The 88,611-nt window shown below is 73.7% G+C and carries 87 protein-coding genes and 4 tRNA genes; 50 read left to right on the plus strand and 41 right to left on the minus strand.

Annotated features, from left to right (window positions below; all coding sequences use genetic code 11):
• The 9 genes from AB6N24_RS01550 to AB6N24_RS01590 all read right to left on the minus strand — a co-directional run.
• Nucleotides 1-1,973, minus strand: a 1,973-nt coding sequence (locus AB6N24_RS01550) for an HD domain-containing phosphohydrolase (protein ID WP_412867677.1), incomplete at its 3' end; no start/stop codon positions are given.
• A 79-nt stretch (nt 1,974-2,052) separates the two neighbouring features.
• Nucleotides 2,053-4,353 carry an exo-beta-d-1,3/1,6-glucosidase gene (locus tag AB6N24_RS01555; protein WP_412867678.1) on the minus strand — a complete coding sequence of 767 codons (2,301 nt, stop codon included), beginning with the start codon at nt 4,351-4,353 and terminating at the stop codon, nt 2,053-2,055.
• A gap of 132 nt (nt 4,354-4,485) precedes the next feature.
• Nucleotides 4,486-5,727 (minus strand): alpha-amylase family protein, encoded by a 1,242-nt coding sequence (locus AB6N24_RS01560; protein WP_412867679.1) that lies wholly within the window; start codon nt 5,725-5,727, stop codon nt 4,486-4,488.
• Nucleotides 5,728-5,866: 139 nt separating this feature from the next.
• Complete coding sequence (locus tag AB6N24_RS01565; RefSeq protein WP_412867680.1) at nt 5,867-6,478, minus strand: TetR/AcrR family transcriptional regulator; 612 nt, start codon at nt 6,476-6,478, stop codon at nt 5,867-5,869.
• Nucleotides 6,479-6,566: 88 nt separating this feature from the next.
• The gene (locus AB6N24_RS01570) at nt 6,567-7,484 is read right to left on the minus strand and encodes a cation diffusion facilitator family transporter (protein WP_412867681.1); all 918 of its coding nucleotides are present in this window, start codon (nt 7,482-7,484) and stop codon (nt 6,567-6,569) included.
• Between the two features lie 39 nt (nt 7,485-7,523).
• Entirely contained in the window at nt 7,524-8,180 is a 657-nt protein-coding gene (locus AB6N24_RS01575) for a cation efflux transmembrane domain-containing protein (RefSeq protein WP_412867682.1), read from the minus strand.
• Complete coding sequence (locus tag AB6N24_RS01580; RefSeq protein ID WP_412867683.1) at nt 8,177-8,578, minus strand: ArsR/SmtB family transcription factor; 402 nt, start codon at nt 8,576-8,578, stop codon at nt 8,177-8,179. The genes AB6N24_RS01575 and AB6N24_RS01580 overlap by 4 nt, the downstream gene beginning before the upstream one ends.
• 133 nt (nt 8,579-8,711) lie before the next feature.
• Nucleotides 8,712-9,194: a DUF1269 domain-containing protein gene (locus AB6N24_RS01585; protein ID WP_412867684.1), complete on the minus strand. Its 483-nt coding sequence runs from the start codon at nt 9,192-9,194 to the stop codon at nt 8,712-8,714.
• Between the two features lie 36 nt (nt 9,195-9,230).
• On the minus strand, nt 9,231-9,644 hold the full coding sequence (locus AB6N24_RS01590; protein ID WP_412867685.1) for a DUF7144 family membrane protein: 414 nt from the start codon (nt 9,642-9,644) through the stop codon (nt 9,231-9,233).
• 199 nt (nt 9,645-9,843) lie between these two features.
• On the opposite strand from AB6N24_RS01590, the gene AB6N24_RS01595 reads away from it, so the two are divergent.
• From AB6N24_RS01595 to AB6N24_RS01620, 6 genes are all read left to right on the plus strand, one after another.
• A complete protein-coding gene (locus tag AB6N24_RS01595; RefSeq protein ID WP_412867686.1) occupies nt 9,844-10,119 on the plus strand; it encodes a hypothetical protein in 276 nt (91 codons plus the stop codon).
• Nucleotides 10,120-10,463: 344 nt separating this feature from the next.
• Nucleotides 10,464-11,447, plus strand: coding sequence for a formylglycine-generating enzyme family protein (locus AB6N24_RS01600; RefSeq protein WP_489672048.1), 984 nt, complete (start codon nt 10,464-10,466; stop codon nt 11,445-11,447).
• Nucleotides 11,448-11,472: 25 nt separating this feature from the next.
• On the plus strand, nt 11,473-12,399 hold the full coding sequence (locus tag AB6N24_RS01605; RefSeq protein WP_412867687.1) for an HAD family hydrolase: 927 nt from the start codon (nt 11,473-11,475) through the stop codon (nt 12,397-12,399).
• A gap of 11 nt (nt 12,400-12,410) precedes the next feature.
• Nucleotides 12,411-13,097: a hypothetical protein gene (locus AB6N24_RS01610; RefSeq protein ID WP_412867688.1), complete on the plus strand. Its 687-nt coding sequence runs from the start codon at nt 12,411-12,413 to the stop codon at nt 13,095-13,097.
• Between the two features lie 40 nt (nt 13,098-13,137).
• Nucleotides 13,138-14,526 (plus strand): glutamate decarboxylase, encoded by a 1,389-nt coding sequence (gene gad, locus AB6N24_RS01615; protein WP_412867755.1) that lies wholly within the window; start codon nt 13,138-13,140, stop codon nt 14,524-14,526.
• 128 nt (nt 14,527-14,654) lie between these two features.
• Complete coding sequence (locus AB6N24_RS01620) at nt 14,655-16,157, plus strand: arylsulfatase (RefSeq protein ID WP_412867689.1); 1,503 nt, start codon at nt 14,655-14,657, stop codon at nt 16,155-16,157.
• 33 nt (nt 16,158-16,190) lie between these two features.
• Here AB6N24_RS01620 and AB6N24_RS01625 read toward each other — a convergent pair whose 3' ends face one another.
• The 7 genes from AB6N24_RS01625 to AB6N24_RS01655 form a co-directional block, all read right to left on the minus strand.
• Nucleotides 16,191-17,489, minus strand: a complete 1,299-nt coding sequence (locus AB6N24_RS01625; RefSeq protein ID WP_412867690.1) for a cation:proton antiporter domain-containing protein — start codon at nt 17,487-17,489, stop codon at nt 16,191-16,193.
• Nucleotides 17,490-17,830: 341 nt separating this feature from the next.
• Nucleotides 17,831-18,451 carry a GNAT family N-acetyltransferase gene (locus tag AB6N24_RS01630; protein WP_412867691.1) on the minus strand — a complete coding sequence of 207 codons (621 nt, stop codon included), beginning with the start codon at nt 18,449-18,451 and terminating at the stop codon, nt 17,831-17,833.
• A gap of 82 nt (nt 18,452-18,533) precedes the next feature.
• Nucleotides 18,534-18,944, minus strand: a complete 411-nt coding sequence (locus AB6N24_RS01635; RefSeq protein WP_412867692.1) for a VOC family protein — start codon at nt 18,942-18,944, stop codon at nt 18,534-18,536.
• Between the two features lie 280 nt (nt 18,945-19,224).
• Nucleotides 19,225-19,419, minus strand: a complete 195-nt coding sequence (locus AB6N24_RS01640; RefSeq protein WP_412867693.1) for a hypothetical protein — start codon at nt 19,417-19,419, stop codon at nt 19,225-19,227.
• 34 nt (nt 19,420-19,453) lie between these two features.
• The gene (locus tag AB6N24_RS01645; RefSeq protein WP_412867694.1) at nt 19,454-19,912 is read right to left on the minus strand and encodes a GNAT family N-acetyltransferase; all 459 of its coding nucleotides are present in this window, start codon (nt 19,910-19,912) and stop codon (nt 19,454-19,456) included.
• Nucleotides 19,913-20,009: 97 nt separating this feature from the next.
• A complete protein-coding gene (locus AB6N24_RS01650) occupies nt 20,010-20,516 on the minus strand; it encodes a SecDF P1 head subdomain-containing protein (RefSeq protein ID WP_412867695.1) in 507 nt (168 codons plus the stop codon).
• Nucleotides 20,517-20,637: 121 nt separating this feature from the next.
• Nucleotides 20,638-20,844, minus strand: a complete 207-nt coding sequence (locus AB6N24_RS01655) for a glycine zipper domain-containing protein (protein WP_412867696.1) — start codon at nt 20,842-20,844, stop codon at nt 20,638-20,640.
• A 152-nt stretch (nt 20,845-20,996) separates the two neighbouring features.
• On the opposite strand from AB6N24_RS01655, the gene AB6N24_RS01660 reads away from it, so the two are divergent.
• Nucleotides 20,997-21,758, plus strand: a complete 762-nt coding sequence (locus AB6N24_RS01660) for a GAF and ANTAR domain-containing protein (RefSeq protein WP_412867697.1) — start codon at nt 20,997-20,999, stop codon at nt 21,756-21,758.
• Nucleotides 21,759-21,807: 49 nt separating this feature from the next.
• Nucleotides 21,808-22,281 carry an ATP-binding protein gene (locus tag AB6N24_RS01665; RefSeq protein ID WP_412867698.1) on the plus strand — a complete coding sequence of 158 codons (474 nt, stop codon included), beginning with the start codon at nt 21,808-21,810 and terminating at the stop codon, nt 22,279-22,281.
• Between the two features lie 677 nt (nt 22,282-22,958).
• On the opposite strand, the gene AB6N24_RS01670 is transcribed toward AB6N24_RS01665, so the two are convergent.
• The 7 genes from AB6N24_RS01670 to AB6N24_RS01700 all read right to left on the minus strand — a co-directional run bounded on the left by AB6N24_RS01670 (nt 22,959) and on the right by AB6N24_RS01700 (nt 28,892).
• Nucleotides 22,959-23,729 carry an ABC transporter permease gene (locus AB6N24_RS01670; RefSeq protein ID WP_412867699.1) on the minus strand — a complete coding sequence of 257 codons (771 nt, stop codon included), beginning with the start codon at nt 23,727-23,729 and terminating at the stop codon, nt 22,959-22,961.
• Nucleotides 23,726-24,523 (minus strand): ABC transporter ATP-binding protein, encoded by a 798-nt coding sequence (locus AB6N24_RS01675; protein ID WP_412867700.1) that lies wholly within the window; start codon nt 24,521-24,523, stop codon nt 23,726-23,728. Before AB6N24_RS01675 ends, AB6N24_RS01670 begins: the two co-directional genes overlap by 4 nt.
• A complete protein-coding gene (locus AB6N24_RS01680) occupies nt 24,520-25,113 on the minus strand; it encodes a TetR/AcrR family transcriptional regulator (RefSeq protein ID WP_412867701.1) in 594 nt (197 codons plus the stop codon). Before AB6N24_RS01680 ends, AB6N24_RS01675 begins: the two co-directional genes overlap by 4 nt.
• A 65-nt stretch (nt 25,114-25,178) precedes the next feature.
• A complete protein-coding gene (locus AB6N24_RS01685; RefSeq protein WP_412867702.1) occupies nt 25,179-25,517 on the minus strand; it encodes a hypothetical protein in 339 nt (112 codons plus the stop codon).
• An 81-nt stretch (nt 25,518-25,598) separates the two neighbouring features.
• Entirely contained in the window at nt 25,599-27,248 is a 1,650-nt protein-coding gene (locus AB6N24_RS01690; protein WP_412867703.1) for an ABC transporter permease, read from the minus strand.
• On the minus strand, nt 27,245-28,153 hold the full coding sequence (locus AB6N24_RS01695) for an ABC transporter ATP-binding protein (protein WP_412867704.1): 909 nt from the start codon (nt 28,151-28,153) through the stop codon (nt 27,245-27,247). The genes AB6N24_RS01690 and AB6N24_RS01695 overlap by 4 nt, the downstream gene beginning before the upstream one ends.
• A gap of 67 nt (nt 28,154-28,220) precedes the next feature.
• Nucleotides 28,221-28,892, minus strand: coding sequence for a TetR/AcrR family transcriptional regulator (locus AB6N24_RS01700; RefSeq protein ID WP_412867705.1), 672 nt, complete (start codon nt 28,890-28,892; stop codon nt 28,221-28,223).
• A gap of 115 nt (nt 28,893-29,007) precedes the next feature.
• Between AB6N24_RS01700 and AB6N24_RS01705 the strand changes: the two genes are divergently transcribed.
• Nucleotides 29,008-29,334 (plus strand): hypothetical protein, encoded by a 327-nt coding sequence (locus AB6N24_RS01705; protein WP_412867706.1) that lies wholly within the window; start codon nt 29,008-29,010, stop codon nt 29,332-29,334.
• Between the two features lie 445 nt (nt 29,335-29,779).
• On the opposite strand, the gene AB6N24_RS01710 is transcribed toward AB6N24_RS01705, so the two are convergent.
• A complete protein-coding gene (locus tag AB6N24_RS01710) occupies nt 29,780-31,438 on the minus strand; it encodes an ABC transporter permease (protein ID WP_412867707.1) in 1,659 nt (552 codons plus the stop codon).
• Nucleotides 31,435-32,385, minus strand: a complete 951-nt coding sequence (locus tag AB6N24_RS01715; protein ID WP_412867708.1) for an ABC transporter ATP-binding protein — start codon at nt 32,383-32,385, stop codon at nt 31,435-31,437. The genes AB6N24_RS01710 and AB6N24_RS01715 overlap by 4 nt, the downstream gene beginning before the upstream one ends.
• Nucleotides 32,386-32,577: 192 nt before the next feature.
• On the opposite strand from AB6N24_RS01715, the gene AB6N24_RS01720 reads away from it, so the two are divergent.
• Nucleotides 32,578-33,633, plus strand: a complete 1,056-nt coding sequence (locus tag AB6N24_RS01720) for a zinc-dependent alcohol dehydrogenase family protein (protein WP_412867709.1) — start codon at nt 32,578-32,580, stop codon at nt 33,631-33,633.
• 42 nt (nt 33,634-33,675) lie between these two features.
• Here the strand turns inward: AB6N24_RS01720 and AB6N24_RS01725 are convergent, their stop codons facing one another.
• Complete coding sequence (locus AB6N24_RS01725; protein WP_412867710.1) at nt 33,676-34,083, minus strand: response regulator; 408 nt, start codon at nt 34,081-34,083, stop codon at nt 33,676-33,678.
• 79 nt (nt 34,084-34,162) lie between these two features.
• On the opposite strand from AB6N24_RS01725, the gene AB6N24_RS01730 reads away from it, so the two are divergent.
• Complete coding sequence (locus AB6N24_RS01730) at nt 34,163-35,800, plus strand: GAF domain-containing sensor histidine kinase (protein WP_412867711.1); 1,638 nt, start codon at nt 34,163-34,165, stop codon at nt 35,798-35,800.
• On the opposite strand, the gene AB6N24_RS01735 is transcribed toward AB6N24_RS01730, so the two are convergent.
• Nucleotides 35,779-36,666 carry a universal stress protein gene (locus AB6N24_RS01735; protein ID WP_412867712.1) on the minus strand — a complete coding sequence of 296 codons (888 nt, stop codon included), beginning with the start codon at nt 36,664-36,666 and terminating at the stop codon, nt 35,779-35,781. The genes AB6N24_RS01730 and AB6N24_RS01735 overlap by 22 nt on opposite strands.
• Before the next feature lie 133 nt (nt 36,667-36,799).
• On the opposite strand from AB6N24_RS01735, the gene AB6N24_RS01740 reads away from it, so the two are divergent.
• Nucleotides 36,800-37,453 (plus strand): response regulator transcription factor, encoded by a 654-nt coding sequence (locus tag AB6N24_RS01740; protein WP_412867713.1) that lies wholly within the window; start codon nt 36,800-36,802, stop codon nt 37,451-37,453.
• Between the two features lie 53 nt (nt 37,454-37,506).
• Here the strand turns inward: AB6N24_RS01740 and AB6N24_RS01745 are convergent, their stop codons facing one another.
• A complete protein-coding gene (locus AB6N24_RS01745) occupies nt 37,507-38,049 on the minus strand; it encodes a hypothetical protein (RefSeq protein WP_412867714.1) in 543 nt (180 codons plus the stop codon).
• A gap of 118 nt (nt 38,050-38,167) precedes the next feature.
• Between AB6N24_RS01745 and AB6N24_RS01750 the strand changes: the two genes are divergently transcribed.
• Nucleotides 38,168-38,308: a hypothetical protein gene (locus AB6N24_RS01750; RefSeq protein ID WP_412867715.1), complete on the plus strand. Its 141-nt coding sequence runs from the start codon at nt 38,168-38,170 to the stop codon at nt 38,306-38,308.
• Between the two features lie 907 nt (nt 38,309-39,215).
• Here the strand turns inward: AB6N24_RS01750 and AB6N24_RS01755 are convergent.
• Entirely contained in the window at nt 39,216-39,941 is a 726-nt protein-coding gene (locus AB6N24_RS01755) for a hypothetical protein (RefSeq protein WP_412867716.1), read from the minus strand.
• Between the two features lie 425 nt (nt 39,942-40,366).
• Between AB6N24_RS01755 and AB6N24_RS01760 the strand changes: the two genes are divergently transcribed.
• The 3 genes from AB6N24_RS01760 (at nt 40,367) to AB6N24_RS01770 (ending at nt 42,003) form a co-directional block, all read left to right on the plus strand.
• A complete protein-coding gene (locus AB6N24_RS01760) occupies nt 40,367-40,735 on the plus strand; it encodes a hypothetical protein (protein ID WP_412867717.1) in 369 nt (122 codons plus the stop codon).
• A gap of 485 nt (nt 40,736-41,220) precedes the next feature.
• Nucleotides 41,221-41,760, plus strand: a complete 540-nt coding sequence (locus AB6N24_RS01765; protein WP_412867718.1) for a hypothetical protein — start codon at nt 41,221-41,223, stop codon at nt 41,758-41,760.
• Nucleotides 41,761-41,847: 87 nt separating this feature from the next.
• Entirely contained in the window at nt 41,848-42,003 is a 156-nt protein-coding gene (locus tag AB6N24_RS01770) for a hypothetical protein (protein ID WP_412867719.1), read from the plus strand.
• Between the two features lie 363 nt (nt 42,004-42,366).
• Here the strand turns inward: AB6N24_RS01770 and AB6N24_RS01775 are convergent, their stop codons facing one another.
• The 4 genes from AB6N24_RS01775 to AB6N24_RS01785 form a co-directional block, all read right to left on the minus strand.
• The gene (locus AB6N24_RS01775) at nt 42,367-42,636 is read right to left on the minus strand and encodes a metal-sensitive transcriptional regulator (RefSeq protein ID WP_412867720.1); all 270 of its coding nucleotides are present in this window, start codon (nt 42,634-42,636) and stop codon (nt 42,367-42,369) included.
• 58 nt (nt 42,637-42,694) lie between these two features.
• Complete coding sequence (locus AB6N24_RS23135; protein ID WP_489672049.1) at nt 42,695-42,814, minus strand: hypothetical protein; 120 nt, start codon at nt 42,812-42,814, stop codon at nt 42,695-42,697.
• A gap of 54 nt (nt 42,815-42,868) precedes the next feature.
• A complete protein-coding gene (locus AB6N24_RS01780) occupies nt 42,869-43,231 on the minus strand; it encodes a rhodanese-like domain-containing protein (RefSeq protein ID WP_412867721.1) in 363 nt (120 codons plus the stop codon).
• 69 nt (nt 43,232-43,300) lie between these two features.
• Complete coding sequence (locus AB6N24_RS01785) at nt 43,301-45,028, minus strand: FAD-dependent oxidoreductase (protein WP_412867756.1); 1,728 nt, start codon at nt 45,026-45,028, stop codon at nt 43,301-43,303.
• Between the two features lie 193 nt (nt 45,029-45,221).
• On the opposite strand from AB6N24_RS01785, the gene AB6N24_RS01790 reads away from it, so the two are divergent.
• Nucleotides 45,222-45,740, plus strand: a complete 519-nt coding sequence (locus tag AB6N24_RS01790; protein WP_412867722.1) for a hypothetical protein — start codon at nt 45,222-45,224, stop codon at nt 45,738-45,740.
• A 276-nt stretch (nt 45,741-46,016) separates the two neighbouring features.
• Nucleotides 46,017-46,196: a tyrosine-type recombinase/integrase gene (locus AB6N24_RS01795; RefSeq protein WP_412867723.1), complete on the plus strand. Its 180-nt coding sequence runs from the start codon at nt 46,017-46,019 to the stop codon at nt 46,194-46,196.
• 180 nt (nt 46,197-46,376) lie between these two features.
• Here the strand turns inward: AB6N24_RS01795 and AB6N24_RS01800 are convergent.
• The 3 genes from AB6N24_RS01800 to AB6N24_RS01810 all read right to left on the minus strand — a co-directional run bounded on the left by AB6N24_RS01800 (nt 46,377) and on the right by AB6N24_RS01810 (nt 46,663).
• Nucleotides 46,377-46,451: transfer RNA gene (locus tag AB6N24_RS01800), tRNA-Val, on the minus strand.
• Nucleotides 46,452-46,465: 14 nt separating this feature from the next.
• Nucleotides 46,466-46,536 (minus strand) — tRNA-Cys (locus AB6N24_RS01805).
• Between the two features lie 55 nt (nt 46,537-46,591).
• Nucleotides 46,592-46,663, minus strand: a tRNA-Gly gene (locus tag AB6N24_RS01810).
• A gap of 124 nt (nt 46,664-46,787) precedes the next feature.
• On the opposite strand from AB6N24_RS01810, the gene AB6N24_RS01815 reads away from it, so the two are divergent.
• Both AB6N24_RS01815 and AB6N24_RS01820 read left to right on the plus strand, forming a co-directional pair.
• Nucleotides 46,788-48,002, plus strand: a complete 1,215-nt coding sequence (locus tag AB6N24_RS01815) for a chorismate-binding protein (protein ID WP_412867724.1) — start codon at nt 46,788-46,790, stop codon at nt 48,000-48,002.
• Nucleotides 47,999-48,862, plus strand: coding sequence for an aminotransferase class IV (locus AB6N24_RS01820; RefSeq protein WP_412867725.1), 864 nt, complete (start codon nt 47,999-48,001; stop codon nt 48,860-48,862). Before AB6N24_RS01815 ends, AB6N24_RS01820 begins: the two co-directional genes overlap by 4 nt.
• Before the next feature lie 159 nt (nt 48,863-49,021).
• Here the strand turns inward: AB6N24_RS01820 and AB6N24_RS01825 are convergent, their stop codons facing one another.
• Complete coding sequence (locus tag AB6N24_RS01825) at nt 49,022-49,450, minus strand: SsgA family sporulation/cell division regulator (RefSeq protein ID WP_141372596.1); 429 nt, start codon at nt 49,448-49,450, stop codon at nt 49,022-49,024.
• A 306-nt stretch (nt 49,451-49,756) separates the two neighbouring features.
• Here AB6N24_RS01825 and AB6N24_RS01830 point away from each other — a divergent pair.
• The 19 genes from AB6N24_RS01830 to AB6N24_RS01920 all read left to right on the plus strand — a co-directional run bounded on the left by AB6N24_RS01830 (nt 49,757) and on the right by AB6N24_RS01920 (nt 68,333).
• Nucleotides 49,757-49,831: transfer RNA gene (locus tag AB6N24_RS01830), tRNA-Val, on the plus strand.
• Between the two features lie 134 nt (nt 49,832-49,965).
• Nucleotides 49,966-51,969 (plus strand): threonine--tRNA ligase, encoded by a 2,004-nt coding sequence (gene thrS / locus AB6N24_RS01835; protein ID WP_412867757.1) that lies wholly within the window; start codon nt 49,966-49,968, stop codon nt 51,967-51,969.
• Between the two features lie 5 nt (nt 51,970-51,974).
• Nucleotides 51,975-52,565 (plus strand): HIT family protein, encoded by a 591-nt coding sequence (locus AB6N24_RS01840; RefSeq protein WP_412867726.1) that lies wholly within the window; start codon nt 51,975-51,977, stop codon nt 52,563-52,565.
• Nucleotides 52,566-52,572: 7 nt separating this feature from the next.
• On the plus strand, nt 52,573-53,184 hold the full coding sequence (gene pgsA, locus AB6N24_RS01845; RefSeq protein ID WP_412867727.1) for a phosphatidylinositol phosphate synthase: 612 nt from the start codon (nt 52,573-52,575) through the stop codon (nt 53,182-53,184).
• Complete coding sequence (locus tag AB6N24_RS01850; RefSeq protein WP_412867728.1) at nt 53,181-54,158, plus strand: phosphatidylinositol mannoside acyltransferase; 978 nt, start codon at nt 53,181-53,183, stop codon at nt 54,156-54,158. Before pgsA ends, AB6N24_RS01850 begins: the two co-directional genes overlap by 4 nt.
• A gap of 29 nt (nt 54,159-54,187) precedes the next feature.
• The gene (locus AB6N24_RS01855; RefSeq protein ID WP_412867758.1) at nt 54,188-55,384 is read left to right on the plus strand and encodes a glycosyltransferase family 4 protein; all 1,197 of its coding nucleotides are present in this window, start codon (nt 54,188-54,190) and stop codon (nt 55,382-55,384) included.
• Nucleotides 55,381-56,055 (plus strand): hypothetical protein, encoded by a 675-nt coding sequence (locus AB6N24_RS01860; protein WP_412867729.1) that lies wholly within the window; start codon nt 55,381-55,383, stop codon nt 56,053-56,055. Before AB6N24_RS01855 ends, AB6N24_RS01860 begins: the two co-directional genes overlap by 4 nt.
• Before the next feature lie 86 nt (nt 56,056-56,141).
• Nucleotides 56,142-57,071 carry a pyridoxal 5'-phosphate synthase lyase subunit PdxS gene (gene pdxS, locus AB6N24_RS01865; protein WP_034626559.1) on the plus strand — a complete coding sequence of 310 codons (930 nt, stop codon included), beginning with the start codon at nt 56,142-56,144 and terminating at the stop codon, nt 57,069-57,071.
• On the plus strand, nt 57,068-57,649 hold the full coding sequence (locus AB6N24_RS01870) for an NUDIX hydrolase (RefSeq protein WP_412867730.1): 582 nt from the start codon (nt 57,068-57,070) through the stop codon (nt 57,647-57,649). Before pdxS ends, AB6N24_RS01870 begins: the two co-directional genes overlap by 4 nt.
• A gap of 66 nt (nt 57,650-57,715) precedes the next feature.
• The gene (gene pdxT, locus AB6N24_RS01875; RefSeq protein ID WP_412867731.1) at nt 57,716-58,327 is read left to right on the plus strand and encodes a pyridoxal 5'-phosphate synthase glutaminase subunit PdxT; all 612 of its coding nucleotides are present in this window, start codon (nt 57,716-57,718) and stop codon (nt 58,325-58,327) included.
• A gap of 75 nt (nt 58,328-58,402) precedes the next feature.
• Entirely contained in the window at nt 58,403-59,164 is a 762-nt protein-coding gene (locus tag AB6N24_RS01880) for a YebC/PmpR family DNA-binding transcriptional regulator (RefSeq protein WP_412867732.1), read from the plus strand.
• Nucleotides 59,165-59,276: 112 nt separating this feature from the next.
• Nucleotides 59,277-59,846 carry a crossover junction endodeoxyribonuclease RuvC gene (ruvC, locus tag AB6N24_RS01885; protein ID WP_412867733.1) on the plus strand — a complete coding sequence of 190 codons (570 nt, stop codon included), beginning with the start codon at nt 59,277-59,279 and terminating at the stop codon, nt 59,844-59,846.
• A gap of 118 nt (nt 59,847-59,964) precedes the next feature.
• Nucleotides 59,965-60,579: a Holliday junction branch migration protein RuvA gene (gene ruvA, locus AB6N24_RS01890; protein WP_412867734.1), complete on the plus strand. Its 615-nt coding sequence runs from the start codon at nt 59,965-59,967 to the stop codon at nt 60,577-60,579.
• 43 nt (nt 60,580-60,622) lie between these two features.
• Nucleotides 60,623-61,660 carry a Holliday junction branch migration DNA helicase RuvB gene (gene ruvB, locus AB6N24_RS01895; protein ID WP_412867759.1) on the plus strand — a complete coding sequence of 346 codons (1,038 nt, stop codon included), beginning with the start codon at nt 60,623-60,625 and terminating at the stop codon, nt 61,658-61,660.
• 130 nt (nt 61,661-61,790) lie between these two features.
• Complete coding sequence (gene yajC, locus AB6N24_RS01900; protein WP_412867735.1) at nt 61,791-62,213, plus strand: preprotein translocase subunit YajC; 423 nt, start codon at nt 61,791-61,793, stop codon at nt 62,211-62,213.
• 90 nt (nt 62,214-62,303) lie between these two features.
• On the plus strand, nt 62,304-64,253 hold the full coding sequence (gene secD / locus AB6N24_RS01905) for a protein translocase subunit SecD (protein WP_412867736.1): 1,950 nt from the start codon (nt 62,304-62,306) through the stop codon (nt 64,251-64,253).
• Nucleotides 64,253-65,347 carry a protein translocase subunit SecF gene (secF, locus tag AB6N24_RS01910; RefSeq protein ID WP_412867737.1) on the plus strand — a complete coding sequence of 365 codons (1,095 nt, stop codon included), beginning with the start codon at nt 64,253-64,255 and terminating at the stop codon, nt 65,345-65,347. The genes secD and secF overlap by 1 nt, the downstream gene beginning before the upstream one ends.
• 7 nt (nt 65,348-65,354) lie before the next feature.
• Nucleotides 65,355-65,903 (plus strand): adenine phosphoribosyltransferase, encoded by a 549-nt coding sequence (locus AB6N24_RS01915; protein WP_412867738.1) that lies wholly within the window; start codon nt 65,355-65,357, stop codon nt 65,901-65,903.
• A gap of 114 nt (nt 65,904-66,017) precedes the next feature.
• Entirely contained in the window at nt 66,018-68,333 is a 2,316-nt protein-coding gene (locus AB6N24_RS01920; protein WP_412867739.1) for a RelA/SpoT family protein, read from the plus strand.
• 67 nt (nt 68,334-68,400) lie between these two features.
• Here the strand turns inward: AB6N24_RS01920 and AB6N24_RS01925 are convergent, their stop codons facing one another.
• The 3 genes from AB6N24_RS01925 to AB6N24_RS01935 form a co-directional block, all read right to left on the minus strand.
• The gene (locus AB6N24_RS01925) at nt 68,401-68,976 is read right to left on the minus strand and encodes a hypothetical protein (RefSeq protein ID WP_412867740.1); all 576 of its coding nucleotides are present in this window, start codon (nt 68,974-68,976) and stop codon (nt 68,401-68,403) included.
• Nucleotides 68,977-69,186: 210 nt separating this feature from the next.
• The gene (locus tag AB6N24_RS01930; RefSeq protein WP_412867741.1) at nt 69,187-71,286 is read right to left on the minus strand and encodes a DUF349 domain-containing protein; all 2,100 of its coding nucleotides are present in this window, start codon (nt 71,284-71,286) and stop codon (nt 69,187-69,189) included.
• Nucleotides 71,283-72,065: a peptidylprolyl isomerase gene (locus AB6N24_RS01935; RefSeq protein ID WP_412867742.1), complete on the minus strand. Its 783-nt coding sequence runs from the start codon at nt 72,063-72,065 to the stop codon at nt 71,283-71,285. Before AB6N24_RS01935 ends, AB6N24_RS01930 begins: the two co-directional genes overlap by 4 nt.
• 167 nt (nt 72,066-72,232) lie before the next feature.
• On the opposite strand from AB6N24_RS01935, the gene AB6N24_RS01940 reads away from it, so the two are divergent.
• Together AB6N24_RS01940 and aspS are read left to right on the plus strand one after the other, a co-directional pair.
• Nucleotides 72,233-73,045 carry an MBL fold metallo-hydrolase gene (locus AB6N24_RS01940; RefSeq protein ID WP_412867743.1) on the plus strand — a complete coding sequence of 271 codons (813 nt, stop codon included), beginning with the start codon at nt 72,233-72,235 and terminating at the stop codon, nt 73,043-73,045.
• A gap of 313 nt (nt 73,046-73,358) precedes the next feature.
• A complete protein-coding gene (gene aspS, locus AB6N24_RS01945; RefSeq protein ID WP_412867744.1) occupies nt 73,359-75,131 on the plus strand; it encodes an aspartate--tRNA ligase in 1,773 nt (590 codons plus the stop codon).
• 194 nt (nt 75,132-75,325) lie between these two features.
• On the opposite strand, the gene AB6N24_RS01950 is transcribed toward aspS, so the two are convergent.
• Complete coding sequence (locus AB6N24_RS01950) at nt 75,326-77,560, minus strand: MMPL family transporter (protein ID WP_412867745.1); 2,235 nt, start codon at nt 77,558-77,560, stop codon at nt 75,326-75,328.
• Between the two features lie 125 nt (nt 77,561-77,685).
• Between AB6N24_RS01950 and AB6N24_RS01955 the strand changes: the two genes are divergently transcribed.
• The 9 genes from AB6N24_RS01955 to AB6N24_RS01995 all read left to right on the plus strand — a co-directional run bounded on the left by AB6N24_RS01955 (nt 77,686) and on the right by AB6N24_RS01995 (nt 88,257).
• Nucleotides 77,686-79,137, plus strand: a complete 1,452-nt coding sequence (locus tag AB6N24_RS01955) for a replication-associated recombination protein A (protein WP_412867746.1) — start codon at nt 77,686-77,688, stop codon at nt 79,135-79,137.
• Nucleotides 79,138-79,362: 225 nt separating this feature from the next.
• Nucleotides 79,363-79,989: a 30S ribosomal protein S4 gene (gene rpsD / locus AB6N24_RS01960; protein ID WP_183294785.1), complete on the plus strand. Its 627-nt coding sequence runs from the start codon at nt 79,363-79,365 to the stop codon at nt 79,987-79,989.
• A 131-nt stretch (nt 79,990-80,120) separates the two neighbouring features.
• Entirely contained in the window at nt 80,121-80,495 is a 375-nt protein-coding gene (locus AB6N24_RS01965; protein WP_412867747.1) for a DUF948 domain-containing protein, read from the plus strand.
• A complete protein-coding gene (locus tag AB6N24_RS01970; RefSeq protein WP_412867748.1) occupies nt 80,495-80,863 on the plus strand; it encodes a hypothetical protein in 369 nt (122 codons plus the stop codon). Before AB6N24_RS01965 ends, AB6N24_RS01970 begins: the two co-directional genes overlap by 1 nt.
• Nucleotides 80,864-80,982: 119 nt before the next feature.
• Nucleotides 80,983-83,691, plus strand: coding sequence for an alanine--tRNA ligase (alaS, locus tag AB6N24_RS01975; protein ID WP_412867749.1), 2,709 nt, complete (start codon nt 80,983-80,985; stop codon nt 83,689-83,691).
• Nucleotide 83,692: 1 nt separating this feature from the next.
• Entirely contained in the window at nt 83,693-84,319 is a 627-nt protein-coding gene (ruvX, locus tag AB6N24_RS01980; RefSeq protein ID WP_412867750.1) for a Holliday junction resolvase RuvX, read from the plus strand.
• Nucleotides 84,312-85,460, plus strand: coding sequence for an endolytic transglycosylase MltG (gene mltG, locus AB6N24_RS01985; protein ID WP_412867751.1), 1,149 nt, complete (start codon nt 84,312-84,314; stop codon nt 85,458-85,460). The genes ruvX and mltG overlap by 8 nt, the downstream gene beginning before the upstream one ends.
• Before the next feature lie 76 nt (nt 85,461-85,536).
• Nucleotides 85,537-86,463 carry a shikimate dehydrogenase gene (locus AB6N24_RS01990; protein ID WP_412867752.1) on the plus strand — a complete coding sequence of 309 codons (927 nt, stop codon included), beginning with the start codon at nt 85,537-85,539 and terminating at the stop codon, nt 86,461-86,463.
• 120 nt (nt 86,464-86,583) lie between these two features.
• The gene (locus AB6N24_RS01995) at nt 86,584-88,257 is read left to right on the plus strand and encodes a GspE/PulE family protein (protein ID WP_412867753.1); all 1,674 of its coding nucleotides are present in this window, start codon (nt 86,584-86,586) and stop codon (nt 88,255-88,257) included.
• Nucleotides 88,258-88,611: the final 354 nt, after the last annotated feature.

Here is an 88,611-nt window from a genome sequence, read left to right on the forward strand (position 1 = left end):
GCCGCCGGCTGGGCGCCGCTCGTGGCGGCCGGCGCCGCGGGGGCGGCGGGTGCGGGAGCCGCCGGTGCGGCCGGAGGGGCAGCCGGGGGTGCGGCCGGTGCGGGCGCGCCCGGTGCGGCGCCACCCGGTGCGGGCGCACCCGGTGCGGGTGCACCCCGGGCAGGGACGGCCGGCGCCGCCGGGACCGGCGCCCCGGGTCCCGCCGTGACCCCCGGGTCGAGCACGCAGTCGTGCAACGTCGCGCCACGCAGGGTCGTGGGCCCGAGCGTGGCCCCATGGAAGCTCGAGGCGGTGACGACGGCGCCGGTCAGGTCGACGCCGTTGAGGTCGGCGCGGTCGAACGTCGTCCCCGAGACGACCGCTCCCCGCAGGTTCACCCCGGTCAGGCGCGCACCGGTCAGGTCGAGGCCCGTCAGCGTCGCGCCGCTGAGGTCGGCTCCCGCGAGGTTCGCCCCGCGCAGGTCACCGGTGAGCTCGCAGCGCGAGAGCGCCGCGCCCGGGAGGTCCGTGGCGCCCGCTCGTGCTCGCCGGCATGCGCCGGACGCGGACCCCGGCGACCCGGCGCCCGGCTCCCCACCGGGGCCGGCGGACGCCCCCGGGGCTGCGCCGTCGGTCGCACCGGCGGCGGCGGCAGACGACGGTGACGCACCCGCGGGGTCGTCGGAGGAGCGGTCGCCCCCGTCGGGACGGCTCACGTCGGACCCGTCCCCGTCCGAGCCGTCGGCCCCTGACAGGTCCGCGCCGGTGCCTGTTCCCGCCGGCCCGGCCTGCGCGGCCTCCGCGTCGGCGCGGGCCGCCGCGGCGACCGAGGTGCTCTCCCCGACGAGCGGGGCCAGCAGCGGGGACCCGGGGGCGACGCCGCCGACCACGAGCGCGACGCCGGTGGCGACGGACGCCGCGCCCGCCACGGGTGCGACGGCGAGGCGTGAGGCCGCACCCGCGAGGTCGGGCCACGGCATCGACCGCAGACCGGGCACCGCCGCGACGAGCGACGCCGGTCCGGCCACGGCACGCAGCGGACCCAGCCCGACGGCGAGGAACGCGCGGACGACGTCGGGGTCGAACTGCGAGCCGGCGCAGCGGGCGAGCTCGGTCCGGGCGGCCGTCGCCGAGAGCGGCCGCTTGTAGGACCGCGCCGAGGTGATGACGTCGAACGCGTCCGCGACCGCGATGATCCGGGCCCCCAGGCTGATCTGCTCGCCCGCGAGCCCGTGCGGGTACCCGGCGCCGTCCCAGCGCTCGTGGTGCTGGCCCACCGCGTCGACCCACGGCCCGAGCCACGGCTGCAGCGGCGCCGCGAGCGCCTCGCCGTGCTCGGGGTGGCACGCGACGACCCGCCACTCGTCGTCCGTCGGGCGTCCCGGCTTCGTGAGGATCTCCCGCGGGACCGCGAGCTTGCCGATGTCGTGCAGCAGCGCCGCCCACCCGAGCTGCGCGGCCTCGACCCGGGACAGCCCGAGCTCGGTCCCGATCAGCGCCGCGAGCGCCTGGACGCGCTCGCTGTGGCTGAACGTCCCCCGGTCGTGCGCGCGCAGGCGCGTGACGAGGGCGAGGAGCTCGGCGCCGTGCGCGGCCCCGTCGTCCGTGCCGAGCAGCGGTCGGCCCGCCTCGAGGTCGGCGTGCAGCACCGCGGGGGAGTGCCGGCGGCGGGCGACCGCGAACCGCGACGCCGCGCGGTCGGGCAGGAAGAGGGTCAGGCGCAGCAGGACCTCGAGCGGCAGCAGCCGGCGCACGGCCCACGCGACCAGCAGGAGCACCGCGGTCGAGCACGCGACCTGCACGGCGAGCCACAGCCACGGGTGCAGCCCGACGCGGGCGGGCGGGAGCCAGCGGTGCGCGGCGAGCCCCGTGGCGAGCGCGAGGAGCAGGGGCGTCAGGCCGACGGCCGCACGGACGACCGTGGCGAGGACGGGGTGCGGTCGCCAGCTGCCGAGGGTCGCGTCGTCGTAGTTCTGCGTGGGTCCCGCGGCCATGGGTCGTTCATCGGCGCGGCGGGCGGCCCGGTGAAGGCGGGCCGCCCGACCCGTCCGAGTGAACCCGTCGCCCGACGGCTCAGTCGCCCGCACGCACGGTGAACGACGCCCGCAGGAGGTCCTCCACGCGCGACGAGGGACCGACGAGCAGCTCGAACGCGCCCGGCTCGACGACCCGGCGGCCGTGCGCGTCGACGATCGTGCAGTCACGCACCGGGAGCTCGAGCGCGACGGCCCGCGTCTCGCCCGGCGCGAGCTCGACCTGCGTGAACGTCTTGAGCTCGCGGTCCGCCCAGCTCGCGGACGTCACGGTGTCGCTCACGTAGACCTGGACGGTCTCGCGCACCGGCCGGGAGCCCGTGTTGCGCACCGTGACCTCGCCCCGCAGGACGTCCGACGCCGTGACCTGCTCGGCGTCGAGCCGCAGGCCCGCGTACTCGACGGTGCTGTACGACAGGCCCTCGCCGAAGACGAACGCCGGGCGCTGCGTGAGGTCGGCGTAGCGGGTCCCGTGCTGCCCCCGGATCTGGTTGTAGTAGGTCGGCTGCTGCCCGACGTGCCGCGCGAACGAGATCGGCAGCCGCCCGGACGGCTCGACGACGCCGAGCAGCAGCTCGGCGACCGCGCGCCCGCCCTGCATCCCGGGGTTCGCGACCCACACCAGCGCCGCGGCGCCCAGCGCGGACTCGGGCAGGACGAGCGGCTTCGAGGCGAGCAGGACGACGACGAGCGGCGTCCCCGTGGCGGCGAGCGCGTCGAGGAGCGCGACCTGGCTGCCGACGAGCTCGAGCGTCGCCGTCGAGCGACCCTCGCCGACGAGCTCGACGCGGTCGCCGACGACCGCGACGACGTAGTCCGCCTCGTGGGCCCGCGCGACGGCGTCGGCGAGGAGCCGCTCGTCCGGCGTCGCCGGTGCGACGAGCGGCGGGCGCGGCTGGCCGTCGGGGAAGAACGGTCCCTCGGGGTCCGGCGTGATGTCGAGGATCTCGGCGCCGGGGGCGTGGGTGACCGTCCAGCCGTCCGGCACGTGCGCACGCAGGCCGTCGAGGACCGTCGTGATCATCTCCCGCGGCTGCCCGTCGCGGAGCCAGTCCGCCTGGCCGGACGACCCGGCCCAGTCGCCGAGCTGGGTCTGCGCGTCGTCGGCGAGCGGCCCGACGACGGCCACCGTGCGCGGGGCCCCGGCCACCGCGGCACGCCCCGTCGGGCCGGTCGGAGCACCCGGCGCGTGGCCCCCGGCGAGGGGGAGCACGCCGTCGTTGCGCAGGAGCACGAGCGACCGGCGGGTCACCTCGAGGTTGAGGGCGGCGTGCTCGTCGGCGCCCACGACCTGCGCGATGCGGTCGCGGTCGGGCCGGCGGGGGTCCTCGAACAGCCCGAGCTCGAACTTGAGCGTGAGGATGCGCCCGACGGCGGCGTCGAGGTCGTGCTCGGCGATCAGGCCGAGCTCGATCGCCTCCTGCGCACCCTCGAAGAACTGGGGGGTCGTCATGATCATGTCGTTGCCGGCACGGACCGCTGCGGCCGCCGCGTGCGCGTGGTCGGGCTGGACCTTCTGCTCCCAGACCATCCGCCCGACGTTGTCCCAGTCGGTCACGAGCGTCCCCGTGTAGCCCCACTCCTCGCGCAGCACCTCGCTCAGCAGCCAGTCGTTGACCGTGATCGGGACGCCGTCCATCGTCTGGTAGCCGAGCATGAACGTCCGGCAGCCCTCGCGGGCGACGCGCTCGAACGGTGGGAGGAACCACGAGCGCAGCTTGCGCCGGGAGATGTCGGCCTCGGACGCGTCACGCCCGCCCTGCGTCTCGGAGTACCCCGCGAAGTGCTTGGCCGTGGCGAGGATCGCGGTGGGGTCGGCGAGCCCGTCGCCCTGGTACCCGCGGACCATCGCGGAGGCGAGCTCGCCGATGAGCAGCGGGTCCTCGCCGAACGTCTCGTCCACCCGGCCCCAGCGCAGGTCGCGCGCGATGCAGAGCACGGGGGAGAAGGTCCAGTGGATGCCGGTCGCGGCGCCCTCGACGGCGGTGACCCGCGCGACCTGCTCGACGAGCGCCGGGTCCCAGGACGCGGCCATCGCGAGCTGCGTCGGGAAGATCGTCGCGCCGCGCCAGAACGAGTGCCCGTGGATGCAGTCCTCGGCCACGAGCAGCGGGATGCGCAGGCGCGTGCCCTCGGTGAGCGCGTGCGCGCGCAGCACCTGCTCGGGCGAGGCGTGCAGGATCGAGCCCGCGTGCAGGTCCTCGACGAGCGGCCGGACGTCGCCCTGGGCGTCGAGCTGGAGCATCTGCCCGACCTTCTCGGGCACGGTCATGCGCTCGAGCAGGTCCTTGACCCGCTGCTCGACGGGCAGCTGCGGGTCCTGGTAGGGGGCGCCGGTCACGGCAGCTCCTTCGTTAGGTGCGGGTACGTCGCCGGCCGGGCGCGCGGGCCGACTTTATTACTTACTTGTTGGTAAGTGAAGCCTTTTCCGCGCGGTCCGCTCGATCCTCCCAGTGTGACGGTGCCCGGCGGGTCACGCGTCGTACGCGAAGAGCGTCGCGCCCGCGGCGTCGCGGACGACGGCGTGGTGGCCGTCCGTCACGTCGAGCTCGACGTGCAGCTCGCCGGGCCCGTCGAGCGCGCGCGCGGTGTAGGCGTAGCGCGTGTTCGTCAGCCCGGTCGTCGTGGTCGTCGCGTCGGCGAGCCACGGGTGGCGCCGCCGGAGCCCGAGCAGCTGCTGGTGGACCCGGAACATCCACGCGCCCGCGGGCGGCAGCCCCGCCGGGGACTCCGGCATCGCCGGGCGCACCGCGTCGTCACCGCCGAGGCGCTCCTCCTTGGTGCCCGTGAACGCCTGCTCGTCGCCGTAGTAGACGGCCGGGACGCCGGAGACGGTCAGGAGCACGACGAGTGCGAGCACCGCGCCCTCCGGGCCGACCGTCGTCGCGATGCGCGTCACGTCGTGGTTGCCGACGAACGTCGCCGGGAGCTGTCCCGCGGAGAGCTCCGCGTGCCGGGTCAGCGCCCAGTCGAGCTCGAAGAAGTTGCGGTCGACGAGGCTGCTCCAGATCGCCTTCCAGAGCTCGTACTGCGTGATCGAGTCGATGCCGGAGGCGGCGGCGAACGCCGCGTAGTCGCCGTGGATGACCTCACCGAGGAACCAGGCGTCCGGGTGCGCGGCGCGCACGCGCGGCAGGACCTGTGCCCAGAACCGCGGCGAGACCGCGTACGCGGCGTCGAGGCGCCAGCCGTCGGCGCCGCGGTCGAGCCAGGTCGTCATGACGTCGGTGACGTAGTCGGCGACCGCGGGGGAGTCGTGGTCCAGCGCCACGAGGGACGCGTGGCCCTCGAAGTCCGCGGTGCGGGGTGCGCGAGGGTCGGACCAGTCGATGCGGAAGAAGCCGGCGCGCTCGCCGTCCGGCCCCTCGGCGAGCGCGCGGCGCACCCAGGGGTGCCCGGACCCGACGTGGTTGAACACCCCGTCGAGCACGAGGCGCAGCCCGCGCTCGTGGCAGGCGGCGACGAGCGCGTCGAAGTCCTCGAGGTCGCCCAGCCGCGGGTCGATGCGGTACTGGTCGACGCTGTCGTACCCGTGGGTCTCCGCGCTGAAGACGGGGCCGAGCAGCAGGCCGGAGACCCCGAGCTCGACCGCGTAGTCGAGCCACCCGGCCAGGCGGGCGAGCCGGGGCTGCGCGTCGTGCGCCGTGCGGATCGGCGCTCCCGTGAAGCCCAGCGGGTAGACGTGCCACCACGTGCCGTGGTCGGACCGGTCCATGCGACCTCCGCTACTGAGTCGGGTTCACTAACGCCTCGACGGTACCGGCCCTCCGGAGCGACCCGCAAGGCGCCGACCTCGCGGCGCCCACGTCCTGATCCGCGCCACCGGCGTGCGGCGGTGCGTGCCCCGGGTCGGTTCAGGCTCCCCAGTCGCCGAGCGCCCCCTCGAGTGCGCCGACGGACGCGTCCAGCAGGGGCTGGCGACCGTCGTGCGGGCACCCGGCGCGGACCCACGCCGCGCACGCCGCCTCGAGGAAGCCGAAGAACCCCCACAACGCGTACTCGTGCCGCGCCGTCGAGCTCGGGGAGAGCAGGTCGCGCAGGCGCCGCACGTACTCCGCGCGCGCACGGGTGCGCACCTCGACGGTCGCCGTCGGCTCGCTCGCGGCACCGCCGAGCGGGAGCGCCCACGCCTGCGGGTGGTGCGCGACGTGGTCGAGGTGCACCGTCGTCGTGGCGACGACCCGGTCGCGGACCGGGGCGCCCTCCGGCAGTCCCGCGACGGCCGCGGCCTGCGCGTCCAGCAGGTCCTCGATCGCGAGCCCGACGACCGCCGTGTACAGCTGCTCCTTGCCGGCGAAGTAGCGGTAGAGCAGCGCCTCCGACGCGCCCGCGAGCCGGGCGACCGAGGCGAGGGTGACGTCGCCGTACGGCTCGCGTGCGAACGCCTCGGCGGCCGCCGCCAGGATCGCCTCGCGTCGGGCGTCGGGGTCGAGGCGTCGACGAGGGACCCGGTCCGTCCGTGCCATGCGGCACACCCTAGTCAGGGGTCCGTGGGCGTCCGCCCGTGCGGTCCCCCCGCGCGTCGCCGCCCGTCACCTGCGCCTCGGAGCGCGGTCAGTCGTGGTGGGCGCCCTCGTGCGGGCGGTGGCCGACCGGTTCGAGCTGGAACGTGCAGTGCTGCATCGAGAAGTGCTCGTCGAGGCACGCGTCGAGCGCGTCGAGGACGTCGCCCGGGCGGCGCCGGTCGATGCACTCCGCGTCCACGACCACGTGCGCGGACAGGGCGGGGACGCCGCTCGTGATCGTCCAGGCGTGCAGGTCGTGCACGTCGACGACGCCCGGCATCGCCCGGATGTGGTCGCGGACCTGGTCGAGGTCGAGCCCCCGAGGCGTCGCCTCGAGCAGCACGTCGACGACCTCCCGCAGCAGCGACCACGCGCGCGGGACGATGAACAGCCCGATCGCCAGGGACGCGATCACGTCCGCGCGGGTGTACCCCGTCAGGGCGATGACGACCCCGGCGACGATGACGGCGACCGACCCCGCGAGGTCACCGAGGACCTCGAGGTAGGCGCCGCGCACGTTCAGGCTGTCGTGCCTCCCGTCCCGCAGCACGAGCAGGCTCACGAGGTTGGCGCCCGCGCCGAGGAGCGCGACGCCGAGCATCAGCCCGGTCGCGACCTCCGGCGGGTCCGCCCAGCGGCCGGCGGCCTCGACGATCACCCAGACCGCGAGCCCGCCGAGCAGCAGCGCGTTGGCCAGCGCCGCCAGGATCTCCGCGCGGAGCAGGCCGAACGTGCGGGCGTTGGTGGCCGGGCGTGCCGCCAGGGTGCTCGCGACGAGCGCGACGGCGACCCCGGTCGCGTCCGTGAGCATGTGCCCCGCGTCCGCGAGCAGCGCCAGCGACCCCGAGAGCAGTCCGCCGACGACCTGGATCCCGACCACGCCCAGCGTGAGGACCAGCACGACGGCGAGGCGGGTGCGGTGCTGCCCCGTCGCGGTCCCGTGGTGGTGGCCGTGCCCGGGGCTCATGCGACCGCCTCCGTGAGGCAGGCCGGCGCGCGCCCGCTCTCAGCCCGCATCGTCGTCCCCCTCCGCGCAGACGAGCTCGCCCTCCCACGCCTCCTTGCCCTCGTGGACCGCGAACGCGGCGATCACGAACGCGGCGACCGGGTCGAGCCACGCGGCGCCCGTGAGCTGGTACAGCACCACGCCGGCGAGGGTCGAGGCGCTCAGGAGCACGCAGATCCGGGTCTCGGCGGCGTCGGCGAGGATCAGGTCGTCACCGAGCGCGAGGCCGACCCGGCGCTTCGCCGCCGCGAGGACCGGCATGACCACGATGGAGGCGACCAGCAGCAGCACCACCGGGGTCGACGTGCCGGGGACCTCGCCGCCGACGAGGCTCCGCACGCCCTCGACCGTGACGTAGCCGGCGAGCAGGAAGAACGTCGCCGCGACGAGCCGCAGCGTGAGCCGCTCCTTGCGCTCGTCCGTCTCGCCGCTGCGGAGCCGGCCCGCGAGCCGGAGCCCGACGAGCACGGCCGCGATCGACTCGATCCCCGAGTCGATCCCGAACCCGACGACCGACACGAGCCCCGCCGCGAGGCCGAGCGTGACCGCGACCGCGCCCTCGACGACGTTGTACGCCACCGTCAGCTGCGCGAGCCGCAGCCCGCGCCGCGTCAGTCGCTCGACCTCCGGCGCGTCGAGCTCCCGCGTCGCGGTCATGCGGAGGCCTCGTCGGCGCCGGTACGCGCGGTCGCCGCCACGCCCGACGTCGGGCACAGCGTGACGGCGTCGCCGGTCAGCGCGAGCAGCCGCTCCGCCGACGCGAGCAGGTCCAGCAGCGCCCCGGGGTGCGTCAGGCGGAACACCGACGCCCGCCCGTGCGGGCGCGACGTCACGAGGCCGCAGTCCCGCAGGCACGCGAGGTGCTTCGACACCGTCGACTGGGCAAGGCCCAGGTGCTCCGTGAGGTCGACGACCCGGTGCTCGCCGAGGGCGAGGTGGCGCAGGATCGTCAGGCGAGACGGGTCGCTGAAACCGTGGAACAGGCAGGCCGCCGCGGCGAGAGCGGGGGCCTCGTCGACTGCAACTGGATCGCTGGTGATCTGTGACATCGCCATAGGGCGATGCTAGCGGGTCGGCTATGCGCATGTCTCACATCGACGCGAGGCGCCGCGGTGAGGTCCCGGAGGCCGAGCGACGCCCAGCCCTGACCGAGGGCTGGGTGCAGCGCTGCCGGCCGGTCGGCCCCGCTCAGCCGAACGTCTCGTGCAGCGTCGAGCGCTCCGCCTCGGTCAGGTTCGTCGCGATCAGCGTCTGGTGCAGGCCGTGGAAGCGTTCGCCGAGCCGGTCGAGGTCGGCGGCGTCGGTGACCGCGAACAGCGCGGAGGTGCCCGGGACGACGCTCGCGCGGATCCGTTCGATCTGCTCCTCGCCGATGCCGACCTTCGCGAAGTGCCGGGCGATGCCCCCCGTCGCTGCTCCCGCTGCCGCTCCGAGCAGCGGGACGAAGAAGAGGGCACCGAGCAGCAGGCCCCAGAGGGCGCCCCACCCCGCACCACGCTTCTCGTCCTCGTGCTCGTGGTGCACCGTGGGCTTGTCGGCGCCGGTCGGCCAGCTGACGACCGCGTGGTCGACGATGCGCACCAGCCCGTCGCCCTCCGCGTTCCTGAGGATGTCGGCCGCCTGCTGCGCGGCACCGGGGGTGTCGAACTGCCACACCGTGAACGTGGTCATCGGGACTCCTTCGACAGTGCTGGTCGGGAACAGGGGTCAGGCCGCGTCGTGGAGCTCGTCGTCGTTCACGACGAGCGCCCACAGCACGACGGTGCAGAGCGCGAGGGAGGCGAGGAGCCAGCCCGGGGTGACCGGCAGCGCGGCGAACTGCAGCAGCAGCACCGGGGTGATCACGACACCTGCGACGGCTCGGGCCCAACCGGGGCCGTCCGTCATCCGCGAGACGCCGAGCACGAGCACCAGGGCGGAGGCCGCGAGGAGCGCCCAGCCCGCTGCGGACACGTCGACCGCCGGGAGGCTGGTGCCGGTCCACGCGAGGACCGTCCGCGGCGAGAACGCCGCGACGAGGCCCGCGGTCGTCCCCCAGAGGCCGCTCATCACCATCAGCGGGGCGGCGAACCAGGTCCAGCCCTCCGGCCCGCTGACCTCGCGTGCTCGTCGTCGCGCCATCGGCCCTCCTCGTGCGCCGTCGCTGCCTCCACGATCGTGACGGCGCTGCGGTCGGGCATCACCTGATGTGGGTGACCGGGGGAGCGGGCCGCGTGCCCCTCGGCGGACCGGAGCGACTCACCGCGTGCTTTCGCCCGCTCGACCGAGCGCGACAGCCGTCAGGCACCCCTAGACTCGAACAGGTGTTCGAGGAGGTGTCATGCGCGGAGGTCCAGACCGCGAGGTGAGCAACGCGGACCGGCCCGAGCGTGTGCCCGTCAAGCCGATGGGCAGCATCGAGGTCATCGTGCACGTGGTGTGGTCCGACGGCACGGAGGAGTGGCGACCGGCACGGGCGATCCGCTGGACGTCGACGCACGTGATGGTCGGGTGGCGACGGGACCGGAGGGGTCGCGTGGACGAGGAGTGGGTGTGGCTGCGGGCGCAGGACGTCATGCGCTCGGTCACCTGGCTCGTGCCGCCCAGGCGCGCCTGACGCACGGCTCGTGCCCGGGAGGGCGCATCGAGGACGACGTGCTCGATGCGCGACGGCGACGCGCCCGTCTCGATCGGCTCGCCCGAGTCGGCGGTCCACGTGCGTGGACGGTCGCGGCGCCCCGCGGGCCGTGCTCGGGCGCACGCCGGGTCGGGCTCACCCGAAGCGGACGAGGCGGTGCGTCCGCTCCGGTCGCGACGATCGTGGGCGGACGCCGTGACCACGGCGGTCGCGGGAGTGCGACGGCGCGTCTGCGCCTGCGGAGGGACGGGGCGCATGGACACCGACGAGCCGACCGCGACCGGTGCGGACCGGGTGCCGACCCTCCGGCCGAGGTCCTGAGGGTGGCGCAGCGCACGAGGAGCGCCACGCGCGTCGACCTCGGCCAGCCGCCGCCGGCGACCCGTGCGCGCCGTGCCGGGATGGTCGAGATCCCGGCCGGCACGTTCACGATGGGCTCGGACGACCACTACCCGGAGGAGGCGCCGGCGCACAGGGTCGCCGTCGACGGGTTCTGGATGGACGAGCACGCCGTGACGAACGCGGAGTTCTCCCGCTTCGTGGCGCGCACCGGCTACGTGACGTCCGCCGAGCGGGCGCCGGACCCGGCCGACTACCCGGGAGCGGCCGTGGAGCTGCTCGTGGCGGCGTCGGTCGTGTTCCGTCAGCCGACGCGCCGGGTCCCCCTCGACGACCCGCTGAACTGGTGGGCGTACGTCCCCGGCGCCTGCTGGCGCCGACCGCAGGGGCCGGGCAGCACCGCGAAGCGGCTGCCCGACCACCCCGTGGTGCACGTCGCGTGGGAGGACGTGGCGGCCTACGCCGCGTGGGTCGGCAAGGAGCTGCCGACGGAGGCCGAGTGGGAGCACGCCGCGCGAGGCGGCCTCGACGGCGCGCCGTACGCGTGGGGCGACGAGCTCACCCCCGGCGGACGCTGGATGGCGAACACCTGGCAGGGCGAGTTCCCGCTGCACAACACCGGCGAGGACGGCCACACGGGCACCGCGCCGGTCGGCTCCTACCCGCCGAACGGCTACGGCCTCCTGGACATGATCGGCAACGTCTGGGAGTGGACGTCGGACTGGTACGGCGCCCACGAGGCGGCCGCGCACGCGTGCTGCAGCATCCCGAACCCGCGCGGTGGCGACCGTGACGCGAGCCGGGACCCGGCGCTGCCCGGCGTCCGGATCCCGCGCCGGGTCATGAAGGGCGGGTCCCACCTGTGCGCACCGAACTACTGCCGGCGGTACCGGCCCGCGGCCCGCATGCCGCAACCCGTCGACACGTCGACGTCGCACCTCGGCTTCCGCTGCATCAGCCGCGCATGAGCTCGACCACCGAAGGGGTTGCCGCATGACGGATCCGCTCTCGACCTGGAACGACGGTCCCGCGAAGGAGGCCATCCGCGACTACGTCGCCCGGACCGGCGAGGTCGGTGCCCCCGGCAGCGTGCCGGTCGAGGAGCGCGTCGCGGTGTTCGACAACGACGGCACGCTCTGGTGCGAGAAGCCGATGCCGATCCAGCTCGACTTCATCCTGCGTCGCCTGGCCGCGATGGCCGAGGCGGACCCTGCGCTCAGGGACCGGCAACCGTGGCGAGCCGCCCACGAACGTGACTACCCCTGGCTGGCGCACGCGCTGGCCGCGCACTACGCCGGTGACAGCACCGACGTGCGGACGCTGGCCACCGGCATCGTCGCGGCCTTCGGGAACATCACGGTCGACGAGTTCGAGGCCGACGCCGACGCGTTCCTGCGCGGGACCGCGCACCCCTCGCTGGACCGCGGCTACCTCGCGTGCGGGTACGCGCCGATGGTCCAGCTGCTCGCCCACCTGCGCGACCAGGGGTTCACGAACTACATCGCGTCGGGCGGCGGCCGGGACTTCATGCGGCCCGTCAGCGCGGAGATGTACGGCATCCCGCGCGAGGGCGTCATCGGCAGCGCGGTCGCCCTCGCGTACGTGCCCGGCGACGGGGGCGGGGCGATCACCCGCTCCCTCGCCGCGGACTACCTGGACGACGGCCCGGAGAAGCCGGTGCGCATCTGGACGCGCACGGGGCGCCGCCCGGTGCTCGCCGCGGGCAACTCGAACGGCGACATCGAGATGCTCGACTTCTCCCAGCACGCCGACCGGCCGTTCCTGCGGCTCCTCGTGCTGCACGACGACCCCGACCGCGAGTTCGCGTACGTCGCCGGCGCCGAGCGTGCGCTCGACCGCGCGGCGCAGAGCGGCTGGACCGTCGTCAGCATGAAGGACGACTGGGCGACGGTGTTCTGAGTGGGCGCCCCATGACGTCGCAGGAGACCTCGGGCCGCACGTCGCGCGAGCGCCTCATGGCCGGGGCGTTCGCGCTCGGCTCCGCCTGCTTCCTGCTCGGCCCGCTCCCCGGGTACGTCCAGCTCGTGGGCGCGACCGCCGACGCCGTGACGTTCTTCGTCGGCTCCCTGCTGTTCACGCTCGGCGGCGCCCTGCAGGTGTGGCTCGCTGCGGCCGGGCGCCGCACCGGGCCGCACGGTCGGGCCGACTGGTGGGCCGCCGTCGTCCAGTCGGCGGGGACGGTGCTCTTCAACATCTCGACGTTCCGCGCGATGCAGGTCACGCTCGCGGACCCGGACTACGACCGGCTCGTGTGGCGGCCCGACGCGTTCGGCTCGATCTGCTTCCTGGTCTCCGGGCTCGTCGCCTACCGGGCGTCGGCGCGCCGCGGCTGGCTGCCCGTGACGGGGGGCCCGGGCTGGTGGCAGCCGGCGACGAACCTCCTGGGTTGCGTCTTCTTCGGGGTCTCCGCGGTGGCGGGGTACCTGCTGCCCGCGAGCGCCTCCCTGGTCGACGAGGCCGCCGCCGGCTGGACCACGTGCGCCGGCGCAGCGTGCTTCCTGGCCTGCGCGCTCGGCACGCTGCGCGACGACCGGCGCGGCGCGCGAGCCCGGCACGCGCTCGCGGGCGGAACCCACCGGCCGGCGCGCCCGCACTGAACCGACACGCCATCAGTGACACACCATCAGAGGGAGCCCGATCATGCTCAAGCACCCCGCCACGTCCTCGCCGCCGACCGGTGCGCTCGCGGTCGCGCCGATCTTCGGCCTCGACGGCCTCGTCATCCCCAAGCACGAGCTGCCCCCGGACGAGCTCGCCCCGGACGTGGCCTACCAGATCATCCACGACGAGCTGATGCTCGACGGGAACGCGCGGCTGAACGCCGCGACGTTCGTCACGACGTGGATGGAGCCGCAGGCCGACCGGTTGATGGCCGAGTGCTTCGACAAGAACATGATCGACAAGGACGAGTACCCCCAGACGGCGGAGATCGAGACCCGCTGCGTGACGATGCTCAGCCGCCTCTGGAACGTCCCGGACGCGCACCAGGCGACCGGGTGCTCGACGACCGGCTCGAGCGAGGCGGCGATGCTCGGCGGGCTGGCGCTCAAGCGTCGCTGGCAGCGGCGTCGGGAGGCCGAGGGGAAGCCGGCAGACCGGCCGAACCTCGTGATGGGCATCAACGTCCAGGTCTGCTGGGAGAAGTTCGCGAACTACTGGGACGTCGAGATGCGCCTGGTCCCGATGGAGGGCGACCGGTTCCACCTCTCCGCGGACGAGGCCGTCGCGATGTGCGACGAGAACACGATCGGCGTCGTGGCCGTCCTGGGGTCGACGTTCGACGGCTCCTACGAGCCCGTCGAGCAGATCTGCGCGGCGCTCGACGCGTTCCAGGCGGAGACGGGCCTCGACGTCCCCGTCCACGTCGACGGCGCGTCCGGCGCCTTCGTCGCCCCGTTCCTCGACCCCGAGCTCGTGTGGGACTTCCGCCTGGACCGGGTCGCCTCGATCAACGCGTCGGGGCACAAGTACGGGCTCGTCTACCCGGGGGTCGGCTGGATCGTGTGGCGTGACGCCGCGGCGCTGCCGGAGGAGCTCATCTTCCGCGTGAACTACCTCGGGGACGACATGCCGACGTTCGCGCTGAACTTCTCGCGTCCGGGTGCTCAGGTCGTCGCGCAGTACTACAACTTCCTGCGGCTCGGCTTCAGCGGCTACCGGCGCGTCCACGGCTACGCCCGCGACGTCGCGACCCGCCTGTCCGGGCAGATCGCCGAGCTGGGCCCGTTCGAGCTGCTCACGAAGGGCGACGAGCTCCCGGTCTTCGCCTTCCGGCTGCACGAGTCGAACACGAGCTTCACCGCCTTCGACGTGTCGAACGCCCTCCGCGAGCGCGGCTGGCAGGTGCCCGCGTACACGTTCCCGGCGAACCGGGAGGACGTCGCCGCGCTGCGCGTCGTCGTCCGGCGCGGGTTCACCCACGACCTCGCCGACATGCTCCTCGCCGACCTCAGGCGTCAGCTCCCGCGGCTGCAGCGGCAGCCGGCGCCGGTCCACGGGGCCGACGCGGCGGGGTTCCGGCACTAGCACCCGGCGGCACCGCCGGTCCCGGGCACCACGTGCTCGTCCGTCCGGGATGAGCCGGGCGACAACTCGCAGACGTTTCACTCGATTCCGAGGCGCGACGGGTGGTCGCGCCCCTAGGGGAGGTCGTCATGGCATCGGAGCAACCGAACATCCTCGTCATCTGGGGTGACGACATCGGCATCTCGAACCTCAGCTGCTACAGCGACGGCCTGATGGGGTACCGCACACCGAACATCGACCGGATCGCCGACGAGGGGGGTCGGTTCACCGACTGCTACGGCGAGCAGAGCTGCACCGCCGGCAGGGCGGCGTTCATCTGCGGCCAGAACCCGCTCCGGACCGGCCTGACGAAGGTCGGCATGCCGGGGGCGACGGTCGGGCTGCAGGCTGAGGACCCCACGATCGCCACCGCGCTCAAGGCGCACGGGTACGCCACGGGGCAGTTCGGCAAGAACCACCTCGGCGACCGGGACGAGCACCTGCCGACCCTGCACGGCTTCGACGAGTTCTTCGGGAACCTCTACCACCTGAACGCGGAGGAGGAGCCGGAGCTCGCCGACTACCCGACGCCGGAGGACATGCCGAACTTCCGCGAGCGCTTCGGGCCACGCGGGGTCATCCACTCGTGGGCGAACCCCGACGGGACGCAGCGCATCGAGGACACCGGGCCGCTCACGAAGAAGCGGATGGAGACCGTGGACGACGAGTTCATCGCCGCGGCGTCGGGCTTCATGACCGACCGGGTCCGGGAGGACAAGCCCTTCTTCGTCTGGTTCAACTCGACCCACATGCACTTCCGCACGCACGTCAAGCCCGAGAGCCGCGGGCAGTCGGGGCGGTGGCAGTCCGAGTACCACGACACGATGATCGACCACGACGCGCAGGTCGGTGAGCTGCTGGGACTCCTCGACGAGCTCGGCGTCGCGGAGAACACGATCGTCGTCTACTCCACGGACAACGGCCCGCACATGAACTCCTGGCCGGACTCCGGGATGACGCCCTTCCGCGGGGAGAAGAACTCGAACTGGGAGGGCGCCTACCGGGTGCCCGCCGTCGTCCGGTGGCCCGGCCGGATCGCGGCCGGCACCGTCTTCAACGGGATCATGAGCCACAGCGACTGGTTCCCGACGCTCCTGGCGGCAGCCGGCGTCCCGGACGTCGCCGAGCAGCTGCTGCGCGGCGTGGAGCTCGGCGGGGTGACGTACAAGGTCCACCTGGACGGTCACGACCAGCTGCCGTACCTCACCGGGGAGACCGACGAGAGCCCGCGTGTCCACTTCTTCTACGTCTCGGACGACGGCGACCTGACCGCGATCCGCTACGACAACTGGAAGCTGGTGTTCCTCGAGCAGCGGGCGCCGGGCACGCTGCGGGTGTGGGCCGAGCCCTTCACCCACCTGCGCGTCCCGAAGATCTTCAACCTGCGCACCGACCCGTACGAGCGCGCCGACATCACCTCGAACACGTACTACGACTGGCTCCTGGACCACGCGTGGATCGTCGTGCCGATGCAGGCGTTCGTGCTCGGCATGATCCAGACGATGATCGAGTTCCCACCCCGCCAGAAGCCCGCCAGCTTCAGCCTCGACCAGGTCCTCGAGAAGCTCCGGACGGGCATCCCGAGCTCGTGACCCGCGACCCCGCGGGACGGGCGGACGGGACGCTCATCCCGCGGGGTCGTGGCTCGGGTGGACGGGAGCCGCGCCTCCGTGGCGGTGCGGCAGGCCGCGGACGGGCACCTCCGTGCCGGCCCCCTCGCCCGACGGTGGCGCGGGGGAGTCGGGCACCGAGGCGGCGTACCGGTCGGCGAGCGGCTTCGCGCTCAGCCCGTGCGCGAGCACGCTGAGCAGGACGGTCGTGCCGATGACCGCGACCGGACGTCGGACGTCGACGTCCAGCTCCTCCATCGCGATCAGGGCGAAGATGATCGACGCGAGGCCGCGCGGGCCGAACCACCCGACGAAGGCCGTCGTCGCCGGTGCCAGCCGGGCGCCGACGAAGGACAGCCACACGGGCACCATCCGCACGACCGTCAGGCTCAGCACCGCGTAGGCCAGCATGCGCCAGTCGGCCTCCTGCAGGACCGTCGGGACGGCCACCGCCCCGAACACCAGCCAGGTCAGCAGGGACACGAAGCCGGCGGTCTGCTCGACGTAGAACACCTCCCGCTCGCCGCCGCGCCCGGCGGAGCTCCCGAAGGCCAGGCCCGCGACGAACGCGGCCACGAAGCCGTTGCCACCGAGCGCGAGCGTCGCGGCGTACGCGGCCAGCGCCAGCGCGAGGATCCCGGGTCCGGCGAAGTCCTCCGAGGCCCAGCCGCGCCGGCGAGCGAGCCGCATCGCCCGCCCGCTCAGCCCGCCGACGACGGCACCGACCGCCACGCCGACGGCCAGGTCGACGAGCGCACCGGCGGCACCTGACCCCGGGAGGCCCTCGACCGTCGCCGCCCCGGCGATCGCGACCATGACGACCGGGGTCGCGATGCCGTCGTTGAGGCCGCTCTCGACGTTGAGGACGCGCCGGACCCGGGCCGGTACGGCCGGGTTGCTCATGACCGCGGCGCCCAGTGCCGCATCGGTGGGCGCGAGCGCGGCCCCGACCAGAAGCGCCAGCCACACCCCCGTGCCGTCGAAGAGCCACGCCGCCAGCAGGGTCCCCGCCGCGATGGTCAGCGGGAGGCCGACCCCCAGCAGGCGCGCGTACAGCCCGAGGTCGGCGCGGAGCTCCCGCAGCCTGACCCGTGAGGCGTCGGCGAACAGGACCCAGACGAGCGTCACCTCGGCGAGCAGCCGGGCGGCCTCCTGCGCCGCGTGCGCGTCGACCACCTGGACGCCCTCCGACAGCAGGAGCCCGACCGCGACGAAGAGGACGGGCGCGCTCAGGTCGGCGCGACCGAGCCGAGCCGAGAGCAGACCCCAGGCGAAGACGACGAACATCACCAGGGCCAGGGTGCCGGCGTCCACGGCTGCACCTCCCGTCGGAGCCCGCACGGCCGCCGCGCGCTCCCGGCGTCGCGGTCACCGGCCTGCAGGCCGAGCCGACCTCACGTCACGGGCGGCGTGGCGCCGGGGCGTCCGGGACGGCGGAACGCTCGTGGTCCCGCCGGCTGGTGCCCGAACCTACCGACCGTCGTCGCGATCCCGCCTCACCCGTGACGGGGGACGCCGTCGCCGCCGTCACTCGAGCGTCCGCCCTCGGGGAGGTCACGGCGTGACGCGTCGCCACCACGTCTCGTGGTGCGGGAGGGTCTCGTACCGGTCGAGCTCGCTCCGGACGTAGGTGGTGACGACGTCGCGCAGGCGCACTATCCGGTGCCGGTGCCGGTGCCGGTGCCGGCGCCGGAGGCGAGGCGGTGCTGGAGGTGGGTGCGCACGGTGGGCCACTCGGCGGCGATGATCGAGAAGACGACGGTGTCCCGCAGCGTGCCGTCGGGCATGACCTTGTGGCTGCGCAGCACGCCGTCCTGCTTGGCCCCGAGGCGGGCGATGGCTGCACGGGACTGCAGGTTCATCCAGTGCGTGCTGAACTGCACCGCGATGCAGTCCCAGGCCTCGAACGCGTGGGTGAGCATCAGGAGCTTCGCCTCGGTGTTCACCTGCGTGCCCTGGGCGGAGCGGGCCAGCCAGGTCGCCCCGATCTCCACCCGCCGGCTGGCCGCGTCCGCGTCGCAGAAGGTGGTCATGCCCAGCACCTCACCGGTCGCGGCGCGGCGAGTGACGAAGGGCAGCATCGAGCCTGCCCGCTCCTCCTGGAGGCGGCGCTCGATCTCGGCCCGCATGTCCTCGGGGGTAGGGATGCGGGTGTACCAGAGCGTCCACAGCTCCCCGTCACGCACAGCGTCGACCAGGCCGTCGTGGTGCTCGTGGCCGAGCGGCTCGAGCACCACGTGATCGCCCTGGAGGACCGTGCGGTCGAGGAAGGTCATGGCGGCACCCTAGAGCCCGCCACGACCACGACGGCGCCGCGTACGGGCCGCCGCGCGCAGGCGACCCGGTACGTCCGGGCGTTCAGCGACCCTCGTCGCCCTCGAACCCGATCAGCCAGTGGAGGCCGAAGCGGTCGACGACCTGCCCGTCGGTCGCGCCCCACGGCCGCGTCTGGAGGTCGTCCACGATCTCGCCGCCCTCGGAGAGCGCGGAGAACCAGGTGCGCAGGACGGCGGGTGCGGACGCCCCGAGCAGGGAGAGCATCAGTCCCTGGATCTGGAGCGAAGGCTGGTCTCCGGCCACGTCGGCGGCGAAGAGCGCGACCGGCCCGTCCTCGAGGTACCCGTGGGCGACGGCATCCGCCGGGCCGTCGGTCCTGCCGAACTCCTCGAAGGTGTGGAGCCGTGCGCTGCAGCCGAAGACCTCGGCGTAGAAGGTCAGAGCGGCCCGAGCCGTGCCCGGGAGGTGGAGGTAGGGCGTCGGTGCGGTCATGTGGGTCTCCGTGGGTGAGCCGACCGGGCGCCGGCGGACGCTGGTGCCGCTCGCCGGCCCGGATCGCCGGACCGTCCGGCGTACTGGGACGACGATCGGCGACCCCTCGCGAGGACATCCCGGTTCGGCGAGGTACCCGTCCGGACGGTCGTCGACCCGAGGTGTCCTCGGGAGCGCCTGCCGTACGTCGTCTGGGCCGGCTGCGAGAGGGGAGCCGCGTGGCGCCGGTGCGGCGCGCATCCGCCTCCTCCCGAGCCGAGCGGGGCTCCTCCGCGCGCGGTCATGGCGTCGCGGTGAGCCGGTGTCGGGCGCGGCCTCGGACTCGTCGGGTGCGGCCGTGCGCCTCGAGCAGCGTGAGGACGTCACGGCTGTCGGTGTCGTCGACGAGTCGTCGTTGCAGCCAGTCGGACCAGGTGTCGACCGCGCCGTTCGCCGCGACGGCGTCCGGCAGCTGTGCCAGCTCGGCGAGGCTCACGCGGTCGGCGTCCCGGCGCAGGCGTTTCCCACCGTCACGGAACGGCCGGCGTGAGGCGCATCGGGACGTGCGGTATGCCGTCTTCCTCGAACCCGGCGCCGTCCACGACGAAGCCGAACCGGGCGTACCAGTCGGCCAGGTGCGTCTGCGCGTCGAGCACGACGGGTGCCCGGGGGTCGAGCTCGGTGCACCGCTCGAGGGCCCGACGCATGAGCTCCGAGGCGACACCGTGCGAGCGGACACGAGCGGCGGTCGCCACGCGTCCGACCCGCAGCGCGCCGTCGGGGTCGCGCAGCACACGCAGGGTCGCGACGACGTCCGGCCCGTCGGTCGCCCAGAGCTGCTCGGCGCCGTCCTCGACGTCGCGGCCGTCGAGGTCGGGGTAGGCGGCGGCCTGCTCGACGACGAACACGTCGACGCGCAGCCGGAGGATCCCGTAGAGCGTGAGCGGATCGATCCGCGCCACGGCATCGCGGTGATAGGTCACGGGCACCCGCCGACGGTAACCCGCCGACGCGTGCTCCCGGCGAAGCGTCCGCCGTCCCTCTGACCCAGTACTCGGACGCACTTCTCCTGTACCTGCACGCTCGTCAGGGGGTGGGTGACGCCCCCAGCCTCGACGCGATCCGATCTGCCTCGGGGTCGGTCCCGAGCGCCAGCTGGATCTGGCCGGTGGTCACGGGGCTCATCACGAGGGCCGCACTGATCACCCGACCGTCGAGGAGCATGGCCAGCTGCTGCCGCTCCGCGTCCCGCGTGACGTCGCTCAGCGTGCCGGTGTCCGCGTCGTCGAACTCGAGCGCGACCACCACCTGTTCCGTCCCGTGATCGGTGGAGCGCACGGCCGAGGTGGGCGTGACCACGCCCAGCGACTCGCCCAGCTCGTAGGTGGTGGTGCCCGCCCAGTCGCACGCGCTGGCCGCCCCGTCCGAGGTCAGTTCCGGAGCGCCGCACGGCTCTTCCGCCGAGGAGGCGACGAGACGCAGCTGCAGCGGCTGCAGCGGCGAGCCGTCGTCACCGCCGTCCGTCCCGCACCCGGAGAGCACGGTCGCGACGACGGCCAGGACGGCGAGACGAGTGACGGATCGGGTACGCACGCGGTCAGTGTAGGAACGCCCGCTCCCTGCGGGGCAGGTCTGCGAGTGCGTACGCGCGGGGTTGCCGCGTGACGGCGAGACAGGGGTGGCGACGTCCCACGGGTCTGCCCCGCGCGGCCGGCTACGCCTCGGCGCGGTGCGCGCGCCGGTCCGCCCGCTTCGCGTGCGCGTCGGCGGACGCTCCGAAGGCGATCCCGAGACCGAGGCAGATCGCGAGCCACATCGCGATCTCACCGGTCGCTGCGCCGATGGCGGCCCCGACGCCGGCCCCCAGGGCCAGACCGATCCCGACCCCGCGGCCCTTGTCCTCGTTCTTCGCCTCTGTCATGCGCGGAGCGTAGCCACGAGTCGGCGACTCCGGCAGTGCTCGACTCTTCTCCGCCTGAGCGCGGCCACGCGCGAGACGGACGAGCGCGACCCTGGCGCTTCACGACGTCGTCGTGGAGCATGGGAACCGGCAGTCCGGGGTGAGGAGCGAGCATGCGTCTGTCGCCTGATCGAGCACGCGCCCTCACGACGCTGCACACGCTGCTCGCGGTCGCCCCGGACCTCGACCACGTCCTCGAGGCCGTCACGCACGCGGCCGTCGAGCAGGTCCCCGGCACCGCGCACGCCACCCTCGTCCTGACCCGCACCGGGAACGAGGACCGGGTCGCGGGCAGCGACCCGGTGACCGCACAGCGCGAACGAGCGGACCAGGCCACCGAAGGAGGGCTCGCCTCCGAAGCGCTCCACCGCTGCCACCGCGTCCTGGTCCGCGTGGCCGAACCCGCCGGGCGGCCCGATCCCGCCGGGCTCCGGTCCGTCGCGGCCTTCCCCCGCCAGATCAGCAACGGTGTGCACGTGGCGCTGACCCTGTACGCCGAGAGCGGCTACGTCTGGGACACCGACGCGATCATCCTCGCCGAAGAGTTCACCGACGAGGCCGCCGACGCCGTCCGCCTACGGCTGCGAGACCAGGAGCACGCCGCCGAGGCCGCCGAGCTCACGGCCGACCTCGCCTCACGCGGCGTCGTCGAGCGGGCCGTCGGGGCCATCGTCGCGACCAGCCGGTGCACCCCGGACGAGGCTCGCGACATCCTGCGCCGGTCCAGCGAGGAGCTCGACGTCGACCTCGTCGACGCCGCCGCCGCCGTCATCCAGGAAGTCAGCGGCGGCGCTCCGACCGCACCCGCACCGTTCGTCGGCCGCGAGCCGCACAGCCGACCCGTCGAGCGCCGGTCCTCGGGCCGCCACACCTAGAACCGGCCACCGCCGGGCGCTCACCTCCACGTGGGCCTACCGTCGAAGCGTGATCACACCGTCGCCGCCGAGCTCGGACGCGGACAGGGATCACGATGCCGAGCTGCGGTCCGCACCTCCACCGCTCCGGTTCGCCCCCGTGCACCAGTGGGTGCTGCACCACGTCACCGAGCTCCATGCCCTGCGCGACGGACTTCGCCAGACCATCGACGACCGTGCCCGGCTGCGCGAGGACCGGCTCCTGGACGGCGTCGCGCACGCCGCGGTCCTCATCGCCTCCGAGCTCGCCACCAACGCGCTGCGCCACGGACGCCCACCCGCCGTCGTCGAGCTCCTCCAGCGCGACGCGTCGTTCCTGCTCACCGTGGCCGACCACGACCCGAGCAGCCGACCGCACATCGCCACGGACCGCGCTCCCGGTGAGGGCGGCTTCGGCCTGCAGATCGCCCGGCGCCTTTCCCTGGACGTCGGGTGGTACCGCGCCGACCCGGTCAAGATCCTCTGGGCCGAGATCGGCGCCTGACCACACCCGGCCCCCGGACGCCGAAGAGGCCGCCTCGGATGTCTCCGAAGCGGCCTCTCATCTGCGGTGATGCCGGTGGGCGACACTGGGATCGAACCAGTGACCTCTTCCGTGTCAGCAATCGGAACGGTGCCCGTGTGCGACCGGCTGCGTCACTCCCGTGCTGGTCAGGGCCCTGCGGAGACACCGGCGGCACATCGCGTACAGGGCCGAACGCGGGCGGGTTGCTACATGCGTTGCTACACGACCGGTCGCGTGTGAGAAGTGCTGAGGCGCCGCTGCGAGGCATAGCTGATGAATACACGTGCGCCGGATGCTGAGATCCCTCAGAACGAGCTGAGGAGGTTCCACCACGCATTCTTGCCACGGCTATCGGCGCACCAGGCGCCTCGCGGCCGCTGCGGGCGATCGGCAGCAGGAGCAGCAGCGTGCCGACCAGGATGCCGACGGCGAACCCGGCGACGAGGTGCGTCCAGGTTGTGGATGCCCACACGCAGCCGGTGCGGCGCCGGGGGGACACGACGGGCGAGCGGGACGGCCACGAGCCGGTGGGCCTTCGCGGTCGGCGCGCGGACGGAGGGTCTGCGGCACGACGTCGACACCTGAGCTAGGGCCGACTCGTGAGCGGGTAGACCGCACGAGCGGTCGGATCTAGGTCATGCCAGGAACCCTGAGGCTCAGCGCAGCTCCGCGGTCGCCCACCATCGGATGGTGCCCGCCACTCCGGCGGCGGCGACGGGTAGGGCGAGGAGCAGCTGCGCGGGCATGACGGTCGCTGTGGCGGCCTGCCCGCCCATGCCGGCCCACAGCCCGGGCGCGGCCCAGGGGAACCACGCGCCGGCGCCGGCCACGGCCGCGATCTGGGTGACGACGACGAGGCCGAGGAGGGCGCCGATGCCTGGCAGGTAGCCGCGCCGGGCGCTCGCGACGAAGGCCAACGGAAGGCTCAGCAGGGTCATGAGTGCCGTCACCGCGAGGGCCTGCGCGGCTGCTCCCGCCGCGTCGGCGTCGGGTGGGCCGAGCCCGATCACGAGGCCCAGGGGGAGCGCGAGGGCGACCGTCGCCAGCCCGCACGCCGTCGCTCCGACCATCACGGTCGCGAGCTTGGCCCAGGCGATGGCGGCGGGAGGTGTCGGGAGCGCCTGCAGGCTCGCGATGGTGCCGTCGGTGAACTCCCGGCCCATGGTCCAGGCGACGACGACCCCGACGGCGAGCAGGGTCGCGACCGAGAGGATCTGGGCGAGCATCCCCAGGTAGGCGGTCCAGCCTGTGCCGTGGAGCATCGGGCAGACCTTGAGGGCCATCTGGCTGTTGCCGTCGGCGAGGCCCACCGCGGTGAAGCCGGCGGTGATGGCGCACGTCCCGACGACGAGGGCGGCGGCGGCGGTGCGGGCGACGGACGACCGGCGCAGCTTGAGCGCCTCGACCTCCCACGCTGGCCCGCTCACCGGGCCCTCCCCGGCGACGTGGCGTCGAGGCCGGCGGGCTGCTCGCACACATAGACCATCGCGAAGAACTGGCGCTCGAGGTCCACCCCGTCGGGATCGAGGGTGCCGACGGCTCGACCGCGGTGGATCACGGTGATGCGGTCGGCGGTCCGGGCGACCTCGTCGAGGTGGTGGCTGGAGACGAGAATCCCGGCGCCGGCGTCGCGGGTGCGTCGCAGCCACGTCCGCACGAGCAGCACGCCGGCGGGGTCGAGGGCGGTCGAGGGCTCGTCGAGGACCAGCAGGCGCGGCTCGTGCACGGCGGCGCACGCGAGGCCGAGGCGCTGCCGGTTGCCCATCGACAGCGCCTTCGTGCTTCGGTCGGCCCAGTGCCCGAGCTCGAGCTCGGCCAGGACGCGCTGTGCTGCCGCAGCGGCTGCGGCGCGGCCCAGTCCGCGCAGGCGGGCTGCGGCGACGACCATCTCCGTGACGGACAGCTCCGGGTAGGCGAACGGGGACTCGACGAGGTGCCCGACCGCGGCCCAGGTGCGGGCGGGGGCGCGCCAGGCGGCGACCGCCTTCTCGCCGGGCAGCCCGATCGTTGCCGTGCCCGCGTCCGGGCGCAGCATCCCCAGCGCGAGCCGCATGAGCGTGGACTTGCCGGCGCCGTTCAGCCCGACGATCGCGTGGACCTCGCCGGGCCGGACGTCGAGGTCGAGCGCATCGACGGCGATCTCCGCCCCGAAGGTGCGACGAACGCCGGACAGGCGCAGCAGCGGTGCGCTGACGCCGCCCGTGGGCGTCGGTGTGCTCATCGCTCCTCCGTCGCGTGGACGCCCGCCGTCGCGGCAGGCGGCCGGTACGGTCCGAGGTAGCTCAGGGACTGCCGGATCACGGGGCCGAGCGCGCGACCGGTGGGGGACCGGCCCCACTGCAGCAGCCCTTCCATCACGGCGGCGAGGCACGCGGCGGTCGCGACGCGCGCCTCCAGCGGGTCGGCGCCGTGCGTGAGGAGTCCCTGCACGACGAGGTCCTCGGTGCGCCTGTTGTTCTCCCACGCACGCGCCATGAGCCCGCGGTGACCCGCGATGAGTCGCACCCGGTCGCGCGTCTCCCGCTCGGTGGGCTCCGGCACCGCCGACCAGGCGGCCTCGATCCCGAGCCGGACCCGCTCCAGGACGGGGAGCCCGGGTGCCCGAGCGAGCACCGCCTCGACGATCACCTCGTCGTACGGGTCGTCGAGCACCACGTCCTCCTTGGTGGGGAAGTGCCGGAAGAACGTCATGTGGGAGACCCCGGCCGCGGCTGCGACCTCGTTGACGGTCGTGGCGTCGAAGCCCCGCTCCACGAAGAGCGCGAGAGCCGCGGCGCGCAGCCGCTCCCGCGTCTCCTCCGACCGGCTCATGGCACGATGTTAGTCACTAACAATCGCCCGCGGTAGCCCCCGCCGCGCCGCGTCTCGGGGACGGGTCAGGCGCTCCGGGTGGTCACGGCCACCTCACCACCCGTGAGGTGGCGGTTCAGGCAGCCCAGCACCCGGCGCACGTCCGACTCGCTCGCGCCGACGGCGAAGGTCGCAGAGGCGCCGGAAGTCGGCAGGTCCGCCGTCACGAGCGACTCGGCGACCGCGCCGTCGTCGAAGCACACGCTCCAGCCGCCGCGTGGGTGGCTGATCCCGACGACCCAGACGTCACCGTCACGGAGCTCGGGCACGTCCGCCGGGACGCGGCGCCCGCCTGTGGCCGCGAGGGTCACGGCGACCAGCAGCAGGGCCGCACCCAAGGCGACGGACCGGCGTGCGACGCGCATGGTGTGCTCCCTCCTGTCTTCCAAGTGCGTGTGTCTCGGCGCGCCGTCGTCCTACCGCTCGCCCGCAGCTCGAGCGGCGGCTCAGGCGGTCAGGTCGCGGCGGCGCAGCGCCCCTGCGGCGGCCGTGGCCAGGACTGCCGCAGCGACCGACATCAGGGCGAGCGGTGCGAACGTGACCGTCTCGTGCGGCGCACTGGGGACCAGGGCGAACGGCGCGGCGTCGAGAACGGCGTCAGGCAGGTTGAACAGGGGCCCGTACAGGCCGACGACGATCGACACCACCAGGACGACCCACAGCCACCACGTACCGGCGCGCAGGCCGTGGGCGAGAGCCGCCAGGCCGACGAAGGCCAGCACCACGGGCAGGTACACCAGGGCGGCCAGCGTGAACTCACCCACGAGCGCGGGGTCCTCGACGGCGCCGGCGACCCCGGCGCCCAACCCGAGCCCGGACGCCAGCAGGAGCAGCGCCGACCCCAGGGCGGTGACGGCGAGCGACCCGCCGAGCCAGGACGTCCGGCTCACCGCCGTCGCGAGCACCAGGCTCGTGCGGCCCTCGTCCTCCTCCCGGTTCAGCCGGTTGACGGAGACGACCGCGTAGACCGCGACCGCCATGGCGAAGAACGCCAGGAACGCGGACAGGGTCGAGCGCAGCACGTCGCCGGCGTCGGCCCCGCCGAAGACCTCCGCGAGCTGGGGCTGTGCCTCGAAGCTGTCCACGATGCCCTGGGCCATGGAGCCGGTGAGGATCGCGAAGACGAACAACCCCACAGCCCACCAGACGATCGTCGCCCGCTCCATGCGCAGGGCCAGGCCGGCGGGGCTCAGCAGCGCCCGGCGCGCTGCGGGGCGCCCCCGACGTGAGGGGACGATCCCCGCGCCGACGTCCCGGCGCCCGACGAGCGCGAACGCCGCGGCGACGAGCACCCCCGTCGTCGCGACCGCGAGGAGCAGCGGCCACCACCGCAGGTCGACGAACGCGCGGGTCTGCTGGGCCCAGCCGACGGGCGACAGCCACGACAGGGCGCTGCCGCCGCGCTGCTGGGCGTCGCCGACCCCGCGCAGCACGTCGGCGAGCCCGAGCAGCGCACCCGCCATGCCCGAGGCGGTGCGGGCGTGCTCGCTCAGCTGCGCCGCCACGGCCGCGACGGCTCCGAACGTGAGGCCGACCGCGGCGGCACCGGCGGCGACCGCGAGCGAGTCCACCGGATCGAGGTCGCTCCCGACCAGCGCGGCAAGCAGCACGGCACCGACCGCCACGTTCGCCACGGCCAGGACCCCGAGCGCGGCCGTCAACGGGGCGCCGCGACCCACCGCGCCCGCGCGCACCATGTCGGCGCGCCCGGACTCCTCCTCGGCGCGCGTGTGCCGCACGACCAGGAAGATCGACATGAGCGCGACGGCGACCGCGATCATCCCGAGCATCTCGTTGGCGATCATCACCCCGAACGAGTAGGCGTCCAGGCCGTAGCCCGGGCCGGTCATGAACGCCCCCGACGGGTCCTTCATGATCTCGGCCCGCGTCTGCATCGCGGCGGCGTCCGGGTAGACCACGGGGAGCGCCGCCCCCATGTACCCGATGAGCGCCCCGATGCTCAGCGCCCACACGGCGATCCGGACCCGGTCGCGGCGCAGTCCGAACCGCAGCAGGCGACCGGTCCCGGTCAGCGCCGAGCCAGGCGCGGGGGCGACGTCCGGCGCGGTCCGGTGCGCGCGGGTCAGCGTGGTCATCGCACACCGCCGACCACGCTCGTCGCGCCGTCGTAGTGGTGGAGGAAGAGCTCCTCGAGCGTCGGCGGGGTCACCGTGAGGTTCGTGATGCCCGCGGTCGCCAACGCGGCCATCACACGGGACAGCGCTACGTCGTCGACCGTGAACGTCAGGCGCGACCCGTCCTGCACGACGTCGTGGACCCCGTCGAGCACACGCACGGCCTCGGCGCCCTGGGACGTGGAGACGCGCACGGTGCTGCGGGTCAGGTGACGCATGTCCGCCAGGCTGCCGCTCTGCACGGAGCGCCCGGCGCGGATGATCGTGACCCGGTCGCAGAGCTTCTCGACCTCGGCCAGGATGTGGCTCGAGAGCAGCACGGTCGTCCCCCGCGCGGTGACCTCCTGGACGCACTGCTGGAACGCGAGCTCCATCAGCGGGTCCAGCCCGGACGTCGGCTCGTCCAGGACGAGGAGCTCGACGTCGCTCGCCAGCGCGGCCACCAGCGCCACCTTCTGCCGGTTGCCCTTCGAGTAGGTTCGCGTCTTCTTCGTCGGGTCGAGGTCGAAGCGCTCGAGCAGCGCGGCCTTGCGCGCCGGGTCGAGCCGCCCGCGCAGGCTCGCGAACAGGTCGATGACCTCCCCGCCCGTGAGCTTGGGCCACAGGTTCACGTCGCCGGGCACGTAGGCCAGGCGCCGGTGCAGGGCGACGGCGTCCGCCCACGGGTCGTCTCCGAAGAGCCGCACCGTGCCGGAGTCGGCGCGCAGCAGGCCGAGCAGCACCCGGATGGTCGTGGACTTCCCGGCGCCGTTCGGGCCGAGGAAACCGTGCACCTCGCCGGGCGCCACGGTCAGGTCGAGCTCGTCCAGCGCACGCACCGCGCCGAACGACTTGGTCAGGGCTCGCACATCGATGACAGGGGACATCGCACTCACGCTCTCGTGGGGTACCGCCGGGACAGGGTCGTCGGCGGGGCCGGGCGGCTCCGCCGTGTCAGGCGCTGCGTGCAGCGTCGGGCGCCTCCGGCGGGTCGCACACGTAGAGCAGGTACGCGTCGAGCATCGTGTTGTCCGTCATCAGACCGTGCGTGAACAGCTCGACGGTCGGCAGCATCATCCGGTCCCGGTACCCGTGCAGCATCGAGACGACGTCGGTCGGGTCGGCCGGCGGGTTCAGCGTCATGTCCAGCAGCAGCGCACCGAGACCCTGCACGGTCAGGTAGCGGGCCCGCGCCTTCTCGTCGCGGCTGGGACGCATCGTGCCGGCGGCGACCGCCTCGGCGATGTACACCTCGGCGTCCGCGATGAAGTGCTCGACGAAGTCCCGCGCCAGGTCTCCGCCGGCCTGGAGGCTCCGCAGCGCATACCCGACCAGCGGCGCGTACTCGTCCATGGACGCCAGCTGCAGCAGCACGTCCTGCGTGCCGCCGCCCGCCAGGGCCCGCTCCTTCGACGCCCGGATCTCGGCCAGGACGTGCGCGTCGCACGCCGCGCGCAAGCCCTCCTTGGAGCCGAAGTGGTGCAGGATCAGCGCCGCACTGACCCCGGCGTCCTCCGCGATCATGCGCAGTCCGACGCCGAAGCCCTCGCGCCCGAACCGGGCCACTGCGGCGTCGCGGATCCGCGTGCGCGCCGTCAGGTCATCGACCCGGGCTGACCTTGCCATGGCACTCAGACTAAACGCGTGTTCAGTCGCGACGCAAGGGGTCTTCAGTGCCGGAGGCTGCGGCAGACATGACGGTGACGTGTTGCGGCAAGTCCGCCTCGAGATGGCGAAGGACATGCCTCGCGGTCGCAATGACTCGCTCGAGCGGCTGTGGGTCCCTCTGCTCGTCGTGCTGGCCGTCGCGGTGGTGTGCATCGGGGCGTGGTTCGTCGTCGACGTGCGCACCGATCCGGACCTCGCCGGGCAGGTCGAGCAGCAGGCGGAGCGCGCCGAGGTGCTGCTCGACGAGTACATGCTTCCCACTGGCGACGGTCAGGCGCAGGTACGGATGCTCATGGACGGCGCCTGGAGCGACGGTCTCGTCCGCGTCGAGGGCGACGTCGCGACGCTGCTCGTCCGCGATGCCGAGGATCGGTACGTCCCGGTCCGTCCGCTCGGCTGACCCCACAACCGGGACGCTCGGTTTGCCCGGGGCTCCTGGGTCGTCGTGCCACCGTCATACGCCCGCAGCCGCAACGCTCGTCTTGTTCCAGTGGGACGACGAACGCGGGGCACGTCGTCCACAGGAGCCCACGCCATGTCACGGCTCCCGTTGGCTGGCTTGAACTGCGCGTCGCGCCGTAGCCGATGAGGGTGTGAGCCCGGCGGCGGAAGCGACCTTGTGGGTCCGCGGGACGCGATTCGCCTGCGAAACACGGCCGAGAACAGAGGTGAAGGCGACCGGACGACCCCCGCGCCTCACCGAGTGAGGAACGGAAGGGCTTGCCACCCCGGCCAGGCGTTCACGAACCACAGGAGCGCGGCGTTGACGAGCACGGAGACGGCGTAGCCGGCGCGCCGCGCCGCGAGGGAAGGCCGCGCCCCACGCCGTCGTCCCGTGGCGGAGCTCATCGCCTCTCCCACCGGAAGAAGCGCAGCGCGAACGCCCCGGCGACCACCGACCACAGCAGCAGGATGCCGAGGTGTCCCCACGGGACCGCACCGTCGGCGGGACTCCGTGCCGCGAGCAGCGCACCGCGCACGTGGTGCAGCGGCAGAACGGAGCCGACGCCGGCCATCCAGTCGGGCAGGGGGACGACGAACACGTCGGAGACGAAGGCGAGTGGCAGGAGCACGACGAGAGCGAGAGCGCCGACCGCCTCCGCCGTCGGGCAGGCGGCCGCCACCGCGAACCCGAGTGCTGCCATGGCCAGGGTGCCGAGGACGACCGCAGGCACCACCAGCAGGGCATCGGTGACGGCGAGCGGTGCACCGAGGAAGAAGGAGGTGACCATCAGCAGGAGGGCGACGATCAGCGAGAGCCACATGCCGGCCATCACCCGTCCGGCGAGGTACTCCCAGCCCCGCAGGGGAGTTCCGGTGAGCCGCTTGAGCTCGCCACGGTCGCGCGCCCGCGCGACCGCCTCGGGCAGGTTCATGAACGCGATCACGCTGAGCCCCCACGCCGCCATGCTCGCGGCGAACGAGGAGACGAACGGCACGCCGTCGATGGTCACGTCCGGCCCTTGCAGCGTCACCATCAGCGCGTGCAGGCCCACGGGCATCACGACGGCGAAGAACACGGCGCCCGAGTCACGGCGTGCCGCCCGGTCGGCGGCACGTGCCTGGTCCAGCACCAGGGACACGCTGCTCAGGGCCCGACCATTCCGAGCGCGCGACGAGTGCTGTGCCGGATGCGGGGTTCGAGCAGCATCGGCTGGTCCCCGTCCACGATGGTGCACGACGCGCGGTGCCGCCGGTTCGACGTGGAAGCGGATCGACGCCACGGTCACAGCGCCGGCTCCCCAGAACGCCAGGACGAGGAGCGTCCGACCGTCCCACCCGCCGCCCGCGGCGTGCGGGTCGAACTGGCCCTGGAGGCTCGTCGTGAAGGGTTCGAGCGGCAGCAGGGCCGCGGCGGACGACAGCCACCCAGGCATCTCCACCCCGACCATGAACGTGCCCGAGGCGAACATGAGGACGACCGCGATGGCGACGGAGCCGGCCTGCGCTGCTGCGGCGGTCCGCGACAGCGCAGCCGTAGCAACGCCCAGCGCGGCGAAGCAGCCGAGCCCGGCAGCGAGGGTCACCAGCGTCGCAGGGAGCGTCCGGGGGACCAGCTGCACGTCGTACGCGACGATGCCGACCGCGAGAGCGACGGCGACCGAGGCGAGAGCGAAGGTGGCAGCGGCGGCGATCCGCGCGGTGAGGTAGAGCGGGATCGGGAGCGGGCTGCCGAGCACGCGCTTGAGGACACGCCGGTCCCGTGCCTCCGCGAGCGTCGTGGCCACGGTCGGGAAGGCCGCGAACACGAGACCCATGGCCGCCGCCGCCGGTGTGACGACCTGCATCACCCGGAGGCCGCCCGTGCCGTCGAGCACGTCGTTGCCGGCGACGGCACCGATGACGAGCAGCCAGACGAGGGGAAGAGCGAGCGAGAAGGCGAGCGTCAGCCGAGATCTCCAGAGGTCCTGAAGCGCATGCAGGTACTGGTCCCGCAGCAGCGTCCCGCCCCCGGGGCGGGCCGCTCGTCCGGGGGACGGGGCGAGATGCGCAACGGCGGTCATCGCACCACCTCTCCGTGCGAACCGGGCGAGGCCGCGAGCTGCAGCGGATCGTCGTGCGGCGTGCCGACCAGGTCGAGGTACACGTCCTCGAGGCTGGCCTGCCGGACCGACAACGCGGCGAGCTCGACGCCGCGGTCCAGCGCCCAGCCGGTCAGCGTGTGCAGCACACCTGTCGGGTGCGCGGTGGCGATCTGCCAGTCGAGGCCGGTGGCTACCAGCGGGCCGTCGAGCGGGGGAAGGTCCGACGCGGGGTGTTCGGGTGGGAGCCGGAACGACACCGTGGGACTGCCTCCCGCGCCGAGCTCGGACGGCGTCCCGAGGGCGGCGAGCCGGCCGTGGACGAGCACTGCCACGCGGTCGGCGAGGTGCTCGGCCTCGTCCATGTAGTGGGTCGTCAGCAGCACGGTCGTCCCGCCGGCCCGGAGCTCCTCGACCAGATCCCAGGCGCGGCGGCGCGCCGCGGGGTCGAAGCCGGTGGTCGGCTCGTCGAGGAAGAGCAGCTGCGGGTCGCCGGCGAGCCCGAGCGCGAGGTCGAGCCGTCTGCGCTGGCCGCCGGAGAGCGTACGGATCCGCCGGTCGCGCGCGTCCGTGAGCCCGACGCGGTCGATGACGTCGTCCGCGTCGAGGCCGCGCGGGTACATGCGGCTGAAGAGACGCACCGTCTCCGCGACCGTGAACAGCTCGTCGAACCCCGCGTCCTGCAGGACGATCCCGACGCGCTCGCGCATCTCACGTCCACCCGTCGCGGGGTCGAAGCCGAGCACGCGCACCTCCCCGCGGGTGCGCGACCGGTGGCCCTCGAGGATCTCGACGGTCGTCGTCTTGCCGGCGCCGTTGGGACCGAGGAGCGCGACGACCTCTCCGTCGTCCACCGTGAACGACAGGCCGTCGACGGCCACGGTGTCGCCGTACTCCTTGCGCAGGCCGTCGACCGAGATCGCCGCCATGAGACACCTCCGTGTGCCGCGTGCGCGTCACCTCCACGCTCCACCGGACCTGCGGCCGGTACCAGGGACCTTCGACTCGGCCGCCGGCCGGCCGTGTGACTTCTGGCCCTGGTGCTCGACCTCCGCACCACCGCACGGTGGTCCGGCACGGGCGGACGACCCGGCCGGCCCGTTTCGAGGTGGGGAGGACTCATGAAGGCGCTCGTCTACCACGGTCCCGGCAGCATCCGGTGGGAAGAGGTCCCTGACCCCCATGTCATCGACGCGACCGACGCTGTCGTCCGGATCGACACGACCACCATCTGCGGGACGGACCTGCACATCCTCAAGGGAGACGTCCCGGCGGTGACCGAGGGCAGGATCCTCGGGCACGAGGGCGTCGGCACCGTCGTCGAGGTCGGCAGCGCGGTGCGCAACCTCCGCGTCGGCGACCGGGCGATCATCGCGTGCATCAGCTCGTGCGGCGTCTGCACGTACTGCCGCAGCGGCAACCCCTCGCACTGCCTCGCCGAGGAAGGTGCGTCCGGGATCGGCTGGATCCTCGGCCACCTCGTCGACGGCACGCAGGCTGAGCTGGTCCGGATCCCGTTCGCGGACAACTCGCTCTACCCCGTCCCCGGGGACGTCCCGGACGAGTCCGCGGTCCTGCTCTCCGACATCTTCCCTACGGGCTTCGAGATCGGCGTGCAGTACGGCCGGGTCAAGCCCGGCGACACCGTCGCGGTCGTCGGTGCCGGGCCGGTCGGTCTCGCCGTCGTGGCGACCGCGTCGCTCCACGGTGCCGCGCAGGTCGTCGCGATCGACCTCGACCCGCACCGGCTGGAACGTGCGACGAAGCTCGGCGCGACCCACACCGTCCTGTCCGGGACGGAGGGCTGGCTCGAGGAGGTGCTCGCGCTGACGGACGGCTACGGCGTCGACGTCGCCGTCGAGGCCGTGGGAGTGCCCGCGACGTTCCAGATGTGCACGCAGCTGGTCAGGCCCGGGGGATCGGTCGCGAACGTCGGAGTCCACGGCTCCCCGGTGCGGCTCGACCTCCAGGACCTGTGGATCCGGAACATCACGATCACCACTGGTCTGGTGAACACCACGAGCCTCGGCATGCTCCTCAAGCTGGTCGCGCAGCACAAGCTGCCGGTCGAGCAGCTCGTGAGCCACCGGTTCGCGCTCGACGACGTGATGCAGGCGTACGCGACCTTCGGCGACGCCGCCCGCACCCAGGCGCTCAAGGTGGTCCTGAGCCGCTGACGCACGCCGGACCGCGACCGCCGAGCGTCCCCTCGGCTCCTGTCACGTCAGGAGGCGAGGGGACGCGGTGCGCCCGGCGCGGGAGCTGACCGCCGAACGGAGCGCCTGCCCGAGGTCGCCATCGCGCAGGTCGCGCAGGACGTAGCCGTCCGCGTCGGCGAGGCGGACCGTGCGGGTGGCGACCGCGTCGTCGAACGACGTGAGGAGCACCAGGGCGATGTCCGGACGGCGGGCACGGATCCGGCGGCACAGCGCGATCCCGTGGTGGTCGTCGAGCCCGTCGTCCACGACCACGACGTCGGGGCGGGCCCGAGCGACGATCTTGAGCGCTTGTGCGCAGTCGACCGCCTCGTGGAGGTCGGCGCCGTCGCCCGCCGCGTCGAGGGCGCTGCGCAGCCAGGAGCGCACGACGGCCTCGTCGTCCACCACGAGCACTCGCAACCCGGTCATCCCGCGATGGTGGTTGACCCCTGCGGTTCCCGGCAGAGGAGAAGGTCACGCCCGTGCTGTCCGGGCCTATGCTCCGAGGATGGATCCCGCCCACGGTGGCGGCCCTGTCCCGGCGACGGAGCCGCTGACTGACGACCGCCTGCAGGCGTTGATGGACGCGATCGTGTCGATGTCGAGCGAGATGGACATCGCAACCGTCCTGGACCGCCTGGTCGCGGTCGCGTGCCGGCTGACCGATGCTCGCTACGGTGCCCTCGGTGTGCTGGGAGAGCAGGGCGGCCTCGAGCAGTTCGTCACCCGCGGCATCGACCCGAGCACCCGTCGGGCGATCGGTCCTCTGCCGCACGGCCGGGGTGTGCTCGGCCACATCATCACCGAGCCGAGGGCCCTGAGACTCCACGACCTCACCGAGCATCCCGCGGCGGTCGGCTTCCCTCCGCACCACCCACCGATGCGCACCTTTCTGGGTCTCCCGGTGCGGGCCCGCGGCGAGGTCTTCGGGAACCTCTACCTCACCGAGAAGACGGGGGAGTCCGGGGCCTCCGTCGACTTCACGCCCGAGGACGAGCAGGTCGTCGTCGCCCTCGCGGCGGCGGCGGGTGTCGCGATCGACCACGCGCGCACCTACCGGGTCGTGCGCGAGCACGAGCGGTGGCTCGAGGCGGCCGCCACCTGCACGCGGCTCGTGACCGCGACGGCAGGGGAGGACTGGACGAGCGATGTGCTCGCGTGCGTGCGTGAGGCGGCGCAGGCGGATGCAGCCGTCGTTGTTCGGCAGGACGGCGACTCTCCCGAGCACCTCGCCCGCACGGCGCTCCAGGCGGACCGACCGGTCCTGACGGAGTCTCCGGACGGCGCCGGGACCGGGCTCGACTGCCCGGCCTGGACCCTGGTGATCCCCCTGCTGAGCGTCGAGCGACGGATGGGCGCGGTCGTCGTCTCCTGGCGAAGGGAGGTCGGCGGGGTCGAACCGCAGCTCGACCTCGGGATGGTCGCCAGCTTCAGCGAGCAGCTCGCGCTCGCCCTCGACGTGACCGCCGCACAGCACGACCGGGCACGTCTCGCTGTGCTCGAGGAACGCGAGCGCATCGCGCGCGACCTGCACGACATGGTGATCCAGCGGCTGTTCGCCATCGGGCTCACGGTGCAGGGCGCCGCGCAGGACGCGGTGCGTGTCGACGTCGCGCAGCGCCTCGACGGTGCTGTGGACGAGCTCGACGAGACGATCAAGGAGATCCGGTCCTCGATCTTCCGGCTCGGGTCACGTCCGCGTTCGGAGGCGTTCGGGTTCCGGCACCGGATCGACACCGAGGTGGTGCACGCCCGCGAGCTGCTGGGATTTCTCCCCGGGCTGCGCACCGAGGGGGTCACCGCGATCGTGCCGGCGGAGGTCGGTGAGGACGCGGTCGCCGTGGTGCGCGAGGCGTTGGCGAACACGGCGCGCCATGCCCGGGCGCGATCGGCTGTCGTCGAGGTGCAGGTCGGCCCGGAGCTTGTCGTCCGGGTGGCGGACGACGGCGTGGGCCTGCCGACGACCGTCGCCCGCACCAGCGGCCTGGCGAACCTCACCGACCGTGCGCGACGCCACGGCGGCGTCCTGACCCTCGAGCGAGGAGACCGCGGCGGGACCGTCCTCACCTGGTCGGTGCCACTCGCCGGGCATGACGGCGGCGTCACGCTCGGCGAGGACGGACGTCACGCCGCCTCGACCTCGTGAACCACGAGCACCGACGTGGTCGCGGTCCGGACGGCGTCGCTGCTCACCGCCCCCAGCAGCATCCCCTGGAACGCGCCCAGGCCCCGGGAGCCGACCACGAGCAGCGGAGCACCGCGAGACGCCTCCACGAGCGCGTGCACGGGCTCGTCGTCCACGAGGCGCAGCCGGACCCCGAGCCCAGGGTGGGCGTCGCGCAGGCCGTCGGCCACCGTCGTGGCCGCCCGGTGCGCTGCGGCGTCCTCGTCGGCCGTCACCACGGGGTCACGGGTGAGGCCCCCGGTGCCGTAGGGATCGGGGTAGGTCGGACGGGCGTGGACCACGACGAGCTCGACGTCGCGCAGCTCCGCCTCGCGGGCGGCGACACGCGCTGCAGCCACGGACGTCGCCGAGCCGTCGACCCCGACGACCACGGGCGCGTCGTTCGCGAGGGGATGGTCGGGGTCGGAGCGCACGACAGCCACCGGGCACCGCGCGTGCGCGGCCAGGTGTGCACTCACCCGGCCGATGTGCCGGCGGACGGAATGACCCCGTGCGCCGAGGACCAGGAGCTGCGCGTCCTTGCTCAGGGTGCGCAGCTGCGGCACCTCGGCGCCGTGCAGGAGCGCCGTCTCGATCGTGAGCCGGGGGTGCCGTGCGGACTCGCGCTCGCAGCGGTCCTCGAGATACTCCTTCGCCTCGGTGTCGAAGCTGAGGTCCTCGAAGATCGGGTACCAGCTCCACTGCGAGATCTCGCGCGGCTCCTGGAAGGCGCGCGCCAGGGTGACGCGGGCACCGCGGCGCTCCGCCTCGGCGAGCCCCCACTGCAGCGTCTGCTCGCTGTGCGGCGAGCCGTCCAGCGCGATGACGAGCGGGCCGTCGGTACGCATGACTACCTCCAGGAACGCGGTCGGGACGAGCGGACAGGTCCACGATGGTCACGGGCGCGGTGCGGTGTCTCGGGTCTTCCGACCCTGCTGCGACACGGCGCCCTCGGCAGCGGACGACACAGGGGAGGCACGCGTGATCCAGGTCTTCGTGCTCGACGATCACGAGATCGTCCGTCAGGGACTGCTCCGGCTCGTCGACTCCCAGCCGGACATGCAGGTCGTCGGTGAGGCCAAGACCGCGGCCGAGGCCCTCGTGCGCGTGCCGTTGCTCCCCGTCGACGTCGCGGTTCTCGACGTGCGGCTACCCGACGGCAACGGGATCGAGGTGTGCCGCGAGCTGCGCGCGCAGGATCCGGCGCTCGGGTGCCTCATGCTCACCTCGTTCGCGGACGACGAGGCGCTGCTCGCGGCGGTCACGGCAGGTGCAGCCGGATACGTCCTGAAGGAGATCCGCGGCACAGCGATCGTCGACGCCATCCGCTCGGTCGCACAGGGGAGGACCTTGATCGATGCCGCGACCCGACGTCACGCCGTCGAGCGACTCCACGCCGAGCAGCGGCACGACGCCCGGCTCGAGCGCCTCAGCGCTCAGGAACGCGCCACGCTCGAGCTGGTGGGTCACGGACTCACGAACCGGCAGATCGCCCATCAGATGGGGCTCGCGGAGAAGACCGTGAAGAACTACGTCTCGAGCATCCTCGCGAAGATCGAGGTGCAGGGCCGGACGCAGGCGGCGCTGTACATCGTCGAGGAGCACCGGGCGCACCCGGGGGCTCCTGAAGCGTGAGCCACGCCCGCACCAGCTCCAGGCCGGTGCGGGCGTGGCTCCTGCACGCCGCGTCAGGCACCAACCGCGCGACGGCGGTGAGGGTCGGACGCGGCGCGCCCGAGGTCCGTGCCCCATGCGGTCGCCCGCGCCACCTCGCCGTGGCGGAGCGGACCGGTGGTCCCGTCGACCCAGAAGCTCTCCGGGGGAAGGGGCGTCGTCAAGCCCCGGCCCTTGAGCCGCCGGTGCGCCGCGCGGGCCGCAGATCCTGGCAGGTGCGGGTGGGCGACCCGGGTGTCGAAGGCCGCGCCGACGACGTCCGCACCACCCGTGTCGAGCGCTGCGAGCCACTCGCGCACACCGGTCTCCACCTGGGGCGAGTCCTCCTGCGTGCCCGCCTGACGGTGCGCGTCCGCCCGGGTGCTGGGCCGGCTCAGGCTGAACGCGTGGGTCGGCGCACCGACGACGAGCAGGTCCGTCCCGGGACACAGCTGTCTCGGCGCCTCGGCGACGTCGACCACGTCGACATCCGCAACGGCCGACAGGCCACGCGCCACGGCGCGGCCCACCTCACGGGTGTTGCCGAACATCGACTCGACCACCACGAGCGCGTACATGTCCCTACCTCCGGTTCTGCTCCGACGGATCGTGCGACGGTGCGGCGGCGGCACGACGTGCGCCGCGGCCTGGCGGGCTCGTCCGGCACCGCGTCGTCGCTCGGCTGCGGCGCTGGGCGTGGACGTCCCCGACCACGCGGACCTGGACGGGAACGCCGTCGACCGCGTCGGGCACGTCGGGGCGCTCTCGCTCGGAGCGCACGACCACCAGAACGCCCCATCCGTCGTCGCGGCGCGCGAGCCCGACGCCGCACGCTGAGCCTCTTCTCGCCAGCTCGGCGCGCAGACGTCTCTTGACGATCCGTGCAGCTTCGATGTCCGACATGACCAGCACCTCCCAGGACGACGCCCTCGTCCCATGACATCCCGAGCGCGCAACGCGGGGCAGAGTCGAACGTCCTGCTTCCCCGCGTGGCGCACCGTCGCCGTGTGCCCGCAGGCGGCAGGGGTGCTCGACCGATCCGCTCAGGTCCGCGCGTCCCTGTCAGAGCGAGCCGGGGTGCTGATGAGCCCAGTTCGCAGGACCGGGGCCAGCCCGACAGAGGCCTACGACCCGGTCTCGTCGCGCAGGACCTCGGCCCGCGTCACGGTGCGACGGTCGCGGTCCCGACGGACAGCGGCACGATATGAGTAGAGCTGCGCCGCGCCAGCCGCCGGAGACGCCGCCAGACGAGCACGGCGAAGACCGACCAGGGTACGAGTGAGGCGAGCGCGAACGTGGGAGCACGGCGTAGAAGTCCTCTACCGTGACCGGCGGCGGCCAGGCGACGTAGATCCCGATCTGGACGACGATCATCGCGACGCCGGCGAGCGCAGCCCACGCCCCCAGGGTCACGACGCCGCGCCACCTCGCAATGTCGCCCGGGACGTCGGCCATCGCCCAGCGAGCCGGCGCGCCGCTCGGCTCCCAGTCGCGCGCGCCGTCGTCGACCACGGCGCATCACCGCCCGGCTGTCTCGGCAGTCCGCTGAGACGAGCGCGGCTCGGCGCCCCCGACCGTCGTCGCAGGGGTCAGACCCACAGCGGTCAGCCGGCACTGGCGCCGTCCTGAGCTCCAGCTCCCACGGCCTGATGCTGCTGGCGAGCTGGGACGCCACCGACCCGACATCCGCCACGTCCCCGGCGCGGAGTCGCCGGAGCTGCCGGACGCGGAGTGATCGCCGGCGTCAGCCGGGACGTCGCACTCCGACGGAGTCCGCGCCACGACCCTGCATCGTGCGCACGGTCTGGACGTACGGTGAGTCCGTCGCGTCGCCGTAGGCGAAGACGACCTCAGCGAACCCTGCACCCAGCGACGGCTGCAGGTAGAAGACGTTGCCCCGTCTCACGGCGAACGTGTCGCCACCCGTCTCGGTCCACCGTCCGACGACCACGATGTCGCTCGGTTCACCGTAGGAGACGACGCGGTCCGCGACGCCGGTGGTGTTCGATTCGCGGAGGTAGAACGTGCTGCCGCGACGGACGGCGAGCGTGTCGACCCCGTCGCCGTCCCAGTCCCCGACGAGGACCACATCGCCCGGGTCGCCGTACGAGAACACCGACTGCGCGACGCCGCCGTACGCGTTCGTCAGGTAGAACCAGGAGCCGCGCCGGACCATCGGGGTGTCGTAGAAGTCGCCGTCCCAGTCCCCGAAGAGCACGACGTCGTCCGGGTTCCCGTAGCTGAAGTCGTTCACGCCGGGGTGGCTGAAGGTCGCGCCGTGCCGCACCACCAGCTCGTCGCTCCGCTCGCCTCGGAGGATGGCGTGCGGGCCGGTGTAGACGTCGGCGACGTACACCCGGCCCGTACGGTCACCGGCACGTGGCGCGAACGCGGGCCACCCGGTGCCCGTCGCCGGGTCGCGGGTCAGGTAGACGTCGCTGGCGCTACCGACGTCGCCTCCCTTCGCCACAGCGGTGGACGCACCCCCGACCACGCACGCGAGCACGGTCGCGAACGACGCGCCGCAGACGATCCATGTCCGACATCGGTCCTGCATGGCACCCAGCCCCTCTCGGCGAGCCCGTGCCGACTGCTGCGCACCGCGCAGCGCGCACGGTCGTGACGTGTGACCGCGCGGCTGCGCGCCATCGTCCCCACCAGCGTGCGGCTCGACCCCAGCACGTGACAGGGCCGAAGTGCCTCGAGCGAGGGAGGAGCCGGCACGACCGACGTCTGGCGCGGAAGAGGACGGTGCGACGTTCAGGACGCCAACCTCGTCTTCGACCCTGGGACTGCGGGGACCCAGGCGTGAATGCCGCTGGGCGTCCTCATCAGTCGGGGACGGGCATGCCGTGCTGCTCGAGGGTGAGGGAGCTGGGGTCGATCGAGCCGCTGATGCCGGTGTCGAGAGCGTCGACGGAGGCGACCTCGGTGCTGGTCAGCGTGAAGTCGAGGATGTCGACGTTCTCGGCGATGCGTTCCTGCTGCGGCGGGCGCTGCTCCTGGGCAGCCCCCCCGGACCTGCGAGTCGTCCTGCGCGCCGGCTCGCCCGACGACCAGCGACTCGTCGACGCGATCGCGGCCCGCGGCCTGAGCGCGGACGTCGTCGAGCTGGACGAGCACGACGCCGAACATCTCAGCCACAGCCTGGGAGACCATCGCGCCGTCCCGCCGAAGGTCGTCCTGAACAACGGTGAGGTGCTGCACGCCCCGAGCAACGCCGAGCTCGACGCAGCCCTCCTCAGAGCAGACCCGCGTCGTTGACCACCGGCGGTTCTGGTCGAACGACTGGCGACGATGGCTGGAGTCGGTGATCGTCCGTACGACAGCACCTGGCGCTGGGTGTGCCGTTGCTGGCGCTCATGACGGCGATCGCCGATCACGCGGCGTTCAACCTGCAGGGTCAGGGAGCGCACAACCTCGGTGCGAACGGGACGCCGCTGTGGCTGGATCCCACCACGTCGCTCGTGCCGTGGTGGGTGCGGGTGCAGTGGTCCTGGCTGGGCAGCAGTTCCGCGGATGCTCCGCAAGCACAACCCGAACCGCGCCGATCTGGTCGTGGCGCCGACGGACGGAAACGCCGCCAAGCTGCCCGCCGGGACCAGTGGGTGCGCCGCTCGAGGGGACATGGTGCTCGTCGTCCTCACGCAGGACAGCCCGATTCCTGACGGGCTGGTCGAGTACCCTCGCGGCGCCGGAGACTCCTAGATCCGTGAGCTTGCGCCGTACGTATCGCGGGGAGTGAGGTCGTGAGGGACGAGGTGCTCTACACCACGCGCTACAACCTCGCGACGCGCCGACCTGCTCGCGACCACGCGTGGGTACCGCCGCACGAGGCGGAACGGCTGGTGCGGGCCGGCGAGGGTATCGAGGTGGTCGACGCGTCCCGACGCGACACCGACGGTGCAGTGAAGCCGCTGTGGCTCGTCGGCCTCGCTGCGTCGGGCGCGATCCGGGTGCAGCTGCTCAGCCCGTCCGGATCGGTCGTGCGGGTCTCGGACTACGAGGTCGTCGACGGCCGTCTGTGGCGTTCGTCCTCGAGCGACTACGACTACGCCGACGACTCCGGGCGCCACCGGCTCGCCGAGGCGCAGCTCACCGTGCGGACCACCCGCGCGCCAGACGGAACCGGCACGCTGTCGATCAACGATGGTGCGTCTGCTCCGACGCACGTCACGAGCTTCGCCGACATCCCCACGGAAGGCGGATGGCTCGACATCCCGGCCTTCGGCGACTGGGGACCGGTCGTGAACGCGACCCGGGGTGCGACGCCCGGCGTGCCTTCCTGAGCCGCCGACCGCACCGCGCCAGAGATCTCACTCGTCGACCATCGAACGCTCGTGCGCACTCTTGCCCGTGAGGTCGAGGATGAAGCCATGAGCACTGACCCGTCGTTCCACGACGTGCCTTTCGACGAGCTGGAGCCCGAGCGGCTCGTCCCGACACTGCTCGGGCTCGGGCTCGCGCTGCAGCCCCAGCTCGACGCGCGCGATGACGTGCGGGGGACAGGTCTGCAGGCTCCGGCGGAGTAAGCGCTTCGAGCCGTTTCGTCGTGAGGATTGCGGCCACGCCGGGGAGCGAGCACCTCGACGACGAGCGCGGCCACCCGTACTGCTCTTGTCGAGGTCGGCTCGGGCCGGATCGTTCAGACTGAGGCGGACGGTGCGCCCGTCGCACGCCTCGTGCGTCGGACTTCTGCCCTGCACGACGTCGAGCAGGAGCCGGCGCCCGGCCGCATGCACGGGACCGTCGGCGGGCGCGCACCTGGAGGGTGGCGACGCCGCTGAGGACCGCCGACGGCGCAGGGCGCCGCCCGATCCGGCCTTCCGGTGGCCAGGAGCACACGCCGGGCGAACGACGTGTGCAGGGTTTCCGTCCCGCGCCGACCCTGCGCGTCAGGCGAGGGAGAGGAAGAGCTTCTCGAGCTTGGCGACGTCGAGGGTGGCCTGCTCGGTCTCGGTGCCGGGGGTCATGCACTGCTTCATGCCGGAGGCGATGATCGCGAAGCCGGCGCGGTCGAGGGCGCGGGAGACGGCGGAGAGCTGGGTGACGACGTCCTCGCAGTCGCGTCCTTCGTCGAGCATGCGGATGACGCCGGCGAGCTGGCCCTGGGCGCGCTTGAGGCGGTTGGTGACCTTGCTCATCTCGTTGGGGTCGAGCTCCATGGCCGTGCTCCTTGTCTCGGGGGTGGCGTGACGATACCCCGGTGGGTACCGGGAGGTGTCAGCGGGGGCAGGTGCAGCGGGCCGTGGGCGGGACGGTGGCCATGACGTCGCGGACGTGCATGCCGCAGCCGTCCCAGGTGGTCTTGCCGCAGGCGGGGCACGAAGCGGGGTAGCACATGGGGTCTCCTCGGTCGGGTCAGGCGGTCGGGCTGGGGTCGGTGGCGCGGGGTGGTCAGCGGCGGGTGGTGCCGCCGGCGGCGCGCCAGGCGGCGATGCCCCCCGACAGGCTGGTGGCGTCGACGCCGGCGCTGCGCAGCGCGGCGGCGCCGGTACGCGAGCGCAGCCCTGAGGCGCACATGACCACGACGCGGGCGCCCGCGGGCAGGCGGCCGGGTGCGGTCGCGATGTCGGCCAGCGGGACGTGGAGGGCGCGCGGCGCGTGGCCGGTGCGCCACTCGCCGGTCTCGCGGACGTCGAGGACGAGGGCGCCGTCGGCGACGAGGTCGAGGGCGGTGCGGGCGTCGACGGTGCGGGGCAGGCCGGTCGGGCGGCGGGCGGTCAGGCGGTCGCGCAGGGCGGCCAGGGGTGAGCGCACGAGTGGGTCCTCGTTCCTTCGGGGGAGCTCGGTCGGCGCCGGGCGGCAACCCGGCGCGGGGTCAGGGGGTCAGGCGGCGAGGTCGGGGTGGACGGCCTGGAGGGTGAGCCAGCCGCCGGAGAGGTTCCGGGCGTCGACGCCCGCGCCGCGCAGCATGCGGGTGGCGAGGTAGGAGCGGACCCCGCTCGCGCAGTGCACGCTGACCGGGCGGCCGGCGGCGGCGTCGCGGACCTCGTCGAGGCGGGCGCGCAGCTCGGTGTGCGGGACGTGCAGCGACCCGGGCAGGTGCGCGGCGGCGCGTTCCTTCGCGGAGCGGACGTCGAGCACGAGGGTCGAGGCGCGGACGGCGTCGAGGTCGGTGGCCTGCCACTGGGGCATGGTCCCGTCCAGGACGTTCTGGGCGACGAAGCCGAGCATGTTGACCGGGTCCTTCGCCGAGCCGTAGGGCGGGGCGTACGCGAGCTCGAGCTCGGCGAGGTCGTCGGCGGTCATCCCGGCGCGCAGGGCCGTGGCCAGGACGTCGATGCGCTTGTCGACCCCGTCGCGCCCGACCGCCTGGGCACCGAGGAGCCGCCCGTCGGGGGCGAACGAGGCGACGAGGTGCACGGCCTGGGCGCCGGGGAAGTACCCGGCGTGGTGGTTGGGGTGCAGGTGCACGGTCTCGTGCGCGATCCCCGCCGTGGTGAGTGTGGCCTGGCTCGCGCCGGTCACCGCGGCGGTCAGGTCGAAGACCCGGACGATCGCGGTGCCGAGGACCGGGGCCTGCGGGGTGGTGCGTCGGCCGAGCATCGAGTCGGCGGCGCGCCGGCCCTGCTTGTTGGCAGGCCCCGCGAGCGGCACGGGTCCCGTGGTGCCGGTGACGGCGTGGCGGACCTCGATCGCGTCGCCTACGGCCCAGATGTGCGGGTCGGAGGTGCGGTGGTCGGCGTCGACGCGGATCGCCCCGCGCGGGGCGAGCTCGAGGCCGGTGTCGCGGGCCAGGTCGCTCGCCGGGCGGACGCCGACGTTGACGACCACGAGGTCCGCGCCGAGCACGGTCCCGTCCGAGAGCAGCACCGCGACGCGCTCGCCCGAGGGCCCGGCGTCGTCGACCGCGACCGCGGACATGCCCAGGTGCAGCCCGACGCCGTGCGCGCGCAGCTCGTCGGCCAGGAGCGGCGCGAGCTCGGCGTCGAGCGGGGGCAGGACGTGGTCGGCGAGCTCGACGAGGTCGACGTCCAGGCCGCGCGCGACCAGCGCCTCCACGGCCTCGAGCCCGATGAAGCCGGCGCCGACCACGACCGCACGCGGCCGGCGAGCGTCGCCGGCGGCTGCGAGGGCGGTGTCGACGCGGGCGCGCAGGGCGTCGACGTCCGGGACGGTCCGCAGCGCGTGCACGGCCGGGTGGTCGAGCCCGTCGATCGGCGGGCGCACCGCGACGGCGCCCGGGGCGAGCAGCAGCGCGTCGTACGGCTCCTGGTACTCACCGGTGGCGGTGCTGACGGCGACGGTCCGGGCAGCCCGGTCGATCGAGACGACGCGGTGGCCCGTGCGGACGTCGAGGTTCAGCGCCGCACGCAAGCTCGCCGGGGTGTGGAGCAGGAGGTCCTCGCGCTCGGCGATCTCCCCGGACAGGTGGTACGGCAGCCCGCAGTTCGCGAACGACACGTACTCCGACTGCTCGAGCACCACGATCCGGGCGTGCTCGTCGAGCCGGCGGGCCCGCGCCGCGGCGCTCATCCCGCCGGCGACACCTCCGACGATCACCAGGCGACGCGGAGCGGCGAGCGGTGCAGCGCGGGTCTCGGTCGTGTTCATCGGCATGCTTCCAACATACCCCCAGGGGTATCCAAGTTCAAAAGGCGCGGATCGTTGAGCGGTCCAGGTCCCGCCCCTCGGTCGGCAGGGCGCGAGGCGCATGTACTCAAGCGTGTGTCTGGTACATCCGTGGGTCGGCGCGACGGGTCGCGACGCCTGACGCGTCTGCATGGTGGCGGCTAGCGTCGTTCCGGTGACCATCACCCCGCCCCGCCCGCCAGGCCTGCCCACTCTCGCGGTCGGCGCGTCGACCTTCGTGCTCCTGCTGCTCGTCGGCGGGTGTGCCGACGGGGGCCTCGGGCGACGAGCGGCCGAGGACGCCCAGCGCAAGGCCCTGCTGGTGACCACCCGGGTCGACAACACCGTCGCGGAGGAGCCGGGGTCGAGCAGCCCCGCGCTCGCCGAGGCGGTGGCGGCCGCCGCGACGTCGATCGGCGCCTTCGTCACGACGAGCGTCGTGACCTCCTCCGGCGTGGAGCTCGGACTCGAGATCGACGGGAACACGACCAGCGGCGGCGGGCTGTTCGTGAGCTCGGCAAGCCGTCGGCTCTGCCTCGTGCTCACCGTGGATCCCCGTGAGGACCCGCCCTCGCGGCTCGAGGACGTGGAGTGCACGGACCTGCCGCCGGGCTACGAGGAGATCGACCTCGACGACCGTGCGATGGACGACGACCCGGTGGCTGACAGCGTGGGCAGTCGCCGAGCTTCCTGAGATGGTCCTGACGGAGCGCCCGACACCGCCACGGGCCCCTGTCTCGTGCATGCCGACCCGGACCTTCGGCTAGGTGCATGCGCTCAGCGAGCGCGCTGTGAGGGTTCGCGGTGCACCTAGCGCACGACCATGCCGCTGCGCGGCCCTCGGCACCAGCAGTCGTCACGGGGTCGCTACCACCGCGCCGGTGAAGCCGTCAGCCACGAGTCGCTCGAGGACCATCTCGGCGAAGAGGTCGCCCGACGGCCCTCCCCAGACGTTCTGGGAAGAGGGCACGTGCACACGCTGCGCCACTCAGCAGCAACGGCCTGGCTCGAGGCCGGCGTGAACATCAACGCCGTCAGCACGCTGCTCGGGCACGCCGACATCCGGATCGCGGCCGACGTCGACGGTCACGTCTCGGACGCCGTCGCGCGGGCCGCGATGGCGACCCTCTCGGGGATCCTGCACGCGTGACGAGGATCACTCGGCCACTCGGCGTCGGACTGGTGTTCCGCCGCTGTCCGTCGCCGTTCGGCACGTCTCGTGGGCGTCCATCGAAACGGCGTCGGGGTACGCGTTGGGGTATGGGAGTCGGCAGAGACCACGAAGGCCGTCCCGGATGTCTCCGGAACGGCCTGTGACCTGCGGTGATGCTGGTGGGCGATACTGGGATCGAACCAGTGACCTCTTCCGTGTCAGGGAAGCGCGCTACCGCTGCGCCAATCGCCCAAGGCTGTGCTGCGAGGTGGAGATGGGATTCGAACCCACGTATACGGCTTTGCAGGCCGCTGCCTCGCCTCTCGGCCACTCCACCCTGAGACCGCAGTCCTCAGCGACCCTCGCGGGTCGATCAGGAGTGTCTGCCTCCGAGCGGACGACGGGATTCGAACCCGCGACCCTCACCTTGGCAAGGTGATGCTCTACCACTGAGCCACGTCCGCGCGACACTTCCTCCGGCTCTCACCGGCGTTCCGTGTGCGTGCTGAACATTAGCCGACGTTTTCGGCAAGAGTCCAACCGGCTCCCCGTCCGCGCGTCGGCGGAGGGCTCGGTAGCGTGTCGACCGTGCAGGTCAGAGCCCCGATCGGACCACCCGACGTCACCCCCCGGGGGGCCGGCGAGGCGTGGTTCTCGGGGGTGCGCGCGCGGGGGGTGGTCGAGTGCGTCGACGTCGTCGCCGATCCCGGGCAGCTGGCCGAGCCGGGGTTCTGGGTCGTCGTGGGGGAGTTCGAGGGGCGCGTCCGGGCGTGGCGGTTCGCGGAGGTCGAGCGGGGCGACAGCACGCGCGAGGACCCGGGTGCGACGGGCGCCCCGGCGACGGCGACGGCGGCGGCGTGGCGCGGTCCGGCGGCGTCGGACTGGACCACCTCGCTCGACCGGAGCGGCTACGAGGCCGCGGTGCGCGCCGTGCAGGACGAGATCCGGGCGGGGGAGGTGTACCAGGCCAACCTCTGCCGGGTCCTGCGCGCGCCGCTGGGCGCACCGGGGGAGGCCGAGCCTGACGCGCGGGCGCTCGCGGCGGTGCTCGCACAGGGGAATCCGGCGCCCTTCGCGGGCGGGGTCCACGTGCCGGGCGGAGCCGGGGTCGACCCGGTGTGGGTCGTGTCGGCGTCGCCGGAGCTCTTCCTGCGCGTCGAGGACGGCGTCGTGACGTCGAGCCCGATCAAGGGCACCGCGACGACGGCGGAGGGCCTGTCCGCGAAGGACGAGGCCGAGAACGTCATGATCACGGACCTCGTCCGCAACGACCTGCAGCGGGTGAGCGTCCCGGGCACGGTCGAGGTCACGGCGCTCCTCGCGCTCGAGCGCCACCCCGGCCTCGTGCACCTCGTCTCGACCGTCCAGGGGCGCCTCGCGCCGGACCTGCGCGACTCGCCCGGGCTCTGGGCGGAGCTGCTGGGGGCGACGTTCCCCCCGGGCTCGGTGTCGGGTGCCCCGAAGAGCTCGGCGCTCCGGATCATCAGCCGCCTCGAACCCGTCCCTCGCGGGCCGTACTGCGGCGCGGTCGGCTGGGTCGACGTCGGGCGCGACGGGTCCGTGCGCGCCGAGCTCGCGGTCGGCATCCGGAGCTTCTGGTGGGAACCGCCGTCGGGGGACGCCCCGCCACCGGACGCGCCGGGTCGCCCCGGCGCAAAGGGCACGCTGCGGTTCGGCACCGGCGCGGGGATCACCTGGGGCAGCGACGCCCGTGCGGAGTGGCGCGAGACCGAGCTCAAGGCCGCACGCCTCGTCGCGCTCGCCTCCCGCGGTGGGCCTCCGGTGGGAGACTGGGCGCCATGAGCACCCTCCTGTGGTCACGAGGCCGCCTGCACGCCCCCGACGAGCCGCTCGCGACGGGCGTCGACCACGGGCTGACCGTGGGCGACGGCGCCTTCGAGACGTGCGCGGTGTACGACGGGCAGGCGTTCGCCCTGACGCGGCACCTGCGCCGGCTCGCGCGGTCCGCCCACGGCCTCGGCCTCGAGACCCCGGACGAGGACGAGATCCGTGCGGGGGTCAAGGCGGTGCTCGAGGCCGCGACGCCCGACGTCGGCCGGCTGCGCATCACGCTCACGGCGGGCCCGGGTCCGCTCGGGTCGCACCGCAACGAGCCGGGGGAGTCCCGGCAGACCGTGATCGTGCTCGCCGGGCCGGCGCCGAGGATGACCGTCTCGCGCGCCGTGCGCGTCCCCTGGGTCCGCAACGAGCGCTCGGCCGTGGCGGGCCTGAAGACGATCTCGTACGCCGAGAACGTCGTCGCGCTCGCCCGCGCGCACCACCACGGCGCGGACGAGGCGATCCTCGCGAACACCGTGGGCGAGCTGTGCGAGGGCACGGGTTCCAACGTCCTCGTCGAGCGCGGCGGCGAGCTCGTGACCCCGCCGCTGTCGAGCGGCTGCCTCGCGGGCATCACGCGCGAGCTCCTGCTCGAGTGGTCGGCGGAGGCGGGTCTGCCGGTGCGCGAGGGCGCGCCGGGCGAACTGCCCTTCGAGGTCCTCGACGACGTCCTGGCCGGCGAGGCGCACCTCGCGCTGAGCGGCTCCATCCGCAACGTCGTCCCCGTCGTCTCGCTCGACGAGGTCGACGTCGCCCCCGGCGAGCTCACCCGCGCGGCGCAGGAGCTCTTCCAGGCCCGGCTCGCGGACGACCTCGACCCCTGAGCGGCGCGCCGAGCGCGCTCGGCGCGCGCTCTCGCGCACGACGATGCTGCGCCAGCACGGCCGACCCGTGAGCAAGGCCGGCCACGCATGGCTCCCCAACGACGCAGGAGGCCGGCCCCCGAGGGGACCGGCCTCCTGCGTCGTTGCGTGCTGTGCGGCTCAGGCGGTGAGCAGCGCCGCGATCAGAGCCGAGATCTCGGTCTCCATCCGGTCGCTCTCGGAGCCGATCGGGACGAGGTCCTCGGTCGTCGCCAGGAACCGCTCGAGCGGCTCGGCGGGCGCCGCGAGGAGCGCGCTGCCCTCGACGCCGCTGAGCGAGATGAGGAGGAAGTCGGGGTCCTCGTCACGCCAGACCTGGACGTCGCCGTTGCCGGCCGGGGCGTCCGAGGCGGCCAGCAGGCCGTGGACGAGGAGCTCGCGACCGAGCAGCCAGGTCGACATCGTGTGCTGGCCCGTGAAGACGGTGCGCACGGTGTACGGGTCCGAGACGCGGAAGGAGAACTCGGCGTTGACCGGGATGACGCTGGCGTCAGAGCTGATCAGCTGCATGGTGACAGCCTCGACGACGTCGTACGACGGTTGCGTCATCGGCGTCCTCCTGATTCGCGCGGTGGTGGGGTGTCCATCATGGCAGCCGGAACGCCTTCCCGGCGGGAAATCGGCGTGGAGTTCACCCGGTAGGCCCCGTCATACGCGTCACGTCCCCCGTCACAGGGTCCCGCGTCCACCCGCACGTGGCGCCCGGTCGACCGATCGGGTCCGCCGACCCACAAGCCGGGTCGAGAGCCCGGTTCGGAATATCGCCGCGCGTTGGGTAGCATCCTACTTCGACGTCACCGACGGTGCGCGGTCGGGCCGGAGTGCATCCAGGCCCAGCCGTCACCGCAGGACGACGGGCGATTGGCTCAGTGGTAGAGCGCCTCGTTCACACCGAGGAGGTCACTGGTTCGAACCCAGTATCGCCCACCAGCACAGCCCCGGTCCGCCTCGCGCACCGGGGCTGTCGTGCGTCCGGGGCGCACGCGGCGTCGGTAGCATCGACGTGCGCCCGCACCGCCTGAGTGCGGGCCCGACGCAAGGAGATCCCTCTCGTGCCCGAGCTCATGACCCTCACCGTCGACGGCGTCGCGACCACGGTGGAGCCAGGGACGACGGGCACGGACCTGTACGGCTCGCGCCGCGAGGTCGTCGTCGTCCGCGTCGACGGCGAGCTGCGCGACCTGCACCTGCCGCTGAGCGACGGCGCGGTCGTCGAGGCCGTCACGATCGACTCGCCCGACGGGCTCGCGGTCCTGCGCCACTCGGCGGCGCACGTGCTCGCGCAGGCGGTCCAGGAGGTCAACCCGAAGGCGAAGCTCGGCATCGGGCCGCCGATCACCGACGGCTTCTACTACGACTTCGACGTCGAGACCCCGTTCACGCCCGAGGACCTCAAGGCGCTCGAGAAGGTGATGGGCCGCATCATCAAGGAGGGCCAGACCTTCCGGCGGTGGGACGTCACGGAGGACGAGGCGCGCACCGAGCTGGCCGACGAGCCGTACAAGCTCGAGCTCATCGGCCTCAAGGGCACCCCGGGCGGCGAGGACGACGGCGCGTCCGTCGAGGTCGGCCTCGGCGGGCTGTCGATCTACCAGAACGTGCGCGGCGCCGGGCGCGAGTCCGAGCAGGTCGTCTGGCAGGACCTGTGCCGCGGGCCGCACCTGCCGAGCACCCGCCTCATCGCGAACGGCTTCCAGCTGACCCGCTCGGCGGCGGCGTACTGGCGCGGCTCCGAGAAGAACCCGCAGCTGCAGCGCGTGTACGGGACGGCGTGGCCCACCAAGGACGAGCTCAAGGCGTACCTCGAGCGGCTCGCGGAGGCGGAGCGGCGCGACCACCGCCGCCTCGGCGCCGAGCTCGACCTGTTCTCCTTCCCCGACGAGCTCGGCTCGGGCCTGCCGGTGTTCCACCCCAAGGGCGGCATCATCCGCATGGAGATGGAGGACTACTCGCGCCGGCGGCACGTCGCGGCGGGGTACTCGTTCGTCAACACCCCGCACATCACCAAGGGCCACCTGTACGAGATCTCGGGTCACCTCGACTGGTACCGCGACGGCATGTTCCCTCCGATGCACGTCGACGCGGAGCTGAACGAGGACGGGACGGTCCGCAAGCCCGGCCAGGACTACTACCTCAAGCCGATGAACTGCCCGATGCACAACCTCGTCTTCGCCTCGCGCGGGCGCTCGTACCGCGAGCTGCCGCTGCGGCTGTTCGAGTTCGGCTCGGTGTACCGCTACGAGAAGTCGGGCGTGATCCACGGGCTGACCCGGGTCCGCGGGATGACGCAGGACGACGCGCACATCTACTGCACCCGCGACCAGATGCGCGACGAGCTCACCAGCACCCTGCAGTTCGTGCTCGACCTGCTCAAGGACTACGGGCTCGACGACTTCTACCTCGAGCTCTCGACGCGCAACCCCGAGAAGTCGGTCGGGTCGGACGAGATCTGGGACGAGGCGACCCGCACGCTCGAGGAGGTCGCGACGGCGTCGGGCCTGGAGCTCGTCCCCGACCCGGGCGGCGCAGCGTTCTACGGCCCGAAGATCTCGGTGCAGGCCCGCGACGCGATCGGGCGCACGTGGCAGATGTCGACGATCCAGCTCGACTTCAACCTGCCCGAGCGCTTCGAGCTCGAGTACACCGCGAGCGACGGCAGCCGGCAGCGGCCCGTGATGATCCACCGCGCGCTGTTCGGGTCGATCGAGCGGTTCTTCGGCGTCCTCACCGAGCACTACGCGGGCGCGTTCCCGGCGTGGCTCGCGCCCGTGCAGGTCGTCGCGGTGCCCGTCGCCGAGCCGTTCAACGACTACCTCGCGGACGTCGTCGCGCAGCTCCGGGCCCAGGGGATCCGTGCGGAGCTCGACACGAGCGACGACCGCTTCGGCAAGAAGATCCGCTCGGCGAGCACGCAGAAGATCCCGTTCGTGCTCATCGCGGGCGGCGACGACGTCGACGCGGGCGCGGTGTCGTTCCGGTACCGCGACGGCCGCCAGGACAACGCCGTGCCCGTCGCCGAGGCGGTCGAGCGCATCGTCTCGGCGGTGCGGGACCGGGTGCAGGTCTGACGCACGTGGGCGCGGAGCAGAAGGACGGGCACGGCGACGAGGTCGAGGTCGAGCGCGCGGGCGACCACGCGGGCGTGCCCGACCGCCTCGAGCGCCTGTGGACGCCGCACCGCATGGCGTACATCGGCGGCCAGGACAAGCCGACGGACTCCGCGGCCGGCCCCGGCTGCCCGTTCTGCCGCATCCCGGGGCTCGGCGACGAGGAGGGCCTCGTCGTCGCGCGCGGCGAGGTCGCCTTCGTGGTGCTCAACCTGTACCCGTACAACTCCGGCCACCTGCTCGTGTGCCCGTACCGGCACGTCGCGGACTACACGGACCTCACGACCGAGGAGGTCACCGAGGTGGCCGCGCTGACCCGGACCGCGATGCGCGTGCTGCGTGACGTGTCCGCGCCGCACGGGTTCAACCTCGGCATGAACCAGGGCGAGGTCGCGGGTGCGGGCATCGCCGCGCACCTGCACCAGCACGTCGTCCCGCGGTGGGGCGGGGACTCGAACTTCCTGCCGATCGTCGGGCGCACGCGCGCCCTGCCCGAGCTCCTCGGCGACACCCGCGACCGGCTCGCCGCGGCGTGGCCGGCCGCCCAGAAGGGATGACTGACCCGTGCTGAACCGGTTGCGCAGCGGGATGACGCGTGCCCTGACCCCGTTGGCCGCGGCACTGCTGCGCCTCGGGGTCTCGCCCGACGCGGTGACCGTCACGGGCACGCTCGCCGTCGTGGTCGCGGCGCTCTGCCTCTTCCCCGCGGGGCACCTCCTCGCGGGGGCGCTCGTCGTGGCGTTCTTCGCGCTCACGGACTCCCTCGACGGCGTCATGGCGCGCCAGGCCGGGCGCTCGAGCAGCTGGGGGGCGTTCCTCGACTCGACGCTCGACCGCTTCGGGGACGCCGCGATCTTCGGCGGGCTCGTGCTGTGGTTCTACGGCGGCGGCGACCACGAGGCCACCGCGGTGCTCGCGCTCGCGTGCCTCGTGCTCGGCTCGGTCGTCCCGTACGCCCGGGCGCGCGCCGAGGGGCTCGGCATGACCGCGGCCGTGGGCATCGCCGAGCGCGCGGACCGGCTCTTCGCGGTGCTCGCCGCGGCCGCCCTCGTCGGCGCGGGCGCCCCGCGGGTCGTGCTCACGGTCGTCCTCGCGCTGCTCGCGGTCGCCTCCGCGGTGACCGTCGTGCAGCGCATGGCCACGGTCCGGCGCCAGTCGCTCGGGGCGTCGTCGTGAGGCGCCCCGACCCCGCACGGCTCGTCGTGCTCGGCTGGCGCGTGGCCGGCCGGGTCCCCGGGCCCGTGCTGCGCGGTGCGTGCACGCTCGCGGCGGACCTCACGTGGCTCCGGCGCACGGGCGGCGTGCGCCGGCTCGAGGCGAACCTGGCGCGTGTCCGTCCCGGGGCGACGCCACGCGAGCTGCGCCGGCTGAGCCGCGCCGGCATGCGCTCCTACATGCGGTACTACGGCGAGGCGTTCGCGCTGCAGTCCCTCCCGCCGGCCGAGGTCGCGGGGCGCGTGCGCGCGACCGGGCTCGAGTGGCTGCGGCCCCGGCTCGACGCGGGGGAGGCGGTGGTCCTCGCACTGACCCACATGGGGAACTGGGACCTCGCGGGCGCGTGGGCGACCGTGCACCTCGCGCCGGTCACGACCGTCGCCGAGCGGCTGCGCCCCGAGGAGCTGTTCCAGCAGTTCCTCGCGTTCCGTGAAGGTCTCGGGATGACGATCATCCCGCTGTCCGGAGGGGAGGGCGGGGACGTCTTCCGCCAGCTCGTCGCGGCCGTGCGCACCGGACCGCGCCTCGTCCCGCTCCTCGCCGACCGGGACCTCACGGCGCGCGGGGTCGAGGTCGACCTGTTCGGTCACCGGGCCCGCGTCGCGGCCGGGCCCGCGGCGCTCGCCGTGTCCGCCGGGGCGACGCTCGCGCCGACGACCATCCACTACGAGCGGCTGACCGGCGAGCGCCGCCGCGCCGCGGGGTCGCCCTGGGGGATCGTCATCCAGTTCCTGCCGCCCGTGACCCTCCCCGAGGGGGTCGCCCGGCCCGACCGCGTCCGGGTGCTCACGCAGGCCTGGGTCGACGCGTTCGCGGCGGTCGTCGCGGAGCACCCCGAGGACTGGCACATGCTGCAGAAGGTCTTCGTCGAGGACCTCGACGCCGCCCGCTACGCCGCGACGGTCGCGGCCCCCGCCCCGGCGGAGACGCCGTGACCGCCGACATGACCGGCACCCACCGGCCGCTGCGCGTCGGGATCGTCTGCCCGTACTCGTTCGACGTGCCCGGCGGGGTGCAGTTCCACGTCCGCGACCTCGCCGAGGCGCTCATCGAGCGCGGTCACACCGTCTCCGTGCTCGCACCCGCGGACGACGACACCCCGATCCCCCCGTACATGACCTCCGCGGGCCGCGCCGTCCCGGTCCGCTACAACGGCGCCGTCGCGCGCATGACGTTCGGGCCCGTGACCGCCGCGCGGGTGCGCCGCTGGCTCGCAGCGGGGGAGTTCGACGTCCTGCACCTGCACGAGCCCGTGACCCCGAGCCTCGGGATGCTCGCCCTGTGGATCGCCGACGGCCCGATCGTCGCGACGTTCCACACCGCGCTGCTGCGCTCGCGCCCGCTCCAGATGGCCTACCCGCTCGTGCGGCAGTCCCTCGAGAAGATCTCCGCGCGCGTCGCCGTCTCCGAGGACGCCCGCCGCACGCTCGTCGAGCACATGGGCGGCGACGCGGTCGTCATCCCCAACGGCGTCTACGTCGACGCGTTCACCGGCGCCGCCACCGACGCCCGGTGGACCGGCACGCCGGACGCGCCGACGATCGCCTTCCTCGGCCGGCTCGACGAGCCCCGCAAGGGCCTGCAGGTCCTGCTCGGCGCCGTCCCCGAGGTCCTGCGCACCCACCCCGGCGCGCGGTTCCTCGTCGCCGGGCGCGGGGACACCGGGCCCGAGGAGGTCCGCGAGCTGCTCGGCGACGACGCGCGCGCCGTCGAGTTCCTCGGCGGCATCACCGACGACGAGAAGGCGAGCCTGCTCGCGTCCGTCGACGTGTACTGCGCACCCCAGATCGGCGGCGAGAGCTTCGGGATCGTGCTCGTCGAGGCCATGAGCGCCGGGACCCCCGTCGTCGCGAGCGACCTCGGCGCGTTCCGCCGGGTGCTCGAGGAGGGCGACGCGGGCGTGCTGTTCCGCACCGGCGACCCCGCCGACCTCGCGCGCACCCTCGTCCGGGTGCTCGGTGACGAGCACCTGCGCGCCACGCTGGTCGAGCGCGCGTCCGCCGCCGTGCGGCGCTACGACTGGTCCTCGGTGACGCACGAGGTCCTCACGGTCTACGAGATGGTCGTCGAGGCCGCCGACGCGCCCGTCCGGGAGGACCCGTCCTCGTGGCGCGGCGCCCGGCTGCGTGACCTGCGCCGCGTGCGAGGAGATGCCCGATGACCTGGTCCGAGACCGCGGTGATCGTCGCCGCCGTCCTGCTGCTCGTGGGGTGGCGCGTGTGGGTCGCCGCGACCCGCCTCGACCGCCTGCACCGCAAGGTCGCCGCGTCGCGCGCCGTCGTCGAGGCGCAGCTCGTCCGGCGCGCGTCCGCCGCGGTCGGCCTGTCGTCGTCCGGCCTGATGGACCCCGTCAGCTCGCTGCTCGTCGGCGAGGCCGCGTGGGCCGCGCTCGCCGTGGGCGGTCCGGAGGTCGACGGGCTGCGCGCGCTGCCCGCGGACGTGCGCGCGCTCGCGGACGTCCCGGACGTGCTCACGCGCGCGGCCGTGCAGGACCGCGGCCTCGTCGAGAGCGAGCTGTCGCAGACCCTGCGCGCCGCGCTCGACGACCCCGAGGAGGTCGCCGCGATGCGCGAGGAGCCCGACGGCGCCGAGCTCGTCGAGGCGCTCGCGGCGTCCTGGTACCGCGCGCAGCTCGCCCGGCGGTTCCACAACGAGGCCGTCGCGCAGGCCCAGCGGGTGCGGCGGTCGTGGGTCGCCCGCACGCTGCGCCTCGCGGGGCGCGCCCCGATGCCCCGCACGCTCGAGCTCGACGACGCGTGGCCGGCCGCGCTCGGCCGCCCCGGCGAGCCGGCGCCGGCTACCGCCCTGCGGGACCGCCCGTCGGACGCATGAGGGCGACGGTCTAGACTGGGACCACGGAGCGCGCGCGAGTCTGCGCCCTCTGCACACCCCCTCCACCGCGACCTGTGAGGCACAGCGTGACCAGCGAGAGCACCCCCAGCACCCCGTCGCACACCCCGGCCGCGGGCGCGGTCGGCACGGCCCGCGTCAAGCGCGGCATGGCCGAGATGCTCAAGGGCGGCGTGATCATGGACGTCGTCACGGCCGAGCAGGCGAAGATCGCCGAGGACGCCGGTGCGGTCGCCGTCATGGCCCTCGAGCGGGTCCCCGCCGACATCCGCGCGCAGGGCGGCGTCGCCCGCATGAGCGACCCGGACCTGATCGACGCGATCATCAGCACCGTCTCGATCCCCGTCATGGCGAAGGCGCGCATCGGCCACTTCGTCGAGGCGCAGGTGCTGCAGAGCCTCGGCGTCGACTACGTCGACGAGTCCGAGGTGCTGACGCCTGCCGACTACGCGCACCACATCGACAAGTGGGCCTTCACGGTCCCGTTCGTGTGCGGCGCGACGAACCTCGGCGAGGCCCTGCGTCGCATCACCGAGGGCGCGGCGATGATCCGTTCCAAGGGCGAGGCCGGCACGGGTGACGTCTCGAACGCCACGACGCACATGCGCACGCTGCGCGACGAGATCCGCCGCCTGACCTCGCTGCCCGAGGACGAGCTGTACGTGGCCGCCAAGGAGCTCCAGGCGCCGTACGAGCTCGTCAAGGAGGTCGCGACGGCCGGCAAGCTCCCCGTCGTGCTCTTCACCGCGGGCGGCATCGCCACCCCGTCCGACGCCGCGATGATGATGCAGCTCGGCGCCGAGGGCGTGTTCGTCGGGTCCGGCATCTTCAAGTCGGGCAACCCGGCCGAGCGCGCGAACGCGATCGTCAAGGCGACGACGTTCTACGACGACCCGGACGTCATCGCGAAGGTCTCGCGCGGCCTCGGCGAGGCCATGGTCGGCATCAACGTCGACGACGTGCCCGTCGGGCACCGCCTGGCCGAGCGCGGCTGGTGACCGTGCCCGTCCCGGGCACCCCACCGCCCCAGGCCCGTGGCCTCGGGGACGAGTGGGTGCTCGGGGCGGACGGCCTGCGGTTCCGGCGTGCCGCACGCGTGATCCTGCTCGACGAGGCGGACCGCGTGCTGCTGCTGCGCGGGCACGACCTCGACCAGCCGGAGCGGAGCTGGTGGTTCACCGTGGGCGGCGGCATCGACACCGGTGAGGACGCCCGGACGGCGGCGGTCCGCGAGGTGCTCGAGGAGACCGGCCTCGTGCTCGACGCGGCGAGCCTCGTCGGGCCGGTCTTCACGCGCTCGGCGATCTTCGACTTCTACGCCGAGCACTGCCGCCAGGACGAGGAGATCTTCCTCGCCCGCGTCGACGCGCGCGCCGTCACGGACCCCGCCACGGCGACGCGCGACGGCTGGACCGAGGTCGAGCTCGACGTGCTCGACGAGCTGCGCTGGTGGGACCTCGACGAGCTCGCGCGCGTCGAGCTCGAGGTGTTCCCCGAGGGGCTCGTCGACCTCGTGCGCCCGCTCCTGCAGGGCTGGGACGGCACGACCCGTCATCTCGGCCTCGCGCAGGGCTGACCCCTGCCCGCCCACGCCGCGGTCGGTGGCGGTGGGTGCGGCCGGCGTTCCGTAGGATCGGCCCACGTGAGCCCCACCATCGGTGTCCTGGCCCTGCAGGGTGACGTGCGCGAGCACGCGCGCGCGCTCGAGGAGTGCGGCGCGGACGCCGTCCCCGTGCGCCGGGTGAGCGAGCTCGCGGCGGTCGACGGCCTCGTGATCCCCGGCGGGGAGTCCACGACGATCGACAAGCTGCTGCGCGCGTTCGACCTGTTCGACCCCGTCCAGGAGCGGCTGCGCGCCGGGATGCCCGCCTACGGCTCGTGCGCCGGGATGATCCTGCTGGCCGACCGCGTGCTCGGCGGGATCGAGGGTCAGCGCACGCTCGGCGGGCTCGACATCACCGTGCGGCGCAACGCGTTCGGCCGCCAGGTCGACTCGTTCGAGACCGACCTCGTGATCGACGGCGTCGAGGACAGTGCCGCGGACCCGCTGCACGCCGTGTTCATCCGGGCACCGTGGGTCGAGGAGGTCGGCGACGCGGCGAGCGTCGTCGGGCGCGTCGAGTCGGGTCCGGCCGCCGGTAGGATCGTCGCGGTGCGTCAGGGCCCGCTCCTGGCGACCTCCTTCCATCCGGAGGTCACCGGCGACACGCGGGTGCACCGTCTGTTCGTGCAGATCGTCCGCGACAGCCTCTGACCCCGAGCGGCGCCCTCGACGGCGCGGCACGTCCGGGGTCCGCGCCGCGGGCGGAGACGAAGGGGTAGCGAGACCATGTCGGGTCACTCCAAGTGGGCCACCACGAAGCACAAGAAGGCCGTCGTCGACGCCAAGCGGAGCAAGCTCTTCGCGAAGCTCATCAAGAACATCGAGGTCGCGGCCCGGACAGGTGGCGGTGACCTCGCGGGCAACCCGACGCTGTTCGACGCGGTCCAGAAGGCCAAGAAGAGCTCGGTCCCGATCGACAACATCAACCGCGCGGTCAAGCGCGGCTCCGGCCAGGAGGCCGGCGGCGCCGACTACCAGGGCATCATGTACGAGGGCTACGGCCCGGGCGGCATCGCGGTCCTGGTCGAGTGCCTCACCGACAACCGGAACCGTGCCGCGTCCGACGTGCGCGTCGCGTTCACGCGCAACGGCGGCCAGATGGCCGACCCCGGCTCGGTCTCCTACCTGTTCTCGCGCAAGGGCGTCGTCATGGTGCCCAAGAACGACGGGGTCGACGAGGACGGCGTGATGGAGGCCGTGCTCGACGCGGGTGCGCTCGAGGTCAACGACTTCGGCGACGCGTTCGAGGTGCTCTCCGAGGCGACGGACCTCGTCCCGGTGCGCACCGCGCTGCAGGACGCCGGCATCGAGTACGACTCCGCGGACGTGGTGTTCTACCCGGCGACGCAGATCGAGGTCGACGCCGAGGGCGCCCGCAAGATCCTGCGCCTCATCGACGCGCTCGAGGACAGCGACGACGTGCAGAACGTCTACGCGAACTTCGACGCGTCCGACGAGGTCATGGCCGAGCTCGACGCCGACGACTGACCCCGCCGCCGGCCGGCGCTGCGCGGCGCGCAGGGGCTCGGCCGCGACGGCCGGAGACGGCGCGCCGCACGAGGTGCGCCGCCGTGGACGGCCGGGCTGGGAGACTGCGGGCGTGCGCGTGCTCGGAGTCGACCCAGGCCTGACCCGGTGCGGTCTCGGGGTGGTCGACGGCCTGTCCGGGCGGCGTGCCCGGCTCGTGGCCGTCGGCGTCGCGCGCTCCGACCCGGCCCTCGACGTCGACCAGCGGCTCCTCGCGATCGCGACGAGCATCGACGCGTGGCTCGAGGAGCACGCGCCCGACGCCGTCGCGGTCGAGCGGGTCTTCGCCCAGCACAACGTCCGCACGGTGATGGGGACCGCGCAGGTCGCCGGCATCGCGATGCTCGCGGCCGCCCGGCGGCGCATCCCCGTCGCGCTGCACACCCCGAGCGAGGTCAAGGCCGCCGTCACGGGCAGCGGCCGCGCCGACAAGCCGCAGGTCCAGGCGATGGTCACGCGCCTGCTCGCCCTCACCGAGGTCCCGAAGCCCGCCGACGCCGCCGACGCGCTGGCGATCGCGATCTGCCACCTGTGGCGGCCGGCCGGGACGCTCGGCGGGCCGCAGCGCGCACCCGGGTCGCTCACGCCCGCGCAGCTCGCGTGGGCGCAGGCCGAGCAGTCGGCGCGGCGCGGCGCCCGCTGAGCGTGTCCCTTCGTACACGTGTTCGTCCGCGTGGCATAGTGCGTGCCGACCCCGAGCAGGCGCACGCACGCGCGTGTCGCGGCGCCCGGGTGGCCACGAGCAGCAGGAGGAGGAGCGCGTGATCGCGTCGGTACGAGGGACCGTGCAGGCGGTCCGGCTGGACGCGGCGGTCCTCGAGGTCGGGGGAGTGGGCCTGCTCGTGCAGGCGACCCCCGCGACGCTCGCGGGCCTGCGCGTGGGGTCCGAGGCCCTGCTCGCGACGTCGATGGTGGTGCGCGAGGACTCCCTGACGCTCTACGGCTTCGCCGACGCGGACGAGCGTGAGGTGTTCGAGGTCGTGCAGACGGTCAGCGGCGTCGGTCCGCGCCTCGCGCTGGCCATGCTCGCGGTGCACACCCCGGACGGGCTGCGCCGGGCCGTCGCCGCCGAGGACCTCGCCGCGCTCAAGCGCGTGCCGGGCATCGGTCACAAGGGCGCCCAGCGGATCGTGCTCGAGCTCGCCGACCGGCTCGGCGCCCCGACCCCCGCCGGCGTCCCGGACGGTCCGCCCGTCCCGGCGGGCGACCAGCGAGGTCAGGTGGTCGACGCGCTCGTGGGGCTGGGCTGGAACGTGCGCGCCGCGGAGGACGCGGTCGCCGGGGTCCTGCCGGACGCCGCAGCGACGATCGGACCCGACGACGTCGCGGGCGTGCTGCGCGCCGCGCTGCGGGCGCTCGGCGGTGGCCGTGGCTGACGCGTACGGGGGCGACGACCACGACGAGCTCACCACCGAGCGGATCCCCGCGCCCGGGGGCGACGACCCGTCGCTCGTGCGCTCGGCCGCCGACGACCTCGAGCGCGCCGCCGAGGCAGCGCTGCGCCCGCGCCGCCTCGAGGAGTTCGTCGGGCAGCGCGTCGTGCGTGAGCAGCTCTCGCTCGTCCTGCAGGCCGCGCTCGGCCGGGGGCGGGCGCCGGACCACGTCCTGCTCTCCGGGCCGCCCGGGCTCGGGAAGACGACGCTCGCGATGATCATCGCCGCGGAGCTCGGCGCGCCGCTGCGCGTCACGAGCGGCCCCGCGATCCAGCACGCCGGCGACCTCGCGGCGGTGCTGTCCTCGCTCGACGAGGGCGAGGTGCTGTTCCTCGACGAGATCCACCGCCTCGCCCGCCCGGCCGAGGAGCTGCTCTACGTCGCGATGGAGGACTTCCGGGTCGACGTCGTGGTCGGCAAGGGGGCCGGCGCGAGCGCGATCCCGCTGAGCCTGCCGCCGTTCACCGTCGTCGGGGCCACGACCCGGGCGGGCCTGCTGCCGGCACCGCTGCGCGACCGGTTCGGCTTCACCGGGCACCTCGACTTCTACTCGTCCGAGGAGCTCGAGCGGGTGCTCGTGCGCTCGGCCGGGCTGCTCGGCGTGCCGCTCGCCGCCGACGCCGCCGCCGAGATCGCGAGCCGCTCGCGCGGCACCCCGCGCATCGCGAACCGGCTGCTGCGGCGCGTGCGCGACTGGGCGCAGGTCCGCGGCGACGGCACGTTGTCGCTCGCCGCAGCGCGTGCCGCGCTCGAGGTGTACGAGGTCGACGCGCTCGGCCTGGACCGCCTCGACCGTGCCGTGCTCACCGCGCTGTGCACGCGCTTCGGCGGCGGGCCGGTCGGTCTGACGACGCTCGCGGTCGCGGTCGGCGAGGAGCCCGAGACGGTCGAGACGGTCGCCGAGCCGTTCCTCGTGCGTGAGGGCCTCGTCGGGCGCACGCCTCGCGGACGCATCGCCATGCCCGGTGCGTGGGCCCACCTGGGGCTCACGCCGCCGGCGGCTGCGGGGACGCTGTTCGGCTGACCTCCGCTCGCCCGCGCGGGCCTGCGCGGACCCTGAGGGGGAACCGCGACCGGCCCTCGGACGTTAGGTACGAGGAGCCGCTGCGCCTAGACTGCGGCGGACATCTCGACCAGATCCGGAGAACCACCCCGTGGACCCCACGTTCCTGCTCTTCATCGCCATCGCCTTCGGTGCGATGTGGCTCATGACCAGCCGCACGCGCAAGCAGCAGAAGCAGGCGGTCGACTTCCGGGCGAACCTCGCCGTCGGGCAGGACGTCATGACCGGGTCCGGGATGCTCGGCACCGTCGTCGCGATCGAGGGCGACGAGGTCACGCTCGAGTCGACGCCCGGCAACCGGAGCCGGTGGCTGCGTGCCGCGATCGCGAAGCTCGTCGAGTCCCCGGCCGAGACGCCGGCCGACGCGGACGGGACCGAGGTCGACGAGGCTCCCGCGCCCACGACCGCCGGACCGTCGCTCGTCAAGGGCACCGAGACCGCGTCGTACGACGTGCCCGACGACCTGTCGTCCCTCCCGCCCACGCGGGGGGACGACACGCCCGAGAAGAAGTAGCCCGCAGGCCCGCCCCGGCACCGACGCCGGGACGGACCACGATCCCACCGCCGCGCTCGTGGCGGTGCGCGCACGAGAGAAGACACTCCGTTGGCTCAACCCACACGCCGTCACCGGCCGCTGCGCTCGCTGATCATCCTGGGCGGGCTCGTGCTCGCGCTCTTCGGGTCCCTCCTCGCCGGCACGAGGTGGTCCGACGCGTCGCTCACCCCGAAGCTCGCGCTGGACCTCGAGGGCGGGACGCAGATCATCCTGCAGCCCGTCACCGAGAACGACGAGGAGGTCACCCCCGAGACGATCTCGGAGGCGATCGCGGTCATCCGGCAGCGCGTCGACTCCTCGGGCGTCGCGGAGGCGGAGATCACGAGCCAGGGCGGCCGGAACATCGTGGTCGCGCTCCCGGGCCGCCCGGACGCGGAGACGCTCGCGCTCGTGCGGACGTCGGCCCAGATGGAGCTCCGTCCGGTGCTGACGGTCGCGGGCCCGGCCCCGGTCGAGGACCCGGCCGAGGCCACCGACCCGGCGGCCGACGCCGCGGCGACGGCCGCGCCCACCGACGGTGAGACCGCAGCGGCGGACGCCGCAGCGACACCTGCGCCGGAGGCGGCGGCGACGCCGGCCCCCGAGGCCGCCGCCACGCCCGCGCCGACCGAGACGGCCGCGCCGTCGGACGAGCCCGCCAAGGAGGCTCCTGACAGCCCGAGCGACCTCGAGTACTACGCGACGCCGAAGGTGCAGGCCGACTTCGCGGCGCTCGACTGCACCGACCCCGCGAACCTCACGGGCGGCGTGCAGGGGCCGGCGGACCGCGCTCTCGTGACGTGCGACCCCGACGGGACGGCCAAGTACCTCCTCGGCCCGGTCGAGATCCAGGGCACGAACATCGCGAACGCGACGTCGGGCCTCGAGGTCACGCAGACCGGCGCGACGACCAACAACTGGGTCGTCAACATGGAGCTCGACGGCGAGGGCACGCGGATCTTCCGGGAGACCACGACCCGTCTGCAGGCGCTGAGCCAGCCGCAGAACCAGTTCGCGATGGTGCTCGACGGCCTCGTGATCTCGGCGCCCAGCCTCGCGACGGGCGTGATCATCTCCGACGGCAAGGCGCAGATCTCCGGCGACTTCACGCGCGAGACGGCGGCGACGCTCGCGAGCCAGCTCAACTTCGGTGCGCTCCCGCTGACCTTCGAGGTCCAGAGCGAGGAGCAGATCTCCGCGACGCTCGGTGCCGAGCAGCTCGAGAAGGGCCTCATCGCGGGCCTCATCGGGCTCGGGCTCGTCGTCGTGTACTCGCTGTTCCAGTACCGCGCCCTCGGGCTCGTGACGGTCGCCTCGCTCGTCGTGGCGGGCGTGCTGACGTTCGGCGTGATCTCGGTGCTCTCCTGGACGCAGGGCTACCGGCTGTCGTTGCCGGGCGTCGCCGGCCTCATCGTCGCGATCGGCATCACCGCCGACTCCTTCATCGTGTACTTCGAGCGCATCCGCGACGAGCTGCGCGACGGGCGCACGCTGCAGGCCGCGGTCGACAAGGGCTGGGAGCGCGCGCGCCAGACGATCCTCGCCTCGGACGCGGTCAACTTCCTCGCCGCGATCGTGCTGTACCTGCTCGCCGTCGGCGGGGTCCGTGGCTTCGCGTTCACGCTCGGTCTCACGACGATCATCGACCTCGTCGTCGTCTTCCTCTTCACCCACCCGCTCATGCTGCTGCTCGCCCGGACCAAGTTCTTCGGCGAGGGCCACCCGCTCTCGGGACTCGACCGTCGCCGGCTCGGTGGGAGCGCACCGCGGTACGTCGGCCGCGGCCGTGTCGTGAACGCGGGCAACGCCGGGACCTCGCTCGAGAGCCCGTCGGAGCCCAAGGTCCCGGTCGCGGCCGGGGTCGGGGGCGCGGGCCAGACGATCGCGCAGCGCCGGGCAGCAGCGGCGGCCGCGGCGCGGACCACCGAGCAGGGCCCGGACACGACCCCGCCGGACCCGTCCCCAGGGGGCGGCACCGCCGAGCCGACGTCCGGACGTACCGAGGGGAACGAGCACTGATGGCCTCCGGATTCGCCCAGTGGGGCAACGACCTGTACACGGGACGGCGCTCGTACGACATCGTCGGCAAGCGACGCCTGTGGTTCACGATCGGCGCCGTCCTCGTCCTGATCTCCGCGGTGCTGCTCGTGCGCCCGGGCCTCAACCCGGGCATCGAGTTCCGCGGCGGCTCCGAGTTCCGGATCAACGAGATCGTCGACCCGGCCGAGCAGCCCGCGATCGACGCCGTGACCGCGGTGTCGGAGGAGGAGGAGGCGCGCGTCAGCCGCATCGGCTCGAACGCGCTGCGCGTCCAGACCGCGACGCTGACGTCGGAGGAGGTCGAGGAGGTCCGCACGGCGCTCGCCGAGGCCTACGACGTCTCGACGGACCAGGTGACCAGCTCCTTCATCGGCCCGACCTGGGGTGCTGACGTCTCCGACAAGGCGATCCGCGGCCTGCTCGTGTTCCTCGGGCTCGTCACGGTCGTCATGACGCTGTACTTCCGCAACTGGCGCATGGCGGCGGCGGCGCTCATCGCGCTGTTCCACGACCTCGTCGTCACGGTCGGCGTGTACGCCGCCGTCGGCTGGGAGGTCACGCCCGCGACGGTCATCGGCTTCCTGACGATCCTCGGGTACTCGCTCTACGACACCGTCGTGGTGTTCGACAAGGTGCGCGAGAACACCGTCGGGGTGCTGGACCAGTCGAAGGCGACGTACGCGGAGCGCGCGAACCTCGCGGTCAACCAGACGCTCGTGCGCTCGATCAACACCTCGATCGTCGCGCTGCTCCCGGTCTCGGCGATCCTCTTCGTCGGTGCCTTCATCCTCGGCGCCGGGACGCTGCGCGACATCGCGCTCGCGCTCTTCGTCGGCATGGCGATCGGCACCTTCTCGTCGATCTTCCTCGCGACACCGTTCGAGGTCGCGCTGCGTCAGCGCGAGCCGAAGATCAAGGAGCACACCGAGCGGGTGCTGCGCTCCCGCACGGCCTCCGCGTCCGAGGGTGGCGAGCCGGCGCTGGCCGCGGCGACCCGGGCGTCCGGACAGATCCGCCCCGGCGCGCACCAGGGCACGGCGGCCCAGCCGCGCCGCAAGCCGAGCAAGCGGTAGCGCCGCGATGACCGCGCTCGGCCTCACGGGGTCCGCCCTGCTGGCGCGCGTCTCGGAGCTCATCCGCGACGTGCCGGACTTCCCGTCGCCGGGTGTCGGCTTCAAGGACATCACCCCCGTGCTCGCCGACGCGGCGGCCTTCTCGGCGGTCGTCGCCGAGATGGCCGCCCGCGTCGACGGGCCGGTCGACCTCGTGGTCGGCATGGAGGCGCGCGGGTTCATGTTCGCCGCGCCCGTCGCCGTGGCGCTCGGGGCCGGCTTCGTCCCGGTGCGCAAGGCCGGCAAGCTCCCCGGACCGACCGTCTCCCGGGAGTACAGCCTCGAGTACGGCTCAGCGACCGTCGAGCTGCACCCCGCGGACATCCCGGCGGGTGCGCGGGTGCTCGTGGTCGACGACGTCCTGGCCACCGGCGGCACGGCCGCCGCGACGGTCGAGCTGCTCGAGGCCTGCGGCGCCGAGGTCGTCGGGCTGACGTTCCTCGTCGACCTCGAGTTCCTCGGTGGGCGTGCGCGCCTGCCCGGCCGTCGTGTCGAGGCGCTGCTCGGCGTGAGCTGACCTCGTCCCGCCGTACACTTCACGGATCGGGTCGGTGGGGACCCGGCGGGCCGCCCCTCGCACCGGGTGCGGTCCGACGGACGCCCGTCGGATGGGCGCGGGAGGGGGTGTGCGATGAGCGACGAAGCACGCCAGGAGCCGCAGACGGCGCCCGCGGAGGCGATCGCCGGCGGACGGGTCCGCTCGCGGCTCGCACGCTTCGGCACGCGCGGCCCGGGGACGTCCCCGGCGCTCGAGCCGCTCCTCCAGGCGATCCGCACCAACCACCCCAAGGCCGACCTGGGCGTCATCGAGCAGGCGTACGTCGTGGCCGAGCGCGCGCACCGCGGCCAGATGCGCAAGAGCGGCGACCCGTACATCACGCACCCGGTCGCGGTCGCGACGATCCTCGCTGACCTCGGCATGACGCCGCCGACCCTCGCCGCCGCGCTGCTGCACGACACCGTCGAGGACACCGAGTACTCCCTCGACCAGCTCCGCACGGAGTTCGGCCCCGAGATCGCGATGCTCGTCGACGGCGTCACCAAGCTGGACAAGGTGACCTACGGCGACGCGGCACAGGCCGAGACGGTCCGCAAGATGGTCGTCGCGATGTCGCGCGACATCCGGGTGCTCGTCATCAAGCTCGCCGACCGTCTGCACAACGCACGGACCTGGAAGTTCGTCGCGTCGGCGTCCGCGGAGCGCAAGGCCCGCGAGACGCTCGAGATCTACGCCCCGCTCGCGCACCGCCTGGGCATGAACACGATCAAGTGGGAGCTCGAGGACCTGTCGTTCGCGACGCTGTACCCCAAGGTCTACGACGAGATCGTGCACCTCGTCGCGGAGCGCGCTCCGGCCCGCGAGGAGTACCTGGCCGTCGTGCGCGACCAGGTGGGCGCGGACCTGCGCACCGCCAAGATCAAGGCGACGGTGTCCGGCCGGCCCAAGCACTACTACTCGATCTACCAGAAGATGATCGTGCGCGGCCGCGACTTCGCCGACATCTACGACCTCGTCGGTGTCCGCGTCCTGGTCGACTCGGTGCGGGACTGCTACGCGGCGCTCGGCGCGCTGCACGCGCGGTGGAACCCGGTCCCGGGCCGGTTCAAGGACTACATCGCGATGCCCAAGTTCAACCTCTACCAGTCGCTGCACACGACGGTGATCGGCCCCGGCGGCAAGCCGGTCGAGATCCAGATCCGGACGCACGACATGCACCGTCGCGCGGAGTACGGCGTCGCCGCGCACTGGAAGTACAAGGAGAACGCGAAGAACCAGCCGGCGGCCACGGACGCCGCGGGCAACGACATGACGTGGCTGCGCCAGCTCGTCGACTGGCAGAAGGAGACCGCCGACCCGAGCGAGTTCCTCGACTCTCTGCGGTTCGAGATCGCCGGCGCCGAGGTCTACGTCTTCACCCCGAAGGGCGACGTCATCTCGCTGCCCGCCGGGTCCACGCCGGTCGACTTCGCGTACGCCGTGCACACCGAGGTCGGCCACCGGACCATGGGCGCCCGCGTGAACGGGCGACTGGTGCCGCTCGACTCGGCGCTCGAGAACGGTGACGTGGTCGACGTCTTCACGTCGAAGTCCGAGACCGCCGGACCGAGCCGCGACTGGATGGGCTTCGTCAAGAGCCCCCGCGCGCGCAACAAGATCCGGCAGTGGTTCTCCAAGGAGCGCCGCGAGGAGGCGATCGAGCAGGGCAAGGACGCGATCGCGAAGGCGATGCGCAAGCAGAACCTGCCGATCCAGCGTCTGCTCTCGCACGAGTCGCTCGTCGCCCTGGCGAACGAGATGCGGTACGCCGACGTGTCCGCGCTGTACGCGGCGATCGGCGAGGGCCAGGTGTCCGCCGCGAGCGTCGTCCAGCGGCTCGTGCAGTCGATGGGCGGCGAGCCGGGCGCGGAGGAGGACCTGGCCGAGACGGCCCGGCCCGGGCACACCGCGCGCCGCATCCGCACCGGCGACCCCGGGGTCGTGGTCAAGGGCGTCGACGACATCTGGGTCAAGCTCGCCAAGTGCTGCACGCCGGTCCCGGGCGACGAGATCATCGGCTTCGTGACGCGCGGGGCCGGGGTGAGCGTGCACCGCACCGACTGCATCAACGTCGACGGCCTGCGCCAGCAGCCCGAGCGCATCGTGGACGTGAGCTGGACGCAGGGGAGCAGCGCGCTGTTCCTCGTCCAGATCCAGGTCGAGGCGCTCGACCGGAGCCGGCTGCTCTCGGACGTCACGCGGGTCCTGTCCGACCACCACGTGAACATCCTGTCCGCGTCGGTGTCGACGTCGCGCGACCGCGTGGCGATGTCGCGCTTCGTGTTCGAGATGGCCGAGCCGTCCCACCTCGCGTCGGTGCTCGGGGCGGTCCGCAAGGTCGAGGGCGTCTTCGACGTGTACCGGATCACGGGCGCCAAGGCGTCCGAGGAGCCCGCGATCCGCGCCTGACCGGCCCGCTCCGCGGTCGGCGGACGCCGCGCGACGTGCCCCGTGCCGTCGGACGGCTGCCGGCCACCTAGCCGGATGCCGTGGAGTCGAGCGAACCCAGGACGGTTGCGGCGGCGAGCGTCCCCGCGTACCCGTGCAGCGCCGCGAGCTCGGCCCGCGCGTGCTCCACGTCGAAGCCGGCGCGGATCAGGGGGCCGAGCAGGACCAGCGCCTCCTCGGGGGTGCACCACCGGGAAACGTCCAGGCCCGTGCGCTGGACCGTCGTGACCTGCACGCCGCCGAGGTCGACGACGTCGCGTGCGGGCAGCGCGCACTCGTACGTCGTCCGGGACGGGTGCGGGTCCGGCCGTCGGCTCCGCGGCGGGACGAGCACGTCGACGCGGCGCGGGCTGTGCTCGCCGGTGTGCACCCAGACCGCCGAGCGTCGCCCGACGACCGCACGCGCCGGCACCAGCCCGCGGAACGCCGCGGCGCGCAGCCGCGGGCCCACCGGGACGTCGGACGGCACCGTGAGGTCCCCCCACACGGGTCGCGTGACGCCGTCGCGCACGAGCGCGCGGTACGTCAGGCCGCCGACGTCCGACGGCAGGATCTCGAGCGGCAGGGGAGGGGCGGGCCGGGGCATCCAGCGGGTCGGGCGCACGCCCTCAGCATGGCCGCCTCGGCGCGGCCGTGTGCGGGCCGTGCACAGTGGGCGGCATGGCGGCCGCCGCGCGTGGTCGGGCCGTCGGCGCGCCCCGGACCGCACGACACGGTTCGGCGGCCGTGGCTCGATGTCGTGCGGACCGAGCACAGGCGGACGCACCGACGGGGCGGTACGGGCCGATGCCCGCACCGCCCCGTCGAGGGCCGATCAGCCGCGGGCGTCCTGCGCGGCGCGCTGCACCTGCTCGAGCCACGAGCGACGCGCGTCGAGCGCCGCCTGGGCCTCGCGGATGCGGCGCTGGTCGCCCTTCGCCTGCGCCTTGGCCAGGTCGTCCTCGAGCCCGGCGATCGCCGCCTCGAGCTGCGCCGCGGCACCCTCGGCCCGCGCGCGCGTCTCGGGGTTGCTCCGGCGCCAGTCGCTCTGCTCGGCGTCGCGCACGGCCGTCTCGACCGCACGCATGCGCGCCTCGACACGCTGCACGTCGGCGCGCGGCACCTTGCCGGCGGACTCCCAGCGGTCCTGGATCCCGCGCAGCGCCGCCTTCGCGGCACGCAGGTCCGTGACCGGGACGAGGCGCTCGGCCTCGGCGAGGAGCGCCTCCTTGACCTCGAGGTTCGCGCGGAACTCGGTGTCGGTCGCGGCGGACGCGGCGTCGCGCGCGGCGAAGAACGCGTCCTGCGCGCTGCGGAACCGGGCCCACAGCGCGTCGTCGTCGGAGCGGCTCGCGCGCCCGGCTGCCTTCCAGCGCGTCATGAGGTCGCGGTACGCGCCCGCCGTCGCACCCCAGTCCGTGCTCGTCGCCAGGGCCTCGGCCTCGCGGACGAGCGCCTCCTTCGCCGCCTTGGCGCCCGCGTTGCGCGACTCGAGCTCGGCGAAGAAGTGCCGGCGCTCACGGTCGAACGAGGTGCGTGCGTGGCTGAACCGCTTCCACAGCGACTCCTCGGTCGGCCGGTCGAGGCGCGGGCCGTTGCGCTGCGCGTCCTTCCACTGGTCGAGCAGCAGGCGCAGCTGCTCACCGGCCGGGCGCCACTGGATGCGGCTCGGGTCCGTCGACGCGATCTTCTCGGCCTGCTCGACGATCGCCGTCCGGGACGCGACCGCCGCCTCGCGCGCGGCTGCCCGCTCCGCCTCCGCAGCGGCGCGGCGTTCCGCCGCCACGCCCCGCAGCGCGTCGAGGCGCGCACGCAGCGCCGCCAGGTCGCCGACCGCGGCGGGCTCGGCGAGCTCGTCGGTCAGCTTGGCGAGGGTCTGGTCGATCTCCTTGACCGCGAGGTCCGTGGCACCGAGGCGCGCCTCGAACAGCACGACCTTGGCCTGCAGGTCCAGGAACCGGCGCACGTAGAGCGCGAGCGCCTCGTCGTGCCCGGCGCCCGGGAACTGCCCGACCGCGCGCTCGCCGGCCTCCTCGCGGACGTAGACGGTGCCGTCCTCGTCGACGCGGCCGAACGTCGCGGCGTGCGCGGCCTCGGCGGCGTCCTGCGGCGGGACGACGGCTGCGGGGACGACGGGTGCGCCGGCGGGTGTGCCCGCCTGCGGCGTCGCGACCGGACGGGTCGACGGGCGGGGGACGGGACGCGGCACCGGGCGCGGCACCGGGCGCGGTGCGGGGGCGGCGGTGGTGGCCGCCGTCGGCTCGCCCTCCGCACCCGCGTCCGCGCCGGAGGTCGCGTCGGCCTCGGCACCGGAGGCCGCGTCCGCCTCGACGGGAGCGGCGCTGTCCGGCGTCCCGCCGTCAGCGGCCGCCGTGGTGCCGTCGTCGACGACGACGGGCGAGGTGCTGTCGCCGACGGGTGCCGGGGCGTCGGACTCCGTCGTCGCGTCGGTGGCCGGGTCCTCCGCCGACACGTCGTCGGCGGCTGCGGAGTCGGGGACCGCCGTGCCGTCGCCCCGCGCGTCGTCAGCGACCGTCGCGTCGTCGGCGCCCGCCGGTTCGGCTGCTGCCGCGTCGTCGGCCGCGGCGTCGTCCGCACCCGCGCCGCCACCGACCTTCTCCGGCGTCGTCGTGTCGTCGGCCACGGTGTCGTCCGCGGCCGGGGTGGCAGCGGTGTCGTCCGCGGAGGTCGCCCCCACGGGCGCGACCTCGGCCGGCGTCTCCTGGGCGACGAGCTCCTCGTCCGGCACCGCGTCCTCGAGGGCCGGGGCGGCCTGGAACTCGCCGGCGTCGGCGACGTCCGCCGCGATCTGCGCGTCGAGCTCCTCGCCGCCGCCGGACGCGATGTCCTCGGCGGCGGGCTCGAGGCCCTCCGGTGGTGTGGACTCCGCGACGTCGTCGGTCTCGGGCTGCCGGGCAGCCGGGTTCTCGGTCACTGGGTCTCCACTCCCTCGATGATGACGTCGGAGGCCGGTGCCGTTCCGTCGGCACCGATCCCGCCGTCAGCGATTGCCTGCACCACGTCCAGTCCGGAGGTGATGCGGCCGAACACCGTGTACCCGCCCGCTGCGTCGGACGGGATGGTCGAGTCCTCGTAGACGAGGAAGAACTGGCTGCCCATGGACTCGCCGCTGCCGCCGACGCGGGCCATCGCGATCGTGCCCGCGGGGTAGACGTCGTCCGCCGGGGCGTTCTCGACGGGGCCCCAGGTGTAGCCGGGGCCGCCCGTGCCGGTCGCGGTCGGGTCGCCGCACTGCAGCACCTTGATGCCCTCGGTCACGAGCCGGTGGCACTTCGTCCCGTCGAAGTAGCCCTCGCGGGCGAGAGTCACGAAGTTGGCGACGGCCTGCGGGGCCGCGGCGCCGTCGAGCTCGAGGCCGACCGCGCCGGCGTTGAGCGTGAGCGCGCCGGTCCACGTGCGGCCCTCGGCAGCGGCGGGGTCGGGGACGACGCCACCGTTGCCCGTGCGGGCGGGCAGCGCGCTCGCTGACGCCTCGGGTGCGGGGGAGCCGGTCGCGGTCGGGGCGGCGTCCGCCGCGGTGTCGTCGCGGGTCAGGATCACCGCGGACACGACCCCGAGCCCCAGCACGAGGACACCGACGAGCGACGCGGCGATGACCTGCTTGCGACGACGCTCGCGGTGCGCGACCTGACGCTGCTGCCACTTCTCGTAACGGCGACGCTCGTACTCACGCTCGCGCTTGCTGGACGACACGCAGACTCCTCGACGACGGGCGACCGGCTGACGCTGTGGCCGCCGCGTCGCACTCTGGACCTCCGACAGTCTAGGCAGGGGACACCGGGCGTTCGCCACGTGGCGCGTCGTCCGGCGGCGCGGAAGGTCACGGTCTGGTCTCGGAGCGCCGCCGTTACCGTGGTGACGTGCAGATCCTCACCGTCGTGGCCCCCGTGTTCGGCACCAACTGCTACGTCGTGGTCGCCGACGACGGCACGTGCGTGGTGGTCGACGCGGGCGCGGGGGTCGCCGGTCCGGTGCGGGACGCGGTGGCCGGGCGCGGCCTGCGGTGCGTCGCGGTGCTCGCGACCCACGGGCACGTCGACCACACCTGGGACGCGGCCGAGCTGTCCGAGACGTTCGACGTGCCGGTGCACGTGCACGCCGCCGACGCGTACCGCCTCGACGACCCCTTCGGCACGCTCGGGCTCGGCGCCTCGCACGACCCGGGCGGCCCGCTCGCGCAGGCGCTCGCCGCGTCCGGCGCACGGCCCGAGTCCTACCGGCGGCCGACGCGGGTCGAGACCTTCGGCGGCGCCGCGGGAGAGAACGGTCGGAGCGCGGACGTGGTGCTCGGGCTCGGCGGGGTGCGCGTCGTCGCCCGGCACGCGCCCGGGCACACGCAGGGGTCGACGCTGTACCTGCTCGGTGCGGTGCCGGAGGCCGGGGACGGCGGTCCGGCTGCCCGGGCGGGTGGGCCGGGGGCGCCGGCCGACGAGGCCGACGCTGCCGGGCAGCGAGCCGGGAGCGGCGACGCGCTCGTGGCCCTGACGGGCGACGTCCTGTTCTCGGGGACGATCGGCCGCACCGACCTGCCCGGCGGCGACGACGCGGTCATGGCGGCGACGCTGCGGGACGTGGTCGCGGTGCTCCCGCCGGACACGCTCGTGCTCCCCGGGCACGGCCCGGCGAGCCGGGTCGCGGCCGAGCTCGCGCGCAACCCGTACCTGGCCCGCTGACACCCCCCGTCGCACGCGCCGCTCAGCTCAGGTGCGGGGGCGCGGGGTCGCGCACCACGGCACGGTGCTCCGGGGCGTCGGCGGGGCAGAGCCGTGCGTGCGAGTGCCCCGCACCGACCCGGGGGCGGGGACGCGCGCGGAGGTCGCCATCCCCCGAGCCTCACCCCGCGGCACCGTCGCCGCAACCGGGTGCGGGGGACGGCCCGCCGTCCCCCCTGCGGGAATCAGGAGGCGGTCGTCGGGGCATGCCCCACTAGACTCGTCCGGGCGCCCGAGCGGCGCCATCCCCTGGACGTCCCGGAAGGACCCTCTCGTGCTCCGCACCCACTCCGCCGGCTCCCTGCGAGCCGAGCACATCGGTACGACCGTCACCCTGACCGGGTGGGTGGACCGGCGGCGCGATCACGGCGGTGTGGCCTTCATCGACCTGCGCGACGCGAGCGGCATCGCCCAGGTCGTCATCCGTGACGAGCAGGTCGCGCACGGGCTGCGCAACGAGTACGTGCTGCAGGTCACCGGTGAGGTCGGCCGCCGGCCCGAGGGCAACGAGAACGCGCACCTCGCGACCGGCGAGGTCGAGGTCGTCGCGCAGGAGGTCGTCGTCCTCAACGAGTCCGCGCCGCTGCCGTTCCAGGTGTCGTCCGCGCTCGACGAGACGATCGGCGAGGAGGCGCGCCTCAAGCACCGCTACCTCGACCTGCGTCGACCCGCCCCGGCGCGCGCGCTGCGCCTGCGCTCGCAGGCCAACCAGGCCGCCCGCCGCGTGCTGGACGCCCAGGACTTCGTCGAGGTCGAGACCCCGACCCTGACGCGCTCGACCCCCGAGGGCGCCCGTGACTTCGTCGTGCCCGCGCGCCTCGCGCCGGGCTCGTGGTACGCGCTGCCGCAGTCGCCGCAGCTGTTCAAGCAGCTGCTCATGGTCGCGGGCCTCGAGCGGTACTACCAGATCGCGCGCTGCTACCGCGACGAGGACTTCCGCGCCGACCGGCAGCCGGAGTTCACGCAGCTCGACGTCGAGATGAGCTTCGTCGAGCAGGACGACGTGATCGCGCTCGGCGAGAAGATCCTCGTCGCGCTCTGGGAGCTCATCGGGTACACGATCCCGACGCCGATCCCGCGCATGACGTTCGCCGACGCGATGGCGCGCTACGGCTCCGACAAGCCCGACCTGCGCTTCGGGCTCGAGCTCGTCGAGCTGACGGACTACTTCACGGAGACCCCCTTCCGGGTCTTCCAGGCACCGTACGTCGGCGCGGTCGTCCAGCCGGGCGGTGCCTCGACGCCGCGCCGCGGGTTCGACGCCTGGCAGGAGTGGGCCAAGCAGCGCGGCGCCAAGGGCCTCGCGTACGTCACGGTCGGCGAGGACGGCGAGCTCGGCGGACCGGTCGCCAAGAACCTGTCCGAGACGGAGCGCGCGGGCCTGGTCGCCGCCGTGGGCGCGAGCCCGGGTGACGCGGTCTTCTTCGCCGCCGGCAAGGTGTCGGACGCGCGCGCGCTCCTCGGTGCGGCGCGCCTCGAGATCGGCCGCCGCGGCGGGCTCATCGACGAGGACGCGTGGAACTTCGTGTGGGTCGTCGACGCGCCGCTGTTCAAGCCCACGGGCGAGGACGACGACGTCGCGGTCGGCGAGGGTGCCTGGACCGCGGTGCACCACGCGTTCACGTCGCCCACACCGGAGTGGCTCGACCGGTTCGAGGAGGACCCGGGCTCCGCGCTCGCGTACGCCTACGACATCGTGTGCAACGGCAACGAGATCGGCGGCGGTTCGATCCGTATCCACCGGCGCGACGTGCAGGAGCGCGTCTTCCGGATCATGGGGATCGGCGAGGAGGAGGCCCAGGAGAAGTTCGGGTTCCTGCTCGACGCGTTCCAGTTCGGTGCGCCGCCGCACGGCGGGATCGCGTTCGGCTGGGACCGGATCGTCGCGCTGCTGACGCGCTCGGAGTCGATCCGCGACGTCATCGCGTTCCCGAAGTCGGGCGGCGGCTACGACCCGCTGACCGGGGCACCGGCACCGATCACCGCGGCCCAGCGCCGCGAGGCCGGTGTCGACGCGAAGCCGAAGTCCGCGCCGCCCGCGGAGTGAGCGGTCGCCGCGCCGGTCACCACCGGCGCGGCGGCTCCACCTGCCCAGTGGGGCCCGACTGCCTGAGAGGGCCCACCTGCCCAGCAGGGCTCACCAGCCCGGTAGGGCCCACCGGCGTCGTAGGGTCCCCTGCGGCGCAACCTGCCCCGGGCGAGACGCCGTGGCCGCGCGCCACGAGGTGACGACGACCCGCGTCAGTGGTCGAGGCCGGCGCGCGCGTGCAGGCGCCGCAGGAAGCCCGGCGCCCACCAGTTCGCGCGCCCGAGGATCGTCATCGTCGCCGGGACGAGCAGCAGGCGCACGATCGTCGCGTCGATGAGCACCGCGACCGCGAGGGCGAAGCCGACCTCCTTGATGACGAGCAGCTTGCCGGCGACGAAGCCCGCGAACACGACGATGATGATCGCCGCGGCCGACGTGATGATGCGCCCCGAGCGCTGGAGCCCCAGGCGCACCGCCTCGTCGTTGGGCAGCCCCGCGTCGTGCAGCTCCTTGATCCGCGAGAGCAGGAACACCTCGTAGTCCATCGCGAGCCCGAACGCGAACGCCACGACGAGCGCGAGCACGTACGTCTCGATGCCGCCCGTCGACACGAAGCCGAGGAGCCCCGACAGGTTCCCGTCCTGGAACACCCACACGAGCACGCCCAGCGACGCCGCGATCGACAGCACGTTCGTCAGCAGCGCCTTGACCGGGATCACGACCGAGCCGGTCATGAGGAACAACAGCACGAGCGTCGCGACGGCGACGATGCCGGCGGCCCACGGCAGGCGCTCGACGAGCGAGTCCGCGAAGTCCATCTGGCCCGCGGCCTGACCGGTGACGAGCACCGGGAAGTCGGCGTCGAGGTCGCGGATCTGGCTGACGACACCGCGGGCGACCGCGTCACCGGGGTCGGTCGTGTCCGGCCGGACGCCGATGACGACGTGCGCGCCGCTCGGCGACGGCGGGTCCACGGACGTGACGTCGTCGAGCTCGGCGATCGACGCCGCCCACGCCGTCGCAGCCTCGAGCGAGGTCTCGGCGACCACGACGACGCCCGGGGACGAGGCCGCCGGGTAGTCGTCGGCGAGCGCCTCGACGTACTCGCGCTGGGTCGTGCCCGTCGGGAGCAGCTGCGTCGTGGAGTTGCGCAGCTCGAGCTGCAGGAGCGGCAGGGCGAGCACCCCGAGCAGCACGACGGACCCGAGCATCACGACCCACGGGCGGCGCTGGACCCGCGCCGCGAGCCGGGAGAAGAAGCCCTCCTCGGACTGCACGTCCGCGGTGCGGGCGAGCAGGCCCCGCAGCCCCGGGACGCGCGAGACGAGCCCGGGGCGCACGAGCCGGCGCCCGAACAGCACGAGGATCGCCGGCACGAGCGTGAGCGCGGTCGCGACCGCCACGACGATCACCGCCACGCCGGCCGCCCCGAACGCCCGCAGGATGTCGGGGCGGAAAGCGAGCAGCCCCGCGATCGAGATCGCGACCGTCACCGCCGAGAACGCGACCGTGCGACCCGCGGTCGACATGGTGCGGGTCAGCGCGGTCACGACGGCGCCGTCGCCCCGCCGGCGCCGGGCACCCGCACCACCGTCCTCGTCGACGAGGTGGTGCAGCTCCTCGCGGAACCGGGACACGATGAGCAGCCCGTAGTCGATCGAGAGCCCGAGGCCGAGGATCGTGACGACGTTGACCACGGACGAGTCGAGGTCGAGCAGGTAGGAGAACCCGAGCAGCGCCCCGAGCCCGCCGGCGATCGAGGCGATCGCGCCGACCATCGGCATCGAGGCCGCGAGGAACCCGCCGAAGACCAGCACCATGATCACGAGCGCGACGGGCAGCGCGATCGTCTCGCCGGTCGCCAGGTCCTCCTCGACCTGGCTCGTGATCGCCTCGACGATGAGCGTCGTCCCGCCGACCAGTCCGGTCGCCTCGGGGGAGACCGCCTCCAGCGCCTCGGGCACGCCGTCCAGCGTGCGCTCGACGGCCGCCAGGGCCTCGTCCTGCGCGGCCTCGCCCAACCCGGGCTCGAGCTCCACGACGACGAGGAAGCCGGTGCCGTCCTGCGCGATCAGCGGCGCCGCCGCCGGGTTCGCCGCGCCCTGCGGCAGGACCAGGGGGTCGATGACCGACGCGACGCCCTCGATGCCGGCGAGCTCCTCGTGCACCGGTGCGAGCGCCTCCGCGACGCCCGCCGTGGTCGGGTCCACGCCGCGCACCACGAGCGTCAGGCTCGCCCCGCGCTCGTCGGAGTCCTGCAGGATCTCGTTGGCGCGCGAGCTGTCGGAGCCCGGCACCGCGGGCTCACCCGTGGAGAGCCTGTCGAACAGGTTCTCGCCGTGCACGCCCACGACGGCGAGGCCGAAGCCGAGCACCGTGAGGACGAGCCAGACGGCGACCGTGAGGCGGGGGTGGTGGGCGACCGCGCGGCCCAGGCTCTCGAACACGGCGTCAGCATCGCAGCAACGCGCGCGCGACCGCACACCGGACCGCGCGCGGAGCGGCTCTCGGGCGCCCGCCGTGGGCCGTCGTGGTCGGGGTCCTGTCGGCGACGGTGCGTAGGCTCGGCGCCATGGACCTGTTCGACGCGGTCAGCTCGACCGCGCAGGGGCTCCCGACGGTCTCCGCCGGCGCCCCTCTCGCGGTGCGCATGCGCCCGCGCACCCTCGCGGAGGTCGCCGGGCAGTCCCACCTGCTCGTCGCCGGCTCACCGCTGCGTCGTCTCGTCGAGCCCGGGGGAGAGGCGTCACGGCGCGCCGCCCCCAGCTCCGTGGTCCTGTGGGGCCCGCCCGGGACCGGCAAGACGACGCTCGCCTACCTCATCGCGGCGACGTCCGGGCGACGCTTCGTCGAGCTGTCCGCCGTGACCGCCGGCGTCAAGGACGTGCGTGCCGTGATCGACGACGCCCGCCGCCGCCTCGCCGGGGACGGCAGCGAGACGGTCCTGTTCATCGACGAGGTGCACCGCTTCACCAAGGCCCAGCAGGACGCGCTCCTCCCGAGCGTCGAGAACCGCTGGGTCACGCTCGTCGCCGCGACCACGGAGAACCCGAGCTTCTCGGTGAACTCCCCGCTCCTGTCCCGCTCGCTCCTGCTCACCCTGCAGCCGCTCGGGGTCGAGGACGTCCGCGCGCTCGTGCGCCGCGCCGTGCTCGACGAGCGCGGGCTGGGCGGCGCGGTCACCCTCGACGAGGACGCCGAGGAGCACCTCCTGCGGCTCGCGGGCGGCGACGCGCGCAAGGCCCTGACGATCCTCGAGGCCGCGGCCGGCGCGGCGCTCGCGGACCACGACGACCGGCCCGCGCCGACCCCGGCCGACGAGGCCCCGTCCTCGACCGACCCCGAGGCGGGCAGCGCGGAGCACCACGACGGGGCCGCACCCCCCGCCGTCGTCGACCTCGCGACCGTCGAGCGCGCGATCGACGTCGCCGCGGTGCGCTATGACCGCGACGGCGACCAGCACTACGACGTCATCAGCGCGTTCATCAAGTCGATGCGCGGCTCCGACGTCGACGCGTCGCTGCACTACCTCGCGCGCATGATCGCCGCGGGCGAGGACCCCCGCTTCATCGCCCGCCGCGTCGTCATCGCCGCCGCGGAGGACGTCGGCATGGCGGACCCGAGCGCGCTGCAGACCGCGGTCGCCGCCGCGCAGGCCGTCGCGCTCATCGGCATGCCCGAGGCGCGGATCATCCTCGCCGAGGCCGTCGTGCACCTCGCGACCGCGCCGAAGTCCAACGCCGCGTACACGGGGATCGACGCGGCGCTCGCGGACGTGCGCGCGGGCCGGATCGGCTCGGTGCCCGAGCACCTGCGTGACGCGCACTACGCCGGCGCGAAGGAGCTCGGCCACGGCAAGGGGTACCGGTACGCGCACGACGCCCCGCACGCGGTCGCCGCGCAGCAGTACCTCCCCGACGAGCTGGTCGGGACGCGGTACTACACCCCGAGCGACCGCGGCTTCGAGCGGTCCGTGACGGAGCGGCTCGAGCGGATCCGCGCGATCCTCGCGAGCGAGGGCTGACGCGATTGGGTTCATCGCCGCGCACCCGCTAGTCTGTACAGGTTGCCCGGCGGGCGACGGCGCGGTGCGCCCCGGGAGACCGGGGGACGGGCCGTCCCGACCAGCCGGACGACCACCTGGGGCCTTAGCCGCACGACCGACACGGGTCGCGCACCGAAGGTCGGCCCCACCCCGCCGGAGTCCTCCGCGTCGGGTGTGACGTCTACAACGACAGGAAGTACGTCTGTGAGCAGTGTGACCCGCTCGCGTCGCCAGGTGCGCCTCTCGCGCGCCCTCGGCCTCGCGCTGACGCCCAAGGCCGTCAAGCACTTCGAGAAGCGTCCGTACCCCCCGGGCGAGCACGGCCGCGCGCGCCGTCGGACCGAGTCCGACTACGCCGTCCGTCTCCGTGAGAAGCAGCGCCTGCGTGCGCAGTACGCGCTCCGCGAGAAGCAGCTCGCCCGTGCCTACGAGGACGCCCGCAAGGCCCCGGGCCTGACCGGTGAGGCGCTCGTCGAGAACCTCGAGACGCGTCTCGACGCGCTCGTCCTGCGTGCCGGCTTCGCCCGCACGATCCTCCAGGCCCGCCAGGTCGTCGTGCACCGTCACGTGCTCGTCGACGGCAAGATCGTGGACCGCCCGTCGTTCCGCGTGAAGCCGGGTCAGACCCTCCAGGTCAAGCCGAAGAGCCAGGCCACGGTGCCGTTCCAGGTGGCCGCCGCCGGTGCGCACCGCGACGTCCTGCCGGCCGTCCCGGGCTACCTCGACGTCCAGCTCGAGAAGCTGAGCGCCGTCCTGGTCCGTGCGCCCAAGCGCGCCGAGGTCCCCGTGACCTGCGAGGTCCAGCTCGTCGTCGAGTACTACGCGCGCTGACCCCCGCACGCATCGCAGCACCTCAGCGCCCCGCGCGTGCCGAAGTCGGCGCACGCGGGGCGCTGTGCTGTCCGGGTAGGGTTTCGCAGGTTCGGGCGCCCGCCCGGCCACCATTCTTCGGGAGGGCCTCCATGTCGGTCGGAGACGTCGCAGGACTCGTCGCCGCGATCGCGTTCGTGCTGCTCGTCGGGGTCCTCGCGGTCCCGCTGGTCAAGCTCGGCCGCACGTTCGACCAGGCCAGCGCGTCGCTGCGCCAGATCACCGAGCACACGCTCCCGGTGATCGACGAGACGGCGACGGTGGTCGCGTCGACCAACAGCCAGCTCGAGCGCGTCGACACGATCACGACGTCCGCGGCGCAGGTCTCCGCGAACGTCTCGGCGCTCACGTCGCTGTTCGCCGCGACGGTCGGCGGCCCGATGATCAAGGTCGCCGCGTTCTCCTACGGCGTGCGCCGCGCCCTGTCCGGGCTGGGCGCGAGCGCGAAGGCGTCGAGGACCCACTGATGCGGCGCCTGTTCTGGGTCGCGGTCGGCGCGACGGTGACGCTCGTGGCGGTGCGCCGCGCGCGCGACGTCGTCACCGCGTACCTGCCGGCCGGCACCGGGGAAGCCCTCGGCGTCGTGGACCAGGTGACGACCGCGGCCCGCACGGCACGCGCCGAGTTCCTCGCGGGGCTCGCGGAGCGCGAGGCACAGCTCACGCACGACCTCGTCGGCGACGTCGACGTGGACGCGCTGCGCGAGGAGCGCACCCGCCGGCGCGAGGCCGAGGACGCCCACGCCGGTGGGCACGGCCGCCGCGCGGCGCACCGCAGGCCCGCGACCGAGGACCCGGACGACGCCGACGGGGACCTGCCCTACTCGTTCTACTGACGAGCGCCGCCGGCCGCGGAACACCCCGCCGCCCGCGCACGCTGCACCTGACAGCACCACCGCCGGCCGCGAGCCGGCACCGGAACCACGACGAGCAACCGACGAGCACCGAGGACACCATGCGTACCGCCGAGATCCGCCAGCGCTGGCTCGACTACTTCGAGGGCCGCGGCCACACCGTGGTCCCGTCGGCCCCGCTCATCTCGCCCGACCCCTCGACGCTCTTCGTCATCGCGGGCATGGTGCCGTTCATCCCGTACATGCTCGGTGAGCAGACCGCGCCGTGGCCGCGCGCGACGAGCGTGCAGAAGTGCGTGCGCACCCTCGACATCGAAGAGGTCGGCAAGACGACCCGGCACGGCACGTTCTTCCAGATGAACGGGAACTTCTCGTTCGGCGACTACTTCAAGGAAGGCGCGATCACCTACGCGTGGGAGCTCGTCACGGGCTCCACCGCCGACGGCGGGTTCGGCTTCGACCCCGACACGATCTGGGTGACCGTCTACCACGACGACGACGAGGCGGCCGCGCTCTGGAAGCGCATCGCCGGGCTGCCCGACGAGCGCATCCAGCGCCGCGGCATGAAGGACAACTACTGGTCGACGGGGGCGCGCGGCCCGGCCGGCCCGTGCTCGGAGATCTACGTCGACCGCGGGCCCGAGTACGGCGCCGAGGGCGGCCCGGTCGTCGACGAGGACCGCTACATCGAGATCTGGAACCTCGTCTTCATGCAGTACGAGCGCGGCGACGGCGGCGGCAAGGAGGACTTCCCGATCCTCGGGGAGCTCCAGCAGAAGAACATCGACACCGGCATGGGTCTCGAGCGCGTCGCCTACCTGCTCCAGGGCGTCGACAACATGTACGAGATCGACGAGGTCTTCCCGGTCATCCAGGCGGCGCAGGAGCTCTCGGGCCGCCGCTACGGCGCCGACCGCGACGACGACGTCCGCATGCGCGTCGTCGCCGACCACGTCCGCAGCAGCCTGATGCTCATGGGCGACGGCGTCACGCCCTCCAACGAGGGCCGCGGCTACGTGCTCCGGCGCCTGCTGCGCCGCTCGGTGCGCGCGATGCGCCTGCTCGGCGTCGAGGACCTCGCGCTGCCGACGCTGCTCCCGGTGAGCAAGGACGCGATGAGCCCGTCCTACCCCGAGCTCGCGGAGCGGTTCGACCGCATCAGCACGGTCGCGTACGCCGAGGAGGACGCGTTCCGCCGCACGCTCGCGGCCGGCACGACGATCCTGGACACCGCCGTGCGCACCGTGAAGACGCAGGCCGGGGGAGACGCGCCCGCGGCGACGCCGCTGCTCTCGGGCGAGCAGGCGTTCCAGCTGCACGACACCTACGGCTTCCCGATCGACCTCACGCTCGAGATGGCCGCGGAGCAGGGTGTCTCGGTCGACGAGACCGCGTTCCGCTCCCTCATGCAGGCCCAGCGCCAGCGCGGCCGGGCGGACGCGCTCGCCAAGCGGGCCGGCCGTGCGGACACCGCGGCGTACCAGGAGCTGCACCAGACGCTGAGCAGCGAGAAGGCCGGCCCGGTCGAGTTCCTCGGCTACACCGACACCACGTCGCGCTCGCGCGTCGTGGGACTGCTCGTCGACGGCGTCCCCGCTCCCGCGGCGACCGCGCCGGCCGACGTCGAGGTCGTCCTCGACCGCACGCCGTTCTACGCGGAGTCGGGCGGCCAGCTCGCCGACCAGGGCACGATCGTGCTCGACGGCGGCGCGCGCATCGAGGTCGACGACGTCCAGGCGCCCGTCAAGGGGCTCTCGGTGCACCACGGCCGCCTGGTCGACGGCACGGTCACGTTCGGCGAGGCCGGCACCGCGACGATCGACGTGCTCCGGCGCAAGGCGATCAGCCGCGCGCACACCGCGACGCACATGGTGCACAAGGCGCTGCGCGAGGCGCTCGGCGACACCGCGACGCAGGCCGGCTCCGAGAACGCGCCGAGCCGCATCCGGTTCGACTTCCGGTCGAGCGCCGCGGTGCCCGCCGGGGCGCTCTCCGAGATCGAGGAGCGCGTCAACACCCAGCTCGCGGAGGACCTCGACGTCACCGACGAGGTCATGCCGATCGCGGAGGCACGCGCGCTCGGCGCGATGGCGCTGTTCGGTGAGAAGTACGGCGACCGCGTCCGGGTCGTCTCGATCGGCGGCGACTGGTCGCGTGAGCTGTGCGCCGGGACGCACGTACGCCGCTCGGGCCAGCTCGGGCTCGTGACGCTGCTCGGCGAGTCGTCGATCGGCTCGGGCGTCCGCCGCGTCGACGCGCTCGTCGGCGACGGCGCGTACGGGTTCCAGGCGAAGGAGCACGCGCTCGTCGGCCAGCTCTCGGGCCTGCTCGGGGCGCGTCCCGACGAGCTCGGCGACCGCGTGTCGTCCCTGCTCACGCGGCTCAAGGAGTCGGAGAAGGAGCTCGCCGCGCTGCGCCAGGCGCAGGTCCTCGCCGCTGCGGGTGCCCTGGCGTCGGGGGCGACCGAGGTCGGCGGCGTCCGGGTCGTCGCGCACGACGCCGGCGAGGTGTCCTCGGCCGACGACCTGCGCACGCTGGTGCTCGACGTCCGGGCGCGGCTCGGCGAGTCCGCACCGGCCGTCGTCGCGGTCGGGGGTGTCGCCAAGGGCCGTCCGGTCGTGGTCGTCGCGACGAACGCGGCCGCGCGCGAGCGGGGCGTGCGGGCCGGGGCGCTCGTGAAGTCGGCCTCGGGCGTGCTCGGCGGCGGTGGCGGCGGCAAGGACGACCTCGCGCAGGGCGGCGGCACGGACGCGAGCCGCCTCGGTGCCGCGCTCGACGGCCTGCGGGCCGAGATCGGCGCGGCGGCCTGAGGTGCTGCCGGACACCGCCGCGCCGGTCGCCCGCGGGAGCAGGCTCGGCGTCGACGTCGGGAGCGTGCGCGTCGGGCTCGCCGCGAGCGACCCCGACGGGCTGATCGCGACGCCGGTCGATACCGTGCCGCGCGACACCCGGCGCCCGGCGCCCGGGGCGCTCCCGGCCGACGTGCGGCGCATCGCGGCGGAGGCGGAGGAGCGCGCGGCGGCTGTCGTGTATGTCGGACTTCCGCGACACCTCTCCGGTGCCGAAGGTGCCGCATCGGAGGCCGCGCGCGCGTACGCTGTGGTGCTGGCGCAGGCCGTCGCACCCGTTCCGGTGCGGCTGGTCGACGAGCGGATGAGCACGGTGTCCGCCCATCAGGCGCTGCGCGCGTCCGGTCGGGCCGGGCGCAGCCACCGGCAGGTCGTCGACCAGGCGGCCGCGGTGGTGATCCTGCAGACCGCGCTGGACGCGGAACGGGTCACGGGTGCACGGGCGGGGGAACGGGTCGACGCCGACCCGCCGGTGGTCGCGCGTGACGCGGGTGGCTGCGGGGACGGACGGACGAGACTGCAGGACGGTGCAGATGAGCGGCACGACGGACCGACGAGCCAGGGATCGGAGGGAAGAGAACGTGAGTGACCTCTTCCTCGGCGCACCGACGCAGAACGCGAGCGAGCCTGCCGCGTCGCGCCGTGCCCGCCAGCGCGGCAAGGCCCGCAAGGCCAAGGAGCGCCGCAAGCGCCGTCGCCGCAGCATCGTCGTGATCATCATGGCGCTGGCCCTCGTCCTCGGCGCCGGCTACGTCGTGTGGAGCGTCGTCGGCCCCATGTTCTCGAGCGGGGGCGGCGAGGAGACGGTCAGCGACTTCCCCGGACCCGGCAGCGGCGAGGTCCAGGTCGTGGTCGCGCAGGGTGACTCGGGCGGCGCGATCGGGCAGAAGCTCGTGGACGCGGGCGTCGTCGCGACGACGGGCGCCTTCTCGTCGGCGTTCACCGCCAACCCCGACGCCGCCAGCATCCAGCCGGGCACGTACACGCTCCAGCTCCAGATGAAGGCGAGCGACGCGGTCGCCGCACTGCTCAACACGGCCAACCGCGTGTCGCTCAAGGTCACGGTCGCCGAGGGGCTCACGAGCGAGCAGATCTTCGAGAAGATCTACGAGGTCACCGCCATCCCCGTCGACCAGCTCCGCGCCGCAGCGGCAGACCCCGCGCTCGGGCTGCCGGCGGAGGCGGGCGGCAACATCGAGGGCTGGCTCTACCCGCTGACGTACATGGTCGAGCGCGACGCCAGCGCCCTCAGCGTGCTCCAGCCGATGGTCGCGAAGACCGTCGAGGTGCTGACGGCCAAGGGCGTGGCGCAGGACCAGTGGCAGCAGGTGCTGCTCAAGGCGTCGATCGTGGAGCGCGAGGCCAAGCTCGACGAGGACCGGCCGAAGGTCGCCCGCGGCATCGAGAACCGGCTCGCCCGCCAGATGCGTCTCGAGATCGACGCGACGACGACGTACTACCTCGGGGTCCAGCGCGGCCCGACGTACGAGGAGAACCACGACGAGTCGAACCCGTACAGCACGTACGTGCGTGTCGGGCTCCCGCCCGGACCGATCGCGTCGCCGAGCGAGAAGTCGATCGACGCCGTCCTGTCGCCCGCCGAGGGGCCGTGGATCTTCTGGGTCTCGGTCAACCTCGAGACCGGCGAGACACGGTTCACCGACGACTGGGACGAGCACCAGGCGAACGTGCGGCTCCTGCGGGAGTGGCAGGCGGCGAACGCCGGCTGACGGCGTCGGAGCGTCGGAGGTCCGGCTCACCGGACGCCCGACGCTCCTGCCGCGCGGGGACCCTATGCTGCCCCTCATGCAGCCGGAGCGGACGGTCCCGACGACACCGACGAGCGCAGCAAGGCTGCGATCGGGGCGCGCCGCTGTGCTCGGCCACCCGGTGGCGCACTCGCTGTCGCCGGTGCTGCACCGGGCGGCGTACGCGGCGCTCGGGCTCGACGACTGGCGCTACGACCCGGTCGACGTGACCGAGGACGACCTCGCCGGCTTTGTCGGCGCGCTCGACGCGTCATGGGCCGGCCTGAGCCTGACCATGCCGCTCAAGCAGACGGTGCTGCCGCTGCTCGACCACGTCGAGCCGCTCGCCGGAGTCGTGGGGGCGGTCAACACGGTGCTCGTGCAGCCCGCGCGCGGGACCCCCGTGCTCACCGGCGCCAACACCGACGTGTACGGGCTCGTCACGGCGCTGGGCGAGGCGCTCGCCCTCGACGCGCCGGCGCCGCGGCGGACCGCGGCGGTGCTCGGCGGCGGCGCCACCGCCGCGTCGACGCTCGCGGCGCTGGCCCAGCTCGGCTGCACGACCCCGGTCGTCTACGTCCGCTCGCTCGCCCGCGTCGGCGGTCTCATGCGGGCCGCCCACCGGATGGGCGTCGAGCCGCGGTACGCGCTGCTGGACGCGGCGGCGCGCGAGGTGCCCGGCGCCGACGTCGTCGTCTCCACGCTGCCGCCCCGGGCGGCGGACGGTCTCGCGACCGAGCTCGACGGCTCCGCGGTCGACGGGGTGCTCCTCGACGTCGCGTACGACCCGCGCCCGACGGCCCTGTCCGTCGCGTGGCAGCGGGCCGGCGGCGCGGTGGTCGGGGGAGAGCGGATGCTGCTGCACCAGGCGGTCGAGCAGGTCCGGCTCATGACCGGGCTCGCGGGCCCCGTCGCGGCGATGGACGAGGCGCTGCAGGCGGCGCTCGGCGTCCCCGCGCACGGCGCCGCTCCCTCGAAGGGCTGACCGGCCGGCCCTCGTCACACGTTCGGCCGCACGGACTCCTCACGGGTCGCCGTGTGTGTGCCGATAAGTCCTCCGGGCACGTACGCGCACCTGGGCGCGCCCGCGACGAGAGGACGACCCGTGAAGCAGCTCGGCGAGATCTTGCTGGACGAGGGCCTCGTCACGGAGTCCCAGCTCATGGCGGCGATCGACGAGCAGATGGCCCGCGGGCAGTCGCTCGGGCGGACGCTCGTCGAGATCGGGATCCTGTCGGAGGGCCAGCTCGTCAAGGCGCTCGCGCGCCAGGTCGGCATGGACTTCATCGACCTCGACGAGTACCCCGTGGACCGTTCCGCGGTCAGCGTGGTCCCTGCCGCGCTGTGCCGGCGTTACACGGTGCTGCCTGTCGGGTTCGCGAACGGCTCGCTGGTGCTCGCGACGGCCGACCCCGGCAACGTCGTCGCCGTGGACGACGTCCGCACGATGTCCGGCCTGCGCGTCACGCCCGTCGTCGCCACGTACGACAACCTCATGCGCGCGATCGACCGGTTCTGCCGCGCCGACGGCGAGATGGAGGACCTCTCCTCGGCGTTCGAGGAGGAGCAGCCGTCGAACGAGACGGACCTGTCGAAGGTCGGGGAGTTCGTCGACGACGACGCCCCGATCGTGCGCTACGTGAACCTGCTCGTCACCCAGGCCATCACCGACCGCGCGTCGGACATCCACATCGAGCCGAGCGAGCACGACCTGCGCGTGCGCTACCGCATCGACGGCGTGCTCCACGAGATGCAGCGCTCGCCGAAGCAGATCACGAGCGGCGTCATCAGCCGCGTGAAGATCCTCAGCGACATCGACATCGCGGAGCGCCGCAAGCCCCAGGACGGCCGCATGTCGGTCAACCACAACGGGCGCAAGATCGACCTCCGCGTGGCGACGCTGCCCACGGTGTGGGGCGAGAAGATCGTCATGCGTATCCTCGACAACTCGACCGCGAGCCTGGACCTGCGGGACCTGTCGTTCCTCGACGAGAACTACGCGACGTACCACGAGGCGTTCACGAAGCCCTACGGCATGATCCTCGTGACGGGGCCCACGGGATCGGGCAAGTCGACGACCCTCTACGCGACGCTCAACGCGGTGTCGCGGCCCGAGATCAACGTCATCACGGTCGAGGACCCGGTCGAGTACCGCCTTCCCGGGATCAACCAGGTCCAGGTCAACCCGAAGGCCGGGCTCACGTTCGCCGGCGCGCTGCGCTCGATCCTGCGGTCGGACCCGGACGTCGTCCTGCTCGGTGAGATCCGTGACCACGAGACCGCCCAGATCGCGATCGAGGCCGCCCTCACGGGTCACCTCGTGCTGTCGACGCTGCACACCAACGACGCGCCGAGCGCGATCACCCGGCTCATCGAGATGGGCATCGAGCCGTTCCTGGTCGGGTCGGCGCTCGACGCCGTCGTGGCCCAGCGGCTCGCACGCAAGCTGTGCGACAAGTGCAAGGAGCCGTACCTGCCGACGCCCGTCGAGCTCGTCGCCGCGCGTTTCCCCTGGGTCGACGGCGAGCCCATCCCCGAGCTGTTCAGGCCGGTGGGGTGCGTCTCGTGCTCCAAGACCGGGTACCGCGGGCGCATCGCGCTGCACGAGGTCATGCGCGTGACGGAGGACGTCGAACGGCTCGCCGTGGCGCACTCGTCGGCTGCGGACATCGCGGCGACGGCGCGCCGGGAGGGGATGATCGCGCTCCGCGAGGACGGCTGGCACAAGGTCGCGCTCGGGCGGACGTCGATCGAGGAGATCCTCCGGGTCGTCGCCTGAGCGGCCATCCCTCAAGTGGCCGACGCCCACGGCCGATAGCAGTCGCAGGACCCATCGCATGTCCCGACGTGAAGGCGGACCCGTGAGCAACACCTTCCCTGCCCCCGGCGGGGGTCAGTGGACCCCAGTGCAGGCCACCCCGGCGCACCAGGAACCGGCGCCGACCCCCACCGGTTTCCCGGCCGTCGGTCAGGCGTCCCAGCCCGCAGCGTCGGGGCCGCCCGTCTCGGCGCGCCGTGCCGCAGCGGCCGGTCTGCCACCGTACGTCCCATCGCCGCACGCGGCTCCGCCGCCCGTGCCCGGCACCGCCTCGTACGCGGCGCCGCCGCCCCCGCCGGGGGTGGCTCCGTACGC

Source organism: Cellulomonas jepli (assembly GCF_047229345.1).
In the GTDB taxonomy this organism is placed as follows: domain Bacteria; phylum Actinomycetota; class Actinomycetes; order Actinomycetales; family Cellulomonadaceae; genus Cellulomonas_A.

Coding starts and splice junctions, on each gene's coding strand:
- AB6N24_RS01560 (WP_412867679.1), bottom strand. CDS start 5,727: ATGGACCGGTCCGACCACGGCACGTGGTGGCACGTCTACCCGCTGGGC.
- AB6N24_RS01565 (WP_412867680.1), bottom strand. CDS start 6,478: ATGGCACGGACGGACCGGGTCCCTCGTCGACGCCTCGACCCCGACGCC.
- AB6N24_RS01570 (WP_412867681.1), bottom strand. CDS start 7,484: ATGAGCCCCGGGCACGGCCACCACCACGGGACCGCGACGGGGCAGCAC.
- AB6N24_RS01575 (WP_412867682.1), bottom strand. CDS start 8,180: ATGACCGCGACGCGGGAGCTCGACGCGCCGGAGGTCGAGCGACTGACG.
- AB6N24_RS01580 (WP_412867683.1), bottom strand. CDS start 8,578: ATGGCGATGTCACAGATCACCAGCGATCCAGTTGCAGTCGACGAGGCC.
- AB6N24_RS01585 (WP_412867684.1), bottom strand. CDS start 9,194: ATGACCACGTTCACGGTGTGGCAGTTCGACACCCCCGGTGCCGCGCAG.
- AB6N24_RS01590 (WP_412867685.1), bottom strand. CDS start 9,644: ATGGCGCGACGACGAGCACGCGAGGTCAGCGGGCCGGAGGGCTGGACC.
- AB6N24_RS01595 (WP_412867686.1), top strand. CDS start 9,844: ATGCGCGGAGGTCCAGACCGCGAGGTGAGCAACGCGGACCGGCCCGAG.
- AB6N24_RS01605 (WP_412867687.1), top strand. CDS start 11,473: ATGACGGATCCGCTCTCGACCTGGAACGACGGTCCCGCGAAGGAGGCC.
- AB6N24_RS01610 (WP_412867688.1), top strand. CDS start 12,411: ATGACGTCGCAGGAGACCTCGGGCCGCACGTCGCGCGAGCGCCTCATG.
- AB6N24_RS01620 (WP_412867689.1), top strand. CDS start 14,655: ATGGCATCGGAGCAACCGAACATCCTCGTCATCTGGGGTGACGACATC.
- AB6N24_RS01630 (WP_412867691.1), bottom strand. CDS start 18,451: ATGACCTTCCTCGACCGCACGGTCCTCCAGGGCGATCACGTGGTGCTC.
- AB6N24_RS01635 (WP_412867692.1), bottom strand. CDS start 18,944: ATGACCGCACCGACGCCCTACCTCCACCTCCCGGGCACGGCTCGGGCC.
- AB6N24_RS01655 (WP_412867696.1), bottom strand. CDS start 20,844: ATGACAGAGGCGAAGAACGAGGACAAGGGCCGCGGGGTCGGGATCGGT.
- AB6N24_RS01660 (WP_412867697.1), top strand. CDS start 20,997: ATGCGTCTGTCGCCTGATCGAGCACGCGCCCTCACGACGCTGCACACG.
- AB6N24_RS01675 (WP_412867700.1), bottom strand. CDS start 24,523: ATGAGCACACCGACGCCCACGGGCGGCGTCAGCGCACCGCTGCTGCGC.
- AB6N24_RS01680 (WP_412867701.1), bottom strand. CDS start 25,113: ATGAGCCGGTCGGAGGAGACGCGGGAGCGGCTGCGCGCCGCGGCTCTC.
- AB6N24_RS01685 (WP_412867702.1), bottom strand. CDS start 25,517: ATGCGCGTCGCACGCCGGTCCGTCGCCTTGGGTGCGGCCCTGCTGCTG.
- AB6N24_RS01690 (WP_412867703.1), bottom strand. CDS start 27,248: ATGACCACGCTGACCCGCGCGCACCGGACCGCGCCGGACGTCGCCCCC.
- AB6N24_RS01695 (WP_412867704.1), bottom strand. CDS start 28,153: ATGTCCCCTGTCATCGATGTGCGAGCCCTGACCAAGTCGTTCGGCGCG.
- AB6N24_RS01700 (WP_412867705.1), bottom strand. CDS start 28,892: ATGGCAAGGTCAGCCCGGGTCGATGACCTGACGGCGCGCACGCGGATC.
- AB6N24_RS01705 (WP_412867706.1), top strand. CDS start 29,008: ATGCCTCGCGGTCGCAATGACTCGCTCGAGCGGCTGTGGGTCCCTCTG.
- AB6N24_RS01710 (WP_412867707.1), bottom strand. CDS start 31,438: ATGACCGCCGTTGCGCATCTCGCCCCGTCCCCCGGACGAGCGGCCCGC.
- AB6N24_RS01715 (WP_412867708.1), bottom strand. CDS start 32,385: ATGGCGGCGATCTCGGTCGACGGCCTGCGCAAGGAGTACGGCGACACC.
- AB6N24_RS01720 (WP_412867709.1), top strand. CDS start 32,578: ATGAAGGCGCTCGTCTACCACGGTCCCGGCAGCATCCGGTGGGAAGAG.
- AB6N24_RS01725 (WP_412867710.1), bottom strand. CDS start 34,083: ATGACCGGGTTGCGAGTGCTCGTGGTGGACGACGAGGCCGTCGTGCGC.
- AB6N24_RS01730 (WP_412867711.1), top strand. CDS start 34,163: ATGGATCCCGCCCACGGTGGCGGCCCTGTCCCGGCGACGGAGCCGCTG.
- AB6N24_RS01735 (WP_412867712.1), bottom strand. CDS start 36,666: ATGCGTACCGACGGCCCGCTCGTCATCGCGCTGGACGGCTCGCCGCAC.
- AB6N24_RS01745 (WP_412867714.1), bottom strand. CDS start 38,049: ATGTACGCGCTCGTGGTGGTCGAGTCGATGTTCGGCAACACCCGTGAG.
- AB6N24_RS01760 (WP_412867717.1), top strand. CDS start 40,367: ATGCCGGTGTCGAGAGCGTCGACGGAGGCGACCTCGGTGCTGGTCAGC.
- AB6N24_RS01770 (WP_412867719.1), top strand. CDS start 41,848: ATGAGCACTGACCCGTCGTTCCACGACGTGCCTTTCGACGAGCTGGAG.
- AB6N24_RS01775 (WP_412867720.1), bottom strand. CDS start 42,636: ATGGAGCTCGACCCCAACGAGATGAGCAAGGTCACCAACCGCCTCAAG.
- AB6N24_RS23135 (WP_489672049.1), bottom strand. CDS start 42,814: ATGTGCTACCCCGCTTCGTGCCCCGCCTGCGGCAAGACCACCTGGGAC.
- AB6N24_RS01785 (WP_412867756.1), bottom strand. CDS start 45,028: ATGAACACGACCGAGACCCGCGCTGCACCGCTCGCCGCTCCGCGTCGC.
- AB6N24_RS01820 (WP_412867725.1), top strand. CDS start 47,999: ATGAGCACCCTCCTGTGGTCACGAGGCCGCCTGCACGCCCCCGACGAG.
- AB6N24_RS01825 (WP_141372596.1), bottom strand. CDS start 49,450: ATGACGCAACCGTCGTACGACGTCGTCGAGGCTGTCACCATGCAGCTG.
- thrS (WP_412867757.1), top strand. CDS start 49,966: ATGACCCTCACCGTCGACGGCGTCGCGACCACGGTGGAGCCAGGGACG.
- AB6N24_RS01860 (WP_412867729.1), top strand. CDS start 55,381: ATGACCTGGTCCGAGACCGCGGTGATCGTCGCCGCCGTCCTGCTGCTC.
- AB6N24_RS01880 (WP_412867732.1), top strand. CDS start 58,403: ATGTCGGGTCACTCCAAGTGGGCCACCACGAAGCACAAGAAGGCCGTC.
- secF (WP_412867737.1), top strand. CDS start 64,253: ATGGCCTCCGGATTCGCCCAGTGGGGCAACGACCTGTACACGGGACGG.
- AB6N24_RS01915 (WP_412867738.1), top strand. CDS start 65,355: ATGACCGCGCTCGGCCTCACGGGGTCCGCCCTGCTGGCGCGCGTCTCG.
- AB6N24_RS01920 (WP_412867739.1), top strand. CDS start 66,018: ATGAGCGACGAAGCACGCCAGGAGCCGCAGACGGCGCCCGCGGAGGCG.
- AB6N24_RS01955 (WP_412867746.1), top strand. CDS start 77,686: ATGGACCTGTTCGACGCGGTCAGCTCGACCGCGCAGGGGCTCCCGACG.
- AB6N24_RS01965 (WP_412867747.1), top strand. CDS start 80,121: ATGTCGGTCGGAGACGTCGCAGGACTCGTCGCCGCGATCGCGTTCGTG.
- AB6N24_RS01970 (WP_412867748.1), top strand. CDS start 80,495: ATGCGGCGCCTGTTCTGGGTCGCGGTCGGCGCGACGGTGACGCTCGTG.
- alaS (WP_412867749.1), top strand. CDS start 80,983: ATGCGTACCGCCGAGATCCGCCAGCGCTGGCTCGACTACTTCGAGGGC.
- AB6N24_RS01990 (WP_412867752.1), top strand. CDS start 85,537: ATGCAGCCGGAGCGGACGGTCCCGACGACACCGACGAGCGCAGCAAGG.